The organism is Pseudomonas sp. LAMO17WK12:I10 (assembly GCF_900215185.1).
Classification (GTDB): Bacteria; Pseudomonadota; Gammaproteobacteria; order Pseudomonadales; family Pseudomonadaceae; genus Aquipseudomonas; species Aquipseudomonas chlororaphis.
Genome location: NZ_OBDX01000002.1, coordinates 1 through 113249, shown reverse-complemented (window position 1 = coordinate 113249; position 113249 = coordinate 1). Strand labels below are relative to the sequence as shown.

Annotated in this window: 108 protein-coding genes and 1 tRNA gene (1 of these 109 running past the window's edge); 74 read left to right on the top strand and 35 right to left on the bottom strand. The window is 62.2% G+C overall.

Features of this window, described 5'->3' with window-relative positions:
• Positions 1–333 carry the 3' portion of an HAD-IA family hydrolase gene (locus tag CRO75_RS02760; RefSeq protein ID WP_009042846.1) on the top strand. 330 nt of this gene lie to the left of the window's left edge, so only the last 333 of its 663 coding nucleotides appear in the window; its start codon lies beyond the left edge, outside the window; it ends in the stop codon at positions 331–333.
• An 18-nt stretch (positions 334–351) separates the two neighbouring features.
• Positions 352–1341 carry a signal peptide peptidase SppA gene (gene sppA / locus CRO75_RS02755; RefSeq protein ID WP_097134375.1) on the top strand — a complete coding sequence of 330 codons (990 nt, stop codon included), beginning with the start codon at positions 352–354 and terminating at the stop codon, positions 1339–1341.
• Between the two features lie 54 nt (positions 1342–1395).
• Here sppA and CRO75_RS02750 read toward each other — a convergent pair whose 3' ends face one another.
• Complete coding sequence (locus CRO75_RS02750; protein ID WP_009042848.1) at positions 1396–1974, bottom strand: nucleoside triphosphate pyrophosphatase; 579 nt, start codon at positions 1972–1974, stop codon at positions 1396–1398.
• Positions 1975–2079: 105 nt separating this feature from the next.
• Here CRO75_RS02750 and CRO75_RS02745 point away from each other — a divergent pair, with 105 nt between their 5' ends.
• The 12 genes from CRO75_RS02745 to CRO75_RS02690 all read left to right on the top strand — a co-directional run bounded on the left by CRO75_RS02745 (position 2080) and on the right by CRO75_RS02690 (position 11966).
• A complete protein-coding gene (locus CRO75_RS02745; protein ID WP_007928051.1) occupies positions 2080–2607 on the top strand; it encodes a YceD family protein in 528 nt (175 codons plus the stop codon).
• A 13-nt stretch (positions 2608–2620) separates the two neighbouring features.
• On the top strand, positions 2621–2803 hold the full coding sequence (rpmF, locus tag CRO75_RS02740; protein WP_003179396.1) for a 50S ribosomal protein L32: 183 nt from the start codon (positions 2621–2623) through the stop codon (positions 2801–2803).
• Between the two features lie 3 nt (positions 2804–2806).
• A complete protein-coding gene (gene plsX, locus CRO75_RS02735) occupies positions 2807–3817 on the top strand; it encodes a phosphate acyltransferase PlsX (protein WP_097134374.1) in 1011 nt (336 codons plus the stop codon).
• Between the two features lie 126 nt (positions 3818–3943).
• The gene (gene fabD, locus CRO75_RS02730; protein WP_097134373.1) at positions 3944–4882 is read left to right on the top strand and encodes an ACP S-malonyltransferase; all 939 of its coding nucleotides are present in this window, start codon (positions 3944–3946) and stop codon (positions 4880–4882) included.
• A gap of 16 nt (positions 4883–4898) precedes the next feature.
• On the top strand, positions 4899–5639 hold the full coding sequence (gene fabG, locus CRO75_RS02725; protein ID WP_007928054.1) for a 3-oxoacyl-ACP reductase FabG: 741 nt from the start codon (positions 4899–4901) through the stop codon (positions 5637–5639).
• A gap of 196 nt (positions 5640–5835) precedes the next feature.
• Complete coding sequence (gene acpP, locus CRO75_RS02720) at positions 5836–6072, top strand: acyl carrier protein (RefSeq protein ID WP_003175607.1); 237 nt, start codon at positions 5836–5838, stop codon at positions 6070–6072.
• A 111-nt stretch (positions 6073–6183) separates the two neighbouring features.
• Positions 6184–7428 carry a beta-ketoacyl-ACP synthase II gene (fabF, locus tag CRO75_RS02715; protein ID WP_092418124.1) on the top strand — a complete coding sequence of 415 codons (1245 nt, stop codon included), beginning with the start codon at positions 6184–6186 and terminating at the stop codon, positions 7426–7428.
• Positions 7428–8243 (top strand): aminodeoxychorismate lyase, encoded by an 816-nt coding sequence (pabC, locus tag CRO75_RS02710; RefSeq protein ID WP_097134372.1) that lies wholly within the window; start codon positions 7428–7430, stop codon positions 8241–8243. Before fabF ends, pabC begins: the two co-directional genes overlap by 1 nt.
• Before the next feature lie 3 nt (positions 8244–8246).
• On the top strand, positions 8247–9467 hold the full coding sequence (gene mltG, locus CRO75_RS02705; RefSeq protein WP_097134371.1) for an endolytic transglycosylase MltG: 1221 nt from the start codon (positions 8247–8249) through the stop codon (positions 9465–9467).
• Positions 9468–9486: 19 nt separating this feature from the next.
• On the top strand, positions 9487–10119 hold the full coding sequence (gene tmk, locus CRO75_RS02700; protein WP_007928062.1) for a dTMP kinase: 633 nt from the start codon (positions 9487–9489) through the stop codon (positions 10117–10119).
• On the top strand, positions 10112–11098 hold the full coding sequence (locus tag CRO75_RS02695; RefSeq protein WP_085530234.1) for a DNA polymerase III subunit delta': 987 nt from the start codon (positions 10112–10114) through the stop codon (positions 11096–11098). The genes tmk and CRO75_RS02695 overlap by 8 nt, the downstream gene beginning before the upstream one ends.
• An 82-nt stretch (positions 11099–11180) precedes the next feature.
• A complete protein-coding gene (locus tag CRO75_RS02690; RefSeq protein ID WP_097134370.1) occupies positions 11181–11966 on the top strand; it encodes a TatD family hydrolase in 786 nt (261 codons plus the stop codon).
• Positions 11967–12185: 219 nt separating this feature from the next.
• Here CRO75_RS02690 and CRO75_RS02685 read toward each other — a convergent pair whose 3' ends face one another.
• A complete protein-coding gene (locus tag CRO75_RS02685) occupies positions 12186–13319 on the bottom strand; it encodes an aminotransferase class V-fold PLP-dependent enzyme (protein ID WP_097134369.1) in 1134 nt (377 codons plus the stop codon).
• A 78-nt stretch (positions 13320–13397) separates the two neighbouring features.
• Here CRO75_RS02685 and CRO75_RS02680 point away from each other — a divergent pair, with 78 nt between their 5' ends.
• The 8 genes from CRO75_RS02680 to CRO75_RS02645 all read left to right on the top strand — a co-directional run bounded on the left by CRO75_RS02680 (position 13398) and on the right by CRO75_RS02645 (position 20892).
• The gene (locus tag CRO75_RS02680) at positions 13398–14036 is read left to right on the top strand and encodes a TetR/AcrR family transcriptional regulator (protein ID WP_009042856.1); all 639 of its coding nucleotides are present in this window, start codon (positions 13398–13400) and stop codon (positions 14034–14036) included.
• Between the two features lie 139 nt (positions 14037–14175).
• Positions 14176–15144: a radical SAM protein gene (locus CRO75_RS02675; protein ID WP_025804332.1), complete on the top strand. Its 969-nt coding sequence runs from the start codon at positions 14176–14178 to the stop codon at positions 15142–15144.
• A 234-nt stretch (positions 15145–15378) separates the two neighbouring features.
• Entirely contained in the window at positions 15379–15981 is a 603-nt protein-coding gene (locus CRO75_RS02670) for a DUF4823 domain-containing protein (RefSeq protein WP_007928079.1), read from the top strand.
• Positions 15982–16002: 21 nt separating this feature from the next.
• On the top strand, positions 16003–16566 hold the full coding sequence (locus CRO75_RS02665) for a DUF1285 domain-containing protein (RefSeq protein ID WP_097134368.1): 564 nt from the start codon (positions 16003–16005) through the stop codon (positions 16564–16566).
• A gap of 70 nt (positions 16567–16636) precedes the next feature.
• Positions 16637–17350 carry a GntR family transcriptional regulator gene (locus tag CRO75_RS02660; RefSeq protein WP_092418129.1) on the top strand — a complete coding sequence of 238 codons (714 nt, stop codon included), beginning with the start codon at positions 16637–16639 and terminating at the stop codon, positions 17348–17350.
• Positions 17347–18345: an ADP-ribosylglycohydrolase family protein gene (locus tag CRO75_RS02655; protein WP_097134367.1), complete on the top strand. Its 999-nt coding sequence runs from the start codon at positions 17347–17349 to the stop codon at positions 18343–18345. The genes CRO75_RS02660 and CRO75_RS02655 overlap by 4 nt, the downstream gene beginning before the upstream one ends.
• A gap of 155 nt (positions 18346–18500) precedes the next feature.
• Positions 18501–19967, top strand: coding sequence for a cytosine permease (locus tag CRO75_RS02650; RefSeq protein WP_097134366.1), 1467 nt, complete (start codon positions 18501–18503; stop codon positions 19965–19967).
• Positions 19960–20892, top strand: a complete 933-nt coding sequence (locus CRO75_RS02645) for a PfkB family carbohydrate kinase (RefSeq protein ID WP_097134365.1) — start codon at positions 19960–19962, stop codon at positions 20890–20892. The genes CRO75_RS02650 and CRO75_RS02645 overlap by 8 nt, the downstream gene beginning before the upstream one ends.
• Positions 20893–20968: 76 nt before the next feature.
• On the opposite strand, the gene CRO75_RS02640 is transcribed toward CRO75_RS02645, so the two are convergent.
• Positions 20969–21349, bottom strand: coding sequence for a termination factor Rho (locus CRO75_RS02640; RefSeq protein ID WP_097134364.1), 381 nt, complete (start codon positions 21347–21349; stop codon positions 20969–20971).
• Between the two features lie 397 nt (positions 21350–21746).
• Here CRO75_RS02640 and CRO75_RS02635 point away from each other — a divergent pair, with 397 nt between their 5' ends.
• Positions 21747–22727, top strand: a complete 981-nt coding sequence (locus CRO75_RS02635) for a DUF3829 domain-containing protein (protein ID WP_097134363.1) — start codon at positions 21747–21749, stop codon at positions 22725–22727.
• Positions 22728–22796: 69 nt separating this feature from the next.
• Here CRO75_RS02635 and CRO75_RS02630 read toward each other — a convergent pair whose 3' ends face one another.
• The 4 genes from CRO75_RS02630 to CRO75_RS02615 all read right to left on the bottom strand — a co-directional run bounded on the left by CRO75_RS02630 (position 22797) and on the right by CRO75_RS02615 (position 25449).
• On the bottom strand, positions 22797–23051 hold the full coding sequence (locus CRO75_RS02630) for a hypothetical protein (RefSeq protein WP_097134362.1): 255 nt from the start codon (positions 23049–23051) through the stop codon (positions 22797–22799).
• Between the two features lie 36 nt (positions 23052–23087).
• A complete protein-coding gene (locus CRO75_RS02625; RefSeq protein WP_009042866.1) occupies positions 23088–23396 on the bottom strand; it encodes a hypothetical protein in 309 nt (102 codons plus the stop codon).
• Positions 23397–23482: 86 nt separating this feature from the next.
• Positions 23483–24691 carry an MFS transporter gene (locus tag CRO75_RS02620; protein ID WP_097134361.1) on the bottom strand — a complete coding sequence of 403 codons (1209 nt, stop codon included), beginning with the start codon at positions 24689–24691 and terminating at the stop codon, positions 23483–23485.
• Between the two features lie 107 nt (positions 24692–24798).
• Entirely contained in the window at positions 24799–25449 is a 651-nt protein-coding gene (locus CRO75_RS02615) for an HD domain-containing protein (protein ID WP_097134546.1), read from the bottom strand.
• Positions 25450–25712: 263 nt separating this feature from the next.
• On the opposite strand from CRO75_RS02615, the gene CRO75_RS02610 reads away from it, so the two are divergent.
• From CRO75_RS02610 to CRO75_RS02585, 6 genes are all read left to right on the top strand, one after another.
• The gene (locus tag CRO75_RS02610) at positions 25713–26192 is read left to right on the top strand and encodes a GNAT family N-acetyltransferase (RefSeq protein ID WP_009042869.1); all 480 of its coding nucleotides are present in this window, start codon (positions 25713–25715) and stop codon (positions 26190–26192) included.
• 466 nt (positions 26193–26658) lie between these two features.
• Positions 26659–27657 (top strand): 2-dehydro-3-deoxygalactonokinase, encoded by a 999-nt coding sequence (locus CRO75_RS02605; RefSeq protein ID WP_097134360.1) that lies wholly within the window; start codon positions 26659–26661, stop codon positions 27655–27657.
• Positions 27658–27670: 13 nt separating this feature from the next.
• The gene (locus tag CRO75_RS02600; RefSeq protein ID WP_097134359.1) at positions 27671–28291 is read left to right on the top strand and encodes a 2-dehydro-3-deoxy-6-phosphogalactonate aldolase; all 621 of its coding nucleotides are present in this window, start codon (positions 27671–27673) and stop codon (positions 28289–28291) included.
• A gap of 47 nt (positions 28292–28338) precedes the next feature.
• Positions 28339–29487, top strand: a complete 1149-nt coding sequence (gene dgoD, locus CRO75_RS02595) for a galactonate dehydratase (RefSeq protein ID WP_097134358.1) — start codon at positions 28339–28341, stop codon at positions 29485–29487.
• Positions 29488–29620: 133 nt separating this feature from the next.
• Positions 29621–30931, top strand: a complete 1311-nt coding sequence (locus CRO75_RS02590) for an MFS transporter (protein ID WP_062823165.1) — start codon at positions 29621–29623, stop codon at positions 30929–30931.
• A 55-nt stretch (positions 30932–30986) separates the two neighbouring features.
• Complete coding sequence (locus tag CRO75_RS02585) at positions 30987–31784, top strand: IclR family transcriptional regulator (protein WP_097134357.1); 798 nt, start codon at positions 30987–30989, stop codon at positions 31782–31784.
• An 87-nt stretch (positions 31785–31871) separates the two neighbouring features.
• Here the strand turns inward: CRO75_RS02585 and CRO75_RS02580 are convergent, their stop codons facing one another.
• Positions 31872–32924 carry an NAD(P)-dependent alcohol dehydrogenase gene (locus CRO75_RS02580; protein WP_097134356.1) on the bottom strand — a complete coding sequence of 351 codons (1053 nt, stop codon included), beginning with the start codon at positions 32922–32924 and terminating at the stop codon, positions 31872–31874.
• A 180-nt stretch (positions 32925–33104) separates the two neighbouring features.
• Between CRO75_RS02580 and CRO75_RS02575 the strand changes: the two genes are divergently transcribed.
• Entirely contained in the window at positions 33105–33995 is an 891-nt protein-coding gene (locus CRO75_RS02575) for an AraC family transcriptional regulator (RefSeq protein WP_097134355.1), read from the top strand.
• Between the two features lie 175 nt (positions 33996–34170).
• Here CRO75_RS02575 and CRO75_RS02570 read toward each other — a convergent pair whose 3' ends face one another.
• On the bottom strand, positions 34171–35835 hold the full coding sequence (locus CRO75_RS02570; protein WP_097134354.1) for an electron transfer flavoprotein-ubiquinone oxidoreductase: 1665 nt from the start codon (positions 35833–35835) through the stop codon (positions 34171–34173).
• Positions 35836–36381: 546 nt separating this feature from the next.
• On the opposite strand from CRO75_RS02570, the gene CRO75_RS02565 reads away from it, so the two are divergent.
• From CRO75_RS02565 to CRO75_RS02515, 11 genes are all read left to right on the top strand, one after another.
• Positions 36382–37131 (top strand): electron transfer flavoprotein subunit beta/FixA family protein, encoded by a 750-nt coding sequence (locus tag CRO75_RS02565; protein WP_007928126.1) that lies wholly within the window; start codon positions 36382–36384, stop codon positions 37129–37131.
• 2 nt (positions 37132–37133) lie between these two features.
• Entirely contained in the window at positions 37134–38063 is a 930-nt protein-coding gene (locus CRO75_RS02560; protein WP_009042879.1) for an FAD-binding protein, read from the top strand.
• A gap of 82 nt (positions 38064–38145) precedes the next feature.
• Entirely contained in the window at positions 38146–38970 is an 825-nt protein-coding gene (locus CRO75_RS02555) for a transporter substrate-binding domain-containing protein (protein WP_009042880.1), read from the top strand.
• A gap of 9 nt (positions 38971–38979) precedes the next feature.
• Positions 38980–39336, top strand: a complete 357-nt coding sequence (locus CRO75_RS02550) for a DUF4398 domain-containing protein (RefSeq protein WP_009042881.1) — start codon at positions 38980–38982, stop codon at positions 39334–39336.
• Entirely contained in the window at positions 39333–40145 is an 813-nt protein-coding gene (locus CRO75_RS02545) for an OmpA family protein (protein WP_009042882.1), read from the top strand. The genes CRO75_RS02550 and CRO75_RS02545 overlap by 4 nt, the downstream gene beginning before the upstream one ends.
• A gap of 201 nt (positions 40146–40346) precedes the next feature.
• Complete coding sequence (locus CRO75_RS02540) at positions 40347–41786, top strand: PLP-dependent aminotransferase family protein (RefSeq protein ID WP_007928140.1); 1440 nt, start codon at positions 40347–40349, stop codon at positions 41784–41786.
• Between the two features lie 79 nt (positions 41787–41865).
• Positions 41866–42378 (top strand): translation initiation factor 2, encoded by a 513-nt coding sequence (locus CRO75_RS02535; protein ID WP_097134353.1) that lies wholly within the window; start codon positions 41866–41868, stop codon positions 42376–42378.
• A gap of 168 nt (positions 42379–42546) precedes the next feature.
• Positions 42547–42801 carry a YkgJ family cysteine cluster protein gene (locus CRO75_RS02530; protein ID WP_097134352.1) on the top strand — a complete coding sequence of 85 codons (255 nt, stop codon included), beginning with the start codon at positions 42547–42549 and terminating at the stop codon, positions 42799–42801.
• A gap of 43 nt (positions 42802–42844) precedes the next feature.
• On the top strand, positions 42845–43453 hold the full coding sequence (locus tag CRO75_RS02525; RefSeq protein ID WP_097134351.1) for an START domain-containing protein: 609 nt from the start codon (positions 42845–42847) through the stop codon (positions 43451–43453).
• Between the two features lie 113 nt (positions 43454–43566).
• Positions 43567–43824, top strand: coding sequence for a hypothetical protein (locus tag CRO75_RS02520; protein ID WP_007928144.1), 258 nt, complete (start codon positions 43567–43569; stop codon positions 43822–43824).
• 222 nt (positions 43825–44046) lie between these two features.
• Positions 44047–44388 carry a ribonuclease E inhibitor RraB gene (locus CRO75_RS02515; RefSeq protein ID WP_009042886.1) on the top strand — a complete coding sequence of 114 codons (342 nt, stop codon included), beginning with the start codon at positions 44047–44049 and terminating at the stop codon, positions 44386–44388.
• Positions 44389–44794: 406 nt separating this feature from the next.
• Here CRO75_RS02515 and CRO75_RS02510 read toward each other — a convergent pair whose 3' ends face one another.
• The gene (locus CRO75_RS02510) at positions 44795–45607 is read right to left on the bottom strand and encodes a cytochrome c (protein WP_097134350.1); all 813 of its coding nucleotides are present in this window, start codon (positions 45605–45607) and stop codon (positions 44795–44797) included.
• Between the two features lie 687 nt (positions 45608–46294).
• On the opposite strand from CRO75_RS02510, the gene CRO75_RS02500 reads away from it, so the two are divergent.
• The 3 genes from CRO75_RS02500 (at position 46295) to CRO75_RS02490 (ending at position 50503) form a co-directional block, all read left to right on the top strand.
• On the top strand, positions 46295–47500 hold the full coding sequence (locus tag CRO75_RS02500) for an acetyl-CoA C-acetyltransferase (RefSeq protein ID WP_097134348.1): 1206 nt from the start codon (positions 46295–46297) through the stop codon (positions 47498–47500).
• A 25-nt stretch (positions 47501–47525) separates the two neighbouring features.
• Positions 47526–49670, top strand: coding sequence for a 3-hydroxyacyl-CoA dehydrogenase NAD-binding domain-containing protein (locus CRO75_RS02495; protein ID WP_097134347.1), 2145 nt, complete (start codon positions 47526–47528; stop codon positions 49668–49670).
• Between the two features lie 104 nt (positions 49671–49774).
• Entirely contained in the window at positions 49775–50503 is a 729-nt protein-coding gene (locus CRO75_RS02490) for an amidotransferase (protein WP_097134346.1), read from the top strand.
• Positions 50504–50583: 80 nt separating this feature from the next.
• Here the strand turns inward: CRO75_RS02490 and CRO75_RS02485 are convergent, their stop codons facing one another.
• From CRO75_RS02485 to CRO75_RS02475, 3 genes are all read right to left on the bottom strand, one after another.
• Positions 50584–51555 carry a magnesium and cobalt transport protein CorA gene (locus CRO75_RS02485; protein WP_097134345.1) on the bottom strand — a complete coding sequence of 324 codons (972 nt, stop codon included), beginning with the start codon at positions 51553–51555 and terminating at the stop codon, positions 50584–50586.
• Between the two features lie 130 nt (positions 51556–51685).
• Positions 51686–52408, bottom strand: coding sequence for a 1-acylglycerol-3-phosphate O-acyltransferase (locus CRO75_RS02480; protein ID WP_053260240.1), 723 nt, complete (start codon positions 52406–52408; stop codon positions 51686–51688).
• Between the two features lie 213 nt (positions 52409–52621).
• On the bottom strand, positions 52622–53311 hold the full coding sequence (locus tag CRO75_RS02475) for a crotonase/enoyl-CoA hydratase family protein (protein ID WP_009042893.1): 690 nt from the start codon (positions 53309–53311) through the stop codon (positions 52622–52624).
• Between the two features lie 318 nt (positions 53312–53629).
• Here CRO75_RS02475 and CRO75_RS02470 point away from each other — a divergent pair.
• A tRNA-Ser gene (locus CRO75_RS02470) sits at positions 53630–53719 on the top strand.
• A 294-nt stretch (positions 53720–54013) separates the two neighbouring features.
• Here CRO75_RS02470 and CRO75_RS02465 read toward each other — a convergent pair.
• The gene (locus tag CRO75_RS02465) at positions 54014–55366 is read right to left on the bottom strand and encodes an acyltransferase (RefSeq protein WP_143503881.1); all 1353 of its coding nucleotides are present in this window, start codon (positions 55364–55366) and stop codon (positions 54014–54016) included.
• Positions 55367–55509: 143 nt separating this feature from the next.
• Here CRO75_RS02465 and CRO75_RS02460 point away from each other — a divergent pair, with 143 nt between their 5' ends.
• The 8 genes from CRO75_RS02460 to CRO75_RS02425 all read left to right on the top strand — a co-directional run bounded on the left by CRO75_RS02460 (position 55510) and on the right by CRO75_RS02425 (position 60449).
• On the top strand, positions 55510–56313 hold the full coding sequence (locus tag CRO75_RS02460) for an isochorismatase family protein (protein WP_097134343.1): 804 nt from the start codon (positions 55510–55512) through the stop codon (positions 56311–56313).
• Between the two features lie 412 nt (positions 56314–56725).
• Positions 56726–57010 carry a hypothetical protein gene (locus tag CRO75_RS02455; protein ID WP_097134342.1) on the top strand — a complete coding sequence of 95 codons (285 nt, stop codon included), beginning with the start codon at positions 56726–56728 and terminating at the stop codon, positions 57008–57010.
• 138 nt (positions 57011–57148) lie between these two features.
• The gene (locus CRO75_RS02450; protein ID WP_007922994.1) at positions 57149–57520 is read left to right on the top strand and encodes a cupin domain-containing protein; all 372 of its coding nucleotides are present in this window, start codon (positions 57149–57151) and stop codon (positions 57518–57520) included.
• Between the two features lie 226 nt (positions 57521–57746).
• The gene (locus tag CRO75_RS02445; RefSeq protein ID WP_007922997.1) at positions 57747–57935 is read left to right on the top strand and encodes a hypothetical protein; all 189 of its coding nucleotides are present in this window, start codon (positions 57747–57749) and stop codon (positions 57933–57935) included.
• Positions 57936–58286: 351 nt separating this feature from the next.
• Positions 58287–58700, top strand: coding sequence for a hypothetical protein (locus tag CRO75_RS02440; protein WP_097134341.1), 414 nt, complete (start codon positions 58287–58289; stop codon positions 58698–58700).
• A gap of 114 nt (positions 58701–58814) precedes the next feature.
• Complete coding sequence (locus tag CRO75_RS32950; RefSeq protein ID WP_177409716.1) at positions 58815–58973, top strand: hypothetical protein; 159 nt, start codon at positions 58815–58817, stop codon at positions 58971–58973.
• A 42-nt stretch (positions 58974–59015) separates the two neighbouring features.
• Positions 59016–59204: a hypothetical protein gene (locus CRO75_RS02435; RefSeq protein WP_009042899.1), complete on the top strand. Its 189-nt coding sequence runs from the start codon at positions 59016–59018 to the stop codon at positions 59202–59204.
• Positions 59205–59753: 549 nt separating this feature from the next.
• Positions 59754–60449, top strand: a complete 696-nt coding sequence (locus CRO75_RS02425) for an HAD-IA family hydrolase (protein ID WP_097134339.1) — start codon at positions 59754–59756, stop codon at positions 60447–60449.
• Positions 60450–60607: 158 nt separating this feature from the next.
• Here the strand turns inward: CRO75_RS02425 and CRO75_RS02420 are convergent, their stop codons facing one another.
• A complete protein-coding gene (locus tag CRO75_RS02420; protein ID WP_097134545.1) occupies positions 60608–61354 on the bottom strand; it encodes a 3-oxoacyl-ACP reductase family protein in 747 nt (248 codons plus the stop codon).
• A 126-nt stretch (positions 61355–61480) separates the two neighbouring features.
• Between CRO75_RS02420 and CRO75_RS02415 the strand changes: the two genes are divergently transcribed.
• The gene (locus CRO75_RS02415; RefSeq protein WP_097134338.1) at positions 61481–62404 is read left to right on the top strand and encodes a LysR family transcriptional regulator; all 924 of its coding nucleotides are present in this window, start codon (positions 61481–61483) and stop codon (positions 62402–62404) included.
• A gap of 57 nt (positions 62405–62461) precedes the next feature.
• Here CRO75_RS02415 and CRO75_RS02410 read toward each other — a convergent pair whose 3' ends face one another.
• The 3 genes from CRO75_RS02410 to CRO75_RS02400 form a co-directional block, all read right to left on the bottom strand.
• Complete coding sequence (locus CRO75_RS02410; RefSeq protein ID WP_009042904.1) at positions 62462–63190, bottom strand: aspartate/glutamate racemase family protein; 729 nt, start codon at positions 63188–63190, stop codon at positions 62462–62464.
• A 54-nt stretch (positions 63191–63244) separates the two neighbouring features.
• Positions 63245–64780: an NCS1 family nucleobase:cation symporter-1 gene (locus tag CRO75_RS02405; RefSeq protein ID WP_097134337.1), complete on the bottom strand. Its 1536-nt coding sequence runs from the start codon at positions 64778–64780 to the stop codon at positions 63245–63247.
• Between the two features lie 532 nt (positions 64781–65312).
• The gene (locus tag CRO75_RS02400) at positions 65313–66047 is read right to left on the bottom strand and encodes a phosphoadenylyl-sulfate reductase (RefSeq protein ID WP_007930635.1); all 735 of its coding nucleotides are present in this window, start codon (positions 66045–66047) and stop codon (positions 65313–65315) included.
• A gap of 169 nt (positions 66048–66216) precedes the next feature.
• On the opposite strand from CRO75_RS02400, the gene thrH reads away from it, so the two are divergent.
• Entirely contained in the window at positions 66217–66834 is a 618-nt protein-coding gene (thrH, locus tag CRO75_RS02395) for a bifunctional phosphoserine phosphatase/homoserine phosphotransferase ThrH (protein ID WP_009047891.1), read from the top strand.
• A gap of 119 nt (positions 66835–66953) precedes the next feature.
• On the opposite strand, the gene pabB is transcribed toward thrH, so the two are convergent.
• The 4 genes from pabB to CRO75_RS02375 form a co-directional block, all read right to left on the bottom strand.
• Positions 66954–68297, bottom strand: coding sequence for an aminodeoxychorismate synthase component I (gene pabB, locus CRO75_RS02390; protein WP_097134336.1), 1344 nt, complete (start codon positions 68295–68297; stop codon positions 66954–66956).
• Between the two features lie 243 nt (positions 68298–68540).
• Positions 68541–69527, bottom strand: coding sequence for an alpha-L-glutamate ligase-like protein (locus CRO75_RS02385; protein ID WP_007930638.1), 987 nt, complete (start codon positions 69525–69527; stop codon positions 68541–68543).
• The gene (locus CRO75_RS02380; RefSeq protein ID WP_097134335.1) at positions 69527–71059 is read right to left on the bottom strand and encodes an inactive transglutaminase family protein; all 1533 of its coding nucleotides are present in this window, start codon (positions 71057–71059) and stop codon (positions 69527–69529) included. The genes CRO75_RS02385 and CRO75_RS02380 overlap by 1 nt, the downstream gene beginning before the upstream one ends.
• Positions 71060–71064: 5 nt before the next feature.
• Positions 71065–71607, bottom strand: coding sequence for an ATP-dependent zinc protease (locus tag CRO75_RS02375; RefSeq protein ID WP_097134334.1), 543 nt, complete (start codon positions 71605–71607; stop codon positions 71065–71067).
• Positions 71608–71876: 269 nt separating this feature from the next.
• Between CRO75_RS02375 and CRO75_RS02370 the strand changes: the two genes are divergently transcribed.
• The 6 genes from CRO75_RS02370 (at position 71877) to prpD (ending at position 80378) form a co-directional block, all read left to right on the top strand.
• The gene (locus CRO75_RS02370; RefSeq protein ID WP_097134333.1) at positions 71877–72599 is read left to right on the top strand and encodes a GntR family transcriptional regulator; all 723 of its coding nucleotides are present in this window, start codon (positions 71877–71879) and stop codon (positions 72597–72599) included.
• A complete protein-coding gene (gene prpB, locus CRO75_RS02365; RefSeq protein WP_009042912.1) occupies positions 72596–73492 on the top strand; it encodes a methylisocitrate lyase in 897 nt (298 codons plus the stop codon). Before CRO75_RS02370 ends, prpB begins: the two co-directional genes overlap by 4 nt.
• Positions 73493–73688: 196 nt before the next feature.
• Positions 73689–74816 (top strand): 2-methylcitrate synthase, encoded by a 1128-nt coding sequence (gene prpC, locus CRO75_RS02360; RefSeq protein ID WP_097134332.1) that lies wholly within the window; start codon positions 73689–73691, stop codon positions 74814–74816.
• A gap of 102 nt (positions 74817–74918) precedes the next feature.
• Entirely contained in the window at positions 74919–77513 is a 2595-nt protein-coding gene (acnD, locus tag CRO75_RS02355; RefSeq protein WP_097134331.1) for a Fe/S-dependent 2-methylisocitrate dehydratase AcnD, read from the top strand.
• Between the two features lie 60 nt (positions 77514–77573).
• The gene (gene prpF / locus CRO75_RS02350) at positions 77574–78764 is read left to right on the top strand and encodes a 2-methylaconitate cis-trans isomerase PrpF (RefSeq protein ID WP_097134330.1); all 1191 of its coding nucleotides are present in this window, start codon (positions 77574–77576) and stop codon (positions 78762–78764) included.
• A 129-nt stretch (positions 78765–78893) separates the two neighbouring features.
• Positions 78894–80378 (top strand): 2-methylcitrate dehydratase, encoded by a 1485-nt coding sequence (gene prpD, locus CRO75_RS02345; protein ID WP_097134329.1) that lies wholly within the window; start codon positions 78894–78896, stop codon positions 80376–80378.
• A 121-nt stretch (positions 80379–80499) separates the two neighbouring features.
• On the opposite strand, the gene CRO75_RS02340 is transcribed toward prpD, so the two are convergent.
• Complete coding sequence (locus tag CRO75_RS02340) at positions 80500–81318, bottom strand: pyruvate, water dikinase regulatory protein (RefSeq protein ID WP_007927505.1); 819 nt, start codon at positions 81316–81318, stop codon at positions 80500–80502.
• A gap of 173 nt (positions 81319–81491) precedes the next feature.
• On the opposite strand from CRO75_RS02340, the gene ppsA reads away from it, so the two are divergent.
• From ppsA to CRO75_RS02300, 8 genes are all read left to right on the top strand, one after another.
• Positions 81492–83867: a phosphoenolpyruvate synthase gene (gene ppsA, locus CRO75_RS02335; protein WP_009042917.1), complete on the top strand. Its 2376-nt coding sequence runs from the start codon at positions 81492–81494 to the stop codon at positions 83865–83867.
• Between the two features lie 100 nt (positions 83868–83967).
• Entirely contained in the window at positions 83968–84957 is a 990-nt protein-coding gene (locus CRO75_RS02330; RefSeq protein ID WP_007927509.1) for an alpha/beta fold hydrolase, read from the top strand.
• 249 nt (positions 84958–85206) lie between these two features.
• On the top strand, positions 85207–85698 hold the full coding sequence (gene rraA / locus CRO75_RS02325) for a ribonuclease E activity regulator RraA (protein WP_009042919.1): 492 nt from the start codon (positions 85207–85209) through the stop codon (positions 85696–85698).
• A gap of 25 nt (positions 85699–85723) precedes the next feature.
• Entirely contained in the window at positions 85724–86719 is a 996-nt protein-coding gene (locus tag CRO75_RS02320; protein ID WP_009042920.1) for a zinc transporter ZntB, read from the top strand.
• A gap of 63 nt (positions 86720–86782) precedes the next feature.
• A complete protein-coding gene (locus CRO75_RS02315) occupies positions 86783–87028 on the top strand; it encodes a hypothetical protein (protein WP_007927518.1) in 246 nt (81 codons plus the stop codon).
• A gap of 2 nt (positions 87029–87030) precedes the next feature.
• Complete coding sequence (locus tag CRO75_RS02310; protein ID WP_053260260.1) at positions 87031–87855, top strand: mechanosensitive ion channel domain-containing protein; 825 nt, start codon at positions 87031–87033, stop codon at positions 87853–87855.
• An 88-nt stretch (positions 87856–87943) separates the two neighbouring features.
• On the top strand, positions 87944–88534 hold the full coding sequence (gene sigX, locus CRO75_RS02305; protein ID WP_097134328.1) for an RNA polymerase sigma factor SigX: 591 nt from the start codon (positions 87944–87946) through the stop codon (positions 88532–88534).
• A 107-nt stretch (positions 88535–88641) separates the two neighbouring features.
• Positions 88642–89628, top strand: coding sequence for an OmpA family protein (locus CRO75_RS02300; RefSeq protein WP_007927525.1), 987 nt, complete (start codon positions 88642–88644; stop codon positions 89626–89628).
• 77 nt (positions 89629–89705) lie between these two features.
• Here CRO75_RS02300 and cobA read toward each other — a convergent pair whose 3' ends face one another.
• From cobA to CRO75_RS02255, 8 genes are all read right to left on the bottom strand, one after another.
• Positions 89706–90467, bottom strand: coding sequence for a uroporphyrinogen-III C-methyltransferase (cobA, locus tag CRO75_RS02295; RefSeq protein WP_097134327.1), 762 nt, complete (start codon positions 90465–90467; stop codon positions 89706–89708).
• 10 nt (positions 90468–90477) lie between these two features.
• Positions 90478–93192, bottom strand: a complete 2715-nt coding sequence (locus CRO75_RS02290) for a nitrate reductase (RefSeq protein ID WP_097134326.1) — start codon at positions 93190–93192, stop codon at positions 90478–90480.
• Positions 93192–93509, bottom strand: a complete 318-nt coding sequence (gene nirD / locus CRO75_RS02285) for a nitrite reductase small subunit NirD (protein WP_097134325.1) — start codon at positions 93507–93509, stop codon at positions 93192–93194. Before nirD ends, CRO75_RS02290 begins: the two co-directional genes overlap by 1 nt.
• Positions 93506–95959 (bottom strand): nitrite reductase large subunit NirB, encoded by a 2454-nt coding sequence (gene nirB / locus CRO75_RS02280; RefSeq protein ID WP_097134324.1) that lies wholly within the window; start codon positions 95957–95959, stop codon positions 93506–93508. The genes nirD and nirB overlap by 4 nt, the downstream gene beginning before the upstream one ends.
• 456 nt (positions 95960–96415) lie before the next feature.
• Entirely contained in the window at positions 96416–98086 is a 1671-nt protein-coding gene (locus CRO75_RS02275; RefSeq protein ID WP_097134323.1) for a bifunctional protein-serine/threonine kinase/phosphatase, read from the bottom strand.
• Between the two features lie 7 nt (positions 98087–98093).
• A complete protein-coding gene (locus tag CRO75_RS02270) occupies positions 98094–99305 on the bottom strand; it encodes a nitrate/nitrite transporter (protein ID WP_009042928.1) in 1212 nt (403 codons plus the stop codon).
• Between the two features lie 267 nt (positions 99306–99572).
• Complete coding sequence (locus CRO75_RS02260) at positions 99573–100148, bottom strand: ANTAR domain-containing protein (protein ID WP_007932173.1); 576 nt, start codon at positions 100146–100148, stop codon at positions 99573–99575.
• Between the two features lie 15 nt (positions 100149–100163).
• Entirely contained in the window at positions 100164–101375 is a 1212-nt protein-coding gene (locus tag CRO75_RS02255) for a CmpA/NrtA family ABC transporter substrate-binding protein (protein WP_097134321.1), read from the bottom strand.
• A 256-nt stretch (positions 101376–101631) separates the two neighbouring features.
• Here CRO75_RS02255 and CRO75_RS02250 point away from each other — a divergent pair, with 256 nt between their 5' ends.
• Entirely contained in the window at positions 101632–102651 is a 1020-nt protein-coding gene (locus CRO75_RS02250; RefSeq protein WP_097134320.1) for a quinone-dependent dihydroorotate dehydrogenase, read from the top strand.
• Positions 102652–102788: 137 nt separating this feature from the next.
• Here the strand turns inward: CRO75_RS02250 and CRO75_RS02245 are convergent, their stop codons facing one another.
• Positions 102789–103004 carry a ribosome modulation factor gene (locus tag CRO75_RS02245; protein WP_002553055.1) on the bottom strand — a complete coding sequence of 72 codons (216 nt, stop codon included), beginning with the start codon at positions 103002–103004 and terminating at the stop codon, positions 102789–102791.
• A gap of 556 nt (positions 103005–103560) precedes the next feature.
• On the opposite strand from CRO75_RS02245, the gene rlmKL reads away from it, so the two are divergent.
• Positions 103561–105831 (top strand): bifunctional 23S rRNA (guanine(2069)-N(7))-methyltransferase RlmK/23S rRNA (guanine(2445)-N(2))-methyltransferase RlmL, encoded by a 2271-nt coding sequence (gene rlmKL, locus CRO75_RS02240; RefSeq protein WP_009042931.1) that lies wholly within the window; start codon positions 103561–103563, stop codon positions 105829–105831.
• 125 nt (positions 105832–105956) lie between these two features.
• Positions 105957–108356 carry a diguanylate cyclase gene (locus tag CRO75_RS02235; RefSeq protein WP_097134319.1) on the top strand — a complete coding sequence of 800 codons (2400 nt, stop codon included), beginning with the start codon at positions 105957–105959 and terminating at the stop codon, positions 108354–108356.
• A 60-nt stretch (positions 108357–108416) separates the two neighbouring features.
• Here the strand turns inward: CRO75_RS02235 and dacB are convergent, their stop codons facing one another.
• A complete protein-coding gene (gene dacB / locus CRO75_RS02230) occupies positions 108417–109877 on the bottom strand; it encodes a D-alanyl-D-alanine carboxypeptidase/D-alanyl-D-alanine-endopeptidase (RefSeq protein WP_009042933.1) in 1461 nt (486 codons plus the stop codon).
• A gap of 233 nt (positions 109878–110110) precedes the next feature.
• On the opposite strand from dacB, the gene CRO75_RS02225 reads away from it, so the two are divergent.
• Entirely contained in the window at positions 110111–110455 is a 345-nt protein-coding gene (locus CRO75_RS02225; RefSeq protein WP_007932191.1) for a YggL family protein, read from the top strand.
• A 232-nt stretch (positions 110456–110687) separates the two neighbouring features.
• On the opposite strand, the gene CRO75_RS02220 is transcribed toward CRO75_RS02225, so the two are convergent.
• On the bottom strand, positions 110688–111878 hold the full coding sequence (locus CRO75_RS02220) for a benzoate/H(+) symporter BenE family transporter (protein WP_097134318.1): 1191 nt from the start codon (positions 111876–111878) through the stop codon (positions 110688–110690).
• A 299-nt stretch (positions 111879–112177) separates the two neighbouring features.
• Here CRO75_RS02220 and CRO75_RS02215 point away from each other — a divergent pair, with 299 nt between their 5' ends.
• Positions 112178–112942, top strand: a complete 765-nt coding sequence (locus CRO75_RS02215) for a GntR family transcriptional regulator (protein WP_097134317.1) — start codon at positions 112178–112180, stop codon at positions 112940–112942.
• 28 nt (positions 112943–112970) lie between these two features.
• On the opposite strand, the gene CRO75_RS02210 is transcribed toward CRO75_RS02215, so the two are convergent.
• Positions 112971–113249: transposase (locus CRO75_RS02210; RefSeq protein ID WP_143503879.1), on the bottom strand; the 279-nt coding region annotated here is incomplete at its 5' end.

The window sequence follows — 113249 nt, the reverse complement described above, 5'->3', positions numbered from 1 at the left end:
ACCGGTAAGGCGCGTCGTGGTCTGGATCGGGTGTTGAAGGCGCATGGCTGGGAAGATTATTTCGACATCACCCGCGCCGCCGACGAAACCGCGAGCAAGCCTCATCCTTTGATGCTCGAGCAGATCCTGGCGCATTGCGAGGTGCGCCCCGAGCAGGCGTTGATGGTCGGTGATTCCTCTTTCGACCTGCTGATGGCGCGTAATGCAGGCATGGCATCGGTTGCGGTCGGTTATGGCGCGCAATCGCTGGAAGCCTTGCAGGCTTACGAGCCGCGCCTGTCTATCGATAGTTTTCCTCAATTGCATGCCTGGCTTGGCCGGCGGGGCAATTGAGTCTTTTGGGGTAAAAGCATGAGCGACGAATGGAAAGCGCCGAGTAAGTCGGCTGCCGACAGTGTTGACGACAAGAGCTGGAAGCTGCTGGAAAAGACTCTGCTGGCCGGTGTGCAAGAGCAGCGGCGTTCGCGGCGTTGGGGGATTTTCTTCAAGCTCCTGACCTTTGTTTATCTGCTTATAGCCCTGGCGCTGTTTACGCCGTTGATGGATATGGAAAAAACCGCCACCCGCGGGGCCGGTTACACGGCGTTGATCGAGGTGACGGGCATGATCGCGGACAAGGAGTCGGCGAGCGCCGACAACATCGTGACCGGCTTGCGTGCGGCTTTCGAGGACTCGAAGGTCAAAGGCATTGTGCTGCGTATCAACAGTCCTGGCGGCAGCCCGGTGCAGTCGGGTTATGTCTATGACGAAATCCGTCGCCTGCGTGGCTTGCATCCGGATATCAAGGTGTATGCAGTGATTTCCGACCTGGGGGCTTCCGGCGCCTACTACATTGCCAGCGCCGCCGATCAGATCTATGCCGACAAGGCGAGCCTGGTCGGTTCCATCGGGGTCACGGCGGCCGGTTATGGTTTCGTCGGCACCATGGAGAAGCTAGGTGTGGAGCGTCGTACCTACACCTCGGGTGAGCACAAGTCGTTCCTGGACCCGTTCCAGCCGCAGAAGCCCGAGGAAACCCAGTTCTGGCAGGGCGTGCTGGATACCACTCATCGCCAGTTCATCGCCAGCGTCAAGCAGGGGCGTGGCGAGCGTCTCAAGGACAAGGATCATCCGGAGCTGTTCTCCGGCCTGGTCTGGTCCGGCGAGCAGGCGCTGCAACTGGGCTTGATCGATGGGCTAGGGAGTGCCAGCTCGGTTGCTCGGGATGTGGTTGGCGAGAAGGAATTGGTGGATTTCACCGTGCAGGAGTCGCCTTTCGATCGCTTCTCGAAAAAGCTGGGCGCCAGTGTTGCCGAGCATTTGGCCATGTGGATGGGCTTTCAGGGGCCGACACTGCGTTGATTGCGCTGTTTTAAAAAGAGCCGGCCTTATGGCCGGCTTTTTTAGTGTGGGTGGTCAGGGGATTTCCACGCTTTCGGCGAGCAGCATGTCTACCAGGCGGATCAGCGGCAGGCCGATCAAGCTGCTGGCGTCGCTGCCCTCGGTGCTGCGGAACAGGCTGATGCCCAGGCCCTCGGCCTTGAAGCTGCCGGCACAGTCATAAGGCTGTTCGGCGTGCAGGTAGCGTTCGATGCGGGCAGGGCTCAGCTCGCGCATATGCACGGTGAAGGGTACGCAGTCGACCTGGCAGTGGCCGCTCTTGCTGTTGAGCAGGGCCAGGCCGGTGAGAAAGGTCACGCTGGCGCCGCTGGCGGCGAGCAATTGCTCGCGCGCCTTTTCGAAAGTGTGGGGCTTGCCGATGATGCGCTCGCCGAGCACCGCGACCTGGTCCGAGCCAATGATCAAGTGTCCTGGGTGGGTGGCGGCCAGCGCTCGGGCTTTCTCTTCGGCGAGACGCTTGACCAGGTCGCTGGCGGATTCTCCGGGGCGATGGCTTTCGTCGATATCCGGTGAGCTGCAGGTGAATGGCAGGCGCAGGCGGGTGAGCAATTCGCGCCGGTAGGCCGAGCTTGAGGCAAGTAATAAAGGCAGCATGCGCATCTCCTGAGGCTGGCCGCGAATTCTAGCGGGGCTTGCAAGTGACGGACAGGGCTGAATTTCCTTTGACATGGCCGGGGGCATCCCTATAATGCTGCGCCTATGTTGAATGACCCGATTCCACCTCACGTTGACCCGCGCAAATTGGCTGACCGTGGCACCACCCTTCAAGGTGAACTGCTGCTGGCCGATTTGAAGAGACTCTGCGACCCGCTTTCCGACGATGTCGGTACGGTGCAGGCTAAATTCGTTTTTGAACGAGATGAACGTAAATCTGTGGTGATCCACAGCTTTATCGACACTGAAGTCAAAATGGTTTGCCAGCGTTGTCTTGAGCTGGTCACCCTGCCGATCCACAGCGAATGCAGTTACGCTGTGGTGAAGGAGGGTGCGAATACCCAGTCGTTGCCGAAAGGTTATGACGTGCTGGAACTGGGCGAAGATCCTTTGGATCTGCAGGCTTTGATCGAGGAGGAGCTTTTGCTCGCCTTGCCCATCGTGCCTGCTCATCATCCGGAAGAATGCCAGCAGCCGGCGGGTCTCGATGAGCCCGAACCGAGCGAGGACGAGGTAACGCGGTCCAACCCGTTCAGTGTATTGGCGCAGTTAAAGCGTGACCCAAACGTTTAGGAGTTAATCAATTATGGCTGTTCAGCAGAACAAAAAATCCCGCTCTGCCCGTGACATGCGTCGTTCGCACGACGCTCTCGAGGCTAGCACCCTGTCCGTAGAAAAGACCACTGGTGAAGTTCACCTGCGTCACCACGTATCGCCAGAAGGCGTATACCGTGGTCGTAAAGTGATCGACAAGGGCGCTGACGAGTAATCCTTGTCCGCTCAAGTCATCGCGATTGACGCAATGGGCGGGGACTTCGGTCCCCGCAGCATTGTTCAGGCCAGCCTTGCTTGCCTGTCTGCCACCCCCTCGCTGCACCTAGCCCTTGTCGGCCAACCTTTCCTTCTAGAAGAACTGATTTCCGGTCATTCGGCTGTGGATCGCGCGCGCCTGACGGTTGTGTCCGCCGCAGAAGTCATTGGCATGGATGAAAAACCTTCCCAGGCTCTGCGTGGCAAGCCGGACTCCTCCATGCGAGTGGCGTTAGAGCTGCTGCGTGATGGCAAGGCCCAGGCCTGTGTCAGCGCCGGCAATACCGGTGCCCTGATGGCGTTGTCGCGTTATGTGTTGAAAACCCTTCCGGGCATCGATCGTCCGGCGATGGTGGCGGCTATTCCAACCCAGCGCGGCTATTGCCAGCTGCTGGATCTGGGGGCAAACGTCGATTGCAGCGCCGAGCACCTGTTCCAGTTTGCGGTCATGGGGTCGGTGGCAGCCGAGACGCTGGGGGTCGTTCGTCCGCGAGTGGCGTTGCTCAATATCGGTACTGAAGACATCAAGGGCAATCAGCAGGTCAAGCTGGCAGCTAGCCTGTTGCAGAATGCCCGGGGTCTGAATTACATCGGTTTTGTCGAGGGCGACGGATTGTATCGCGGCGAAGCGGATGTGGTGGTGTGCGACGGTTTTGTCGGCAATATCCTGCTCAAGTCCAGCGAGGGGCTGGCGACCATGATTGCCGCGCGCATCGAATCCCTGTTCAAGCAAAACGCGGTTTCCCGTGTGGTCGGTGCTCTGGCGCTGCCGCTGATGCGGCGTCTGCAGGCCGATCTGGCGCCGGCGCGACACAATGGCGCGAGTTTTCTCGGCTTGCAGGGAATAGTCGTGAAAAGCCACGGTTCGGCGGGGGTTCAGGGTTTCCAGAGTGCGATTCAACGGGCGTTGATCGAGATCCAGGAAAACCTCCCGGAGCGCCTGCATGGGCGGCTCGAAGATCTGTTGCTTTAGGCGTTTGTACTCGGAAATGCTTAAATGTGACCGCTCAGTTCAATTGGCCATCCAACTCTCAGTTTCTTGCGTCCACCACGGTGCGGCGTCAATTCTCCGACGACAAGATCATTAGGGGCTTGTTACATGTCTGCTTCCCTCGCATTCGTCTTTCCTGGACAGGGCTCGCAGTCCCTCGGCATGTTGGCCGAGTTGGGCGCGCAGTACCCGTTGATCCTCGAAACCTTCAAAGAAGCTTCCGATGCTCTGGGCTACGATCTCTGGGCCTTGACCCAAGAGGGTCCCGAAGAGCTGCTCAATCAAACCGACAAAACCCAGCCGGCCATTCTGACCGCCTCTATCGCCCTGTGGCGTCTGTGGCTGGCGGAAGGCGTGGCACGCCCGGCATTCGTCGCCGGCCACAGCCTGGGTGAATACAGCGCGCTGGTTGCCGCTGGCAGCCTGACTCTGGGCGAAGCCGTGAAGCTGGTAGAGCGTCGCGGCCAGTTGATGCAAGAAGCCGTTCCTGCGGGGCAGGGTGGCATGGCGGCGATTCTCGGCCTGGAAGATGCCGATGTGCTGGCCGCTTGTGCCGAAGCCGCACAAGGCGAAGTGGTCAGCGCGGTCAATTTCAACTCCCCGGGCCAGGTGGTGATCGCCGGCGCCAAGGCCGCTGTCGAGCGCGCCATCGAGGGTTGCAAGGCGCGTGGCGCCAAGCGCGCCATGCCATTGCCTGTCAGCGTGCCATCACACTGCGAGCTGATGCGTCCGGCTGCCGAGCGTTTCGCCGAGTCGATTGCCGCCATCAACTGGCAGGCGCCACAGATTCCGTTGGTACAGAATGTCAGCGCCGATGTGGCGCCGGATCTCGAAACCCTCAAGCGCGACCTGCTGGAGCAGCTGTACAAGCCGGTGCGTTGGGTGGAGTCGGTGCAGACCCTGGCCGCCAAGGGCGCTACCCAGCTGGTCGAGTGCGGTCCGGGCAAGGTCCTGGCGGGTCTCAACAAGCGCTGCGCCGAAGGCGTATCGACCTCTAACCTGAACACCCCAGATGCCTTCGCTGCCGCTCGCGCAGCGTTGGTCTGAATTAGGAGAAGCCTGCATGAGTCTGCAAGGTAAAGTTGCATTGGTTACCGGCGCCAGCCGCGGTATTGGCCAGGCCATCGCGCTTGAACTGGGTCGCCTGGGCGCGATCGTTGTGGGTACCGCAACTTCCGCTTCGGGTGCCGAGGGTATTGCTGCCACCTTGAAGGAAAATGGCATTCAGGGCGCAGGCCTTGAGCTCAATGTCACCAGCGACGAGTCCGTTGCTGCCGTGCTGGCCAGCATTCAGGAGCAGTTCGGCGCGCCGGCGATCCTGGTGAACAACGCCGGTATTACCCGTGACAACCTGATGATGCGCATGAAAGACGACGAGTGGTACGACGTGATCGATACCAACCTGAACAGTCTGTATCGCCTGTCCAAAGGCGTTCTGCGCGGCATGACCAAGGCTCGCTGGGGTCGAATCATCAGTATTGGTTCGGTGGTGGGTGCCATGGGCAACGCTGGCCAAGTAAACTACGCCACCGCCAAGGCGGGTCTGGAAGGTTTCAGCCGTGCTCTGGCGCGTGAGGTTGGCTCGCGGTCGATTACCGTGAACTCGGTGACTCCGGGTTTCATCGATACCGACATGACTCGCGATTTGCCTGAAGCGCAGCGTGAAGCGCTGCAAACACAAATTCCGCTGGGTCGTCTGGGGCAGGCTCAAGAGATCGCGCAAGTGGTCGCTTTTCTTGCATCCGACGGTGCGGCATACGTGACCGGGGCTACAATCCCGGTGAACGGCGGGATGTACATGTGAGTTAAATGTGACGGATTGCTTCAAAAAAATGTCATACGAGCTGTCTAAAATCCGTTATAAAGCTGCAATCAATTTATAGGCAGGTGGCCAAAGGGTTTGAGGAGTGAAGCTTTCAGTTGAAAAGCTGAAAAGCCTTTCTATACACTTACCCACTGGCCAGCTGCCTGAATTTGTCCATTAGGAGTGAAAACAAGGTATGAGCACCATCGAAGAGCGCGTCAAGAAAATCGTTGCTGAGCAACTGGGCGTTAAAGAAGAAGAAGTTGTTAACACTGCTTCCTTCGTTGAAGACCTGGGTGCCGACTCCCTTGACACCGTTGAGCTGGTGATGGCTCTGGAAGAGGAATTCGAGACCGAAATCCCTGACGAAGAAGCTGAAAAGATCACTACCGTTCAAGCAGCTATCGACTACGTTACCAGCCACCAGGCTTAATCGTATTTAGTCGTCTTTTGCTGTCATGGAAAAACCGCACTGCCGTTACGGCGTGCGGTTTTTTCTTTAGGCCTGATGCAAAGTGTCGTCATTAGAAAAAAGGAGAGTGCTGTGTCGCGTAGACGCGTCGTAGTCACCGGTATGGGTATGTTGTCGCCACTGGGTACGGATGTTCCGAGCAGCTGGCAGGGCATTCTGGCTGGCCGCAGTGGCATTGGTCTGATCGAACACACCGACCTTTCTGCCTATTCCACCCGTTTTGGCGGCTCGGTAAAGGGCTTCAATGTCGAGGAATACCTGTCGGTCAAAGAGGCCCGCAAGCTCGACCTGTTCATTCAATACGGCTTGGCGGCCGGTTTTCAGGCAGTGCGTAATGCCGGCCTGGAAGTGACCGATGCCAACCGCGAGCGAATCGGCGTTGCCATGGGGTCGGGTATTGGCGGTTTGACCAATATCGAGGAAACCAGCCGCACGCTGCATGATTCCGGCCCGCGTCGAATTTCTCCGTTCTTCGTGCCTGGCTCGATCATCAATATGATTTCCGGATTCCTGTCTATCCATCTGGGTGCCCAGGGGCCGAACTACGCCATTTCCACGGCCTGCACCACAGGTACCCACTGCATTGGCATGGCGGCCCGCAATATTGCCTTTGGCGAAGCTGACGTGATGATCGCCGGTGGCGCTGAAATGGCCGCCTGCGGCCTGGGCATGGGCGGCTTTGGCGCATCCCGCGCACTGTCGACCCGCAATGACGAGCCAACCCGTGCCAGCCGTCCTTGGGACAAGGGGCGTGATGGCTTCGTGCTGTCCGACGGTGCCGGCGCGCTGGTGCTCGAAGAGCTGGAGCATGCCAAGGCCCGTGGCGCGACCATCTATGCCGAACTGATCGGTTTTGGCATGAGCGGCGACGCCTACCACATGACTTCGCCACCCGCCGATGGCGCCGGCGCGGCGCGTTGCATCGCCAATGCGCTGCGTGACGCCAAGCTGAACGTCGAGCAGGTGCAGTACATCAATGCCCACGGTACTTCGACACCTGCCGGTGACCTGGCGGAAGCCGAGGCGATCAAGACGGTGTTCGGCGATCACGCCTACAAGCTGGCGATCAGCTCCACCAAGTCCATGACCGGCCATCTGCTGGGTGCCGCGGGTGCCATCGAGGCCATCTTCAGCGTGCTGGCGATCAACAGCCAGGCAGCGCCACCGACCATCAACCTCGATGAGCCGGACGAAGGTTGCGACCTGGATTTCGTGCCGCACACCGCGCGCAATATGGACATCGACGTGGTGCTGTCCAACTCCTTCGGGTTCGGTGGTACCAACGGCTCCCTGGTGTTCCGCCGGTTCGCTGGCTGATGGACAGCTGGGTCGACGGTCAGCCGGCTGACGTTCTGTCGCTCAAGGACCGCGGCTTGGCTTATGGCGATGGTCTGTTCGAGACCATCGCGGTGAAGGCGGGCCAGCCCTTGTTGCTGGAGCGACACCTGCTGCGCCTGGCCGAGGGCTGTTCGCGCCTGGCCATCGCTGCCGATCAAGCGTTGATCCGCAGCGAGCTCACCGCCTACGCCTCGCTGCTGGGGGAGGGCGTGCTCAAGCTGATCCTCACCCGGGGTGACAGCCAGCGCGGTTATGCCGCCGACCCGCGGGCGCAGCCGCGGCGAATCCTCCAGGGTAATGCGCCGGCCGCTTATCCGGCGGCGCATGCCGAGCAGGGGGTTCGATTGTTCCCTTGCACCACCCGCCTGTCCGAGCAGCCCTTGCTCGCCGGCCTCAAGCACCTCAACCGACTGGAGCAGGTTCTTGCCCGTTCCGAGTGGCAGGACAGCGAGCATGCTGAAGGCTTGATGCTCGACGTTTCCGGGCGGGTGATCGAGGGCGTGTTCAGCAATCTGTTCCTGGTGCGCGACGGTGCCTTGTTCACGGCCGATTTGAGCCGTTGCGGGGTCGCCGGAGTGATGCGCGCTGAAATATTGTTTCAGGCCGCGTCCTTGGCTATCCCCACGGAAATCGCCGACATCAGTCTCGAACAGTTGCAACAGGCCGACGAAGTCTTTGTCTGCAACAGTGTCTATGGCATTTGGCCGGTGCTTGCCTGTGGCGCACTGCGCTGGTCGGCCGGACCGCTCACCCGTAAACTGCAACGCATTGCCCGCACGCTACTGGATGCCTGATTTGTGAGACGTAAACTATTGCTTCTGCTGGAGACCGGACTGGTTCTGGCAGGTCTGGCGCTGGGCGCCTCGGCCTGGAAGTTGAACTCGGCGCTGGAGCAGCCTCTCAACCTGACCCAAGAGCAATTGCTCGACGTGCCGGCTGGCTCGACGCCAGGCGGTACCTTCAACCGTATGGAAGCCAATGGCGTTCTCAAGGACGCGTTCTGGCTGCGCCTGTACTGGCGCTTCAACATGGAAGGACAGCCACTGCACAGCGGCGAATACCGCATGACCCCAGGGATGACCGCGCAAGGCCTGATCGGGGTCTGGCAGCGTGGTGAAGTGGTGCAGTACAGCCTGACCCTGGTGGAAGGCTGGACTTTCCGTCAGGTGCGCGCGGCATTGGCCAAGCATGACAAGCTCGAGCAGACCCTGAATGGGTTGAGTGACAGTGAAGTCATGGAAAAGCTCGGTCACGGCGGAGTTTTCCCCGAAGGCCGGTTCTTTCCCGATACCTACCGTTTTGTGCGCGGGATGACCGATGCCGAACTGCTGGAAAAAGCCTACAGCCGCCTGGACGAGGTGCTGGCCAAGGAATGGAACAAGCGCTCGGCCGATGTGCCTTATACCGAGCCCTATCAGGCACTGATCATGGCCTCGCTGGTGGAGAAGGAAACCGGCGTGCCCCAGGAGCGCGGACAGATTGCCGGGGTATTCGTGCGCCGCATGCAGGTGGGTATGCTGCTGCAAACCGATCCGACGGTGATCTATGGTCTGGGCGAGCGTTACAACGGTAAGTTGACCCGCGCCCTGCTGAAGGAAGCGACCCCCTACAACACCTACGTGATCAGTGGCTTGCCGCCGACGCCGATCGCCATGGTCGGCCGCGAGGCGATTCATGCTGCGCTCAACCCGGTGCCGGGCAGCAGTCTGTATTTCGTGGCGCGTGGCGATGGCAGCCACGTGTTCTCCGACGATCTGGAAGCGCACAACAATGCCGTGCGCGAGTTCCAGCTCAAGCGTCGCGCCGATTATCGTTCCAGCCCGGCACCGGCGGGCAGCCCGGCGGCTTCCGAAACTCCGGAGTCGACCCCGGCGGCGTCACCCGATACGGCGCCCGAGGCAGTTCCGCAGGAGTCCCCTGAGGAGCCTTCTCAGGAGGCTCCCCAAGTGAGCCCGGAAATACCGCCGCAAGCACCGCTCGAAACTCCCGTCGAGCCCGAGCCGAAAAGCCCGCAATGACTTTGATTAAGGACTGCCTGTGACTGGCTTGTTTATTACTCTGGAAGGCCCGGAAGGCGCGGGTAAGAGCACCAACCGCGAATATCTGGCCGAGCGCCTGCGCGCCGCTGGCATCGAGGTGTTGCTGACTCGCGAGCCGGGCGGTACGCCCTTGGCCGAGCGGATCCGCGAGGTGCTGCTGACCCCCGGCGACGAGGTCATGAATCCCGATACCGAGCTGTTGCTGGTGTTCGCCGCGCGCGCCCAGCATCTGGCCGAGGTGATTCGTCCGGCGCTGGCCCGTGGTGCGGTGGTGTTGTGCGACCGTTTTACCGATTCCACCTACGCCTATCAGGGGGGGGGGCGTGGTTTGTCCGTGGAGCGCATCGCGACCCTGGAGCAGTTCGTTCAGGGTGAGCTGCGACCCGACCTGACCCTGGTGTTCGACCTGCCGGTCGAAGTGGGTCTGGCCCGCGCCAGCGCCCGTGGCCGCCTGGACCGTTTCGAGCTGGAAGGCCGGGTGTTCTTCGATGCGGTACGCCAGGCGTACCTGAAGCGCGCGGCGGCCGATCCGGCGCGTTACCTGTTGGTGGATGCGGCTCAGCCGCTGTCCCAGGTCCAGCAAGCACTGGACGCCCTGTTGCCGAAATTGCTGGAGCTGCACCGTGGCTGAGGCCTTTCCCTGGCAGGACGAACTCTGGCAGCAGCTGGCGGGCCGAGCGCAGCATGCCCACGCCTATCTGCTCCATGGCCCGGCGGGCATCGGCAAGCGTGCGTTGGCCGAGCGCCTGATGGCGCGCCTGCTGTGCCAGCGTCCGGCCGGGCTGGATGCCTGCGGGCAATGCAAGTCGTGCTTGCTGCTGCAGGCCGGCAGCCATCCGGACAACTACGTGCTGGAGCCGGAGGAAGCGGACAAGGCGATCAAGGTCGACCAGGTGCGCGAGCTGGTCAGCTTCGTGGTGCAGACCGCGCAACTGGGCGGGCGCAAGGTGGTGCTGATCGAGCCGGTGGAGTCGATGAATATCAACGCTTCCAACGCGCTGCTGAAAAGCCTCGAAGAGCCGTCCGGCGATACGGTGTTGCTGCTGGTCAGCCACCAGCCGAGCCGTTTGCTGCCGACCATCAAAAGTCGCTGCGTGCAGCAGGCCTGTCCTCTGCCCAGTGAGGTCATGAGCCTGCAATGGCTGAGCAAGGCGCTGCCGGACTGTTCGGAAGAGGAGCGGGTCGAGCTGTTGACCCTGGCGGCCGGTTCGCCCCTGGCGGCTGTCAGCCTGCAAGCCCAGGGCGCGCGCGAGCAGCGGGCGCAGGTGGTCGACGGGGTGAAGAAGTTGCTCAAGCAGCAGCAATCGCCGACCCAACTGGCCGAAGGCTGGAATGCGATACCCTTGCTGTTGCTGTTCGATTGGTTCTGCGACTGGTCGAGCCTGATCCTGCGCTATCAGCTGACGCAGGACGAGGAGGGGCTGGGATTGGCCGATATGCGCAAAGTGGTGCAATACCTCGCGCAGAAGTCCTCCCAGGCCAAGGTTCTGGAGATCCAGGACTGGATCCTTGCGCAGCGCCAGAAGGTGTTGAACAAGGCCAACCTCAATCGGGTGCTGTTGCTCGAAGCCTTGCTGGTGCAGTGGGCCGCATTGCCTGCCCGCAACTGACGGCGGCGCCTGGAAACAAACCGAATCGCCGGCTGCTGCTCGGGCCGGCCTGTTCATTGACCGAATGTGGTTGTCGCTTCTTATGCTTGTAGATTCCCATTGTCACCTCGATCGCCTCGACCTCGCCGCCCATGACGGCTCTCTGGATGCCGCCTTGGATGCGGCTCGTCAGCGCGGTGTCGGGCATTTCCTGTGCATTGGCGTCAGCGCCGACAATGCGGCCGACGTCAAGGCGCTGGCTGAGCGTTATGACGACGTCGATTGCTCGGTGGGTATCCATCCCCTGGATGTCCAGCCCGGCGCCGCGCCAGCCCTCGACTGGCTGCTGCGGGAGCTGAATCACCCGCGGGTGGTGGCCATCGGCGAGACCGGCCTGGATTACCACTACGAGCCGGAAGCGGCGCAGTTGCAGCAGGAATCCTTCCGCCTGCACCTGCAAGCCGCCCAGCAGACCGGCAAGCCGGTGATCGTCCACACCCGTGGCGCGCGCGCCGATACCCTGACCCTGCTGCGTGAAGCAGCGTTACCGCAAGCCGGGGTCCTGCACTGCTTCACCGAAGACTGGGACATGGCCAAGGCCGCGCTGGACCTGGGCTTCTACATTTCCCTGTCCGGGATTGTCACTTTCCGCAATGCCGATGCGCTGCGGGACGTGGCGCGCCAGGTGCCGGTCGACCGTTTGCTGGTGGAAACCGATTCGCCGTACCTGGCGCCGATTCCTTATCGCGGCAAGCCCAACCTGCCGCAGTACGTGCGTGAAGTCGCCGAGTTCCTGGCCATGCTGCGTGGGGAGCCCTACGAGCGTTTTGCCGAGCAGACCACCGAGAACTTCAAGCGTCTGTTCCCGCTGGCGCACGTCAAGGGCTGAATCGCAGGCAAAAAAAAACCCGGGTTCTGGGGGGTGAATCCGGGTTAAGACCATTAGGAGTAAAACTAAAGGCACACCATCCCTTGGTACCTTCATCGGCGCTTCACTTGGGGGAGATGTCACGCCGACATTTCAAGTATTGATCACTATTGAATTCAGTCCAGTTGGCCTTGCTCGTTTCTTAAACAAATTTGGAATACGAGCGCTTCGCTTGAGTTCTCATTGCCGGGCGATGTCAGCCACAATGGCGAGAGTCTCGTCGATCACGCGCCTTTCGGTATAGAAATGCGGTGAAAATCTAACCCCGGGACCACGGGGAATACACACCACCTGCTGCTGTTGCAGCGCCTCATGAACTGCCTGATTATCGATGCCATTGATACTGAACGAAAAAATTCCGCCGCGTCGGGCAGGGTTGAGCGGGGTGTGCAGGCATACGCCGGGGATAGCATTCAGGCCATCCTGGAGCCACTGGACCCGTTCGGCGATCAAGGTCGCTACTTGTTCCATGCCCACTTCTTCCAATAACGACAGGCTTGCTTCCAGGGCCATGGCGCCAAGCATGTTCGGGCTGCCGCACTCGAAGCGCCGCGCGCTCTTGGCCGGTTCCCATGCGCTGCGGCTGTAATCGCCCATGTGTTCCAGCATGTGCCAGCCGAACTCATGGAGCTTGAGCTGCGCGCGCAGCTCGCTGCGGCAATAGAACACGCCGAGGCCTTCAGGCCCGAGCATCCATTTGTGGCCGTCGGCCATGGCGAAGTCGCATTGATAGGCCTGGACATCGAAGGGTTGGGCGCCCAGTTGCTGGATCGCGTCGATGCAGAACAGCACGTTCTGTTGTTTGCAGCCGGCGCCCAGGCGCTGCAGATCCAGGCGCAGACCGCTGGCGAACTGCACCGCGCTGATCGCCATCAGCCGGGTGCGCGGCCCGCAGGCGGCCAGCAGGGCGCCTTCCGGATCGTCGCCCTTGAGGCTGACCTGCAGCACTTCCACGCCCTGGCTGGCCAGGGCTTCCCAGACGACGCGGTTGGAAGGGAATTCCTCGGCGCTGATGACGATCTGGTCACCTTGTTCCCAGGGCAGACCAAAGGCGACGAATGACAGCGCTTCCGAAGTATTTTTGACCAGCGCGATATCATCCGTTGACGGTGCATTTAGCAAGCGCATCAGGCGTTCGCGCAGGCGTTGCTCAAGGGCCATCCAGTCCGGATAGTCCCGCGCACCCAGCAAAACGTTCTCTTTGGCGAAGCGCGCCACGGCTTCGGCGGCCCGATTCGGCCAGGGGGCGACAGCTGCGTGATTCAAATAACGCAGGCCCGGGGCCTGTACAAATTCATCAAGAAACATAGTCATGGTCGGATGATCCGTGCATTTTGGCGCAATTTAGGCATAATACGCGGCTTCGATTTTGACCCCGACAGACCTTTTCTTATGCAGAAAGAACCTCGTAAGGTCCGTGAGTTTCGTCGCCGTGAGCAAGAAATTCTCGATACCGCGCTCAAGCTGTTCCTCGATCAAGGTGAAGACAGCGTCACCGTCGAGATGATCGCTGATGCCGTTGGTATCGGCAAAGGGACCATCTACAAGCACTTCAAGTCCAAGGCGGAGATTTATTTGCGCCTGATGCTCGATTATGAGCGCGACCTGAACGAGCTGCTGCACTCTGCCGATGTCGACAAGGATAAGGAAGCCCTGTCCCGGGCCTACTTCGAATTCCGCATGCGTGATCCACAGCGTTACCGGCTGTTCGATCGCCTGGAAGAGAAGGTGGTCAAGGGTAACCAGGTGCCGGAAATGGTCGAGGAACTGCACAAGATCCGTGCTTCCAACTTCGAACGCCTGACCTTGTTGATCAAGGGCCGCATCAGCGAAGGCAAGCTCGAAGACGTACCGCCTTACTTCCACTACTGTGCGGCCTGGGCGCTGGTGCATGGCGCGGTGGCGCTGTATCACTCGCCGTTCTGGAGCAACGTACTGGAAGACCAGGAAGGCTTCTTCCAGTTCCTGATGGACATCGGTGTGCGCATGGGCAACAAGCGCAAGCGCGACCCCGAGAGCTCCGGCAGCTGATTCCTTCGGTGGCCTTATGGCGCCATGATTTCTCTATATGGCGCAGTGTCCCAGGAATATACTCAGGCATGGGACTTGCCAAAACCTGATTTTTGAGTCAGGTTTTGGTCGGTTCACTCTTCCTTCGCCGGAGTCATCCATGATCGTTGACCGTCAAGGCAGGCGTTTTCGCAATCTGCGTATCAGCCTGACTTCTGCCTGCAACTACGCCTGTACCTACTGCGTGCCCAACGGCAAGCGGCTGGTGGCTGCCCAGGACGAGTTGTCGGCCGAGGCCATGGCGCGCGGCGTGGCCTATCTGATCGAGGCGGCAGGCATCGAACGCTTGCGGATCACCGGCGGCGAGCCCCTGGTCAGTCCGAAACTCGAAGCCTTCATGGCGGCGGTGGGGCAAATGGGGCTGGAAGACATCAGCCTGACCACCAATGGCCAATTGCTTGCACGCAAGCTGCCGTTGCTGGTGGATGCCGGTATCCGGCGCATCAACGTTTCCCTCGATACCCTGGACGCCTCGGCTTTCCGCAGCATTGCGCGTGGCGGCGATCTGGCGACCGTGCTCGACGGCATGGACCAGGCTCGCGCGGCGGGCATGAAAATCAAGGTCAATATGGTGCCGCTGCGCGGGCAGAACCTGGACCAGGTAATGCCGCTGCTCGACTACTGCCTGGAGCGTGGCTATGAACTGCGCTTTATCGAGCTGATGCGCATGGGCCACCTCGCCAGCGATTCCAACGCTTTCCTGCAGCAGTTCGTCAGCCTGCAGCAACTGCTGAGCCTGATCGGCGAGCGCTACGAATACCTGCAGGCCGATGCGCCGGTGGACGCCACCGCAGTGCGCTATGAAATTCCGGGGCAGGGCCATTTCGGCGTGATCGCCAACGAAAGCGTACCGTTCTGCCGGACCTGCTCGCGCCTGCGGCTGTCATCCACCGGCTGGCTGCACGGTTGCCTGTCGTCGAGTAACCGGCATTACGTCGGCGATCTGCTGGACAAGCCGCGCCACCAAGCCTTGCCAGCCTTGCAGCGCCTGCTGGTCAAAGCCTTGGGCGACAAGCAGGACGTGGCATTCTCCGGTGGTGCGACGGTGATGAAAATCATCGGCGGCTAAACGTTCTCCCTGATTCCCGTCTCTCTGTAGCCACTGCCGCAGGCTGCGATCGAGGGCGTAGCCCTCGCCAATCCAGGCGACCCATTTCTTTCCAGCCAACAGCCTTCACCAGATTTGTGGCTGCTGCGCAGCCATTCGCAGCCTGCGGCAGCGGCTACAGGCGCCCGAGCTGGCGCGGAAGCTGCATCTCGTGGCCATTCGCCGGTTTTCCGTCACCGGCTTCTGGAGGGAAGGATGCGTAGCCTGGTTTTGCTGCTGGCTTTTTTGGGGCTCGGCGGCTGCATGAATGTCAGCGATATGGGCGAGGGCGTTCGCTATCACATGAGTGATGCGGGTTTTCTCGATCACAGTAATACCCAGCGCTCCAACTCGTTCCGCGTTCAGCCGGACTCGTTCATTTTCATCGCCCAGGGCGCCTTTGCGCCGCCGGGTAGCGCTTACCCGCGCCCCAACGTGGTGGCCGAGGAAGCCTTCAAGGGCTTTATCGAATACTTCCCAATGGTCCGCCGCGCCCGGGCGCCGGAAGGCCTGGACCAGGCCATGGCCGAAGCCCGTGAGGTGGGTGCGCATTACTTGCTGTACACCCGTTTCGCCAAGGCCGACGATCGTATTGGCAACTCTGATGAATGGTTCGACCAGGAAGCCGTGGATCGCCTGGGGATCGACAACGGCGTGATTCAGATCATGCTGATCGAGACCAGCACCCAGTATCTGATCGACACCGCGCGGATTCGCAGTCGTGGCGGTTTACTGACGTTCCACGACAAAAAGCCGGAAGACCTGCTTGGCCCGCCGCTCGAACAATACGCCCGCAGCCTGTTAGGCTTGAGCGATTAAGCCAAGCACGAGGAGAGCAGCATGAGTGGTCCGGGCAAAGCCAACGATCTGTTGGCGCAGATTCCCAAGGCGCAGAAAGGCTTGCCGCCGGTCCACCTGTGGAATCCCGACTTCTGCGGCGATATCGACATGCGTATCGCCCGCGACGGCACCTGGTACTACCTGGGTACCCCCATTGGCCGCAAACCCATGGTCAAGCTGTTCTCCACCATCATTCGCCGCGACGGCGACGAGTATTTCCTGATCACCCCGGTGGAAAAGGTCGGCATCAAGGTCGATGACGCACCCTTCGTCGCCATCACCCTGGAGGTCGAAGGGGAAGGCGAGGCCCAGGTCCTGCGCTTTACCACCAACGTCGACGAGCAGGTCAGCGCCGGCAGCGAGCATCCGCTGCGAGTGGTAATCGACCCGCAGACCCAGGAGCCGGCGCCTTACGTTCACGTGCGCAGCAACCTGGAAGCACTGGTGCACCGCAACGTGTTCTACCAACTGGTGGAACTGGCGGTGAGCCGTCCGATCGACGGTCAGAACTGGCTGGGCGTCTGGAGCGGCGGGGTGTTCTTCCCGATCGGCCTGGAGCCCTGAGCTGCGAAATACCTTGTTTCCCGAATAAATATCTTGCGACGAAGATCCCGTTTCGGGTATCAATTTGTACATGATTAGACATGTTCGATTTGACAAGAAAAAACGCGTGGTCGATGAGCTGATCCGACGCATCGAAAGCGGCCTCATGGAGGACGGTTTCCTGCTGCCGGGCGAGCATCAGTTGGCCCAGGAATTCTCGGTGAGTCGTGGCACCTTGCGCGAGGCCCTGGCCGAACTCAAACGCCGCAACTACATCGCTACCCAGAGCGGGGTCGGCTCCATCGTTACCTATGACGGTGTGGTGCTGGACCAGCAGAGCGGCTGGGCCCAGGCTCTGGCTGACACCGGTGCGCTGATCAACACCGAGCTGCTGCGCCTGGAAGCGGTGCAGCGTCCCGACCTGCTCAGTCGCTTCGGCACTGACCAGTTCATCGCCCTGGACCGGCGCCGTCGCTCTACCGACGGCACCGTGGTTTCCCTTGAACGTTCCCTGATGCCTGCCACCGGAGGCCTGGAAAGCCTGCCGCGGGTGGGGCTGATCGATGATTCCCTGACCATTACTCTGGCCGCCTACGGCTATATCGGCGAGCGCGGCGATCAATGGATCGGCGCCGAGCCACTGAACGAAGAACAGGCGCACCTGCTGGGGCGTCCGGTCGGCAGCGTCTTCCTCAAGGCCTTGCGGACCACCTATGACCGTCGCGGACGCTTCATGGAGCAGGTGGAAAGTTTCCTCGACCCAGTGCACTTTCGCCTGCACCTGCAATTCGGGGCGCAGAAATGATCCCGCTGGATCGCGCTCTGGGCGCCTTTTACGGGCTGGCCCTGGGCGATGCCCTGGGCATGCCGACCCAATCCCTCAGCCGGCAGCAGATCAAGCAGCGTTTCGGCGCCATCCATCGCCTGGAAGACGCCGGCCCCGATCAACCGATTGCCGCCAACATGCCCAAGGGCTCGATCACCGACGACACCGAGCAGGCGATCCTGGTCGGCGACCTGCTGGTCGCGGGCAAGGGGCGGATCGAACCGGCGGCGCTGGCCCACAGCCTGATCGAGTGGGAAGCGGCGATGCAGGCCAAGGGCTCCCAGGACCTTTTGGGCCCTTCGACCAAGCGCGCCATCGAGATGATCCTCGCCGGCCATACCGCGGAAGAGGCCGGGCGCTACGGCACCACCAACGGCGCGGCGATGCGCATCACCCCGGTGGGCATCGCGGCGAATGTCGACGATGTCCAGGGCTTCATCCGCGCGGTGGTGGAAGCTTGCCAGGTCACCCACAACACCACGCTGGGCATCTCCAGCGCGGCGGCGGTGGCGGCGGTGGTGTCCGCCGGGATCAATGGCGTGCCGCTGGGCGACGCCTTGCAGATTGGCGTGCAGATCGCCCAGGAAGCAGAGCGGCATGGTCACTGGGTAGCTGGCGGGCGTATTGCCACGCGCATCAGTTGGGCGCGCACCCTCAGCGTCGAAAGCGACAAGGCGCTGCTGGCCGATCTGCTGTACGACGTGATCGGCACCTCCGTCGCGTCCCAGGAGTCGGTGGTGGTGTCCTTCGCCCTGGCGCACCAGGTGGCCATCGGTGAACTGCAGGCGTTCGAGGCGCTGTGCATGGCCGCCAGCCTTGGGGGCGACACCGATACCATTGCCGCCATCCTCGGCGCGATGCTCGGTGCCTGCCAGGGGATGGAGTGCTGGCCGGCCGCCTTGATCGAGCAGATCAAGCAGGTCAACGGCCTGGATCTCGAACCTCTGGTGCAGGGGCTGCTGGCCCTGCGTTAAAGACTGGCTGCATGGCCAAGGCTCCCACCACCTGTGCGCGAGCCGTCGCTGAAGCATTTTTGCCATGGATAGCAGGAAACGGCGAGGAGTGCCGGGATGTCTGATCGACTTCCGAAATTGCCGACAATCACAACAAGGGCAACAGGAGCTTTTTCATGAGTGCATCGAACCCCGGGCAAAGCGCCGGGCAATTGGAAACCCGCGGCATCGAGCCGGTGCCGGAAGGCGAGTGCAACGGCCATCCGCTGCAATTGTTCTGGGTCTGGTTCGCCGCCAATATCAGCATCCTCGGCTTGCCGCTGGGGGCGACTCTGGTGGCCTTTCGTGGCCTGTCGATCTGGCAGGCGATCATCGTCGCCATCCTCGGCGCCGCCGGCTCGTTCGCGGTGGTGGGGATCATCTCCATCGCCGGCCGTCGCGGGCGGGCGCCGAGCCTGACGCTATCGCGGGCGATCTTCGGCGTGCGCGGCAATATCGGCCCGACCCTGGTATCGCTGATGTCGCGCCTGGGCTGGGAAACCGTCAATACCACCACCGCCGCCTTCGTCCTGCTGTCGCTGTGTTCGATTCTGTTCGGTTCGCCGGTGGCAGCCAAAAGCGCGCCGCTGCTGACCCTGCTGTTCATCGGCATTTTCGTGTTGCTGACCCTGGCCGTCTCCGGCCTTGGCCACGCGACCCTCTTGGTGATCCAGAAGTGGGCCACCTATGTATTCGGCGCGCTGAACCTGCTGGTAGGCGGCTTCCTCTGCGCCACCATCGACTGGAGCGCGGTGTTCAACGCCACCCCGGCGCCGTTGAGCGCGATGATCATCGGTGTCGGCACCATGGCTGCGGGCACCGGTATCGGCTGGGCCAACGCCGGCGCCGACATGTCGCGTTATCAGCATCGCAGCGTCAAGGCCGCGCGCCTGGTGGCGTCGGCGGCCTTCGGTGCCGGCATCCCGCTGGTGTTGCTGATTACCCTGGGCGGCCTGCTGTCGGTGGGCAACGATGACCTGGCCTCGGCCACCGACCCGATCGTGGCGATTCGCGACATGCTGCCGACCTGGATGGCAGTGCCGTACCTGATCACCGCTTTCGGCGGCCTGCTGCTGTCGAACAACCTGTCGGTGTATTCGGCCGGCCTGACCACCCTGACCCTGGGGCTCAAGGTCAAGCGGGTGTACGCGGTGGTGGTGGACATCGTGGCGATCTTCGCTGGATCGATCTACTTCATGTTGATCGCCGAGAGTTTCTACGGGCCGTTCATCACCTTCATTTCGCTGCTGGCGGTCCCCATCACCGCCTGGGTCGGGATCTTCGTGGTCGACCTGGTCCACCGACACCACTACAGCCCCAAGGACCTGCTGGACGTCAGCCCGAGCAGTGCCTACTGGTATCGCGGCGGAGTCGAATGGCGGGCCTTCGGTGCCTGGGCGCTGGCCATAGTGCTGGGTTTCAGCTTCACCACCATCGGCACCACCGCCGAAAACGTCTGGTTCGCCGGGCCGCTGGCCGATTCCTGGCTGGGCCATAACGGCCTGGGCTGGATCGTCACCTTCCTGGTGGCCGGTGGTGTGTATGCGGTGCTGGGCGGGGCCAGGGACCGCCGCGGCGCTTTTGTCGAGAACGCCAATGCCTAGAATGCTGCACACCGGCCAGGTGATGGTCGATCTGGTGATGTCCGTGGAGCGCCTGCCGAGTTCCGGCGGCGATGTGCTGGCGCAATCCGCCAGTTTCGAGGCCGGCGGCGGTTTCAATGTAATGGCTGCCGCCCAGCGTAACGGCTTACCGGTGCTGTACCTGGGGCGACACGGCAACGGTCGCTTCGGGGATCTGGCACGTGAGGCGATGCGCGCCGAGGGCATCCGGATCGCTCTCGAGGCCAGCCGCACCGAGGACACCGGCCTGTGCGTGGCGCTGACCGAAGCCACGGCCGAACGCAGCTTCATTTCCTACATCGGGGTGGAAGGCCAGCTGTCGGCCGAGGATCTGGACGGTGTCGTGGTGCAGGCCGATGACTTTGTCTATGTCAGCGGCTACAGCCTGCTGCATGCCGGCAAGGCCGAGGCTTTGCTGGACTGGCTGCTGGCCTTGCCGCAGGGGATCCAAGTGGTGTTCGATCCGGGCCCGCTGGTGGAATCGCCGGACTCCGAGGCCATGCGCCGGCTGCTGCCGCGTATCGATCTCTGGACCAGCAACAGCGTCGAGGCCTTGCGCTTCACCGGAACCTCGACCATCGGCGCAGCCCTGCGACGCCTGCATGAGGGGCTGCCACAGGAGGTGTTGCTGGTGGTCAGGGATGGGCCGCAGGGTTGCTGGGTCAGCCAGCATGGCCATGGTGTCCATGTGCCGGGCTTCAAGGTCCGGGCGGTGGACAGCAACGGCGCTGGCGATGCCCATGCCGGCGTCTTTGTTGCAGCGCTGGCGCAGGGGCTGGAACCGTTGCAGGCGGCGCGCCGGGCCAACGCCGCGGCGGCCCTGGCGGTGACCCGCTGGGGGCCAGCCACCGCGCCGGGTACGGTGGAGGTGGATGCGCTGGTCAATGGGGATAGCGTCCGAGCCTAGGCGTTTGCCGACTGAACGAGAGCGAACGCGAGCAAGCTCGTTCCCGCCGGGAGTAGGCCTGCTCGCGATCCATGGTTTATCCCGCCTTGCGCAATGCCTCGATCAGTTCCTGCTTGCTCATGGTCGAGCGGCCGCGAATGTTCTTCACCCGGGCTTCCTTCAGCAGGCTGTCTTTCGTCTGGGTACTCAGTGAAGCCTGGCTGTTACGGGCGTGCCCCTCACGGCTGGCGACGGCACGCTTGGCCGAGGAGTGGCGCGCAGCGGCCTTTTCCGAGGCCGGTGTGCGTTGCCCGGAACCGCCAGCCCGTTCCCCTCCACCGGACTGCTTGTTCACCGTGGCCCAGGCGCGCGCTTCGGCCTCGTCCTTGGACACGCCCTTGGCTTCGTAGCCGGCTTCGATATGCGCGGCCTTGCGCTTCTGCTCGGCGGTGTATTTGGCTTTGCTTCCACGAGGCATGAGGGCTCTCCTTTGGCAATGGGTACCTGAAGTTGGGGCGGGGAAAAGGCCGATAAGTGCCCGGGAATCGACGAATGGGGCTCTGGATACCCTGCCAGAGGGTGTGATCGCTCTCACAGAAGCGTGGCATTTCGCGCAAGAGGGGCAGGCCAGGGCGGCCCGAGGTTTGCCAGGACGGGGGAACTCTCGCACAATGCCTGCCCCGGAAATGGATGTGTCTGACGAATTCTCAGGCCTTTTCGCGAGTTACTCATGGATGATTCTTACGCCCCAGATCAGGGGCGGCTGATCGACACGGCACACCTGCCGTCAATCCCCTGTTGTGCCCATCCAACCCCGTCACCGGTCTGTCGCTGCCGTGCGGTTGGTCGTGGCCTGTTTTTAAAGGAATGAACCAATGAATACCCGGATGTTTTTGGCTGCGGCCCTGTTGGGCGGCACCGTGCTGTTGGCCGGTTGTGGCGACAAGAGTGAAAAGGTCAGCCAGCCCGTCGCGCAGGTCGATACCCGGCAACAGGAAATAGAGAAATACAACCAGTACGTCGGTGCGGCGAACAGCATCAGCGAATCCTTCCAGACCTTCCTCCAGCGTTACCAGCAGTACGAGGTGCCGGCCCTGGCGGGCAAGGCGCCGATCACTGCCTTCAGCATTGGCAACGATATCCTCATCGATCGCCTGAGCCGGGCCCTGGATGATGCCCTGGCCATCGATACGCCAATCCCGGAAGTGGATCAGGCGGCCCAGGCCTTTTCCGCGGCCCTGAAAACCCTCTCACCCTTGAGCCATGAACTGCAGAACTACGCCACTTCCAAGGGCTACCTGAGCGACAACGGCGAGCTGGCCCGTCGCCAGAGCCAGGCCTACCTGGCCGCCCTGACCGCAGTCAGCGAGAAGGAGCAGGGCTTCTACGCCGGCCTTGGGGCGCGTGACTTGGCGCTGACCAAGCAGGCATTCGATGAGGCGCCGAAAGACACCGCGGCCTACTACCGTGCCGGGCTGATCTACTACGGCAAACTCAACACCGCGGATGCCGAGACGCTGTTCGCCGAACCGAACGATCCGCAGGCCCTGGCGGCCTTCGAGAAGTCCCTGGCACTGGTGGCCGACGCGGCCGCGGGCTGGAATGGCAAGGTCAGCGCCCAGGCCGCGCAGAGCGGCAAGTCGTGCGGTGGCGGCATGCTGGAAATCAATGAGTTCATCGGCCAGTCGCGTTCGATCGTCCGCGACGTCAAGGACGGGGTGTACAAGCGCGCTCCCGAGGACGCGATGAAGAACCTGCCGGCACACATGCAGAGTTCGAGCATCGTCCGCTCGGCCAATCGCTACAACCGCACCTACGGCAACATGATCAATCGCTTCAACCATCCGACCTGCTGAGTCGGCGCTGGCGGCACCCGCGTCGTAACGCGGGTGCCGGTGGGCGCGAACGAACGCCCCGGTCTTCGATCAGGCGTCCAGCTTGCGGGCCGCTTCCACTCCGGAAGCGGTCAGCTTGATCGGCAGGTACAGGGCGTGTTCGCCTGCCGGGTTGAGGGTGACATGGCCCTCCTTGATCAAGCCGCGTTCCTGCAACATTGCCAGGGTACTGGCCACGACCCTTTCGCCGCGATAGTTATCCAGCACCTCCTTGCCCAGACCGTTGGGGTGGGCGTGCAGCAAGCGGGTGAGCACTTCTTTTTCCAGCTCTTTGTCGACGTTCATGCGGACCTCTGTGTGGGGGGAAGGTACGTGCCTGGTTCATTGATCGGTGCCGTGGCCTTCGGAGCCTGTACCGCCGGTGGTGGTTTTCGGCTTGCTGTCCGGCGGGTCGGTGTCCAGGGTGCCGGCGCGGCCGGTGTCGTTGCCCTGGATGCGCGGATCGGTACCCGTGGCGGGGGGCAGGGTGCTTTCATCCACCTGCGGCGGGTTGATATTGATGTTCGGCGAGCCTTGGGTGGCGGGGGACTTTGGCCGCTCCACCGGATCGGTCGGGCCGCTGGCGCCGGCGAAGGCCGCCGAGGACAACAGCCCGGCCAGGGCGAGGAGCGTCAGCCTGGATTTGATCATGATGTCGCCTCCATTCGTTTTTAGAGTCGCTACCTGATCTTGGGCTGCCGGCGATTTTAATTGGTGCCTGATGAACGACGAACGGTTCAGGCGTTCTGCGCGACCTCTTCGGGTTTCAGCCCGCGCCAGACCAGGCGCCCGACGCTGATCAGCCAGTTCAGCAGGGCGAGGCCCAGCACCGTGAGCATCAGCGCCGACATGCCCTGTTCGACGATGATCCGCCCGGCCAGCAGCGGAAAGCCGAACACCCCGATGAAGTAGGCCAGGCTGAACAGCAGCAAGGCTTGCGAGGTGTCGCCGGGCGGTGCTTCGTTGGCGGCCAGGCCGTTGATCACCGAGTACGTCAGGCCGTAGCCGACCCCCAGCACCACGGCGGCCAGCAGATAACTCACCGCGTCATCGACCATCAGCTGGAACATCAGGATCGACCCCAGCATCAGCCCCGAGAGCAGGCATGCCGCGCGATAGGCGTCGCGCTTGACCACGAAGCCGGCGATCAGCAAACGGCTGCCGATGGCGGCTGCCATGAAGCCGAGAAAGAACAGCGAATAGTCCAGCGAGCGGGAGGCCGCGTAGCTGGTCTGGAAACTCGACAGGCCGCCGAATACGCAGCCGCCGAGACCGACCATGAGGATCGGGAACAAGGCCTTGGACGAGAGCACCCGGGCGCTGCTGGCCCAACTGATTTTCGCCGCGCCGGTCCCCAGATGGCTGGGGTGTCTTTTCAGCATCGTGCCCAGGCGCCAGAAGATCAGCACGCCGATCAGGCTGGCGGCCGCGGCAAGCAGAAACGCCGTGCTCAACGGGTAGCCCAGGGCATTGGCCAGCCGCCCCAGCAACGGGCCCGAGCCGATGCCGCTCATCATGCTGCCCGACAACAGGGCGAAGAACCAGGCCCGCTGCGCCGGTGCCACCATCATCGCCACGATGATCGGCCCCAGGGTGTAGAACACGCCCCAGCCCAGGCCCAGGGTCAGGCCGAAAAACAGCAGGGCATCGCCGAAGCCCGGCGCCAGGGCAAAGCCCAGGCTGGCGACCACCAGCAGGCAACCAAACAGGGCAATCGAGCGCGCGGCGCCCAGCAGATCCGACAGGTGCCCGGAGAAGATCACGGCGAAAAAGGTGCTGAGCATGGCGACCGAAATCACGCTGCCGGCATCGTGCTCATTGCCACCGCGCGAGCCGATCAGCAGCGAGAGCAGGAAGGTCGAGCCATAGGACAGCGACAGCAGGTAGCTGGCGACGCACAACAGCCCAAACAGCCTGGCTGGAACTATGGGGGGAGCGCTGGACATGCGCAGGCCTCGTTCTTGTTGGATTCATGAGGCGCCGTTCTACCATGGGCGGCTGTCGCGTTAGTTGTGATCTTGCAGGCTTCAGGATTAGCCCGCAGCGGAGTAAGTCAGCCACCGATCTCGTCGATGAATTCGTCCATGAAGCGCTTCAGGCGGGCATGGCGCACCTGCGCCAGGCGCGCGCCGGTCACGGTCTGGAAACCCTCGGCCAGGTGCAGCAGCTTGGTGTGGAAGTGGTCGAGGGTGAAGTTCAGGTCGTCGTAGTCGCGGTGTTCGGCGTGCGGGTCGTGGGGGTCGTAGAAAGCTCGGTTCAACCGGCCGCCGACATAGAAGGTGCGGGCCACGCCGAGAGCGCCCAGGGCGTCGAGACGGTCGGCGTCCTGCAGGATCTTTGCCTCCAGGGTGTCGGCCTGGAGGGCGGCGGAAAAACTGTGGGCTTCGATGGCGTGGGCCACCGCGGCGATCTTCGCTTCGGGCCAGCCCAGTCGGTGCAGCAGGGCCGAGGCCTTCTCCGCCGACAGGCGCGAGGCCTGGGCGCGCAGCGGTGAGCTCTTTTCCACGGCGACGCAATCGTGCAGCAGGGTGGCGGCCAGCAGCACTTGCAGATCGCCGCCGTCTTCCCGGGCGATGCGCCGCACATTGGCCCACACCCGCTGCAGGTGCGACAGGTCGTGGGCGCCGTCGTCGACGGGCTCCAGCGCGTGGGGCAGCAGGGTGTTGGCGAGATCGGGCAGGGGAGCAAAAGCGTCGGAAGTCATTTCAGCCAGGCAGTAAAAATACAGGCGCACACTGTAGCCGCTGCCACAGGCTGCGATAAGGCCCGCGGGACTTTCGGGCGTCGATAAAAGTGCCGTGCGCTTCGCGACCGATCACAGCCAGCGGCAGCGGCTACAGGTATCGGGCAATTCCGACATGGACAATCACCCGTCACGACCTCCAGGCATATCCCTGTGAAATACCCGTGCATGTCCTTCCCCTGTCGATTTAATATGGCCGCCTGCCTTCCAACCGAGACCCGCCGATGTCCGTCGAAATCCGTCCAGCCGTGCCCAGCGATGCACCGCAAATCCTTGCCTTCATCAGGGAGTTGGCCGATTACGAACGTGCTCGTCATGAGGTCATCGCCAGCGTCGCCGACATCGAACACAGCCTGTTCAGCGAGGGCGCCACGGCCCACGGTCTGATCTGCCTGCGCGACGGCGTGCCGATCGGTTTCGCGGTGTTTTTCTTCAGCTATTCCACCTGGCTGGGCAGCAACTGCCTGTACCTGGAAGACCTCTACATCACCCCCGCACAACGCGGCGGCGGCGCTGGCAAACAGCTGCTGCGGCACCTGGCGCGGATCGCCTGCGACAACGGTTGCGGGCGCTTCGAGTGGAGCGTGCTGGAGTGGAACGAACCGGCGATCCAGTTCTACAAATCCCTGGGCGCCCAACCCCAGGAAGAGTGGGTGAGGTACCGCATGGATGGCGATGTGCTGCGCGCGTTCGCCCAGGGCTGACCGGCCGCTTTAGCCAACGCCTCCGAAATGCCGCCCCGGCAAAGAGTGACCCACAAGGCCGCCCCTGGCGCAGGGCCTTCGCTGAACTCAAATTCCCCGTTTCGATGCCCCCAGGGGGCATCGCCTCTGGTCGGCTTAGCTTCGACCTCCTCTGATATATCCGACGCAGCACGCGCCTAGCCCCCCTGATTAACATCCGCCCGGCCTGCCGACACCAAGCCTTGTAGCCGCTGCCGAGCCTGCGAGGTTGCGAACGGCCTGGGCGGCATTCCGACGAAGCGGACGCAGGGTCTTGAGATCGCTGGAGGACCTTCGGTCCTATCGCAGCCTTCGGCAGCGGCTACAGGGGGTAATCCCAAAATATGGGAATTATATTTATATATTGAGATTTTATTCGGGTCGGGTTTATAGTCGCCGCCATCAGCTCTTACGCACTCACTGCCAAAAACAACTCACAGGTGAAGCGATGCAGGCGCAATTGATCGCGCTCGATTGGGGAACCACCTCCCTTCGTGCTTACAAACTCGCAGCGGGCGGCCAGGTGCTGGAACAGCGTGCGTTGACCTCGGGGGTCATGCAGTTGCCGAAGGTGGCGCGGATGATTGCCGGCCAGCGCTGCGACGATGGTTTTGAACTGGCCTTCGATGACGCCTGCGGCGACTGGCTCGACGCGCAGCCCGGACTGCCGGTGATTGCCTGCGGCATGGTCGGCAGCGCCCAGGGCTGGCGCGAGGCCAGTTACTGCGAGACCCCGGCGGATGTCGCCCAGCTCGGGCAGGCCCTGGTGACCTTGCGCAGTCGGCGCGGGGTGGACGTGCATATCGTGCCGGGGGTGATCCAGCGTTCGCGCTTGCCGAACGTGATGCGGGGCGAAGAAACCCAGGTGCTGGGCGCGCTGCCACAGCTGCCGGACGGGGCAGGGAACGACGTGCTGATCGGCCTGCCCGGCAGTCATTCCAAATGGGTGCAGGTGGCCGATGGCTGCATCGTCCATTTCGACACCTTCATGACCGGCGAGCTGTTCGCCGTGCTCAGTCAACACAGCATTCTCGGCCGCACCCAGGAGCGGGGCGCGCCATTCGACGCCGAGGCCTTCGACCGCGGCGTGCAGGTGGCCTTGTCCGCCGAGGGCGAAATCGGCCCGCTGTCGACCCTGTTCAGCGCCCGCAGCCTGGGGTTGACCGGTGAACTCAGCGGTCGCGCCCAACCGGACTATCTGTCGGGCCTGCTGATCGGCCACGAACTTTGCGCATTGGCCTCTGTGCAGCGGCGCCGGCGTCACAGCGACCCATTGCCGTCGATCGTGCTGATCGGCAATTCCCAGCTTTGCGCCCGTTACAGCCGGGCCTTGTCCGCCTGCGGTTTTCCCCGGGCAATCCTGGCCGAACAGGCCACCGAACGCGGTCTATGGCACCTGGCCGAAGCGGCCGGGCTGCTGGCGCGCGTCCCTTGCGCTCACCCTTGAAAAGAGGTCCGACATGCTCAAGCAAGCACTGGCACATAACGGCCTGATCGCCATTCTCCGGGGGCTGCGTCCGCCAGAAGCGACGGCCATCGGCGAGGTGCTGTATCAGGCGGGGTTTCGGGTTATCGAGGTGCCGCTCAATTCGCCGCAACCCTTTGACAGCATCCGCATCCTGCGCGACGCCTTGCCCGCCGATTGCCTGATCGGCGCCGGCACGGTGCTGACCCCGGAGCAGGTCGAGCAGGTCAAGGCCGCGGGTGGTCAGGTGATCGTCATGCCCCACAGCGACCCCAAGGTGCTGCGCGCGGCCAGGGCCGCCGGCCTCTATCTGTCGCCCGGCGTGGCCACGCCGACCGAGGCCTTTGCCGCGCTGGCCGAAGGCGCCGACGTGCTCAAGCTGTTTCCCGCCGAGCAGATGGGCCCGGCGGTGGTCAAGGCCTGGCTCGCGGTATTGCCGGCCGGCACCGTGTTGCTGCCGGTGGGCGGGATCACCCCGGACAACATGCAGGTGTTCGTCGACGCCGGGGTCAAGGGCTTCGGCCTCGGTTCCGGGTTGTTCAAGCCAGGGATGAGCGCCGACGAGGTGGCGACCCGCGCCAAGGCCTATGTCGCCGCCTGGAATGCGCTGCGTTAAGACTTTTTGGCGCCCTCGGCGCTGCATCCGACAAGAGAGACAAGAAGATGAAAATCACCAAGTTGACCACCTTTATCGTTCCGCCGCGCTGGTGCTTTCTCAAGGTCGAGACCGACGAGGGTGTCACCGGCTGGGGCGAGCCCGTGGTCGAAGGGCGGGCGCACACGGTGGCCGCCGCCGTGGACGAACTGGCCGATTACCTGATCGGCAAGGACCCGCGCAATATCGAGGACATCTGGACCGTGCTCTACCGCGGCGGCTTCTACCGCGGCGGCGCCATCCACATGAGTGCCCTGGCCGGGATCGACCAGGCGCTGTGGGACATCAAGGGCAAGGCCCTGGGGGTGTCGGTCAGCGACCTGCTGGGCGGCCAGGTGCGGGACAAGATCCGCGTCTATTCGTGGATCGGCGGCGACCGTCCGGCCGACACTGCGCGTGCCGCCAAAGAGACGGTGGCGCGTGGTTTTACCGCGGTGAAGATGAACGGGACCGAGGAGCTGCAGTTCCTCGACACCTTCGACAAGGTCGACCTGGCCCTGGCCAACGTCGCCGCGGTGCGTGACGCGGTGGGCCCCAACGTCGGGATTGGCGTCGACTTCCATGGCCGGGTGCACAAGCCCATGGCCAAGGTGCTGATGAAGGAACTCGATCCCTACAAGCTGATGTTTATCGAAGAGCCGGTGCTCAGCGAAAACTACGAGGCCCTCAAGGAACTGGCGCCGCTGACCAACACCCCGATCGCCCTGGGCGAGCGGCTGTTCTCGCGCTGGGATTTCAAGCGGGTGCTCAGCGAAGGTTACGTCGACATCATCCAGCCGGACGCTTCCCATGCCGGCGGTATCACCGAAACCCGCAAGATCGCCAACATGGCCGAAGCCTACGACGTGGCCCTGGCCCTGCATTGCCCGCTGGGGCCGATTGCCCTGGCCGCCTGCCTGCAACTGGACGCGGCCTGCTACAACGCCTTCATCCAGGAGCAGAGCCTGGGCATCCATTACAACGAAAGCAACGACCTGCTGGATTACGTCAAGGACCCGCACGTCTTCGACTACCAGCAAGGCATGGTGAAGATTCCCAACGGCCCGGGCCTGGGCATCGAGATCAACGAGGAATACGTCATCGAGCGCGCGGCCATCGGCCACCGCTGGCGCAACCCGATCTGGCGCCACGCCGACGGCAGCTTCGCCGAATGGTGAGTTGATTCATTGCTGATAGGAGCGAGCTTGCTCGCGATGCCGGCGCGGTGCAGCAACCGACGCTCGCGGGCAAGCTCGCTCCTACAGGTACAGAGAAACATAGCCCTCAATAACCATAAGAAGAGGCATTCCCATGCAACCGCAGACCTTCATCGGGCAGGCGTCGCTGGTCGCGCCGAGCCGCAAGCGTTTTTTCATCATGGTGCTGTTGTTCATCACGGTGGTGATCAACTACCTGGACCGCAGCAACCTGTCGATCGCCGCGCCGGCCTTGACCCGCGACCTGGGCATCGACCCTATCCACGTCGGGCTGATTTTCTCGGCCTTCGGCTGGACTTACGCCGCCATGCAGATCCCCGGTGGCTGGCTGGTGGACCGGGTGCCGCCGCGCATTCTCTACACGGCGGCACTGCTGCTGTGGTCGCTGGCGACCGTGATGCTCGGCTTCGCCGCCAGCTTTATCGCCTTGTTCGTCCTGCGCATGGCGGTGGGCGCGCTGGAGGCGCCGGCCTATCCGATCAACAGCCGGGTGGTGACCACCTGGTTTCCCGAGCGCGAACGCGCCACGGCCATCGGCTTTTACACTTCCGGGCAGTTTGTCGGGCTGGCTTTTCTCACCCCGGTGCTGGCCTGGCTGCAGCACGCCTTTGGCTGGCACATGGTGTTTGTCGTCACCGGTGCGGTGGGCATTCTGTGGGCGGCGATCTGGTACGCGGTGTATCGCGAACCACGGGATTTCAAGGGCGCCAACCCGGCGGAAATCGACCTGATTCGCCAGGGTGGCGGCCTGGTGGATATCCAGCGTGAGACGGCCAGGAGCAAGGCGCGTTTCAGCTGGACCGACCTGGGGATTGTCCTGAGCAAGCGCAAGCTGTGGGGCATCTATCTGGGGCAGTTCTGCCTCAATTCGACCCTGTGGTTTTTCCTCACCTGGTTCCCCACTTACCTGGTGAAGTACCGCGGCATGGATTTCATCAAGTCCGGCCTGCTGGCATCGCTGCCGTTCCTCGCGGCCTTTGTCGGCGTGCTGTGTTCCGGGTTCTTCTCCGACTGGCTGATCCGGCGCGGCGCCTCGGTGGGTTTTGCCCGCAAGCTGCCGATCATTGGCGGGCTGCTGATTTCTACCTCGATCATCGGCGCCAATTTCGTCGAGTCGACACCGCTGGTGATCGCCTTCCTGGCGCTGGCGTTCTTCGGCAATGGCCTGGCCTCGATCACCTGGTCGCTGGTCTCGACCCTGGCGCCGGCGCGGTTGCTGGGGCTGACCGGCGGGGTGTTCAACTTCATCGGCAACCTGTCGGCGATCGCCACGCCGATCGTCATCGGCTTCCTCGCCAGCGGCGACTCCTTTGCCCCGGCCATTACCTACATTGCCGTGCTGGCGCTGGCGGGGGCCCTGTCCTACGTGCTGCTGGTGGGTAAGGTCGAGCGTATCGAGTTGTAGTGGCGGGGGGCGGGCGACCATAATGCCGCCCGTTCTCACCCTCGGAAGGCTGGATATGCAGGACGACGCAGCAAAGACCGCCAAGGATGCCGCCCCCACCGGTACCCAGACATTGCTCCGTGGCCTGGCGGTGGTGCAGGCCGTGGCCAGCGGTGCCCGCGACCTCAAGGAAATCGCCCGGCTGATCGGCACCACCCGCAGCACCACCCATCGCCTGGCCAGTTGCCTGGTGGACGAGCGTTACCTGAGGGTGGTGCCGCAGGTCGGCTACCTGCTGGGGCCGAAGCTGATCGAGCTGGGTTTCCAGGCCCGCGAGGCCTTGCCGTTGGTGACCCTGGCCAGGCCGTTTCTCGACCAGCTGTCGGCGTTGACCGGCGACACCATTCACCTGGCGATCCGCGAAGACGACGATGTGCTGTACCTGCACAAGAACCCGGGGCGCAACGGCCCGGAAATGCGTTCGCGGGTCGGCCATCGCATGCCGCTGGCGCGCACCGGGATCGGCAAGGCGCTGCTGCTCGATAGCCCGCCCCAGGAGTGGCAGCGCTTATATGAAGCGAGCCTGCCGGCGGGGGGCAGGAATGCGCTCTGGCCGCAGCACGAAGAGCCGACCTGGGAGCAGTTCCAGCAGCGCATGCAGGACTATGTGGCGGGAGGTTATGCCTTCGACCTGGAGGACAACGAACCGTCGATCCGTTGTGTGGCGGCGCCGGTCCGCGATGCCAGCGGCCAGATCGTCGCCGGTATCAGCATCGCCAGCACCGTGCCGTACATGCCGCTGGAAAAGATGGCCGAACTGATCCCGGTGATCAAACAGGCCGCCGCTGGCATCTCCGCCGAACTCGGCGGCTGACTCAGGCTTCCATTGGCGCGAAGCTTGCCCGCGATGGCATTTTTCCAGGTCCATCGCCATCGTGGGCAGCTTCCTACGGGACTGCGTTTATTGCTTGAGGGTGGCCATGTCGATGACGAAGCGGTATTTCACATCGCCGGCGATCATCCGCGCGTAAGCCTCGTTGATCTGGCGGATGTCGAGCATTTCGATGTCGCAGGTGATGTTGTGCTCGGCGCAGAAATCCAGCACTTCCTGGGTTTCGGCGATGCCGCCGATCAGCGAGCCGGCCAGCACGCGACGGCCCAGCACCAGCTTGGCCGCGTGCACGGGCGGGTCCACCGGTTCGATCAGGCCGACCAGGATGTGTACGCCGTCAAAACGCAGGGTATCCAGGTAGGGGTTGAGGTCGTGTTGCACCGGGATGGTGTCCAGCAGGAAGTCGAAGCGGCCGGCCGCGGCCTTCATCTGCTCGGCATCGGTGGAGACGATCACATGATCGGCGCCCTGGCGACGGGCTTCCTCGGCCTTGCTCGCCGAACGGGTGAACAGGGTCACTTGCGCGCCCAGGGCCTTGGCGAACTTGATGCCCATGTGGCCCAGGCCACCCATGCCGAGAATGCCCACCTTGTCGCCGGCCTTCACCCCGTAATGCTTGAGCGGCGAGTAGGTGGTGATGCCCGCGCAGAGGATCGGCGCGGCGCTGGCCAGGTCGAGTTTCTCGGGAATGCGCACGACAAAGTGCTCGCTGACTACGATGCTGTCGGAGTACCCGCCCATGGTGTTGCTGCCGTCGACCCGGTCCGGGGTGGCGTAGGTCATGGTCGGGCCTTCCAGGCAGTATTGCTCCAGGTTCGCGGCGCAGGCTTCGCAATGCCGGCAGGAGTCGACCATGCAGCCGACGCCGACCAGGTCGCCCACCTTGTGCCTGGTCACTTGGGCGCCGACGGCGGTGACCTTGCCGACGATTTCGTGGCCCGGCATCAGCGGGTACACGGCGATGCCCCATTCATTGCGGGCCTGGTGGATATCGGAGTGGCAGACGCCGCAGTAGAGAATCTCGATCGCCACGTCATCCGGGCGCGGGCTGCGGCGCTGAAAGCTCATGGGGGCGAGGGGCGTGGTGGCGGACTGGGCGGCGTAACCGATGGCTGTGTACATGATGAACCTCGCAAAAGCACTGACAGGTGAGGCGGGCCATTCTCGGCGCCGCTGCCTGGCGCGAACATGGCGATTCCTCGGCATGTCATGCCTATTCCTCCGCCATCGGCTATTTGCGCGCGGCATTGGCGTGCAGACCTGCGATGATGTTTTCATCCCTTTTTCCGTGAAGTTTTTCCCATGTTGTTGACCCGCCATCTCGATGCCAATGCCACCCTGGTGTCCCTGATCCAGCCTCTTGCGACCCGCGACGGTTTCGTTCCCACGGGGCTGCCCGGGGTCCAGGTGTTGCGAGCCAGTTGCGACGTGGCCCGCGGCCCGCATATCTACGAGCCGAGCCTGATGATCATCGTCCAGGGCAGCAAGCTGGCGTACCTGGGCCCGCGGACCCTGGAGTACGGCGCTGGGCATTACCTGATCCAGGCGCTGTCGGTGCCCTTCGAGTGCGAGACCTTCGCCATGCCCAATGCGCCGTTGCTCGGGGTGTCCATCGCCCTCGACCGGGCGCTGTTGGGCGAACTGGTGCTGGCGATGGGCGTTGCCGCGGGGCGCAGTGCCCAGGCGCAGACCCCGGAGTCGATGACCTCGGTGGTGCTCGACGACACGATGCGCGGTTGCGTGGAGCGCCTGCTGCGCTGCCTGCACGATCCTCTGGAGTGCAAGGTGATGGGCCAGGCGCGCTTGCGCGAATTGATGTTCACCGTCTTGCGCGGGCCGCAGGCCGATGTACTGCGCGCGCTGGTGGAGCAGCACGGGCAGTTTGCCCGGGTGGCGGCCTCGCTGAATCACTTGCACGAGCATTACACCGAGCCGCTGAACGTCGAGACCCTGGCCCGTTGCGCGAACATGAGCACCTCGACCTTTCATGAGCACTTCAAGCGCAGCACGCTGCTGTCGCCGGTGCAGTACCTCAAGCGCCTGCGCTTGCTCAAGGCGCAGCAGTTGCTGCTGGGGGAAGGGCTGGGCGTGGCCCAGGTGGCGCATCGGGTGGGCTACCAGAGCACCTCGCAGTTCAGCCGTGAATACAAGCGCTACTTCGAGCGCAATCCGGGGGATGAGCGAGCAGCGTGATGGGAGGCGCTCGTCTGGAGGAGCGAGGCTTGCCCGCGATGAAGGGTGAGACGGTCTGACAGATACATCGCCAAATCCTTATCGCACGCAAGCTGTGCTCCTACAGAAGCAGGGCAGTGGCGCCGGCAATAAAAAAGGCCCCCATTCGGGAGCCTTTTTTCTTCAAGCGTACGCCTTACATGTTCGGGTAAGTCGGACCGCCCGCGCCTTCCGGCGCGACCCAGGTGATGTTCTGCGCAGGGTCCTTGATGTCGCAGGTCTTGCAGTGCACACAGTTCTGGGCGTTGATCTGGAAGCGCTTCTCGCCGTCTTCCTTGGTGATCACTTCATACACCCCGGCCGGGCAGTAGCGTTGAGCAGGCTCATCGTACAGCGGCAGGTTCTTGCCGATCGGGATGCTCGGATCGGTCAGCTTCAGGTGGCAAGGCTGTTCTTCTTCATGGTTGGTGCCCGAGATGAACACTGAGCTGAGTTTGTCGAAGCTGAGCTTGCCGTCCGGTTTCGGGTAGTCGATCTTCTTGCAGTCCGCGGCCAGCTTCAGGCAGGCGTAGTCCGGCTTGGTGTCGTGCAGGGTGAACGGCAGCTTGCCACCGAAGAGGTTCTGGTCGACCCAGTTGAAACCGCCGCCGACGATGGCGCCGTACTTGTGGATCGCCGGGCCGAAGTTACGGCTGGCGAACAGTTCTTCGTACAGCCAGCTGGACTTGAACGCTTCTACATAGGTGTTCAGCTCGTCGGCGCCTTCGGAACCGGCGAACAGCGCATCGGCCACGGCGTCAGCGGCGAGCATGCCGGACTTCATGGCGGTGTGGCTGCCCTTGATCTTGGCGAAGTTCAGGGTGCCCAGGTCGCAACCGATCAGCGCGCCGCCCTTGAACACCATCTTCGGCAGCGAGTTCAGGCCGCCTTTGCAGATGGCGCGCGCGCCGTAGCTGACGCGCTTGCCGCCTTCGAGGTACTGCTTGAGCACTGGGTGATGCTTGAGGCGCTGGAATTCGTCGAACGGCGACAGGTAGGTGTTGCTGTAGGACAGGTCGACGATCAGACCGACCACCACCTGGTTGTTTTCCAGGTGATAAAGGAAGGAGCCGCCAGTGTTCTCGGTGCCCATGATGTCCAGCGGCCAGCCGGCGGTGTGGACCACCAGGCCTGGCTGATGCTTGGCCGGATCGATTTCCCAGATTTCCTTGAGGCCGATGCCGTAGTGCTGGGCGTCGGCGTCGCTGTCCAGGTTGAAGCGCTTGATCAGTTGCTTGCCGATGTGGCCACGGCAGCCTTCGGCGAACAGGGTGTACTTGCCACGCAGTTCCATGCCGGGGGTGTACAGGCCTTCCTTCGGATTGCCTTCGCGGTCGACACCCAGGTCGCCGGTGATGATCCCGCGGACCACGCCGTTCTCGTCGAACAGCGCTTCCTGGGCGGCGAAGCCCGGGTAGATTTCCACGCCCAGGTTCTCGGCCTGCTGGGCCAGCCAGCGGCACAGGTTGCCCAGGGAGATGATGTAGTTGCCTTCGTTGTGCATGGTCTTGGGCACAAAGAAGTCAGGAACTTTGGTCGCGCTGTCGGCGTTTTTCAGGACATAGATGTCATCGCGCTTGACCGGGGTGTTCAGCGGGGCGCCGATTTCCTTCCAGTCCGGGAACAGCTCGTTCAGGGCGCGCGGTTCGAACACGGCGCCGGAAAGAATGTGAGCACCGACTTCGGAGCCTTTCTCGACCACGCAGACGCTGATTTCCTTACCGGCTTCGGTGGCCTTCTGCTTCAGTCGGCAGGCGGCGGACAAGCCAGCGGGGCCGGCACCGACGATGACCACGTCGAATTCCATGTATTCGCGTTCCACTAGGCTATCTCCTACTCAAGGCTCAACGGTTTTTTTCTAATTGGAGGTTGGGTGTCGCATCGATGGTTTTCTCCGCCAAACAGGGGAGGGGACAATGAACGACCCGCCTTTCTCTCTAGGCGGCGCATTATATCTACACCACTCTTAGCGTCCAATACAAACGTTTGTTTGAATTTGCTGCAGCCCATGTAAATCAAAGAAGCGCGGCTTATGACTGGCCATTTTGGCGTATTGACCAGAATAGGCGTTCCGGTCAAGATACGGTCGGTTTTGCGCTCGCCGTAGGCTGACTGTTGGTTTCAAGAGCACCTCTAAAGACAGGGCGAAGGCAGTACAAGGTGACGCAACGCGCAGTTTACACGCCGCGATAAAGAATGACCGGCCAGTCGCTACTGACGAACGGTCATCATCCCGTGAGCAAGGTCATCTGTCTGCTGTTGCAAGAGTCCATGCCAGCGTTTTTAGAGGTGCCCTTGTGCCCGATGAGCATCAACCGCCAGGTTCGCCTAGGCGACTTTCTTTTCACCGGAGAGTAACGAGGAATCCATGAAGGTTCTTGTAGCTGTCAAACGCGTTGTCGATTACAACGTCAAGGTTCGCGTCAAGGCGGACAATTCCGGCGTCGACCTCGCCAACGTCAAGATGTCGATGAACCCTTTCTGCGAAATCGCAGTGGAAGAAGCCGTACGCCTGAAAGAAAAAGGCGTAGCGACTGAAATCGTCGTCGTCTCCATCGGTCCCGCTACTGCTCAAGAGCAACTGCGTACCGCCCTGGCGCTGGGTGCCGATCGTGCCATCCTCGTCGAGTCCGCTGATGAACTGAACTCCCTGGCCGTGGCCAAGCTGCTCAAGGCCGTGGTCGACAAGGAACAGCCTCAACTGGTGATCCTTGGCAAGCAAGCCATCGACAGCGACAACAACCAGACCGGCCAGATGCTGGCAGCCCTGAGCGGCTACGCTCAAGGCACCTTCGCCTCCAAGGTCGAAGTGTCGGGCGACAAGGTTGCCGTGACCCGTGAAATCGACGGCGGCCTGCAAACCGTTTCGCTGAACCTGCCAGCGATCGTCACCACCGACCTGCGTTTGAACGAGCCGCGCTACGCGTCTTTGCCAAACATCATGAAAGCCAAGAAGAAGCCGCTTGAAGTGCTGACTCCTGATGCTTTGGGCGTTTCCACCGCCTCTACCAACAAGACCCTGAAAGTCGAAGCGCCGGCTGCACGCAGCGCGGGTATCAAGGTCAAGTCGGTCGCTGAACTGGTCGAGAAACTGAAAAACGAAGCGAAGGTAATCTGATCATGACTATCTTGGTAATCGCTGAACACGACAACAAGGTGCTGGCTCCGGCCACCCTGAACACCGTTGCCGCCGCTGCCAAAATCGGTGGCGACATCCACGTCCTGGTCGCCGGCCAGGGCGCTGGCGCCGTGGCTGAGGCCGCCGCGAAAATCGCTGGCGTGAGCAAAGTCCTGTCCGCCGACAACGCAGCCTATGCGCACCAGTTGCCGGAAAACGTTGCCCCTCTGGTTGCAGAGCTGGGCAAGGGCTACAGCCACATCCTGGCCGCCGCCACTTCCAACGGCAAAAACATCCTGCCGCGCGTTGCCGCGCAGCTGGACGTCGACCAGATCTCCGAGATCATCTCGGTAGAAAGCGCCGACACCTTCAAGCGTCCGATCTATGCCGGTAACGCCATCGCTACCGTGCAATCGAACGCCGCCGTGAAGGTCATCACCGTGCGCGCCACCGGTTTCGATCCGGTTGCCGCCGAAGGCGGTTCGGCCGCTGTCGAAGCGGTTGCTGCCGCTCACGACGCAGGCAAGTCGAGCTTCGTCGGCGAAGAGCTGGCCAAGTCCGACCGTCCTGAACTGACTGCTGCCAAGATCGTCATTTCCGGCGGCCGCGGCATGCAGAACGGCGACAACTTCAAACACCTGTACGCCCTGGCCGACAAGCTGGGCGCTGCCGTGGGTGCTTCGCGCGCCGCGGTCGACGCAGGTTTCGTACCCAACGACATGCAGGTCGGCCAGACCGGCAAGATCGTGGCGCCACAGCTGTACATTGCCGTCGGTATTTCCGGCGCGATCCAGCACCTGGCCGGTATGAAAGACTCCAAGGTGATCGTGGCGATCAACAAGGACGAAGAAGCGCCGATCTTCCAGGTGGCCGATTACGGCCTGGTAGCGGACTTGTTCGAAGCCGTACCAGAGCTGGAGAAGCTGGTCTAATCCAGCGGCTTCACTTATAAGAGAGCCCGGTCTTTTGGCCGGGCTTTTTTATTGTCTGGGATTTGAGTGGGAGAATTTCGCCATGGATTTGCGCCGCCTGGGTGGCCTGTCAGTGCTGCTGGGGCTGACACTGATGCCGTTGTCGTCGATGGCCGCCGGTAAATGCGAGCGCCTGGTGGTGACCGGCAGTCCGGATGCCCCGCCGTATCTGTGGCGCGACCCGCAGGACCCCAGCCACCTGATTGGCGCCAGCGCCGAACTGCTGCAACACGTGGCGCAGGAACTGGGGATCAAGGTCGAGTTGTTGTATGCCGGCAAACGCTCCGCCGCCCTGGATGAAGTGCGCAGCGGGCGCATGGACATGCTGGCCGACGCGCCGCTGACGGTGAGTGAGCTGGAAGCGCTGGACTACATTCATCCGCCGCTGCTGGAGAACGATTTCCTGGTCTGGACCCGCAAGGGCTCGACGTTGAGCTACAGCCAGCCGTCGGACCTGCATGGGCATACCGGCGCATTGTCGGAAAGGGCGCGCCTGACGCCGCCCTTCGAGGCCTTCGCCAAGGAGCAATTGAGCCTGACCCGCATGCCGAATCTGACCCAGGCATTCCAGAAACTGTTGCTGGGGGAGGTGGAGTACGTACTGGCCGGACGCTACGCCGGCATGGCCCTGGCCCAGTCGCTGGGCATGGCCAACGATCTGCTGGCATTCCCGCAGCCTGCCGACAAACCTGGCCTGTTCCTGGCCATCTCGCACAACTCCGCCTGCAACGACCCATGGTTGCGCGGACAGTTGGCGAAAAAGATGACAGAATTGCCCGCGTCCGGTCTGACGGAAGCCGTGCTGCAGCGCAATCTCGAGCGTTGGAAGGCACAGTTGCAGCAACCTGTCAGCACCCCCAAACAGTAGGGATTTCTAGTGAGTATTCGACCTCTTTTCGCTGCCCTGGCCGTCCTGGCTCTGGCGGGTTGCGCAGCCGATCCGGCGCCGAATGAACAAATGCGCCTGACCGAACAAACCCTGGCCCAGGCCAAGGCCGTGGGAGCCACGGCAGAGGATGTGCCGGAAATGAAACTGGCCGAGGACAAATTCGCCCGTGCCCAACGCAACATGCAGGAAGAGTCGTTCAAGCACGCGCGCATGCGTGCCGAGCAGGCGGAACTGGATGCGCGCCTGGCCGAGGCGCGGGTCCTGACCCTGAAAAGCCAGGAACAGCTGAACCTCGTCCAGACTCGCATCACTCGTCTGCGCAAGCAGTTGGGAGATGCCCAATGATTCGTCTGACTCGAGTATTGGGTGGCGCCCTGCTGATCGCCTGCACCGGCCTCTACGGCTGCGCCGGGCAACGCAGCGAAGCCGCGCTGGAACAGGCCGGCGAGGACTTCCAGAAGGTCAAGGAAGATTCCAATGTGCTGCGCATCGCGCCCAAGGATGTGATCCGCGCCGGTGAGTCCCTGGCCCGGGCCGATCGCCTGTCCAGCTACTGGGGCAGCGGTTCGGATGTGGTGCACTACGCCTACCTCAGCCAGCGCTACAGCGAAATCGCTCGCGAGCACACCAACCAGGCACTGAACCAGGAGCAGGCGGCCAAGCTCGAACTCGAACGCCAGCGCCTGCAACTGGCCCTGCGCGAGGCCAAGCTGCTGAGCGTGCAGCAGCAGGGCAAGTGGTTGGAAGAGCAGATCATCAACCTGGCCACGACCCAGACCGATCGTGGGCTGGTGATGACCCTGGGCGATGTGCTGTTCGACACCGGCGAAGCGGAGCTGAAGAGCTCGGCCAACCGCACTGTGCTCAAGGTCGTGCAGTTTCTCCAGCTCAACCCCAAGCGTGTGGTGCGGATCGAGGGCTACACGGACAACACTGGCGACAAGCAGAGCAATCTGAAACTGTCCCGCGACCGGGCCCAGGCCGTGGCCGATATCCTGGTCGACCTGGGCGTCGAGGAGAAACGGGTCCAGGTCGAAGGTTATGGCGATGAGTACCCGGTCGAGGCCAACGCCTCGGAACGTGGGCGGGCGCAGAACCGTCGGGTGGAAATTGTCTTCTCCGACGAGAAAGGCCAGTTAGGCGCCGCGCGCTAAGACGCGGGCCGTCAAAACAACCCGGTTTCCCTGTGGAGCCGGGTTTTTTTGTGCCTGACGATTGGCACACAAAACAGTACAGTTTTTGCTGACACTGCCCTGTATGGTCGACTATTGTGGCAACTGTCCCAGTACACTTATGAACTGTTCCGGTATCGTCATCCACAAGAATAAAATGCCGGTGAAATCGAGTGCAGCGTCATGACCAATCTCTTGCTTTATCAACGTATCGCTCAGCAGCTGGCTGAAGATATCCGTCGTGGTGTGTACCAGCCCGGGGAACGCGTACCTTCGGTACGCAAGATGAGTTCCCAGCTCAACGTCAGCCACGCCACGGTGCTCCAGGCTTACGCCAATCTCGAGGACCAAGGGCTGATCCGCGCCCGTCCGCAGTCGGGCTATTACGTGCACCAGACCCCGGCGCTGACCGCGCCGACCCCGGACATCGCCCGAGTCGAACGGCCGGGCCTGGTGACGCGCAGCAGCATCATTCATCAGGTGTTGGTGGAGTCGCGCCGTGAAGGCGTGTTTCCGCTGGGCGCCGCGGTGCCGAGCGTCGATTACCTGCCGGTGCGGGCGCTGCACCAGCAACTGGCCAAGGTCACCCGTTTCCACAGCCCGCGCGCCTTCAGCTACATGTTCAGCCCCGGTTTCGAGCCGTTGCGCCGACAGGTGGCGATTCGCATGCGCGACGCCGGCGTGGTGGTCGACCCTTCCGAAGTGGTGATCACCCACGGCTGCGTGGATGCCCTGCAGATGTCGTTGCGCGTGCTGACCCGCCCGGGCGACCTGATCGCCGCGGAGTCGCCGACTTACTACGGCCTGTTGCAACTGGCCGACCTGCTGGGGCTCAAGGTCATCGAGATTCCCAGCGACCCTTCCACCGGCATGAGCCTGGAGGCGCTGCAACTGGCGGCCAACCAGTGGTCGATCAAGGCCCTGGTGCTGACCACGCGCTTGAGCAATCCACTGGGCGGCACCATGCCGGAAGAGCGGCAGAAACAACTGCTGCGGCTGGCCTCGGATTTCGATATCCAGGTGGTCGAGGACGATATCTACGGCGAACTGATGTTCGAGGTCGGTCGTACCAAGGCGCTGAAAGCCTATGACCGGCTGGATCGGGTGATCTATTGCTCGAGCTTTTCCAAGACCCTGTCACCCGGCGTGCGCATCGGCTGGATGATTGCCGGCAAGTTCCAGCAGGAAATCCAGCGCTTGCAGACCTTCAGCACTCATTCGGCCTGCAGCGTCACCCAGATGGGCGTCGCGGCCTATCTGGAGAACGGCGGTTACGACCGGCATCTGCGTTTCATCCGCCAGGAGTACCGCAAGAACCTCAGTGCCTTTCAGCTGGCGGTGCAGCAGTACTTCCCGGAGGGCACGCAGATTACCCGTCCGAACGGCGGTTTCATTCTCTGGGTCAGCCTGCCGGGGCGGGTCAATACCCAGGAATTGCATGTCCGGGCATTGCAGCAGGGCATCAGTATCGCGCCGGGGCTGATCTTCAGTAATACCGAGCAGTTCAACCACTGCATTCGCCTCAACTGCGGTACCCCGTGGAATCGCGAGGCCGAACGGGCACTGATGACCTTGGGCATGTTGGCCAGCCAACTGTGCCAGGAGGCCGCGGGCGGTTTTTGAAGGATCGGTTACCGCGCTTGTTTTCGCGCGGTCAACAGGCGAGCATATGGCTCTTTGCCGCCGATCCTGTTGTCTCTCTATGAAAGCGATTTTTCCTGTTGCCTGGGTATTGGTCAGTGTATTGAGTGCTTTCGGCACGGCCAGCGTTCTGGCGGCTCCGGCCCAGGAAAAGGTCGCGGCAAGCGCCACCGCGAATAAATCGCAGAAAACCGCGGCAGCCAAGAAAGCCGCGTCGGTAAAGAAGGCGGCAGCGACCAGCAAGGCCAAGCCCAAGGCCAAGGCACAGAAAAGGCGCGCGCCGATCGCTTCCAAGTCCAAGCCTGCCAGTGAGATCGTGAAGACGCGTTTGCCTTCGGCCAATGTGGATCTGAGCCTGCCGCCGGAAATGGTCAAGCAATTGCAGCCGATCGGCTCGGTCAACCAGCCCAAGCGCACCCCGTTGCTGCCGCCGATGTTCGGCGAGAAACCCAAGGACGACAGTCCGTTCCAACTCAACGGCCGCTTGCTGAGCAACGAAATGCAGTTGCAGCTGCGCAATGACGAACGGCGTGATGTGGAAGGCGCGGCGCTGGATTTCGAGTTCAAGCAGTAAACCCTCATCCTGACTGTGACCCGCAGCCCTGACGCTTTGTCGGAGACTGGTCAGTCACGCGAGCCTGAGCGTAAAAACCAGTGGGCGGCCAATTTCAAACGGCTGTTTTAGCGGTTACTCTAGTCCGCGTCATTTCAATACTTTGCCCGTCGCGAGGAGTTTGTCGTCATGAACTGCCGTGAAGGCTGTGGCGCCTGTTGCATTGCCCCTTCCATCAGTACCCCGATTCCTGGAATGCCCAATGGCAAACCGGCCGGAGAACGTTGCATCCATCTTTCTGTCGAACTGCTGTGCGGTTTGTTCGGCCAACCCGAACGGCCCGCCGTCTGTGGTGCGTTCCAGGCCGATGTCGAAGTCTGCGGCGACAGCCGGGAAGAGGCTATCCGCTTGTTGGGCTGGTGGGAGCAAGTGACGGCGGCGTGAAGTGTTTTCAATGAACGGAACTTCAACAATAAGGAATAAGACAATGGGTTCGCTGCATCGAATTGCTGTGCTCTGTGGGTTGACCGTTCTGCTCTCGGCAACCGCCCACGCCGAAGATTGGCAAACGGCCAAGGATGAAAACGGCATCAAGGTCTCCTTGAGTGAAGTGGCCGGTTCCAAATACAAGGCCTACCGGGGCGTGACCACCATGAAAACCAGCGTGGCCAAGCTGCGCGCTTTGCAGGACGACGTGACGGGCGCCTGCGCTTGGATTCACGAATGCAAGTCGCAGAAACTGCTCAAGCACGAAGGCGAGCAGAGCTGGACCTACACTCAGTTCAATACCCCATGGCCGGTCACACCGCGTGATTCGGTGCTGCACGTCACCACCAGCGAAGCGGCCGATGGCAGCCTGACCCGCAAGCTCGAAGGCGTACCGACCTACATTCCCGAGGAGAAAGGTTTCGTGCGTGTCGCCCAGGTCGAAGGCTTCTGGAAGTTCGTGCCCAAGGGCGCGGACCAGGTCGAAGTGACCTATCAGGTGCACACCGAACCGGGCGGCAGCGTGCCGTCCTGGCTGGCCAACAAGTTTGTCGTGGATGCACCGTTCAACACCCTCAAGGCATTGAAGGCGCGCGCCGAGAAACCGTAAGCGCCGATCGTTGCGAAAAGGCTGCCCCAGGGCAGCCTTTTTTAATGGCACCGCCGGGCCCTTGGTTTGAACGATCATTGGTTCTTCAGGGTCGACATCTTGTGAGTCCATCCATGGGCTTCATCAAGGAGGCACTGATGCAAAAGTGGCAAGTCACTTTCGTTGACGATCATGGTGTCCAGTCAGTCGAGCAGTTCGACTGTGAGCAGCAGCCCAGCATGGAGGAGGCGGCACAATTGATTCGCGCAAAGCTTCTGCCGGTTCCGGCCGAGCTTGACCTCAACGATCTGGAAGGACGCACCGACGACCCTACGCTCAAGAGCCTGAAAGATCAGAACAGCATTCAAATCCTCAGCATTACGCCGATTTAATCTTTAATGCGCAAAGCCCCACCGAGCTTTAACCCAGACCTTGGCAGCGCCTGCGTCTTGGCGCTACTCTGCATTCGAGATCAGCGAATGAATCGCTAAGGTCTGGTCTTGTCAGCTACATGCTTGTTTCCTGGCGGCGATCTTCTCGCCGCAAGCCTGCACCGTGCGGTGACAGGCAAGGAAGTACGGAAAGTCTATCCATCGGTTTGAGGAGGACGTTTCATGAGCACAGCCTATCAAGAAGACATCAGCAGCAGCGTGCTGCGCCGCATGAAAGAAGGCGGTTTCGACTTTTCACGATTCCATCCCATCGAGTTCTACGCCATTTTCCCGGACGAGGAGCGGGCACGCAGGGCGGCAGGGCAGTTCCGCGGTGAATCCTTGAATGCCCAGGTCAGCGTGCGCGATGACGGCGCCTGGTACCTGGAGCTGAGCAAGGTGATGTACGCCACCTATGGCGGCATCGGCGATTTCGAGCAGGACTTTGAAGCGGTGGTCGCGCCCCTGGGCGGGATCATTGAAGGTTGGGGCGTGAAGCAGGAGGTTCGAGGGCGACTCGTTTAGTGCATATGAATAGCGTCAAGACTCAGCATCGGCTGACCTTCGGGTCGGCCGATTTCGTTTCTGCCCCGGGTTCCTACAAAAAAAGCGGGTAAAAAAAGGCCACCCGCTGAGGGTGGCCAAAAGGGAAGACCGGTAGGAGAGGAAACCGGTCGGGGACATTCCGGGGTTGGCTGCCATTGGCGCCATGAAGGGTGGGGCGTCGACTGCGCACTGTGGTGGTGCTGAAGTCATCTGCGCTGTTGCAACGAATTCTGCGCAGTTTTGCCCAAGTGGTGAAATCAAGTCTGGCTATGCAATCGATAGCCATTGCACTGCATGCGGTGGAACGGTGCCGGGGAATGCGCTCGACGGCAGGAGTTAGGCTTGTCCGCGATGGCGTCCTGGAGAACCCCTCCCAAAGCCAGCGTTATTGCGGCGCCTGTTTACGTTCCGCCATATGCTTCAGATACCCCACCAGCAACTCCAGCTCGGCATCCGGCAATACGCTGCTTGCGAAGGCCGGCATCTTCGCCTGTGGCCAGCGGCGCAGGCTCTGTGGGTCACGGATATAACGCTTGAGGAAGTCCGCCCCGAAATACTCGGTGGGGCTGTAGGGGATATTCAGGTCCGGGCCGAACTGCGAGTCGCCGGCGCCGTTGAGGCGATGGCAAGCCAGGCAGTTCTTCTGGAACAGGGCGAAGCCCTGGTTCACCGGGTCGCCGGCCGCCAGTGTGGGGGCCGGGCGCAGGGCCGGGAAACGCTCGGCCACCGGTGCCAGGCGCTTGATGCTCGCCACTTCGAATGGCCATTGCTCGGGGCTGATATGACCGGCCTGCGGGTTGGTCCACACCAGGTAGAAAGGTCCGGCGCTGTGCTTGCCTTCAGCCAGGGGTGGCCAGGGCTTGGCCGGGTCTTCGATGGCCAGCCAGGCCTGGGCGCCGTCTTGGTTGAGCAGGGGGGCGGCGGGCAATTCGGCGGCGAAACCGTCCAGGGCGACAGCCTGCAGATGGTCATCAGCCTTGATGCCGGTGAGCAGGGCCGAGATCGGCACCGCGCGGTAACTCATGTCGCGTTTGTACGACACGTCATCCTTGACGGTGACGGTCCGGGCCTGAGGGTGCTTGAGCAGTTCTTCGGTCTGCCAGGTGCGACTGCCGGCCCCCAGTTCCAGGGTCAGCTGCGCGGCATGCATGGGTGTGGTGAGCAGCAGGGCGCTGCACAGGAGGATAAGAGATTTCAATTGATCGCTGTTCCGTCGCTGGGGTGGAGAGCAGCGCGTACGGCCTGTCTCCAGTTTTCTGATAAGCGCGACGACGCCCTGATTCAGCGTGGCCGCGGCGTCAGAAAGAGTGGCACACAAGCGCCTGCCCCGGTAGCGAACCGGAGTACAAAGATGCAATTGCGTGACGGGATGGCCACGCCTCTAGCCGATCACTTTGGTGAGATTCGGCAAAATCAGAAGCAAGGTGGTTGCGAACAGAATGAGCCCCGCTTGACGGACTTTCGAATGCTTGAACATGGCTGAATGCCTTTTGTTGTTATTCCTGAACATCAAATGCATGCCTGCCGCTTCACTCTGGTCAGGCGATGTGTCCCTTTTCTTACACGTGCACCGGCAAGACCCGGCTGCAACGATTCACTGCCTACAGTTCCTACCTTAGGGGCCTTGTAACCCTTGGCTTAGATCCATTTCATATCAGCTAATAGGCAGATGCTTTAAAAAGCGCATGAGGCCTATTGCCATCTTCTTGCCCGGCCTTTGTCTAGACAGTTCCGTTATGCGGCGGGCGGAATCCATTAGCTCACTACCGTTCGTCTGAGCGTGACCGTCAAGGTCAGTGAGCGCATCGGTCATTGAATCCGGGGCCCTCGGGGCCAAGAGTGGGAGCCCTGTCATCATTCATCTGCACAGCGGTTCGAGGACGTCATGACCCAGGCTTTGATATTCGATGCATTACGCACCCCCCGTGGCAAAGGCAAGGCCGACGGCGCCCTGCACAGCGTCAAGCCGGTGAACCTGCTGGCCGGGCTGCTCGGTGCCCTGCAGCGGCGTACCGGACTCGACACCAGCCAGGTCGACGACATCGTGCTCGGCTGCGTGACGCCAATCGGTGACCAGGGGGCCGACATCGCCAAGACCGCAGCGCTGGTCGCCGACTGGGACGTCAGCGTGGCCGGAGTGCAGATCAACCGCTTTTGCGCCTCGGGCCTCGAAGCGGTGAACCTGGGCGCGATGAAAGTGCGCTCCGGCTTCGAGGACCTGGTGGTGGTTGGCGGTGTCGAGTCGATGTCGCGGGTGCCCATGGGCAGCGACGGCGGTGCCTGGGTGCTTGATCCGCAAACCAATATGCACAGCCATTTCACCCCGCAAGGCATAGGCGCGGACCTGATCGCCACCCTGGAAGGTTTCAGCCGTGAGGATGTCGACAGCTTTGCCCTGCAGTCCCAGCAGAAGGCCGCGCGGGCCAGGGCGGCGGGGGCTTTCAGCAAGTCCCTGGTGCCGGTGCAAGACCAGAACGGCATCGTCCTGCTGGATCATGATGAGTTCATACGCGCCGACTCCACCCTCGAAGGCCTGGGCAAGCTCAAGCCCAGCTTCGAGATGATCGGCCAGATGGGTTTCGACGCCACCGCCTTGCGGGTCTACAGCCATGTCGAGCGCATCCACCACGTGCACACCCCGGGCAACAGCTCAGGGATAGTCGATGGCGCGGCGCTGATGCTGATCGGTTCCGAAGCCAAGGGCCAGGCGCTGGGCCTCAAGCCACGGGCGCGGATCGTCGCCACGGCGGTCACCGGCACCGATCCGACCATCATGCTCACCGGGCCGGCGCCGGCCACCCGCAAGGCGCTGGCCAAGGCCGGGCTGCGGGTCGAGGACATCGACCTGTTCGAGGTCAACGAGGCCTTCGCCTCGGTGGTACTGAAGTTCATCAAGGACATGGCCATCGACCCTGGCAAGGTCAACGTCAACGGCGGCTCCATCGCCATGGGCCACCCGCTGGGCGCCACCGGCTGCGCGATCCTCGGCACCTTGCTCGACGAGCTGGAAGCGCGGCGCCAGCGTTACGGCCTGGCGACCCTCTGCGTCGGCGGCGGCATGGGGATCGCCACCATCATCGAACGCCTCTGAGCCCTGACTTCAAGGAAACACTTTCATGACCCAAGCCATCCGTTACGAAAAGGGCCAGGACCAGATCGTCGTTCTGACCATCGACATGCCGGGCCAGAGCGCCAACACCATGAACGCGGTGTACCGCGAGGCCATGGCCGCCTGCGTGGCCCGCCTGCAAGCCGAGCAGGAATCGATTGCCGGGGTGATCGTCACTTCGGCGAAAAAGACCTTCTTCGCCGGCGGCGACCTCAATGAATTGATCAAGGTCGGCAAGCCCGAAGCCCAGGCCTTCTATGACATGGTGCTGACCCTCAAGGGCCAGCTGCGGGCCCTGGAAACCCTGGGCAAGCCCGTGGTCGCGGCGATCAACGGCGCGGCCCTGGGCGGTGGCTGGGAGATCTGCCTGGCCTGCCATCACCGGGTGGCGCTGGACCATTCGTCGCTGCAGGTCGGCCTGCCGGAAGTGACCCTCGGCCTGCTGCCGGGCGGTGGCGGGGTGGTGCGCATGGTGCGTTTGCTGGGGCTGGAAAAAGCCCTGCCGTATCTGCTGGAAGGCAAGAAGGTCCGACCGCAGCAGGCGCTGAAAGCCGGCCTGATCGACCAACTGGCCAGCGACCGCGACGACCTGCTGGCCAAGGCCAGGGCGTGGATTGTCGCCAACCCGGCGGCCAAGCAGCGCTGGGACGTGGCCGGCTACCAGATCCCCGGGGGCACGCCGTCGCACCCGAAAGTCGCGCAGATGCTGGCCATCGCGCCGTCGATCCTGCGCAGCAAGACCCAGGGCTGCCTGCCGGCGCCGGAGAAAATCCTCTGTGCGGCAGTGGAGGGCGCCCAGGTCGATTTCGATACCGCGCAGTTGATCGAAGCCCGCTATTTCACCGAACTGACCACCGGCCAGGTGGCGAAAAACATGATCGGCACCTTCTGGTTCCAGCTCAACGAGATCAATGCCGGTGGCTCCCGGCCCCAAGGCTTCGCGCCCTATGTGACCAGGAAGGTCGGGGTGCTGGGTGCCGGGATGATGGGGGCCGGGATCGCTTATGTCAGTGCGGTGGCCGGTATCGAAGTGGTGCTCAAGGATGTCACCCTGGCGGCGGCCGAGAAGGGCAAGGCCCATTCGGCGGCGTTGCTGGAGAAGAAGGTCGCCCGTGGCCAATTGAGCGCCGAGCAGCGTGACGCCACGCTGGCGCGGATCCGCACCACCGAGCAGGACGCCGACCTGGCCGGGTGCGACCTGATCATCGAGGCGGTGTTCGAGGATCGCGAGCTCAAGGCCAGGGTCTCGGCGGCGGCGCAGCAGGTGGTGGGGGCACAGGCGGTAATTGCGTCCAACACCTCGACCTTGCCGATCAGCGGCCTGGCCAGGGCCGTACCGGATCAAGGTAAGTTCATCGGCCTGCATTTCTTCAGCCCGGTGGAAAAAATGCCCCTGGTGGAAATCATCAAGGGCGAGCAGACCAGCGACGAAACCCTGGCGCGCGGTTTCGACTTCGTCCAGCAGATCAAGAAGACCCCGATCGTGGTCAACGACAGCCGCGGCTTTTTCACTTCGCGGGTGTTCGGCACCTTCACCAACGAAGGTATCGCCATGCTCGGTGAGGGTGTGGCCGCGCCGATGATCGAGACCGAGGCGCGCAAGGCGGGTATGCCGATCGGCCCGCTGGCGATCTGCGACGAGGTTTCCCTGAGCCTGCTGAGCCATATCCGCCAACAGACCGCCAAGGACCTGCAGGCCGAAGGCAAGCCGTTGCCGGAGCATCCGGCCTTCGCCGTGATCGACCTGCTGCTCAATGAATACAAGCGCCCAGGCAAGGCCGCGGGCGGCGGTTTCTACGACTACCCGGCCGGGGCGCAGAAACACTTGTGGCCGCAGCTGAAAACCCGCTTCGAGAAAGCCGATGGGCAGATTTCGCCGCAGGACGTGCGCGATCGGTTGTTGTTCGTGCAGGCCATCGAAACCGTGCGTTGTGTGGAGGAGGGCGTATTGCGCTCGACGGCCGATGCCAATATCGGCTCGATCTTCGGTATCGGCTTCGCGGCCTGGACTGGCGGGGCCTTGCAGTTCATCAACCAGTACGGCCTGAAGGACTTTATCGCCCGGGCCCAGTACCTGGCCGAGCAATATGGCGAGCGTTTCGCGCCGCCGGCGCTGCTGCTGGAGAAGGCCGCCAAGGGCCAGTTGTTCTGAGGCTGAAGGGACTGAAGTGATGCATCGCGGGGCTTGCCTTGATCGGGCGTTTCAAGGCAGGCTCTGGGGTGTTCATTATTCCCATCACGTGTCAGGTATTTTTTATGTCGCTACGCATCTGCATTCTGGAAACCGACATCCTGCGTCCAGAATTGGTCGATCAATATCAGGGTTACGGGCAGATGTTTCAGCGCCTGTTTTCACAGCAGCCCATCGCTGCCGAATTTACCGTCTACAACGTGATGCAGGGCCACTACCCGAGCGACGACCAACGCTTCGACGCTTACCTGGTCACGGGGAGCAAGGCCGACTCCTTCGGTACCGACCCTTGGATTCAAACCCTCAAGACCTACCTGCTGGAGCGCTATCAGCGCGGCGACAAACTGCTGGGCATCTGCTTTGGCCATCAGTTGCTGGCGTTGCTGCTGGGCGGCAAGAGCGAACGCGCGACCCAGGGCTGGGGCGTGGGTACCCACAACTACAAACTGGCGGCCAAGGCGCCGTGGATGAGCCCGGTGATGGAAGAGCTGACGCTGTTGATCAGCCATCAGGACCAGGTGACGGCCTTGCCGGAAAACGCCACGGTCATCGCTTCGAGCGATTTCTGCCCGTTCGCGGCCTATCACATCAATGACCAGGTGCTGTGCTTCCAGGGCCACCCGGAGTTCATCCACGACTATTCGCGGGCCTTGCTGGACCTGCGCCAGCAGCACCTGGGCGAACAGGTCTATCAAAAGGGCATCGCCAGTCTGGACCGGGATCATCATGGCAACACCGTTGCCGAGTGGATGATGCGTTTTGTGGCGCACAAGCCGCAGACCGGATCGGTTTGAATCCATAGCCGCATCGCCGGCCGGCTCGCTTCTACAACGGCCTCAAGGCCCTTGCAGGAGCGTCCAGCCCGGCTCTACTGTCAGAGCCACCCCGAGCGCTTGAAGCTCGCCCACAACCCCGTACAGCCCAGCACCAGAAACGCCAGCACACCGAAGTAGCCGTAGTGCATCTTCAGCTCGGGCATGTTGTCGAAGTTCATTCCATAGATCCCCGCCACTGCGGTCGGGAACGCCAGGATCGCCGCCCAGGCGGCGAACTTGCGTTGCACCACGCTTTGTCGCGAGGCCTCCAGCAGGACGCCGATCTCGATGGTCTGGCTGGCGATGTCACGCAAGGTCGCCAGGTCTTCCATCTGCCGGGTGACATGGATCTGCACGTCGCGAAAGTACGGGCGCATGTTCTTGTCGATAAAGGGGAAGCTGAGCTTCTGCAGCTCTTCGCTGATCTCCACCATGGGCGCTACATAACGGCGCAGGCGCAGCACATCGCGACGCAGGCTGTGGAGGTGCTGGATATCCCCCTCGTTGAGCGAACTGCACAGCACGCTGTGCTCCAGTTCGTCGATCTCGGCATGGATCGCTTCGCTGACCGGCTGGTAGTTCTCGGTGACGAAATCCAGTAGCGCGTAGAGCACGAAGTCTTCGCCGTGCTCCAGCAGCAGCGGTCGTGCCTCGCAGCGCTGGCGCACGAACCCATAGGATTTGGAGTGGCCATTGCGGGCAGTGATGATGTAGCCGTTGCCGGCAAAGATATGGGTTTCGATGAACTCCAGCTTGCCGGCTTCGCGCACCGGGGAGTAGGTGACGATAAACAGCGCGTCGCCGAAGGTTTCGAGTTTCGGCCGGCTGTGTTTTTCCAGGGCGTCCTCGATGGCCAGTTCGTGCAAGTTGAACTGGCGTTGCAGATTGGCCAGTTCCTGGGCGTTGGGTTCTTCGAGGCCGATCCAGACGAAGTGCCCGGGTTTGGCGGCCCAGGCCGCCCCTTCGTCGAGGGTGATGTCCGTGACTCTTTTACCCGCGCTGTAGACTGCGGCGGCAACAACTCTACCCATGGTTCCTGTTCGCTTCTTCTTATCGAAATGAGGAGTGAGACTTCGTGCAGCTTAGCCCCATGACTGATCAGAGTCAGCCTGTTGGGCGGAGTTCGCCGGCAATAAAAAGCCCGCACGCGGCGGGCTGTTTTCAGACGGCCTGTAGCTGGCGGTCCATCGACTCGATGCACTCGCGCATCTGTTCGCGACACTGCTCGATCAGCCTCGGCATGTCGTCCAGGCTCAGCCCGGCGGTGGGGATCGCCGGCAGCGAGCGGATCAGGATCCTGCCACTGCGCCAGCGGTTGAGACGCATGTGGCGGATGTAGCTGCTGGCGCACACCGGGACGATCGGCACGCCGGCGGCGATGGCCATCTGGAAGGCGCCTTTCTTGAACGGCAGCAGGTCTTCGCCGAGGTTGCGGGTACCTTCCGGGAACACCCAGATCGAGGTGTCCTTGTGTTGCAGGGTGTGGGTGGTGGTCAGCATCGAGCGGCGCGCCTTGTGCGCGTTGCCACGGTCGATCAACACATTGCCCGCCAGCCAGAACAACTGGCCGAACAGCGGCACCCATTTCAGGCTCTTTTTACCGATGCACACGGTGCGCCGGGGCACCACGTTGCCGAACACGAACAGGTCGTAGTTGGACTGGTGGTTGGCGATGATTACGCAGCTCTTGGGCTTGTCCATCAGTGGCCCGACTTCGGCCTTGACCCGCAGGCGCAGGATGCACATGGCCGGCAAGGCATACAGGCGCGCGCACAGGCGGCTGTTATCCGGGTTGAACGGGCGGCACAGCCCCAGCACCACGCCGAGAATTCCCGCTGCAACAAAATGCAGGCCCATCAATAACATACGAAACAGATACAGCATCTACAGGCCCACCGGGGACAAAAGGTGGCGCAGTGTACGGATGTGCACTGTTTTCGGCAATTACCTGTATAGAAGGGGAAGATGGCCGATGTTTAAGCGCATGTTTCCGACTCTTTGCTCAGTGGCGAACTAGAGCGTCGCGCAGTCTTTCTCGCGGTGCGGGCATAAAAAAGCCCGACGCGCGGGTCGGGCTGTGGGCGGCGGGCCCAGGCTTCAGCCCAGGTGTTCCTGATCGAGGATGATCGCGTTGTCCAGGGTTTCCAGCAGCGCCTTGCGCACTTTCAGCTTGGTGTTCTTGTGGGCGGTCATGTTGATCTTCTTCAGTTGACGCGCGGCGGCCAGGGCGGCGCCTTGCAGCTCCTCGACGCTCACCACCTTATCGAGGAAGCCGGCATCCACCGCGCCTTGCGGGTCGAACATCTCGCCATTGATCACCGAGCGGTGCAGCGCGGATTTGCGCAGGCGGTCACGGGCCAGCTCGATGCCGGCGTGGTGCATGGTCATGCCGATCTGCACTTCGTTCAGGCCGATGCTGAACGGGCCTTCGACGCCGATGCGGTAGTCCGCGGACAGCAGCAGGAACGCGCCCTTGGCCACGGCGTGCCCAGGGCAGGCGACGATGACGGGGAAGGGATGCGACAGCAGACGACGGGCCAGGGTCGACCCCGAGGTCACCAGGCTCACGGCTTCTTTAGGGCCGGCGGTCATCACTTTCAGGTCGTAGCCGCCCGACAGAATACCGGGCTGCCCGGTGATGATCACCACCGCGCGATCGGTGACGGCCTGGTCCAGCGCGGCATTGAAGGCGGCAATCACATCCGGGGAAATGGCATTGACCTTGCCATTGCTCAAGGTCAGGGTCGCGATACCGTCTTCGAGGTGGTAAGAAATCAACTCACTCATGACGCAATTCCTTGTATTGAAGTGGGGCAGACGTTACTCACGGTCACAGGTCAGGTAAAGCGCTGTGACTGACTGGTGAGTCAGCCCTTTCTGGCCTGACAAGCGTAGCCGGCCACCTGGGGCGCGGATCGGCCCTCCTATATAGCTGCCAGCCAGGCCAGAGATTGGCCGGTTTGCCATAGCGTTGATGCCAGCGCAGTGCCGAAATCCGAAGAAATGTCTTAAGCGCATGAAAATTCTCAAAAAAACCTTTGCCATCAGAAAAGCTTTCGACTACATTAGCGCGCCTCGACAGACTGAATCGGTTTGACGAGACACGGTTGGGTGTCCGAGTGGCTTAAGGAGCACGCCTGGAAAGTGTGTATACAGGAAACTGTATCGAGGGTTCGAATCCCTCCTCAACCGCCATATTCGATCTACGCAAAACCCCTGGTTTCCTCGAGAAGCCAGGGGTTTTGTGCTTTCTAGTGTCTGAAAAGTATTTGGATGGCGGTGAGGGGCTTTGTTGATCCTGACTCGCGAGTCTGAAGGATCATATTACCAGCGGTATGCCTGTCAGTGATCCAGCTGGTCGAGAATACATCGCCCTCAGGAATGGGCTGGGGAGTGGCCATGGTGAAACCACCATGGCGTAAATCCGCAACTTTAAGGTGAAGACGTATGCAGGGCCCTATGGCGCAGCAGGTCTCAGGTCTGGAGCTGTTAGACGGGGTCTGAACTACGTGACTGCAGCAATGTGGTGTGAGAGGTGGAGAGGCGCTTGCCAACCGCAATGAACGGTTTTTCAATTAAATGAAATGCGGCTACACCTATCGCGACGGCACTGAGACCAATCAGCCACCATGGAGCACCACACAGCACCATTACGTAGACAATGGGGGCATGGAAAGCATAAATGCTATAACCGGCCGATCCTACTGCGCTCAATGGCTTTATGGATACACTATGTTTTTTATCCAGGATCGATATCAGGCTTGCGAAGCACAGGGCAAACATCAGTTGTCGAACAGCAGCGAAGATCTGTCCATATTGCTGTAGGTCCTTCTCGAACAAGGTGATAAGCAACCAGATAATCACGGGAAGAATGACAATTCGATTCATGAATCTGCAGAAATTTTGGTCAGTGAATTTCAGGCCCAGCCACCAGTAGGGTATGAATCCAATAAGGCTGGCGTTGAATGACCAGCCGCGCCACTCAGGAATGAAAGAGTTGATAGCAATAGAGGCTATCCAGCAAATGATTACCACAACCCACCATGAGCGATCTGAGAGTTTTCCAATAACTAACAGCGCTAGTGGATAGATCGCATATAGCCACATTTCGGCGGCAACAGTTTGTAATGGTCCGTTCCCTTGGATTGATGGGTAATAATCGAAAGGGTAGATAACTTCGGTGGTAAGAAGCTTTCTAAGTATATTATTGAATGAAAGTTCAGCGGTGCCAGATACCGAAGTCACAGAGTCGGGGCTTATCTGGGATGCGATATAGAACATCAAGAACCCGAAAAGCGCAGCAATGAGGAAGACTGGATATATCCGGAAGAATCTGCGAACTGCATAAGAAAACAGGCCGTCTTGGTGTGAGCGCAGGCCGTTTCTATGAATGCAATAACCACTCAGCACAATGAAACCCAGTACCGCGGGGTGGGTTTCTCCACTTCCTTGAAATAGGCTTTCGAGTTCACGTGTCAGCCAGATGAGGCTCTCAGGGATGGCTGCAGAGCCCTGAATGGCCACAATCCAAGGGGCAAGATGGGTTATTACCACCCAGATAGCTAACAAGAAACGAAGCGTATCGATATTCTGTGATCTGCTTCGATTCAATGGAATTTTCAGGATGGAATTTTTCATTTTCGACGTATCAGTACTCGGAGGGGCGTGAAAATACCACAGCGGCCATGCGAATTCCCGGTAGACCTCATTCGTCGAAGCCGCTTTATCCATCCAGCCGGGCAGGAATCCCGCTATTACCTGCTCAAGCCCGGTACAGGCTTTCATTGCCTTGCGGCAGGCTAAGGTGGCCTCAAGGGCGGAATATAAATGAGGGGTTTGCACCGATGGCCTTGAGCTTGATCTGAAGGTGATACATCATCTGTGTCCCTCATCAGTGATGAGAGTTGTTCTAGCTGATAGTCTGTTCGGAATGGTTTCAGAGAGTTTGTAAAGCATTAATTTTTATATATTTTTTTTGAGGCAAATTGCGTAACTCACAGTTGTTTTTGTTTTTTTTCTTCGGTGTCATTGTATCGTCTGTAGCGTATTCCGAGTCGGAGTCTGTGCATTCAGAACAGGTGATTTCAGAGTCTGTAAAGTCAGCCCATGTAAAGTCAGATTACTTGATAAAGACCTGGAGAAAGTCCCACTTTGCACTGGATAAGGCGGGTGGTCTCATTCCTGAGCGAAAGAATGGACAGGCTTTTTATAAGGTGAAGGAGGGGAAGTATGAGTTTCAGCGAGCCCTCTCTAAAGACAAGACTGCTTTGGTGGTGATGGATCCCTGGGAGGACACCGGCTCACCAAAGATGAATAAGCATTACAAAAAAGTGTTTTCTCAAAGGCTTGTTCCTCTGGCCAAGCACTCTATAGCGATGGGGCTTAAGGTTGTCGTCATAACCAACGATCCCAAGACAATAAATTTGGGGTATGCCGCACGAATCAACCCAAATCTGCAAGTGCTTGTCGATGCCGGTAAAGTCGATGTTCTTTATCACTCAGATATGGACGACAGAAAGTTTGAGGTCTACTTGAAGTCGGCTGGTATCGACACGCTTATATACTCTGGTTTTGCATCGAATATGTGTGTGATCGGGATGCCGACTGGAATGATCCCAATGTTTCACAGAGGGTTCCGACTATTCTTTGTCTCTGAGGCTTCAGCTGCGACTGAATATGGCAATACTTGGGGAGACGGCGCTGTGCACAAGGCAATGACGTCTATGATTTCGCAGTGGGTTGGTGAAATAATTAGCTTCAAGGACTTCATGAGAATCAAGCCAATTTGATTTTTTCCGGATATTCATACTTGTTTAACTGGTATTTTTTTTCAGAGCGGACTGTATCGGGAATATCCCTCGGTCCCCACTGTATTGATGTGCTCCAACCCCTGATCTCCTTGAGAAATCCAGGGGTTGTGCTTTCTGGGGAGCTGTTGAAGCGGCGGTTTGCCTGGCAGCGCTGATTCCTCTTTCGCCGAACGCTGTTCTTCCGCGATGGTCAAAATCATTACGAGTTCGCAACAGCCAAGGTTGCTCCAGCAAGGTATCGATCACGCTGGATACTTGAGTGGTCTTTGGCTTTGTTACCCCTGCGAAGCCTGGCGGTCAGGTCACCTTGAGGGTGAGGTTTTCCGCCGATATCAGGCGGGCATCAGCGTGCGGTTTTCTGTGCTCCGTAATGGCTACGAGGAGACGCACAATGGTCATTCACTTCAAGGTCGCCGGGCATCTGGCCTGCGGCCACAAGGGTTCCAATCTCATATCCAGCACCGAGCCGGCGCGGGTCAAATGCCGCAGTTGCCGCAATACCGAGGTGTTCAAGGACGCCCGTAAGAATCAGCGCAATGCGGCACGTCGAGCGGCGCGCAAAGCCAAGGCAGCGCACGCGGCAAGCGACTGGCGTGCAGCCTGGACCCAACGGCTGACGGCCATGGCCGGGTTGCAGCGCCTGCCTCGAGGCTTTGATGGGCAGCCGTACGTTTAGCGTTTGTCCCGGGCACCCCACGCTTTCAGGTCTAGAATGGTCATGCGCATCGAGTGGGGCGATGCTGGTTGTCTGCGGGCGTGGGGTGATGTTGCCGGCGTCGGCAGGCTTTGCAGCTACTCAATCGAGGACACGATCATGTCCACGCACGAACAGGTCACCGAGCATAAATCCTTCTCCGAACCGGATGAGACCCGCGAGTTCTCCAATGGCAAGGCAGAGATCCTGAAGATCGGTCAGTGTGAAGTGGGACGCTTCACTTTCAAGCCGGGCTGGCGCTGGTCGAACGACATTAAACCGCTGGCGCAGACACCGAGTTGCCAGGCACCGCACTTTCAGTATCACGTGGCCGGCAGGCTGGCGATCCTGATGGATGACGGCACCGAAATCATCGCCGGGCCGGGTGATATCACCTCCCTGCCTAAAGGTCACGACGCCTGGGTGGTGGGGGATGAAACCGTGGTGGTGGTCGACTGGTTCGGGGCCAGCAACTACGCTCGTAAGGTCTAGGCGAAATGCACCCGGAAAAAGGAGCTGATGCACACCATCAGTTCCTTTTTCAGCGACGATCCATACCCTTGGACGAAGAATTCAGCTTGGGCCATTCGTCGGTCTTTTCTCTTTGTGGACTACAAGTCCTTAAATGACCGTCTAGTCTGAAACGCCGTGACGGTCGATATTTTCTAGGCAGTCAGGTGCTTGCCGGTATCGACCGGTTGTTGGAGGGAGCAGGGAGATGAGCGATCCTTATATCGAGGACAACGGGGATGAGTTCCCAATCAACAACCTGGTGCGCTGCGGTCAGGCAGCGTTTGACAGCGAGCCACCGGCCAAGGCGTCGGTAGGCAAGACCAGGGCCAGTGCATTACCCAGGGTGACCCAGACAAAGTTTTTCCCGAAAGCGGCGCTTCCTAAGAGAAGGTAGCCTTCATACATACCGAACGACCCCGCTTCCGGGCGGGGTTTTTGTTACCTGAACAATGGGCCGCCGCGATTGATTTGAATGAAGTTGGACCTTTCGTCTTATCCGTTGCACAGGGTAGCGGGGTTTTCACAATTTATTCACAAACGACTGCGTAGGCTCGACTCATCCGTTAAAGCAAATCCTATTAGCCCGTCTCCCCAGCGGGCTTTTTTTTGCCTGGCTGAAAACTCTTTGCGCAAAAACGGTCCAAGACTGTGACTAAAAGGATTACAGCATTCTGCTGTCGCCGCTCAGCTTTAGTCAGACACCGCTTTAGAATGACTCTCCAGCATCTTTTTCGAGGTTTACATCATGCGTTTAACACTGCCTGCTCTGGTTTTGGGGCTTCTGGCTGCTCAAGGTGCGATGGCCGCCGGTGATGGCACTGCTGCGGTCGGCGGCGGTTTGGGTGGCGCGCTGGGCAATGTGGTGGGACAACAGATTGGTGGCAGCACGGGCGCCGCGGTGGGTGCGGGTATTGGCGGCGCTGCCGGCAGTGCGGTCGGTGCCCGTAAGGGCAGTCGGACCGAAGCGGCCATCGGTGGCGGCCTGGGTTCAGCCGGCGGCTCGGTGATCGGCAACAAGCTGGGCGGCAAAACCGGTTCGACCATCGGCGCAGGCCTGGGTGGCGCGGCCGGTGGTGCTCTGGGCAGCAGCATGGGTGACGATGGTCGTCACTCCGGCGGCGGAAAGCACAGGAATAAACACAAGCACAAGCACGATTGATTCTGCAGCGGTGCGCAAAAAAGCCCGGCCTCGTGCCGGGCTTTTTTATGGGAACGAATAGCGTTCCAGCCCCTCGAATTCAATGATGGACACACTGTGTCGACGAGGTTTGCCATGATTCCGGAAACTGCTGGCAAGAAAGAAGACGACTCCTCGGGCGTGCCCCTGGTCAACGATCCGGGTAATGAAGACCCTGGCTCGCTGATGGATGACGCCCTGGTGCCGCTGAGCGATGACGATGAGGCAGGCGAGTCGGAGGAAAAGGGCCCGTGAAGTCTGCTTCCAGCACGCCGGCATGAGCGGTGTGAGGTGCCTATGAAGCATGATCCGAAACCAATCGACCGGGATGACACGCCCGAATATCCGCTGCCTTCCCCCACGGATGCGCTGACTCCCGAGCAGATCCTCCCGGATGCCAACGCCGAACAGGAGCTGTCTCGACCCGAGCCGCAGCGCAAGGCGGCCAGGGGCAAACGGCGCACCGCCCCGGGAGGCGCGTCGTGAGCCGCACAAAACTGCTGAGCCTGGTGTTGGTCGCCCTGGTGTCGATTTTCTGTTTCTCCAGCCTGGCAGAATCCGCTGACGGACGAGCCCCGGCCAATCCTCCGCTGCGGTCGTTCGAGGGCGGTTCCGGTAACGATCTCATGCTGCGACCAGGAGCCCTGGGCGGGAATGGTGTGGGTGTCATGGACAGCCGTTCACGGGTCGACAAATCGCGCGGCTCTTCCAGCCAGGGCGGAGGCATGGGCTCCACTGGCGTCAATGGTTCCATCATGGGCGGTGGCGGTGCCGGCGGTGGAACCGGCAGTGCAGGCGGTGGCACTGGGGGGCCAGGAGGCGGCAGCGGACGGGCGGGACGCTAGCGTGCTTTGTTCACTCATGATGTCGAGACCAGCGAGCCCGGCCTGTCCGGGCTTTTGTCTGCCTGCACGCTGACCCGCGGTTGCTCCCCGTCATCTGCCACGGCTATGCTGCTGAACCCTTTAATCGGGCAAGAAACTGGCCGTACCTGAGCCGCTCCCCGGGATGTTTTTTGTTAACGGATCAGATGCGATGAATGCACAGTTGAATGACGTGGGCCCGATCAAGGCTGTGATTTTCGATATGGACGGTTTGCTGCTGGACACCGAAGGCATCTACACCGAGGTGACGCAGATCATCGCCGATCGTTATGGCCGCACCTTCGATTGGACGATCAAGCAGAACATCATTGGCCGTGGCGCCGCGGACCTGGCCCGTTATGTGGTGCAAGCCCTGGACCTGCCGATCACGCCCGAGGAGTTCCTGGTGATTCGCGAGCCGCTGATGCGCGAGCGTTTTCCCCGGGCGCTGGCGATGCCGGGCGCGCAGGAGCTGGTGCAGCACCTCAAGGCCAATAATGTGCCGATTGCCGTGGGCACCAGTTCTTCGCGCCAGTCTTTCGCCCAGAAAACCACCTTGCACGGCGACTGGTTCGCGCTGTTCGACACCATAGTCACCGCCGACGACCCGGAAGTGGGCGCGGCCAAGCCGGCGCCGGACATCTTCCTTACCGCCGCGCGGCGCCTGGGTGTCGCGCCCGGGGATTGCCTGGTGTTCGAGGATTCGCCCTTTGGTGTCACCGCGGCGAAGGCGGCGGGGATGACTGCGATCGCCATTCCCGATCCGGCGATGGCGGACGCCAAGTACGCTCATGTCGATGCCATCCTGCGTTCGCTGAAGGGGTTCCAGCCGGCGGCCTGTGGTTTGCCGCAGTTGGCGTGGTCCTGAACCTGTAGCCGCTGCCGCAGGCCGCGATAAGCCCGCCAGGGCTTCAGCGCTCTCAAGTGCGGCGCCTCCTGTGGAATCGATCGCAGCCTGCGGCAGCGGCTACAAAAACGCCGGGCCACCTGATGAGGGTGGCCCGGCGTTTTTCATGGGCACAGGAATCAGGCGCTGAAGCCGCCGTCGATCGTCAGACTGGCGCCGGTGATGTAACCCGCTTCCGGGCCTGCCAGATAAGCCACGAAGCTGGCGATTTCTTCCGCGTGGCCGTAGCGCCCGATGGCCATCAGCGGGATCAGGCTTTCGGCGAAGTCGCCGTGGGCCGGGTTCATGTCGGTGTCGACCGGGCCGGGCTGCACATTGTTGATGGTGATGCCCCGTGGGCCGAGGTCGCGGGCCAGGCCTTTGGTCAGGCCGACCAGGGCCGACTTGCTCATGGCATAGGTACCGCCACCGGCAAAGGGCATGCGTTCGGCGTTGGTGCTGCCGATGTTGATGATGCGCGAGCCTTCGCCCATATGCCGGGCCGCTTCCTGGGTAGCGACGAACACGCTGCGGATATTGATGGCCAGGGTCCGGTCGAAGTCTTCCAGCTTGAAGTCTTCCAGCGGGCCGATAGCCAGGATGCCGGCGTTGTTGACCAGGATGTCCAGGCGACCAAAGGTTTCGACCGTGCTCTCGACCGCCTGGCGGATGGCCGCGGCATCGGCGCTGTCGGCGAGGATCGCCAAGGCCTTGCCACCAGCGGCGGTGATGCTGTCCTGCAAGGCTTCGGCCTTGGTGGTAGAGCTGACATAGGTGAAAGCGACGGCGGCGCCTTCGGCCGCCAGACGTTGCACGATGGCTGCGCCGATGCCGCGGGAACCGCCTTGAACCAGGGCTACTTTGCCGCTGAGGGATTGAGTGGTCATGTCGTTCTCCAAAAAGTCCAAGGCGGGATGCCTTGTGGTTGGAGTCGAGTATCGACTTCGGATTAGGTGCTGTGTAGATAGGAATCGCTCTAGTCTGTATAAACCAGAAGTTTATAGTGAGGCGCCATGGAAACCTTCAGCAGCATCGAATGCTTTGTGCGCAGCGCCGAAGTCGGCAGCTTCGCCGAAGCCGCGCGACGCTTGAGCCTGACCCCTGCCGCGGTGGGTAAAAGCGTGGCCAAGCTCGAGGCCCGGCTCGGGGTCCGGCTGTTTCAGCGCAGCACCCGCAGCCTGGCCCTGACCGAGGCCGGCAAGCTGTTTCTTGGCGAGGTCAGCGCCAGCCTGTACACCATCCAGAACGCCGTGGCCAACCTGGCCAGCGCCGAAGGGCGCCCGGCGGGCACCCTGAAAGTCAGCATGGGCACAGTGTTCGGACGCCTGTACATCGTGCCCATGCTCGGCGAATTCCTGCGGCGTTTCCCAGAGATCAGTCCGGACTGGCATTTCGATAACCGCCAGGTGGACCTGATCGGCCAGGGTTTCGACGCGGCGATCGGCGGCGGCTTTGAGCTGCCCCAGGGGGTGGTGGCGCGACGGCTGACCCCGGCCCACCGCATCCTGGTGGCCTCGCCGGACTATCTGGCGCGCTGCGCGGCGGTCGAGCAGCCCGAGGATTTGCAATATTGCGAAGGCATCCTGATCCGCTCGCCACAGACCGGGCGGGTGCGCTCCTGGGCCCTGACCAGCCGCACCCGGCAGCAAAGCCCGTTGAGCCTGAAGGCGCGGATGACCATGAGTGATTCGGAAGCGGCCTGCGCCGCTGCCGCCCAGGGCCTGGGGGTGGCCCTGGTGAGCATGCCGTTCGCCGTCGGTTACTTGAACGCCGGCACCCTGGTGCGGGTATTGCCGGACTGGTACGTCGATGACGGCAACATCTCGATCTATTACGCCGAGCACAAACTGTTGCCGGGCAAGACCCGGGCCTTCGTCGACTTCGTGATCGAGCAGTTCGCCGAGCAGGGCCTGGAACAACGTTTCAGCGCGGTTTGAAGAGGCGCGCAAACCCGCTTCCCGGCAGGAGCGGGCTTGCTCGCGACAGGCGATGGCTCAGCGCCCGAAGCGCCCTGGCCAGCCGATAATGGTCTTCGGCCGTGGCGTGGCGTAGGTGCGTACCTTGGAGGTGGACAGCCCCAGGCGCACCAGGGATTCGGCGATGGTCACCGCGGCAGTCACGCCGTCCACCACCGGTACGCCGGTGCGCTGGCGGATCTGCTCGTCCAGGCCGGCCATGCCGCCACAGCCCAGGCAGATCACCTCGGCCTTGTCTTCGCTGACCGCCAGTTCGGCCTGGCGCACGATGGCTTCCAGGGCACGCGCCGGGTCCTCTTCCAGCTCCAGCACTGCCAGGCCGCTGGCCCGAACCGAGGCGCAGCGGTCGTACAGGCCGGAGAGTTTCAGGCGGTCCTCGATCAGCGGCACGGTGCGATCCAGGGTCGTCACCACCGAATAGGCGTGGCCGAGGAACATCGCGGTGCTGGCGCCGGCGTCGGTGATGTCCACCACCGGCACGTTGAGCAGCTCCTGCAAGCCTTCGCGGCCGTGCTCGCCATAACCGGCCTGGATCACCGCGTCGTAGGGCTGGTCGTAGGACAGCACGCGGTCCATGACGGCGATGGCGGCCAGGTAGCTTTCGAAGTTGCCTTCGATGGAGTCGGCGCCGAAGTGTGGGGTCAGGCCGATGATTTCGGTGCCGGGCGCGGCCACGGCCTGGGCCTGGCGGGCGATGGCCTGGGTGATGGAGTCGGTGGTGTTGACGTTGACCACGAGAATTCGCATGGGCTGTCCTTATCGTTAGGCATTCGGGGCCCGCCGCAGGAGGGCCGTTCAAGGTTAGTGGCTGACGTTATCGACGGCGATGGATTCGCCGCTGACGTCCGCATAGTAGGGCTGGCGTTTGGCGACGATCAGGTACAGCAGGCCGGCAATGCCGGCGCCGATCAGCCAGGAGAAGGGCGAGACGCTGGCAAACCCCGGCACTAGGGCCAGGACAATGGCGATCAGCGCCGACGGAATGAACGCCGCCACCGCCCGCAGGTTGACCCCGCGGCTGTAGAAATACGCGCCTTGCGGGTGCTCGCTGTACAGCTCGGGCACGTTGATCCGGCCTTTGCGCAGCAGCCAGTAGTCGACCATGATCACCCCGTACAGCGGCCCCAGCAGGGCACCGAGCCCGGACAGGAAGTACACAATCACCAGCGGGCTGTTGTAGAGGTTCCACGGCAGGATCAGCACCGCGAGGGTCGCGCTGATCAGCCCGGCGCGGCGGAAGGTCAGGTATTTCGGCGCCAGGTTGCTGAGCACGAAGGCCGGGGCGACGAAGTTGGCCATGATGTTCACCGCCACGGTGACGATCAGGAATGCCAGGCAACCGAGTACCAGAAAAAAGGTGTTGGGGATCGAGGCGATGATTTCGGTCGGGCTTTCGATGATCTTGCCGTTGATCTGAAACTGCGCGCCGCAGAGCAACACGGTGATGGCCGCGAACACCAGGATGTTCACCGGCAGGCCCCAGAAGTTGCCGACCTTGATGGTCCGGCGGCAGGGCGAGGAGCGGGCGAAATCGCAGAAGTTGAGGATCAGCGTGCCGTAGATCGCCAGCCACAGCGCGCCGCCGGCGAAGATCTGGCGCCACATTTCGCCACCGCTCAAGGGCTCGCGGATCGACCAGGCGATGCTGGCATTAGCCTGGGTGTACATCCAGGCGGCGAGGGCGGCAACGGTCACCAGGATCACCGGGCCGGCAAAGGCCTCATAGCGCCGGACCATCTCCATGCCGTAGGCGAGGATCGCCAGCTGGACCACCCAGATCGCCACGAAACACACCCAGCCCAGGCTCGACAGGCCGAGGATCGAGTTGTGGTCGTAGTCGGCGAAGCCGGGGTGGATGGCCGTGAGCAATACCCGGAATACCACCGAGGCCAGGTAGGTCTGGATACCGAACCAGGCGATGGCGATCACCGCACGGATCAGCGCCGGAATCTGCGCGCCATGGATGCCGAAGCTGATACGGCTGATCACCGGAAAGGGCACGCCGGTCTTCTGGCCCATGTAGCCGGACAGGTTCATGAAGAAGTACACCAGCGCCGCGCCGATCCCCAGGGACAGGAGGATCTGCCAGCCGCCCAGGCCCAGGGCGTACAGGCCGATGGCGAAGGAGTAATTGGCGATGTTGTGCACGTCATTGGTCCACAGCGCAAAGATGCTGTAGCCACCCCAGCGCCGGCCTTCGACCTTGGTCGGCGCCAGGTCGCGGTTGTGCAGGCGCGGGCTGAGATCGACCGTGGCGGCGGGGCCATGGGCGATGCTGGGGGCGAGGTGGGAGGAGGGCAAATCCAGTGCGATGTCATTGGCAAGGCTTGTACGCATTCCGGCTGGCTCCTGATCGCGGGCCGACGCTGACTGTGCTTGAGCGCAAGGCTCGGCAGTCTTCGGCGCGGGTCCGGGAATCACTGGGTTCTGGGCATCAGCAGGCGGATTCGGGAACCCGGCTTGCGGATATAAAGTGTATGTATTTATTTGCGTATTTGTATACAAGATACATGGCGACTTAAGCCACTTCCGTGCCAGATCCCAATCTAAGCAAGCGACCGATAATTTCGGTTTGTTCTTAATAATTTCTAAATGACTGAAATTGCGAAATTATAAATTGACCGTTCGAACAGGTATTTATTTTTCGAGGGAGCAGGGTGTGAGCGCGGTAGAGAATGGCCAAGGGAGGGAGTGTAACTTTTTGGGGCGTAGAGGCATAAAGTGCACACAAAAATGGCACCTGTAGTGATACTTATGTGTACAAGATTTTTACCGGGAGGAGGGCTTCTGTAGGAGCGAAGCGGTGTGTCAGATACACCGTCTCGCGAGCAAGTTTCGCTCCTGCAGAAGAAAGAGGAATTGGGGGGGCTTAGCCCTTGCTGATGATATTGCCGGCGTGCAGGCCACATTCCTTCTGCGTGGCTTCTTCCCACCACCAGCGACCTTCGCGCTCGTGCTGGTTCGGCAGCACCGGGCGGGTGCAAGGCTCGCAACCGATGCTGATGAAACCACGCTCGTGCAGGCTGTTGTACGGCAGCTCGAGCATGCGGATGTAACCCCAGATCTCTTCGCTGGTCATCTGCGCCAGCGGATTGAACTTGTACAGGGTGCGCTCCGGGGTGGAGAAGGCACTGTCGATCTCCAGTACCGCCACCTGGCTGCGGGTACCCGGGCTCTGGTCGCGGCGCTGACCGGTGGCCCAGGCGCTGACGGTGGACAGCTTGCGGCGCAGCGGCTCGATCTTGCGGATGCCGCAGCACTCGCCGTGGCCATCCTTATAGAAGCTGAACAGGCCTTTCTCCTTGACGAAGGGTTCGAGCTTGGCGTGGTCCGGCGAAACCACTTCGATGTCGATCTTGTAGTGCTCGCGTACCTGCTCGATGAAGCGGTAGGTTTCCGGGTGCAGGCGCCCGGTGTCGAGGCTGAACACCTTGACGTTCTTGTTCAGCTTCCAGGCCATGTCCACCAGCACCACATCCTCGGCACCACTGAAAGAGATCCACAGGTCATCGCCAAACTCGGCGAATGCCAGCTTGAGAATGTCTTGGGCGGATTTTTGGGCATAGGTCGCGGCGAGTTCAGCGACATTGAACGATGGGCTCATCAGGGCGGTTTCCTACAGGTCGGTGGCGCTGAGCGCTCTAGATACTGGCGATGGTAACAAAATCCGCCCCCGGCTGGCGCGCTCCTCGCGTTGCGTGGGCCAGGGCGAATCGCTAGAGTTCGGCAGTCCTTTTGCTCGCTCGAATAACCAATACAAATGGGAGTGTCCTGTGGAAATTGCCTGTCTCGACCTGGAAGGTGTACTGGTCCCGGAAATCTGGATCGCCTTTGCCGAAAAAACCGGGATTGAATCCCTCAAGGCGACCACCCGGGATATTCCCGATTACGACGTGCTGATGAAGCAGCGCCTGCGGATTCTCGACGAGCACGGCCTGAAGCTCTCGGACATTCAGGAGGTGATCGCCACCCTCAAGCCGCTGGACGGCGCCATCGAGTTCGTCGACTGGTTGCGCGAGCGTTTCCAGGTGGTGATTCTGTCCGACACCTTCTATGAGTTTTCCCAGCCGCTGATGCGCCAGCTGGGCTTTCCCACGCTGCTGTGCCACCGCCTGGTCACCGACGACAGCGGCCGGGTGACCGGTTACCAGCTGCGCCAGAAAGACCCCAAGCGCCAGTCGGTGCTGGCCTTCAAGAGCCTGTACTACCGGGTGATTGCGGCGGGGGACTCGTACAACGACACCAGCATGCTCGGCGAGGCCGATGCCGGCATTCTGTTCCATGCCCCGGACAACGTGATTCGCGAGTTTCCGCAGTTCCCGGCGGTGCACAGCTTTGCCGAGCTGAAGCAGGAGTTCCTCAAGGCGTCGAACCGTGAGTTGAGCTTGTAACGCTGTACCTGTAGCCGCTGCCGAAGGCTGCGATCGGCCGGTACGGCCGCGGCGTCTTCCCCGACGCTGAAGGGCCTGCGGCCCTATCGCAGCCTTCGGCAGCGGCTACAGGGGCATGATCAGAGGTTCTGCAACGTCTCCAGCAGGACCTTCACCTTGGTGATGGACTCCTGATACTCGGCCTGCCAGTCCGAGTCCGCGACAATCCCGCCACCGCCCCAGCAGCAGATTTGCCCATCCTTGACCAGCAGGCTGCGGATGGCGATCGAGCTGTCCATCTCGCCACGCACGTCCAGGTACAGCAACGAACCGCAATACAGCCCGCGCCGGGTCGGCTCCAGCTCGTCGATGATCTGCATCGCGCGGATCTTCGGTGCGCCGGTGATCGAGCCGCCGGGGAAGCTGCCGGCGATCAGGTCCAGGGCGTCCTTGTCGTCCGCCAGCTCGCCGGTGACGCTGCTCACCAGGTGATGCACGTTCGGGTAACTCTCCAGGCTGAACAGCTCCGGTACCCGCACCGAGCCGATGCGGCAGGTGCGGCCCAGGTCGTTGCGCAGCAGGTCGACGATCATCAGGTTTTCCGCGCGGTCCTTGGGGCTGGCCAGCAGCTCGGCGGCGTTCGCCGCGTCTTCGGCGGCATCCTGGCCGCGCGGGCGGGTGCCCTTGATCGGCCGGGTTTCCACCTGGCGCTCACTGATCCGCACGAAGCGCTCCGGCGACAGGCTCAGCACCGCGCCACCTTCTGGCAGGCTCTGGAACCCGGAAAAAGGCGTCGGGCAGGCCGCGCGCAACGCGCAGTAGGCAACCCACGGATCGCCAGCGCAGGGCGCGCGAAAGCGCTGGGCGAAGTTGACCTGATAGCAGTCGCCGGCCTGGATGTACGCCTGGATGCGCTCGAACGCCTGTTGATACTGCGCGGCGCTGAGGTCAGTCAGCATCGGCCCGCTGAGCTTGAAGCTGTCGCGGGTGTTGGCCGGCGCCTGGCCGAACAGGTCGATCAGGCGCTGGCGTTCGGTGGCGGCAAGCGCGGGGTGGAACACCAGTTGGCTGGTGCGCTGCTGATGGTCGCTGATCAGCGCCCAGTCGTAGAGGCCGAAGCGTGCATCGGGCAGTTGCAGGTCATCCAGGGCCTGGCTGGGCAGGCGTTCCAGATGGCGTCCGAAGTCGTAGCTCAGGTAGCCGATCAGCCCGCCGGCGAAAGGCAACTGGTAAGGCGCCGGGATCGCCGCCTGGCCCAATTGGTCCAGGTTGAGCCGCAGGCGTTGCAGGAAATCTTCGCCGCTTTCGTCCTTGAGGACAGCCAACTGCGCCCGTGGCCAGGCGCTGAGCAGGTCGTAGCGGCCGCGCTCGGCACTGGGCCGGCCGCTGTCGAGCAGGACGGCGCCAGGGGCATGGCGGATCGCCGCGAAATACTCGGCGGGGTTGGTGCGATAGGGCAGCGGGTGTACGGAACAGGTCGACATGCGGGGCGGATCAGCCATCGGAGGAGCGCGGCTGGCGATTGTAGTCCCCTCAGGGATTTGCTCCTAGTGGGGATGGCGGGGATTGCCCGGTTTACGACGCATTGCCCGCCTCGCCGCATACCCTGTAGCCGCTGCCGAAGGCTGCGAAAGGACCGAAGGTCCTCGGCGATGTTGAAAGCGGCGCCCGCTTCGCGGTCGGGCGCAGCCTGCGGCAGCGGCTACAGGGTTTTCCGTTGCTGTGGTTCAGCCTTCCACCGCTGGGATATGGCCGAACAGGTCCTGGGCAAACTGCACGCGCTGCTCGACGGTTTCGCTGATGCCGCGGGCTTTCAGTTCTGCCAGGTGCGCTTCGACTGCGTGGGTACGCTGGGTCAGGCCACAGTCGTTGGCGATCTGGATGTTCAGGCCAGGGCGGGCGTTGAGCTCGAGGATCAGCGGGCCCTTTTCCTGGTCCAGCACCATGTCGACCCCGATGTAGCCCAGGCCGCACAGCTCATAACAACCGGCCGCCAGCTTCATGAAGCCGTCCCAGTAGGGCAGCTGCACGCCGTCCACCGCGTTGGTGGTGTCCGGGTGCTTGGCGATGATGTTGTTCAGCCAGGTACCGCGCAGGGTCAGGCCGGTGGCCAGGTCGACGCCGACGCCGATGGCGCCCTGGTGCAGGTTGGCCTTGCCGCCGGACTGGCGGGTCGGCAGGCGCAGCATGGCCATCACCGGGTAGCCCATGAGCACGATGATGCGGATGTCCGGCACGCCTTCGTAGCTGATGCTCTTGAAGATCTGGTCCGGGGTCACCCGGTATTCGATCAGCGCCCGGTCACGGTGGCCGCCCAGGGAATAGAGGCCGGTGAGGATGCTGGAGATGTGGTGCTCGATTTCTTCATGACTGATGATCTTGCCCGATACCGTGCGGTAGCGACCCTCGAAACGATCGGCAATCACGATGATGCCGTCGCCGCCGGCGCCTTGCGCCGGCTTGATCACGAAGTCGTTGCGCCCGCCGATGATCTCGTCGAGCTTGTCGATTTCCTTCTCGGTGGAGATCACGCCGTACAGTTCCGGCACATGGATGCCGGCCTTGATCGCGCGCTCCTTGGTGATGATCTTGTCGTCGACGATCGGGTACAGGCTGCGCTTGTTGTACTTGAGCACGTAGTCCGCGTTACGCCGATTGATCCCCATGATGCCCCGGGCTTCCAGGGCCTTCCAGGTCTTCCACAGGCCGAACATTACGAATCAGCCTTGACGAAGGCTTTGAAACGGATCAGCTCGGTCAGGCGGTAGCCGCGGTAGCGACCCATCGCCAGCATGAAGCCCACCAGGATCAGCAGCATCGCCGGGAAGGTGAAGACAAAGTAGACCAGCTCCGGCACGCTCATGATCAGGTGCGCCAGGGAGGCGGCGAACAGCGTGCCGATGGCGACTTTCATCGCATGGCCGGCGCCGCGTTCTTCCCAGGTGATCGACAGGCGTTCGATGGTCATGGTCAGGATCACCATCGGGAACAGGGCCACCGACAGGCCGCGTTCCAGGCCCAGCTTGTGGCTGAACAGGCTGATGGCGGCGATCAGCACCACGACGAAGGTCAGCACCACCGACAACCGCGGCAGCATCTGCAGCTTCAGGTGTTCCAGGTAGGACCTGAGCGACAGTCCGAGCGCGGTGATCACCGTGAACAGCACGATACCGAAGCCCAGCTGGGTTTCGCGGAAAGCCAGGGCGATCAGCACCGGGGTGAAGGTACCCAGGGTCTGCAGGCCGATCAGGTTGCGCAGCACCAGGATCACCAGCACGCCGATCGGGATCATCACCATGATCATGAAGGTCTGCTGGGTCTGCAGCGGCAGGCCGTACAGCGAGTATTCGAGGAAGTTGGCGTCGGTGTTCTCGTCGGTCAGCTTGGCCAGGCGAATGGCGTTCATTTCGCTGTTGTTCAGGCTGAAGGTGACGGTGGCTTTCTTGCCGCCATCGACGGTGATCAGGTTGTCGTCACCGATCCACCACAGCAGGCGGTCGCTGGGCAGGCCCTGTTCGCCGGTTTCCGGGTTGAAGTACAACCAGTCGGTACCGTTGAAGCTGCGCAGCCACAGTTCCGGGGCCTGCGGCTGGTCGGCCACCAGGCGAATGGTGTGGACCTTTTCCATCGGCACGTGGGCGATGGACAGCAGCAGGTCGACGATCTTGGCCTTGTTCGCCGGCGACGGATCGCCCGCCAGGAGCATCTTGGCGTTGTCGTCGCTGCTGTTGTTGACCCGCTTGATGGCCTCGCTGATGAAGGTCTCGACGTCGGCCGAATGCTGGCGGATCGGCGCGAGCAGGGCTTCGGCGGCGATCTTTTCCGGGCCTTCGACAGCGATGCTGTCGCGGAAGGTCGGGCCCTTGATCTTGGCTTTTTCCGCGGTGTAGCGCTTGGTCAGCACCAGGCGGTAGTAGAGGGTCTGGTTGCCCTTGGCGCGGCGGGCCGACCAGGTGACCTTGCGGTTGCCGTCGACGCGGTTCACCGCCACCCCGTAGTTATTGGAGATGAAGCTCTCGTTCAGGCTGACGTAGTCGCGGCTCAGGGGCGGCACGAACATCTGGATCTTGATCGGGTCCTTGGCGTTGGCGACGAACTCGACCTTGGCGTCGATGTTCCACAGGTCGTCGGTGGCGTCTTCGGTCACCGGGATGCCGAGCACGAAAATCTGATAGGCCGTGATCGAAATGCCCAGCACCACCAGGATGGCGATCAGGATTTTCAGATGGAGGGTAAGAGAGCGCATTGGAATTACTCTGCGGTATGAGCGTCGGTGGCGCAGCCAGGTTTGCCAGCAGCGTATTTAAGACTGGGGTCGACCAGTGCATCGAAGCGCTTGAGCGCCTCGGAACCGATCAAGAGCGGGTATTGGAATGCACTGCGGTCGGTCAAGTTCACTTCTATGCTGCGCAGGGCACCGCCCATGCAGATATCCAGCTCAATGACCGGGCGCGCGGTGTACTTCTTGTTGTTTTCCTCATCGGGGTCGTAGTCGCCGGCGCGGCGCTTGATCTTGCTGACGCGGGCCAACGGACGTTCGATGGGGTGGGAATGGGCGGCGTCGATGGCCAGGTAAAAGCGTACCCAGGACTCGCCATTGCGCTTGAAGCGCTTGATATCGCGGGCACTGAGGGAGGCGGTCTTGGCGCCGGTGTCGAGTTTGGCGGCGACTTCCAGGTCGATCCCGGACAGTCTGGCGTATTCATTCAGACCGTAAACGGTCTTGCCGGCGGCGGCACTCAGGCCCGGCACGCCGAGCAGGCAGAACAGTATGGAGAAGGCCTTGAGTCTCATAGATCCTGGTGCGTTGCATGGGTTCTTCAGTTCAAGGCGACTGGCATTGCTGCGCAAGCTCCCTCGTGTGCTGCCTTATTAATGTGACAGGCAAATGCGGGCGGCATTCTAGCATGCTGGTTTTATGGCGCCAGCGGCGGGGCGGGGGCTTTTGTGCCGATTGGGTGCAAAGGGTTATTAGACGATTGTCGACAATATCTATTTTTCCTTTGACTGCATCGGTTGTATTGGCTAGTTTTTGTCGCATTGATTTTCAAGGTGTCGACAATATGCTGGATCAGCTCGATCCCCCCGCCGTAGCGCAGGACGATTCGGAAACCTTGTCCGAAAACGTCTTCAGGCGCATTCAGGCGGCCATCGTCAAGGGCGAGATCGCCCCGGGCAGCAAGATTTCCGAGCCGGAACTGGCGCGCACCTACGGCATCAGCCGTGGCCCGCTGCGCGAGGCGATCCACCGCCTGGAAGGCCAGCGCCTGCTGGTGCGGGTGCCCCATGTCGGGGCGCGGGTGGTGTCCCTGAGCCATGCCGAGCTGATCGAACTCTATGAAATCCGCGAATCCCTGGAAGGCATGGCCTGCCGCCTGGCCGCCGAGCGCATGACCAACGAGGAAATCGACGAGCTGCGCCGGGTCCTCGATACCCATGAGCGCGACGCGGCGTTCCAGGCCGGGCTCGGCTACTACCAGCAGGAAGGCGATTTCGACTTTCATTACCGGATCATCCAGGGCGCGGGCAACCGCACCCTCACGCAGATGCTCTGCGGCGAGCTGTACCAACTGGTGCGCATGTACCGCATCCAGTTTTCCGCCACGCCCAATCGCCCGCGCCAGGCGTTCGCCGAGCATCACCGGATTCTCGATGCCATTGCCGATCGCGACGGCGAACTGGCCGAGTTGTTGATGCGCCGTCACATCGGCGCTTCCAAACGCAACATTGCCCGTCATTATCAGGACGGCGCCCCGCAGACAGCCACTCCACGAGGTGAGTCATGAGTTCCAACAACAAGAGCACTCCAGGCCAGCGCTTTCGCGATGCGGTCGCCAGCGAACGACCGTTGCAGGTGGTCGGCGCCATCAATGCCAACCATGCGCTGCTGGCCAAGCGCGCCGGGTTCAAGGCGATCTACCTGTCCGGTGGCGGGGTGGCGGCTGGCTCCCTCGGCGTGCCGGACCTGGGCATCACCGGGCTGGACGACGTGCTGACCGACGTGCGCCGCATCACCGACGTCTGCGACCTGCCGCTGCTGGTGGACGTGGACACCGGTTTCGGTTCGTCGGCGTTCAACGTGGCGCGCACCGTCAAGTCGATGATCAAGTTCGGCGCGGCGGCGATTCATATCGAGGACCAGGTCGGCGCCAAGCGCTGCGGCCATCGGCCGAACAAGGAGATCGTTTCCCAGCAGGAAATGGTCGACCGCATCAAGGCCGCGGTGGATGCCCGCACCGACGACAGCTTCGTGATCATGGCCCGCACCGACGCCCTGGCGGTGGAGGGGCTGGAGTCGGCCCTGGACCGCGCCGCCGCCTGCATCGAAGCCGGCGCCGACATGGTGTTCCCGGAAGCCATCACTGAGCTGGAGATGTACAAGATCTTCGCCAGCCGGGTGAAAGCGCCGATCCTGGCCAACATCACCGAGTTCGGCGCCACGCCGCTGTACACCACCGAGCAACTGAAATCCGTGGATGTTTCCCTGGTGCTGTACCCGCTGTCGGCATTCCGCGCCATGAACAAGGCGGCGGAAAACGTCTACACCGCGATCCGTCGCGATGGCACCCAGCAGAACGTGATCGACACCATGCAGACCCGCATGGAGCTGTACGACCGCATCGACTACCACACCTTCGAGCAGAAGCTCGATGCACTGTTCGCCCAGAAGAAGGGGTGATGCCGAGCACGGCTCGACTACTGATGCAAAACCTGTAGCCGCTGTCGAAGGCTGCGATCGGCCGGCACGGCCGCGGCGCTCCTCTCGACGCAGGAGGATCTTCGGTCCTGTCGCAGCCTGCGGCAGGGGCTACAGAAAGCAGTATTGGTTTTGACGATTTGCCGATTCCCTAACAAATTCAAGATTGGAGAGAGCAATGGCCGAAGCAAAAGTATTGAGTGGCGCTGGCCTGCGTGGCCAGGTGGCCGGACAGACTGCCTTGTCGACCGTGGGCCAGGCCGGTGCCGGGCTGACCTACCGGGGTTACGACGTACGCGAACTGGCGGCCGACGCGCAGTTCGAGGAAGTGGCCTACCTGCTGCTGTACGGCGAGCTGCCGACCCAGGCGCAACTGGACGCCTACACCCAGAAGCTGAGCAAGCTGCGCGACCTGCCGCAGGCACTGAAAGAAGTGCTGGAACGCATTCCGGCCGACGCCCATCCGATGGATGTGATGCGCACCGGTTGCTCGTTCCTCGGCAATATCGAGCCGGAACAGGACTTCTCCCGGCAACATGACGTCACCGACCGCCTGCTGGCCGCGTTCCCGGCGATCATGTGTTACTGGTACCGCTTCAGCCACGACGGCAAACGCATCGATTGCGTGACCGACGAGCCGTGCATCGGCAGCCACTTCCTGCACCTGCTGCACGGCAAGAAACCGAGCGAGCTGCACACCAAAGTGATGAACGTGTCGCTGATCCTCTATGCCGAGCACGAATTCAACGCCTCGACCTTCACCGCCCGGGTCTGTGCCTCGACCCTGTCGGACTTGTACTCCTGTGTCACCGCGGCCATCGGTTCGCTGCGCGGCCCGCTGCACGGCGGCGCCAACGAGGCGGCGATGGAGATGATCGAGCGCTTTGCTTCGCCGGAAGAGGCGATCAAGGGCACCCTCGGCATGCTCGAGCGCAAGGACAAGATCATGGGCTTCGGCCATGCGATCTACAAAGACAACGACCCGCGTAACGAGGTGATCAAGGGCTGGTCGAAAAAGCTCGCTGACGAAGTGGGCGACAAGGTGCTGTTCCCGGTTTCCGAAGCCATCGACAAGACCATGTGGGAGCAGAAGAAGCTGTTCCCCAACGCCGATTTCTACCATGCCTCGGCGTACCACTTCATGGGCATCCCGACCAAGCTGTTCACCCCGATCTTCGTCTGCTCGCGCCTGACCGGCTGGGCCGCCCATGTGTTCGAACAGCGCGCCAACAACCGCATCATCCGTCCAAGCGCCGAGTACGTCGGCGTTGAACAGCGCAAGTTCGTGCCAATCGAACGTCGCTGACCGGTGGCCGCTGGCACAGGCTGAACCCAAAGCCCTGCAGGAGGGCGGTTCAGTGCCGGTGCCAGCCCCACCTTTTGCAATCACCGTGACCGAGTCCTGACGATGAACACTGAATTTCGTAAACCGTTACCCGGTACCCGACTGGACTACTTCGACACCCGCGCGGCTGTCGAGGCCATCCAGGCGGGCGCCTACGACAGTCTGCCGTACACCTCGCGCGTGCTCGCGGAAAACCTGGTGCGGCGCTGCGATCCGGCGACCCTGAGCGCTTCCCTGAAGCAACTGATCGAGCGCAAGCGCGACCTCGACTTCCCGTGGTTTCCGGCCCGTGTGGTGTGCCACGACATTCTTGGCCAGACCGCCCTGGTGGACCTGGCCGGCCTGCGCGATGCCATCGCCGACCAGGGTGGCGACCCGGCCCAGGTCAACCCAGTGGTGCCGACCCAGTTGATCGTCGACCACTCGCTGGCGGTGGAGTGCGGCGGCTTCGACCCGGATGCGTTCGCCAAGAACCGTGCGGTGGAAGACCGGCGCAACGAAGACCGCTTCCACTTCATCAACTGGACCAAGAAAGCCTTCAAGAACGTCGACGTGATCCCGCCGGGCAACGGCATCATGCACCAGATCAACCTGGAGAAAATGTCCCCGGTGATCCAGGCGCGCGATGGCGTGGCCTTCCCCGATACCTGCGTCGGCACCGACAGCCACACCCCGCACGTGGATGCCCTGGGCGTGATCGCCATCGGCGTCGGCGGCCTGGAAGCCGAAAGCGTGATGCTCGGCCGGGCGTCCTGGATGCGCCTGCCGGAAATCGTCGGCGTCGAGCTGACCGGCAAGCTGCAACCGGGCATCACCGCCACCGATATGGTGCTGGCGCTGACCGAGTTCCTGCGCAAGCAGAAGGTGGTGGGCGCCTACCTGGAGTTCTTCGGCGAGGGCGCCGCGGCGCTGACCCTGGGCGACCGCGCGACCATCTCCAACATGGCCCCGGAATACGGCGCCACCGCGGCGATGTTCTACATCGACCAGCAGACCATCGACTACCTCAAGCTCACCGGCCGTGAAGACGAACAGGTGCAGCTGGTCGAGACCTATGCCAAGCAGGCCGGCCTGTGGGCCGACAGCCTGAAAGATGCCCAGTACGAGCGCGGCTTGCAGTTCGACCTGTCCTCGGTGGTGCGCAACATGGCGGGCCCGAGCAACCCCCACGCCCGGGTGGCGACCAGCGACCTGGCGGCCAAGGGCATCGCCGGCCAGTGGGAAGAAGTGCCGGGGCAAATGCCCGATGGCGCGGTGATCATCGCGGCCATCACCAGCTGCACCAACACCAGTAACCCGCGCAACGTGATCGCCGCCGGCCTGCTGGCACGCAACGCCAACAAGCTCGGCCTGACCCGCAAACCCTGGGTCAAGTCGTCGCTGGCGCCGGGTTCCAAGACCGTAGCCATGTACCTGGACGAAGCGGGCCTGACCAGGGAGCTGGAGCAATTGGGCTTTGGCGTCGTGGCCTTCGCCTGCACCACCTGCAACGGCATGTCCGGCGCGCTGGACCCGGTGATCCAGAAAGAGATCATCGACCGCGACCTGTATGCCACCGCGGTGCTTTCGGGCAACCGCAACTTCGACGGGCGCATCCATCCCTACGCCAAGCAGGCGTTCCTCGCATCGCCGCCGCTGGTGGTGGCTTATGCGATTGCCGGGACCATCCGTTTCGACATCGAGAAGGACGTGCTGGGCCTGGACGCCAACGGCAAGGAAATCCGCCTCAAGGACATCTGGCCGAGCGACGAAGAGATCGATGCGGTGGTCAAGGCATCGGTGAAACCCGAGCAGTTCCGCAAGGTGTACATCCCGATGTTCGCCATTCACGAAGACACCGGACCCAAGGTCGAACCGTTGTACGACTGGCGCGAAATGAGCACCTACATCCGCCGTCCGCCGTACTGGGAAGGCGCCCTGGCCGGTGCGCGCAGCCTGACCGGCATGCGCCCGCTGGCGGTGCTGCCGGACAACATCACCACCGATCACCTGTCGCCGTCCAACGCCATCATGCTCGACAGCGCGGCCGGCGAGTACCTGGCGAAAATGGGCCTGCCGGAAGAGGACTTCAACTCTTACGCGACCCACCGCGGCGACCACCTGACCGCGCAACGCGCGACCTTCGCCAACCCGAAACTGTTCAACGAAATGGTCCAGGAGGGCGGCAAGGTCAAGCAGGGTTCGCTGGCGCGGATCGAGCCGGAAGGCCAGGTCACCCGGATGTGGGAAGCCATCGAAACCTATATGCAGCGCAAGCAGCCGCTGATCATCATTGCCGGCGCCGACTACGGCCAGGGTTCGTCCCGTGACTGGGCGGCCAAGGGCGTGCGCCTGGCCGGGGTGGAAGCCATCGCCGCCGAAGGCTTCGAGCGCATCCATCGCACCAACCTGGTGGGCATGGGCGTGTTGCCGCTGGAGTTCAAACCGGGCACCGACCGCAAGACCCTGGGTATCGACGGCACCGAAACCTTCGATGTGGTGGGCGAGCGCAAGCCGCGCGCCACGCTGACCCTGGTGATCCAGCGCAAGAACGGCGAGCGGGTCGAGGTGCCGGTGACCTGCCGGCTCGACACCGCCGAAGAGGTGTCGATCTACGAAGCGGGCGGCGTGTTGCAGCGCTTTGCCCAGGACTTCCTCGAATCGGCTGTGGCCAGTTAAGTGACGTACCGGGGGCGGGCCGCAAGGCGCCGCCCTCGGTCTTTATCAGGACCGAAATTCATGGCTTTCGTAGCGCAAATCAAGATTCCCGCCACCTACATGCGGGGCGGCACCAGCAAGGGTGTGTTCTTCAGCCTGCAGGACCTTCCTGAGGCGGCGCAGCTACCGGGCGCGGCCCGCGATGCCTTGCTATTGCGGGTGATCGGCAGCCCCGACCCGTACGACAAGCAGATCGATGGCATGGGCGGCGCCACGTCCAGCACCAGCAAGACGGTGATCCTGTCGAAAAGCATCAAGCCCGGTCACGACGTGGATTACCTGTTCGGCCAGGTGTCCATCGACAAACCTTTTGTCGACTGGAGCGGCAACTGCGGCAACCTGTCGGCGGCGGTCGGTTCCTTCGCCATCAGCAGCGGCCTGGTGGATGCCGAGCGCATTGCGCAGAACGGCGTGGCGGTGGTGCGCATCTGGCAGGCCAATATCGGCAAGACCATCATCGCCCACGTGCCGATCACCAACGGCGCAGTCCAGGAGACCGGTGATTTCGAGCTGGACGGGGTGACTTTCCCGGCGGCCGAAGTGCAGTTGGAGTTCCTTGACCCGGCGGCCGAGGAAGAGGGCGCCGGCGGTTCGATGTTCCCCACCGGCAACCTGGTGGACGACCTGGAGGTGCCGGGCGTCGGGACTTTCCAGGCCACCATGATCAATGCCGGGATCCCGACGATCTTCATCAACGCCCGCGATATCGGCTACAGCGGTACCGAGCTGCAGGGCGATATCAACGGCGACCCCAAGGCGCTGGCGATGTTCGAGACCATTCGCGCCCACGGCGCGCTGCGCATGGGGCTGATCCAGAATCTGGATGAAGCGGCCAAGCGTCAGCACACGCCCAAGGTCGCCTTTGTCGCGCCGCCCGCGGACTACCAGGCTTCCAGCGGCAAGGCGGTGAAGGCCGCGGATGTCGATCTGCTGGTGCGCGCGCTGTCCATGGGCAAGCTGCACCACGCGATGATGGGCACCGCCGCGGTGGCCATCGGCACGGCGGCGGCGATCCCCGGGACCCTGGTCAACCTGGCGGCCGGCGGCGGAGAGCGCAGCGCGGTGCGCTTCGGCCACCCGTCGGGAACCCTGCGCGTCGGTGCCGAAGCCGTGCAGGAGAACGGCGAATGGAGCGTGACCAAGGCCATCATGAGTCGTAGCGCGCGGGTCTTGATGGAAGGTTGGGTGCGTGTGCCCGGCGACGCCTTCTAAGGAAAAACCGCTACCCGCGGGAAGCTGCCGACCGGCGCTCCTGCGGGGGATAAAATAAACAGACATAACCCGATCAGCCTGACCTTGAGGATGCAACCCACACCTAACCCTTGATGGAGTGAACTGCCCATGAGCGCCAACGTTGATCTGAACGAACGCCCCGATTACGACCAGGTCCTGCAGGACATCGCCGACTACGTTCTGAACTACCGGATCGAGTCCCGCGAGGCCCTGGATACCGCCCGCAACTGCCTGATGGACACCCTCGGCTGTGGCTTGCTGGCCCTGCGCTTTCCCGAGTGCACCAAGCACCTGGGGCCCATCGTCGAGGGCACGCTCGTGCCGTTTGGCGCGCGGGTGCCGGGTACTAGCTTGCGCCTGGACCCGGTCAAGGCGGCCTGGGATATCGGCTGTATTGTCCGTTGGCTGGATTACAACGACACCTGGCTCGCCGCCGAGTGGGGCCACCCTTCCGACAACCTCGGTGGCATCCTCGCCGTGGCCGATCACCTGTCGCAAAAGCGCGTGGCCAATGGCGAGGCGCCGCTGACCATGCGCGCGGTGCTCGAGGCTATGATCATGGCCCATGAGATCCAGGGGGTGATTGCCCTGGAAAACTCCTTCAACCGGGTCGGCCTCGACCATGTCCTGCTGGTGAAAGTCGCCTCGACCGCGGTCACCGCCAAGTTGATGGGGGCCAACCGCGAGCAGTTGCTGGCGGCGCTGTCCCATGCCTTTGTCGATGGCCAGGCGCTGCGTACCTACCGCCATGCGCCGAACGCCGGTTCGCGCAAGTCCTGGGCGGCGGGGGATGCCACCAGCCGTGGCGTGCGCCTGGCGGATATCGCCCTGCGTGGCGAGATGGGCATCCCGGGAGTACTGAGCGCGCCGCAGTGGGGCTTCTACGACGTGCTGTTCAGCCACACCAACAAGGACCTGGCGCTCAAGCCCGAAGACCAGCGCCGTTTCAGCCTGTCGCAGCAGTACGGCAGCTATGTGATGGAAAACGTGCTGTTCAAGATCAGCTTCCCGGCCGAGTTCCATGCGCAGACCGCCTGTGAAGCGGCGGTGACCCTGCACCCGCTGGTGCGCAATCGCCTGCACGAGATCGACAGGATCGTCATCACCACCCATGAATCGGCGATCCGCATCATTTCCAAGGTCGGCCCGCTGGCCAACGCCGCCGACCGCGACCACTGCATCCAGTACATGACCGCCGTGCCGCTGGCGTTCGGCAACCTGGTGGCCGAGCACTATGAAGACAGCTTCCATGCCGCCCATCCGATCATCGATCAGTTGCGCGAGAAGATGCAGGTCGTCGAGGAGCCTCGCTACACCCGCGAGTACCTGGAGGCCGACAAGCGCTCCATCGCCAATGCGCTACAGGTGTTTTTCAAGGATGGCTCCAGCACCGAGCAGGTGGTGGTGGAATACCCGATCGGCCATCGCCGGCGTCGCGCCGAAGGCATTGCGCTGCTGGAAGACAAGTTCAAGGCCAACCTGGCCACCCGCTTCACGGCCCAGCGCTCGGCGCAGATCTTTGCCCTGTGCAAGGACCAGGCGCAGCTGGAAGCCACGGCGGTGCACCGGTTCTTGGATCTGTTGGTGATCTGAGGGCAGGGCAGACCGCTGGTCCGATCACGACAAGCTCGCTCCTACAAGATCTTGTAAGCCATGTAGGAGCAGCCGGTTGACGTTCGATTGCTCGCGATAGCCTTCTATTGGTCAGATAACGCTACTTGAAGCGCCGCTCGACGCCTTTTTCCACGAGGATCTTCGCCGAGATCTCTTCCACCGAGAAGTGCGTGGAATTGATGTGCGGAATGTTCTCGCGGCGGAACAGGTTTTCCACCTCGCGCACTTCGAACTCGCACTGGGCATAGCTCGAATAACGGCTGTTGGGCTTGCGCTCGTTGCGGATGGCGGTGAGCCGGTCGGGGTCGATGGTCAGGCCGAACAGCTTGTGCTGGTGGGCGCGCAGGGCCGTCGGCAGCTGCAGGCGTTCCATGTCGTCTTCGGTCAGCGGGTAGTTGGCGGCGCGGATGCCGAACTGCATGGCCATATACAGGCAGGTCGGGGTCTTGCCGCAGCGCGACACGCCGACCAGGATCAGGTCGGCCTTGTCGTAGTAGTGGGTGCGGGCGCCGTCGTCGTTGTCGAGGGCGAAGTTCACCGCCTCGATCCGCTCCATATAGTTGGAGTTGCCGCCAATGGAATGGGACTTGCCGACTGAATACGACGAGTGCTCGCTCAACTCCAGCTCCAGGGGGGCGAGGAAGGTCGAGAAGATGTCGATCATGAAACCATTGGACGTCGCGAGGATCTCACGGATGTCCTGATTGACGATGGTGTCGAAGATAATCGGGCGAAATCCGTCCTTTTCGGCGGCGATGTTGATTTGTTGTACCATGGCCCGCGCTTTATCTACGCTGTCGATATACGGTCGCGTGATTTTGCTGAAGGTAATGTTTTCGAACTGCGCCAGGAGGCTCTGGCCGAGGGTTTCAGCGGTGATGCCGGTACCGTCGGAGATAAAGAAAGCAGATCGTTTCATTTGCACCTTGGGCCTTAAGCTAGTGACGAATCTTGGATATGATAGGCGCGATTTGCCGGCCTCCAATGGCCCGCATTCTCACTTATTTTCCAGGTCCAGGCCATACAGCTGGCAAGCGCTCCCCGAGCAGCCGGCTTCTGAGCTTTTCCAACACAGTTAGTGGAGAGATCACCTTGGTAGAGTACGTAGTTTCCCTCGATAAGCTCGGCGTCCATGATGTAGAGCATGTGGGGGGCAAGAACGCATCCCTGGGCGAGATGATCAGTAACCTTGCAGGCGCCGGTGTATCCGTCCCTGGAGGCTTTGCCACGACGGCCCAGGCCTATCGTGATTTTCTCGAATTGAGCGGTCTTAACGACCAGATCCACGCCGCGCTCGACGCCCTGGACGTCGATGACGTGAATGCCCTGGCCAAGACCGGCGCCCAGATCCGTCAATGGATCATGGAAGCCGAGTTCCCCGAGCAACTGAATAGCGAAATCCGCACCGCGTTCGCCAAGCTGTCCGCGGGCAACCCTGACATGGCCGTGGCCGTGCGCTCCTCGGCCACCGCCGAAGACCTGCCGGACGCTTCCTTCGCCGGCCAGCAGGAAACCTTCCTCAATATCCGTGGCGTCGAGAACGTCATTCGCGCCGCCAAGGAAGTCTTCGCTTCCCTGTTCAACGACCGCGCCATTTCCTACCGCGTGCACCAGGGCTTCGACCACAAGCTGGTCGCCCTGTCTGCCGGCGTGCAGCGCATGGTGCGTTCGGAAACCGGTACCGCCGGCGTGATGTTCACCCTCGACACCGAGTCGGGCTTCCGTGACGTGGTATTCATCACCGGCGCCTACGGCCTGGGTGAAACCGTCGTTCAAGGGGCGGTGAACCCGGACGAGTTCTACGTCCACAAGGGCACTCTGCAAGCCGGTCGCCCGGCCATCCTGCGCCGCAATCTGGGCAGCAAGGCGATCAAGATGATCTACGGCGACGAAGCCAAGGCCGGTCGCTCGGTCAAGACCGTCGACGTCGACAAGGCCGATCGCGCGCGTTTCTGCCTGACCGATGCCGAAGTCAGCGAGCTGGCCAAGCAGGCGATGATCATCGAGAAGCACTACAAGTGCCCGATGGACATCGAATGGGCCAAAGACGGCGACGACGGCAAGCTGTACATCGTCCAGGCCCGTCCGGAAACCGTGAAGAGCCGCACCCAGGCCAACGTCATGGAGCGTTACCTGTTGAAGGAAACCGGCACCGTGCTGGTGGAAGGTCGCGCCATCGGCCAGCGCATCGGCGCCGGCAAGGTGCGGATCATCAAGGACGTGTCGGAGATGGACAAGGTCCAGGCCGGCGACGTGCTGGTATCCGACATGACCGACCCGGACTGGGAGCCGGTGATGAAGCGCGCCAGCGCCATCGTTACCAACCGTGGCGGCCGTACCTGCCACGCCGCGATCATCGCGCGCGAGCTGGGGATTCCGGCCGTTGTCGGTTGCGGCAATGCCACCGAACTGTTGAAAGACGGCCAGGGCGTGACCGTGTCCTGCGCTGAAGGCGACACCGGCTTCATCTTCGAAGGCGAGCTGGGCTTCGACGTGAAGAAAAACTCCGTCGATGCCATGCCGGAGCTGCCGTTCAAGATCATGATGAACGTCGGCAACCCGGACCGCGCCTTCGACTTCGCCCAGCTGCCGAACGCCGGTGTGGGCCTGGCCCGCCTGGAGTTCATCATCAACCGCATGATCGGCGTGCACCCCAAGGCGCTGCTGAACTACGCCGGCCTGCCCCATGAAATCAAGGACAGCGTCGACAAGCGCATCGCTGGCTATAACGATCCGGTCGGTTTTTACGTCGACAAGCTGGTTGAAGGCATCAGCACCCTGGCTGCAGCGTTCTGGCCGAAAAAAGTCATCGTGCGCCTGTCGGACTTCAAGTCCAACGAATACGCCAACCTGATCGGCGGCAAGCTCTACGAGCCGGAAGAAGAAAACCCGATGCTGGGCTTCCGCGGCGCTTCGCGTTACATCAGCGAAGCCTTCCGTGACTGTTTCGAGCTCGAATGCCGCGCCCTCAAGCGCGTGCGCAACGACATGGGCCTGACCAACGTCGAGATCATGGTGCCGTTCGTCCGCACCCTGGGCGAAGCCAGCCAGGTGGTGGATCTGCTGGCCGAAAACGGTCTCAAGCGTGGTGAAAACGGCCTGCGCGTGATCATGATGTGCGAGCTGCCTTCCAACGCGATCCTGGCCGAAGAGTTCCTCGAGTTCTTCGACGGTTTCTCCATCGGTTCCAACGACTTGACCCAGCTGACCCTGGGTCTGGACCGCGATTCGGGCATCATCGCGCACCTGTTCGACGAGCGTAATCCGGCGGTCAAGAAACTGCTGGCCAACGCCATCGCCGCCTGCAACAAGGCCGGCAAATACATCGGTATTTGCGGCCAGGGCCCGTCCGACCATCCGGACCTGGCCAAGTGGCTGATGGAGCAGGGCATCGAAAGCGTCTCGCTGAACCCGGATTCCGTACTGGAAACCTGGTTCTTCCTGGCCGAGGGGCAGGGTGCGGTCTAAGCGGAATGAAGCATTGGCCAGCCTTCGGGCTGGCCGGTGCTTTGAGATTCAAGTAGGGCGGGCTCCATCTGGAAGCCGCCCTTTTTTGTGCAAGAGCATTATGCAAAGCAGCAGCAACCTGTTTCCCGTCGCCTTGATCAGTGCCGAACGTCGAGGCGACCTGAGTGAAGACGTCTACCGCCTGAAGCCCGGCAATAGCCCGGACGCCACGGTCGAGCTGGCCGTCACCCGCCTGGGGATGGCGGACGAGCCCGAATCCCGTGGTGTCCCGGTGATCCTGCTGCACGGCAGCTTCTCCAATCGGCGCTTCTGGTATTCGCCCAAGGGCATCGGCCTGGGCGCGTATCTGGCGCGCATGGGTTTCGATGTATGGATCCCCGAGATGCGTGGTCACGGCCTGTCGCGACGCAATGCCGACTACCGCAAGAATCGCGTCGCCGACTATGCGCAATACGATCTGCCTGCCATCGGCGCCTTCGTGCGGGAACAAAGCGGCCAGGTTCCGCATTGGATTGGTCATTCCCTGGGCGGCATTACCCTGGCGGCGGCCCTGGGTGGCCAGTACCTGGGAGAGCCGGCAGTGGCGTCGGCGGCGCTGTTCGGTTGTCAGGTCAGCCGCACCTATTGGCCATTGAAAATCCCGGCGGTGGAGTGGGGCGGTCGTTTCATTCTCAAGCGTTTTGCCCAGTTGTCCGGCTCGCGACTCAAGCGCGGTCCCGAGGACGAGCCCATTGGCCTGGCCCTGGAAGGCATGCGCTGGTACGGACTGTTCGGGCGTTTCGGCGATGGGCAGAAGGACTGGTGGGCCGGCTTGTCCGATGTTTCGCTGCCGGTATTGGCAGTGAGTGCGGCCGGGGATCATCAGGATCCGACCTGGGCTTGTCGCAAACTGTTTGACCAGTTGAGTTCCGAGCATAAGCAGTTTGTCTGCCTGGGACGCGAACAAGGGTTCAGCGGCAATTTCGGCCATGTGGAGATGCTGGTGAGCAAAGCCGCCCAGGCCGAAGTCTGGCCTTTGGTCGCGCGATGGTTGAAGGATCAGCAGAGCCCGTTGTTGGCGTCGGGCACCGAACTGGCTGCCGCCAGTTGAGTTCAGAAGGCTCTGACAAGAGCATTTCGTTCCGATGCGCTTGCGGCTAAGATATGACGCGTTGAGCGGTTCTGGTCACATTCGGTCGCCGGTTAAGCATTCTGTTCGTGCCGTCGAGCCTGCTGAAATTGGCGTATGGTGAGGGCTAGCTGAAATGTTAAACATTCTCCGTCTGCCCTCGTATCACTCAGCATGAACCCTGCGAATTCCGACACCGCGACGTGTTCTTTCCATTACAGGAGTTTCTCGATGAATCATTACCTCACTCCCGACCTGTGCGACGCCTACCCGGATCTGGTGCAGGTGGTTGAACCGATGTTCAGCAATTTCGGTGGCCGCGACTCCTTCGGCGGCGAAATCGTGACCATCAAATGCTTCGAAGACAACTCGCTGGTCAAGGAACAGGTCGAGCTCAAGGGCCACGGCAAGGTGCTGGTAGTCGACGGTGGCGGCTCCCTGCGCCGTGCGCTGCTGGGCGATATGCTGGCCGAAAAGGCGGCGAAGAACGGTTGGGAAGGGCTGGTGATCTACGGTTGCATCCGTGATGTCGATGTCATCGCGCAAACCGACCTGGGCGTTCAGGCGCTGGCCAGCCACCCGATGAAAACCGACAAGCGCGGTATTGGTGATCTCAACGTGGCGGTGACTTTTGCCGGGGTGACGTTCCGTCCGGGCGAATATGTCTATGCCGACAACAATGGCGTAATCGTTTCGCCAAGCCCGCTGAAAATGCCCGAATAAGCAGTCGACCAAGCAAGGGATGAGGATGTTCGAGGAAGACAACGCGCAATGGGGGCTGGTACATGCCCTGGTGCTGGACGGTAAAGGTGGTGCGCGTGCAATTGCCCGAACTGAACTGGACGACTTGCAGCTGCAAGCCCATGAGAGCCTCTGGCTGCATTGGGATCGCAGTCATCCGCAAACCCAGACCTGGCTGCGTAAATCCAGCGGTCTGAGCGAATTCAGCTGTGACCTTTTACTCGAAGAAAATACCCGGCCGCGCCTGTTGGCGCTGCCGGATTCCGAGTTCCTGCTGTTTTTACGCGGCATCAACCTCAACCCCGGCGCCGAGCCGGAGGACATGGTTTCGGTACGCATCTTCGGTTCGGCCCAGCGAGTGATCTCCCTGCGCCTGCGGCCATTGCGCGCGACGGATGAGCTGCTGGTGCAACTGGGCGAAGGCAAGGGACCGAAAACCGCCTCCGAACTCATCCTTTATATGGCTGAGTACCTGACCCATAAAGTGCAGGACCTGGTCAGCGACCTGTCGGAAGTGGTCGATGCCGAGGAAGAAAAACTGGATGCCGACGAACGGTATACTCCCGAACACAGCAACATTCTGCAGATTCGTCGACGGGCTGCTGGACTCAAGCGTTTCCTCGCTCCGCAGCGGGATATTTTCGGTCAGCTCAGCCGCATCAGGCTGCCTTGGTTCGCCGATGACGATGGCGATTACTGGAACGAATTGAATAACAGCCTGACCCGCTACCTGGAAGAGCTCGAATTGACCCGAGAGCGCGTGGGGCTTGTGCTGGAGGCTGAAGACCGACGCCTGAGCGTGCGCATGAACCGCATCATGTTTCGCTTCGGGATCATCACCGGGATCTTTCTGCCGATGAGTTTTCTGGCCGGTTTGTTGGGGATCAATGTGGGAGGCATTCCGCTTTCCAACAGCCCCTACGGGTTTCTGGTGGCCTGCCTGTTGATGGCGCTGGTCGCGCTGGGACAGTGGTGGTTATTCCGACGTTTGCGCTGGGTCTGATCATGAACTATGTGACCCAGGGAATTTTGATCGCGTCTTTCACTGACATATCGAGAGGTGCGTATGCACGATCCGTTTGAACAGTCGTTGCGTGACATGCTCAAGGCCACACCGTCCACCCGGGACGACGATGCGTGCCTGGGCCGCGTACTGAAAACCGCCAACCGGCAGGTGGGGGCGGGCGATCTGTTCAGCCTGCTCGGCCGCTGGTTGCCGGCGCTGATGATTGCTCTGAATAACGGATCGGCCCATATCTCGCCGGTTTCCCGTCGTAAACCTACTGCTCGCACTGCTGATAAGGCTGATTGAATATGGAACTTGATCTCTGGACTCAGAGCCTCGTCACTGCGATGACTGCGTTGTGGACCAAGGTAGCGAACTTCATTCCCAATCTGTTTGGCGCACTGGTCGTGCTGCTGTTGGGTTTTGTGGTTGCCAAACTGCTTGATACCCTGCTTTCCAAATTGCTCGCCAAACTGGGCCTGGACCGTTTGATGGGCGGTACCGGTTTGACCAAACTGCTGTCCCGTGCGGGTCTGCAGGTGCCGATTTCTACCTTGATCGGTAAAATCGTGTATTGGTTCGTATTACTGATTTTTCTGGTTTCTGCTGCAGAATCCCTTGGCCTGGAGCGGGTTTCGGCTACGCTCGACATGCTGGCGTTGTATTTACCGAAGGTTTTCGGGGCCGCGCTGGTGCTGTTGGTGGGGGTATTGCTGGCGCAATTGGCCAATGGGCTGGTGCGCGGAGCGGCCGAAGGGGTCGGTCTGGATTACGCCAGTGGCCTGGGGCGAATCGCCCAGGGGCTGGTGATCATCATCAGTATTTCCGTTGCGATCAGTCAGTTGGAGGTCAAAACCGACCTGCTCAACCATGTGATCGTGATCGTTTTGATTACCGTTGGTCTGGCTGTTGCCTTGGCCATGGGGTTGGGAAGCCGGGATATTGCCGGTCAGATTCTTGCGGGAATCTATGTGCGTGAGTTGTATCAGGTTGGGCAACAAGTGCGAGTTGGCGAGGTCGAAGGGCAGATCGAGGAGATCGGCACGGTTAAGACTACACTGCTGACCGATGAGGGCGAGCTGGTGTCTCTCTCTAATCGGATCCTGCTGGAGCAGCATGTAAGTAGCCGCTAACCCGGCAAACCCTGCTAATGTATGCCGCCGCAAAATGCCCGTGTCTGGGCTGCGGTGGACATTGACCTGACTGTCGGCCCGACTCGTTTTGAATAAAGCCCAATCGCTATCCACGCGCTATGACCCCCGTGAGCTCTCTGACGAGGAGTTGGTTGCGTGCTCGCACACGGAGCTGTTTCACGTAACGCGTGCGTATGAAGAGTTGATGCGACGCTATCAGCGAACCCTCTTCAACGTTTGTGCACGTTATTTAGGGAACGATCGTGATGCTGACGATGTCTGTCAGGAGGTGATGTTGAAGGTGCTGTATGGCCTCAAGAACTTCGAGGGGAAATCGAAGTTCAAGACATGGCTCTATAGCATCACGTACAACGAATGCATCACGCAGTATCGGAAAGAACGGCGGAAACGTCGCTTGATGGATGCGTTAAGTCTTGATCCCCTCGAGGAAGCGTCTGAAGATAAGGCGCCGAAACCTGAGGAAAAGGGCGGACTTGACCGCTGGTTGGTGCATGTGAACCCGATCGATCGGGAGATTCTGGTGCTACGATTCGTCGCAGAGCTGGAGTTTCAGGAGATCGCAGACATCATGCACATGGGGTTGAGTGCTACGAAAATGCGGTACAAGCGTGCGCTTGATAAATTGCGTGAGAAATTTGCAGGCATTGCTGAAACTTAGTTCGGCGCAAATATCTCTTACGTCTAGGTAAGTTCTGATAGACTTACCGCCGAGTTGTCCCCCGGTATGTGGGACTGCTTTACAATCACCAGATGGGGATTTAACGGATGAAACTGAAAAACACCTTGGGCATTGCCATTGGTTCTATTGTTGCCGTGACTTCGTTCGGCGTTCTGGCGCAAGGCCAAGGCGCGGTCGAGGGTGAACTGTTTTACAAAAAACAGTACAACGACAGCGTTAAGCACATCGAAGACGGCTTCAACCCAGGCGCTCGTATCGGCTACTTCCTGACCGATGACCTGTCGTTGGACCTGAACTACGACAAAACCAACCACACCCGTTCGAACGACGGCACTGGCAACCAGAAGATCAAAGGTGACACCGGCAGCCTGCTGGCTACCTACCACTTCGGTCAAGCTGGCGTGGACTCCCTGCGTCCATACGTTTCCGGTGGTTTCGGTCACCAGAGCCGTACCAACGTCCTGGCTGACGGCCACAGCGGTCGCGACCAGTCGACCCTGGCTATCATCGGTACCGGTGTTAAGTACTACTTCACCGACAACCTGTTCGCTCGTGCCGGCGTTGAAGCCGACTACGCAATGGACAACGGCAAGTGGGACTACTCCGCTCTGGTTGGTCTGGGTGTGAACTTCGGCGGCAACGCTGGCAAGGTTGCTCCAGCTCCTGCTCCAGTTCCAGAGCCAACTCCAGAACCAGAAGCTCCGGTTGCTGAAGTTGTTCGTGTTGAGCTGGACGTGAAGTTCGACTTCGACAAGTCGGTCGTTAAGCCTAACAGCTACGCTGACATCAAGAACCTCGCTGACTTCATGAAGCAGTACCCACAAACCACCACCGTTGTTGAAGGTCACACTGACTCCGTCGGTCCTGACGCTTACAACCAGAAACTGTCTGAGCGTCGTGCAAACGCCGTTAAGCAAGTTCTGACCAGCCAGTACGGTGTTGAGTCGAGCCGCGTTCAATCCGTTGGTTACGGTGAGTCCCGCCCAGTTGCTGACAACGCAACTGAAGCTGGCCGCGCTGTAAACCGTCGCGTAGAAGCGCAGGTTGAAGCACAAGCTCAACAAGCTCAGTAATCTGTAGCTTGCAGCTTTGAAAAACCCGGCCTAGGCCGGGTTTTTCTTTGTCCGCGATTTGATGAAAGTGCCTGGAGTCAGGCCGAGAACGCCGCCGCCAGGGCCGCTTCGGAAAAGGCGGGCAGTTGTGCGCCGCAGGCAGCCACTTCGCCGACGACCAGAATGGCTGGGCTTTTCAGCTGGAAGGCATGGGCATCGTCCTGCATGGTGTGCAGAGCGCTCCGGCACAGCCGTTGCTCGGGCAGGGACGCGTTTTCAATCATGGCCACCGGGGTATGCGGCGCCAGGCCGCCAGCGATCAGCTGTTCACGTATCTCGCCCAGTTTTGCCACCCCCATATAGATCACCAGCGTTGTGCCGCTTTGCGCCAGGGCTTGCCAGTTCAGGCTGCTGTCGTCCTGGGTATGGGCCGTCAGCAGGGTGACGCCGCGGGCGACACCGCGCAGGGTCAGCGGGATACCGCACTGGGTAGCGCCCGCCAGGCCGGCGGTGATGCCGTTCACCAGTTCCACCTCGACGCCACGCTCCTGCAGCCACCGCGCTTCTTCACCTCCACGGCCGAAGATGCACGGATCGCCACCCTTGAGGCGTACCACGCACTTGCCATGACGGGCGTAGCGCAGCATCAGCCGATGAATGAACGCCTGGGGCGTCGAACGACAGCCTCCGCGTTTACCCACGGCAATAACCCGTGCCCGGGGACAGTGTTCCAGCACCGCCGGATTCACCAGGTCGTCGATCAGCACCACATCCGCCTCGCCCAGGGCCCGCACGGCCTTGAGGGTCAGCAGTTCAGGATCACCAGGGCCCGCACCCACCAGCCAGACTTTTGCGCTCATGTTTGTTTCCTCACAGGGGGATTGCGACGGGCTGTGCCGAGCTGGCCAGCAGACGTTTGATTTCGGGGACGCAAGAGCCGCATTGAGTGCCGCAGCCCAGCTCCCGTTTCAGGCCATCGAGGTCCAGGCCGCGGGAGATCCCGGCACAGACCGCGCTCTGGCTGACGTTCTTGCAGTTGCACAAGGTCTTGCCGCTCGAGGCGAGCCCGGCCGCCCCTGGCGGTGCGCTCATCGGCGCCAGCAGCCAGCGGCGCAGTTGCTCATCGGCCTTGCCTTCCAGCCACAGGTTCTGCAGCCAGTGCCGGGCGAGGGTTTCACCGGCCAGGCGAATGGCGGTGATCCGCCCCTGTTCGATGCGTACCCGCTTGCCGATGGAGCGCCGAGGATCGTCATAGGCCAGCACCGGGCCTTCGTTGAGCCCCAGCAACTGATCGATGTCCTTGAGCAGTTGCGGTGCCGGCGCTTCGGCGTTGGCCACTCGCAGCAGCAGGGCCGGGCGTTCGCGGCCGGCCAGGCTCAGGCTGACGTAGGCGAAACTTTCACAGAGCGGGCGCAGGGCTTCGAAATGCCGCTGCACATCGCCTTCGATCAGGGCGAACAATTGCCACGGCAGCTGGACCGGCTCCAGGCGTACACCGCTGTGCTTGAGTTCCGGCTGTTTGGACAGTGGATCGAACGCCGGCTGAGTCACGGCATTGACGCCGCCCTTGAGAAACCGATCGCCCCAGTGCATCGGCAGGAAAGCCTGGCCCGGGCGCACGCTGTCGTCGTCGGCCACGGCGACTATCACGCTGCCGCGACGGCTTTTCAGCGAGACCAGGTCACCCGCTTGCAGGTTCTGCCGGCGCAGTTCGTCCGGGTGCAGGCTGAGGACGGCCTCGCTGACATGCCCGAACAGCTGGGCCGCGGTGCCGGTGCGGCTCATGCCGTGCCATTGATCGCGCAGGCGGCCGGTGATCAGGGTCAGGGGGAAGCGCGCATCCCGCTGTTCCTTGGCCGCGCGATACGGGTCGCTGACGAAGTGCGCCCGCCCGCTGGCGGTCGGGAAGCGGCCGTCGACGTACAGCCGCGGCGTCCCCTGTTCGGCACCGGCGGGGAAGGGCCATTGCTGCGGGCCGATACGGTCGATCAGCGCGTGACTGATGCCGGAAAGGTCCAGGTCGCGGCCGCGGGTCAGCAGTTTGTACTCATCGAACAGCTGGGCAGGCGTATCCAGGGCGAACAGGCTGGGCTGTTGCGGACGCAGGCGCTGTTCCAGGCGCCGGGCGAAGTCCAGAGTGATGGCCCAATCCGGGCGTGCTTCGCCCGGCGCGGCCACGGCGCGGCGCACATGGGAGATGCGCCGTTCCGAGTTGGTCACGCTGCCTTCCTTCTCGCCCCAGCTGGCGGCGGGCAGCAGCAGGTCGGCAAAGGCCGCGGTCTCGGTGGTGCGAAAGGCTTCCTGCAGGACCACGAACGGGCAGGCCAGCAAAGCCTCTCGCACCGCGTTCTGGTCGGGCAGCGACTGCGCCGGGTTGGTACAGGCGATCCACAGCGCCTTGATCTTGCCGCCGCGCAACTGTTCGAACAGCTCGATCGCGGTCAGGCCGGGGTTGGCCGGCAATTGCTCGACGCCCCAGTAGGCCGCGACTTCAGCCCGGTGCTCCGGATTGGCGGCGTCTCGGTGTCCCGGCAGCAGGTTCGACAGGCTGCCGGTTTCCCGGCCGCCCATGGCATTCGGCTGACCGGTGAGGGAGAAAGGGCCGGCCCCGGGGCGGCCGATCTGCCCGGTGGCCAGGTGCAGGTTGATCAGTGCGCTGTTTTTCGCGCTGCCGGCACTGGACTGGTTTAGCCCCATGCACCACAGCGACAGGAAGCTCGGCGAGGTGCCGACCCATTCAGCGCACTGGCGCAGTTGCTCGACGCTGATGCCGCACAGCTGCGCGACCATATGCGGGGTGTAGTCGTGGACCAGGTTTTTCAGCTCGGCCAGGCCTTCGGTATGCGCCTGGATGAAGTCGCGATCGATCCAGTCCTGCCACAGCAGCAGGTGCAGGATGCCGTGGAACAGCGCGACATCGGTGCCGGGCAGAATCGCCAGGTGCAAATCGGCCAGATCGCAAGTGTCGGTGCGCCGCGGGTCGATGACGATCACTTTCATCTGCGGCCGCAGGCGCTTGGCCTGCTCCAGGCGGCGGAACAGCACCGGATGGGCGTAGGCCATGTTGCTGCCGACGATCATCACGCAATCGCTCAGTTCGAGGTCTTCGTAGCTGCAGGGCGGGGCGTCGGCGCCCAGGCTGCGTTTGTAGCCGACCACCGCCGAGGACATGCACAGCCGCGAATTGCTGTCGATGTTGTTGGTGCCCACCAGGGCCCGGGCCAGCTTGTTGAAGGCGTAGTAATCCTCGGTAAGCAATTGCCCGGAGATATAGAAGGCCACGCTGTCCGGGCCGTGTTCGGCGATGGTATCGGCAAACAGGTTGGCCGCGTGTTCCAGTGCGGTGTCCCAGTCGGTGCGGCTGCGCGCCAGGGCCTTGCCCAGGCGCAGTTCCGGATACAGGGCGCGGGCCGCGAGGTCGCCGGTCAGGTGCAGGGTGGAACCCTTGCTGCACAGTTTGCCGTGGTTGGCCGGGTGGCTCGGGTCGCCACTGACGCCGAGGATGCGTTCGCCGTCGTGCTCGATCAGCACGCCACAGCCAACGCCGCAGTAACAGCAGGTCGAGGCGGTCGTCTGGCGGTTCATCAGCCGGCATCCCGCAGGGCCAGCAGCACGCGGCCGTTTTCCACCCGCGCCAGATGGTGATGGGCGCAGCCGGTATCCGGCGCCTGTGCTGCGCCGGACTCCAGGTCGATCTGCCAGTTGTGCAACGGGCAGGCGACCGTCTTGCCGTAGATCAGCCCCTGGGACAGCGGTCCGCCCTTGTGCGGGCAGCGGTCGTCGAGGGCGAAGACTTCGTCGTCGCTGGTGCGAAAGATCGCGATGTCGCCCTTGGGGCCGTTGACGATGCGCGAGCCCAGGGCGTTGATCTCGTCCAGGGCGCAGATATCCAGCCAGTTCATGGCAGCACCTCCAGTGGCTTGACGCGGATCGGCTCGAATTCTTTTTTCAGCTGCGGCTGTTCCAGGCGCTCCTTCCACGGGTCCTGTTCGAAGGACAGGGAGAATTGCAGGCGCTCGTTGAGGGCCTTGCGCCGTTGCGGGTCTTCGATGATGGCCTGCTTGATGTGCGCCATGCCGACCCGCTGCAGGTAGTGCACGGTGCGCTCCAGGTAGAAGGCTTCCTCGCGGTACAGCTGCAGGAAAGCGCCGTTGTATTCGCGCACTTCGTCGGCGGTTTTCAGCTTGACGAAGAACTCCGCGACCTCGGTCTTGATCCCGCCATTGCCGCCGATGTACATCTCCCAGCCCGAGTCGACGCCGATGATGCCGACATCCTTGATCCCGGCCTCGGCGCAGTTGCGCGGGCAGCCGGAGACCGCCAGCTTGACCTTGTGCGGCGACCACATGTTGAACAGGTCATGCTCCAGTTCGATGCCCAGCTGGGTGGAGTTCTGCGTGCCGAAGCGGCAGAACTCGCTGCCGACGCAGGTTTTCACGGTGCGGATGGACTTGCCGTAGGCGTGGCCGGAGGGCATGTCCAGGTCTTTCCAGACCCCGGGCAAATCCTGCTTCTTGATACCCAAAAGGTCGATGCGCTGGCCGCCGGTGACCTTGACCATCGGCACCTGGTACTTGTCCGCCACGTCGGCGATGCGCCGCAGTTCGGAGGCGGTGGTGACGCCGCCCCACATCCGCGGCACCACCGAATAGGTGCCGTCTTTCTGGATATTGGCGTGGGCCCGCTCGTTGATCAGGCGCGATTGCGGATCGTCCCTGGCTTCGCCCGGCCAGGTGGCAATCAGGTAGTAGTTCAGCGCCGGGCGGCAGGTGGCGCAGCCGTTGGGCGTACGCCAGTTCAGGTAGCTCATGGTGCCGGCGATGGTCAGCAGGTGCTGTTCGCGGATCGCCTGGCGGATCTGTCCGTGGTTGAGGTCGCTGCAGCCGCAGATGGCTTTCTCGCTTTTCGGCTTGACGTCGGCCGCGCCGCCCACGGTGTTGATCAGGATCTGTTCCACCAGGCCGGCACAGGAGCCGCAGGAGCTGGCGGCCTTGGTGTGCTTCTTGACCTCGTCGACGCTGAACAGGCCGTGCTCCTGGATCGCCTTGACGATGGTGCCCTTGCACACGCCGTTGCAGCCGCAGACTTCGGCGGTGTCGGCCATGCTCATGGCCTTGTCCTGGCCCTGGTGGCCGACATCGCCCAAGGCGTTCTCGCCGAACATCAGGTGGTCGCGGATCTCGCCGATGGCGTGGTTCTCGCGGATCTGCCGGAAGTACCAGCCGCCGTCGGCGGTGTCGCCATACAGGCAGGCGCCGACCAGGATGTCGTCCTTGATCACCAGCTTCTTGTACACGCCGCCGATGGGGTCGGAGAGGGTGATGGTCTCGGTGCCTTCGCCGCCCATGAAGTCGCCGGCGGAGAACAGGTCGATGCCGGTGACTTTCAGCTTGGTCGAGGTCACCGAGCCCTTGTAAGTGGCGAAGCCCAGTTGAGCGAGATGGTTGGCGCAGACCTTGGCCTGTTCGAACAGCGGCGCCACCAGGCCGTAGGCGATGCCGCGATGGCTGGCGCATTCGCCGATGGCGTAGATGCGTGGGTCGTAGGTCTGCAGGGTGTCGTTGACCAGGATCCCGCGGCTGCACGGCAGCCCGGCTTTTTCCGCCAGCTCGGTATTGGGTCGGATGCCGGCGGCCATCACCACCAGGTCGGCGGGGATGATGTCGCCGTTCTTGAACTGCACCGAGCCGACCCGGCCATTGCCCGCGTCGTGCAGGGCCTGGGTCTGTTCGCTCAGGCGGAATTTCAGGCCGCGGCTTTCCAGGGCGCTTTGCAGCAGCTGGCCGCTGGTCTTGTCCAGCTGGCGCTCCAGCAGCCATTCGCCGATGTGCACAACGGTCACGTCCATGCCGCGCAGCATCAGGCCGTTGGCGGCCTCCAGGCCGAGCAGGCCGCCGCCAATGACCACCGCGTGCTTGTGGGTCTTGGCGATGTCGATCATCGCCTGGGTGTCGGCGATGTCACGGTAGCCGATCACACCCTGCAGGTCGTTGCCGGGAATCGGCAGGATGAACGGGGTCGAGCCGGTGGCGATCAGCAGGCGGTCGTACTCGGCTTCGCTGCCGTCTTCGGCGATCACCCGGCGCTTGACCCGGTCGATCTGCACCACTTTGCGGTTGAGCAGCAGCTTGATGTGGTTGTCCAGGTACCAGCTCAGGTCGTTGAGCACGATCTCTTCGAAGGTCTGTTCGCCGGCCAGTACCGGGGAGAGCAGGATGCGGTTGTAGTTGGTGTGGGGTTCCGCGCCGAAGACCGTGATGTCGTACAGCTCATTGCTCAGTTTGAGCAGCTCTTCCAGGGTGCGTACCCCGGCCATGCCGTTGCCGATCATCACCAGCTTGAGTTTGTTCATTTCGCTCTCCGCGTAGACAGGCCGTCGGGCATGCCGGGCCTGGCTCGATAAACGTTGCGCAAACAAAAAAGGCGTCCCGCCAGTTGCCTGGCAGGACGCCTTTGTCCGGTCCCGTTCTCTCGGGAAAACCCATCCTTCGTCGTTGAAGGCCGGGTCGTATGTGCTGTTGGGAGAGTTAATGCAGCGGTTGTGCCAAGTCCCGCCAATGGCGGTTTCAGCGGGCCTGGAAGCCTGCCTCAGGCCAGCAGGGAGGATTCCCTGCACTGATTCAAAGCGTCTTGCCCACTTCTGGCGCACGCCGCGCGATCCCTGTAGCCGCTGTCGCAGGCTGCGATCGACGGCGTAGCCGGCGTAAGGCGCTATCCCCTACCTGCGGGTAAAACCGCGTCGTCAGGTTCTGCGGCCCCTGCGGTGCCGATCGCAGCCTGCGGCAGCGGCTACAGGAGAACAGTGAGGTCAGTGATGCAGGAGCAGGTACAGCAACAGCAGGTTGAGCAACAGCGAGACCAGCGCCAGGGTGCGCCAGACTTTCAAGGGTTCGCGTTCCAGCAGCGGTCTGGGGCGCACGCTGAGGCTGCGGCGCTCGCCCTGTTCCAGCACCAGTAACCACTCTTCGGCGGTTTCATAGCGCTGGGCCGGATCGGTCTGTACCGCGCGCTCCAGGCTCTGTTCGAGCCAGTCCGGCAGGTCCGGCCGATAGCGGCTGGCGCTGACCGGGGTGGTGAAGCGCGGGCGCTGGAAGGCTTCGATTTCGCCGTAGGGAAAATGCCCGGTCAGCAAGTGGTAGAGGGTCACGCCTACCGCATACAGGTCCTGCCGCGGTGTCGGCGCCACGCCGTTGAAAGCTTCGGGGGCGATATAGCTCGGAGTGCCGGGCAGCAGGTGCGCCTGGTCCTCGGACAGGCCGGGGCAATAGGCCAGGCCGAAATCCAACAGACGCAGCTCGCCGTCGTCCCCAAGCAGCAGGTTTTCCGGCTTGATGTCGCGGTGCAGGATCTGCCGGCGGTGCAGCAGGCCCACGGCCCGCAGCAGGCGCTCGGCCAGGTCCTGCCACTGCGCCAGCGGCAAGGGGCCATGTTGTTGCAGATGCTCGGCCAGGGTCTGCCCCGGGTATTCGCGCATCACGTAATACAGGTGTTGGCGGGCGGTCGCGGCATGTACTTCGGGAAAGTGCCGGCCGGCCACCCGGCGCAGGAACCATTCCTCTGACAGCAGCGATTGCCCGGCCTGATGATCGTCGTGCAGATGACCGGGCAGGGTTTTCAGCAGCCAGGGTTGTTGTTGCGCATCGAGCACGCGGTACAGCAGGGATTGCTGGCTGTGCCCGAGCACCTCGACGACCTGCCAGCCTTCGAAGTGCTGGCCCGGCTTGAGGGGCGGCGGCAGTGGCCATTGCTGCAAGTGAATCAGGGCGTCGCCGATGGAGCTTTCGCCCAGGGCTTCGACCCGCACCAGCAGGGCGCTGGCATTGTCCTGGCTGCCGGCCAGGTGTGCGGCGCTGACCAGGGTCTGCACCGCGCTGTCGAGATCGGGCTGGTCGCGCAGGATCGCGGCGATGGCGGTGTCGCCCAGGGTCGCCCAGACGCCATCGCTGAGCATCAGGAAACTTTCGTTTTCCCGCAGCTCGCCATCGAGGAAATCCACCACCAGGTGCTGGTCCAGGCCCAGGGCACGCTTGAGCACATGCTGCATGCCGGGTTGGTCCCAGACATGATCGTCGCTGATGCGTTGCAACTGATCGGCATGCCATCGATAGACCCGGCAATCGCCGACATGGGCCAGGGTAAAGCGCCGGCCGCGCAGCACCAGGGCGCTGACGGTGGTCAGCAGCGGCTGGCCGCCGCCGTTGGCCTGCAACCAGCGGTTCTGCGCCAGCAGCAGGCGTTCCAGGGCCTGGGCCACGGCCCAGGTTTCCGGGGTGGCGTAGTAGTCCAGCGCCAGCGCCTGCAAGGTCGAGCGCGCGGCCAGGCCGCCATCGGCGCATTGGCTGACACCGTCGGCGATGGCGAACAGCAGGCCCTTGCTGGCGGCCAGGGTCGGCGCCGGGGTGACCAGGCGCAAGGCGTCCTGGTTCTCCGCGCGCGGACCGATGGCGCTGGCCTGGGCGTGGCTCAGTCGCAGGCTCATGGACGGCTCAGACCCGCGCCGCGGTGACAGCGGCGGAGCCCCAGGTGGTCCGCCAGCGGCGTTTCACGCCGTGCAGGCCGAACCAGGCCAGCACGCCCAGGCTGGCGAACAGCCACAGGGCCAGTTGGTAGCTGCCGGTGCTTTGCTTGATCGCGCCCATGCCCGCGGCCAGGGCGAAACCGCCGATGCCGCCGGCCATGCCGATCAGCCCGGTCATCACCCCGATCTCGCGACGGAAACGTTGCGGCACCAGTTGGAACACCGCGCCGTTACCCGCACCTAGGCCGAGCATGGTGCACACGAACAGGGCCAGGGCCGCGTAGGAGCTGGGCAGGTTGAAACCGACCGCGGCGATGCACACCGCCGCGACGCTGTACATCACCAGTAGGGTGCGAATGCCGCCGAAACGATCGGCCAGCGCGCCGCCCAGCGGGCGCATCAGGCTGCCGCCGAACACGCAGGCGGCGGTGTAGTAGCCGGCGGTAACCGGGCTCAGGCCGTACTGGTCGTTGAAGTAGCCGGGCAGGGCGCTGGCCAGGCCGATGAAGCCGCCGAAGGTCACGCTGTAGAAGAACATGAACCACCAGCTGTCGCGGTCGCCCAGGGCCTTGAAGTAGTCGGCCATGGATTTGGCCTTGGGCCGTTCCGGGGCGTTCCTGGCCAGCCAGGCGAACAGCACCAGGGTCAGGATCAGTGGGATCAAGGCGAAGCCGAACACGTTGCTCCAGCCGAAGGCGCCGGCCAGCAAGGGCGCGAACAGCGCCGCGAATACCGTGCCGGAGTTGCCGGCCCCGGCGATGCCCATCGCCTTGCCCTGGTGCTGCGGTGGATACCATTGCGAGGCCAGCGGCAGGGCCACGGCGAACGAAGCGCCGGCCATGCCCAGGAACAGCCCCAGCAGCAGGGCCTGTTCATAGCTGTGGATACCCAGCTTCCAGGCGCAGAACAGCGCGCCGATGACAATCACCTGGCCGATCAGCCCGGCGGTCTTGGGGGACAGGCGATCGGCCAGCAGGCCCATGGCGAACCGCAGCACGGCGCCGGCCAGGATCGGCGTGGCCACCATCAGCCCGCGCTGCTGGGTGGTCAGTTGCAGGTCGGCGGCGATCTGCACGGCCAGCGGACCGAGCAGGTACCAGACCATGAAGCTCAGGTCGAAGTAGAGGAAGGCCGCGAACAATGTCGGGGTGTGGCCGGATTTCCAGAAGCTTGAATTCATCGCGCACCTCAGCTGTTAAGAGTCTCGAAAGGAGTCATGAGCTTTTGCGTGGGGCGCCATTACGGCCGCTCCACCGGCCCCGGGCTGTGGGGCCAAAACGAAAAAACGCCGCAACCCGCATCGCCTGGGGCGAGAAGGGTGTGCGACGTCTTTGTCGTAGGTGGGGCAACCGCCGTTGGTTACCTGTGTCGATTACATAGCCAGATTTGTGCCAAGAGTGAGAATCCTGGAGGTCCGCGATAGGCCGCCGCCCCACAGCTGCGGGATTCAGCCCAGCAACTCGCTCATGGCGATGATCTGCTCGGCTACCTGGATCAGCTTCTGCTGGCGGCTCATGGCCTGGCGGCGCATCAGGGTGTAGGCCTGTTCTTCGTTGCAGTCTTTCATCTTCATCAACAGGCCCTTGGCCAGCTCGATGCGCTTGCGCTCGGCCAGTTGCTGGTCGCGGGCCTGCAGCTGCGCGCGCAAGGCCTGGTCGCTCTCGAAGCGGGCCATGGCCACGTCAAGAATGGGCTGCAGGCGCTGGGCCTGGATGCCTTCGACTATGTAGGCACTGACCCCGGACTTGATGGCGTGGCGCATCACGTCGGGGTCGTGCTCGTCGGTGAACATCACGATCGGCCGTGGCTGGTCGCGGCTGACCAGCACCACTTGCTCCATCACATCGCGGCTCGGTGATTCGGTATCGATCAGGATCACGTCCGGACGCACCGTTTCGACGCGCGTTGGCAGGTCGATGGTCAGGCCCGACTCATCGATCACCTCGAAACCGGCTTCCATCAGGGCCGCCTTGAGCCGACCGACCTTCTTGGCGGTGTCGTTGATCAGCAGGATACGCAACATGGTCTCGGGCTCCTGTCAGCGGCTGGCGAGAAGAGGCGAGCTGTCGCTCATGGCGTGCAGCTGGAAGCTGCGGGCATAGGCGGCCGGGTCCGAACCGTCCCACAGCTTGCCGTCGATCAACTGGCTGCTGCGCATGTCTTGGCCCCAGGAGGCGACGCCGACGGCGGTGGCGGCTTCACGATAGAGTTCGAGTTGCTGCACCTGGCGCGCGATGCCCAAGTAATCCGGGTCTTCGCGCAGCAGGCCCCAGCGGCGGAACTGGGTCATGAACCACATGCCGTCGGACAGATACGGCAGGTTGACCGCGCCTTCATTATGAAAGCGTAGCGCGTGCGGGTCCTGCCAGCGGTGGCCGAGGCCGTCGGCATATTCGCCGAGCAGGCGCGGCTCGATGCAGTCCAGCGGCGCATCGAGGTACTCGCGGGCGCTCAGCAGTTGCGCGGTGCTCTGGCGGTTCTCGCGGCTCTGCTCGATGAAGCGGCTGGCCTCGAGGATCGCCATGACCAGGGCCCGGGCGGTGTTCGGGTACTGCTCGACGAAGGCACGGGTGCAGCCGAGGACTTTTTCCGGGTGGTCGGGCCAGATCGACTGGCTGGTGGCCAGGGTGAAGCCCAGGTTCTGGTTCACCGCGCTGGCGCTCCAGGGTTCACCCACGCAGAAGCCGTCGATGCGCCCGGCCTGCAGGTGCGCGACCATTTGCGGCGGCGGCACCACCACGCTGTCGACATCCTGCAACGGGTGGATGCCCTGGGCGGCCAGCCAGTAATACAGCCACATGGCGTGGGTGCCGGTGGGGAAGGTCTGGGCGAAGGTCAGCCTTGCCCGGCTTTGGTGCACGTGCAGGTGAAGCGCTTCAGGAGTGGTCACGTTCAGGGCTTGCAGCTCCCGCGAGAGGTTGATGCTCTGGCCGTTCTGGTTCAGCCCCATCAGCACCGCCATGTCGCTGGCGTTGACCCCGCCGATGCCCAGGTGCACGGCGTAGATCAGGCCGTACAGGCTGTGGGCGGCATCCAGCTCGCCGCTCACCAGCTTGTCCCGCAGGTTGGCCCAGGATGCCTGGCGCTTGAGGTTCAGGGTCAGGCCGTAAGGCTGGGCGAAGCCCTGGGTGGCGGCGACCACCACCGAGGTGCAGTCGCTCAAGGCCATGAAACCGAGGTTGATCGCGGTCTTTTCCGGGGCATCGCTGCCGTTGACCCAGGCCAGCGGGCTGACGGGGAGTTCATTCATGGGGTGGCGTCCTCCATAAAAAAGCGGCCATAAAAAGCTTCCATAAAAAAACGTCGCACCCGCGCGCCAGGCAGAGCCGGCGGGGTAACGACGCCTTTGTCTTTCGACCCACGCCGCCATTGGCCTGGGTGCTGATGCAGGTTGTGGTGCAAGGCATATGCCATTCACCGCTGATTTCGCCGCGTGCCTCGCCTGCGGCCCCCATGCCCGGCTATAATCGCCGCCTCATTTCGCCGCCACCGAGTCAAGCCCGCCCATGTATACCCTGGCCCGCCAGCTGTTGTTCAAACTCTCCCCGGAAACCTCCCACGATCTGTCCCTGGACCTGATCGGCGCGGGCGGGCGTTTGGGCCTCAATGGCTTGCTGTGCAAGGCGCCGGCACAGATGCCGGTGAATGTCATGGGCCTGGACTTCCCGAACCCGGTCGGCCTCGCGGCCGGCCTGGACAAGAACGGTGCGGCCATCGACGGCTTCGCCCAATTGGGTTTTGGCTTCGTCGAAATCGGCACCATCACTCCGCGCCCGCAGCCGGGCAACCCCAAGCCGCGGATCTTCCGCCTGCCGGAAGCCGAGGCGATCATCAACCGCATGGGCTTCAACAACCTGGGCGTCGATCACCTGCTGGCCCGGGTGGCGGCGGCCAAGTACAAGGGCGTGCTGGGGATCAACATCGGCAAGAACTTCGACACTCCGGTCGAGCGCGCCGTGGATGACTACCTGATCTGCCTGGACAAGGTGTATGCCCACGCCAGCTACGTGACGGTCAACGTCAGTTCGCCCAACACCCCGGGCCTGCGCAGCCTGCAGTTCGGCGAGTCGCTCAAGCAGCTGCTCAGCGCCCTCAGCCAGCGTCAGCAGGAGCTGGCGGTGCAGCATGGCAAGCGGGTACCGCTGGCGATCAAGATCGCCCCGGACATGACCGACGAAGAAACCGCCGAAGTGGCGCAAGCCCTGATCGAGACCGGAATGGACGCGGTCATCGCCACCAACACCACCCTGAGCCGCGTCGGCGTCGAAGGCATGGAGCATGGCGACGAGGCGGGCGGCCTGTCCGGCGCGCCGGTGCGCGACAAGAGCACCCACACCGTGAAGGTGCTGGCGGGCGAGCTGGCCGGACGTTTGCCGATCATCGCTGTGGGCGGTATCACCGAAGGCAAGCATGCGGCGGAAAAGATCGCTGCCGGCGCCAGCCTGGTGCAGTTGTATTCGGGCTTCATCTACAAGGGCCCGGCGCTGATTCGCGAGTCGGTGGACGCGATCGCCGCGTTGCGCTGAGGACAGCGGCTTTTTGCGTGGCCCAATAAAAAGGGCTCCTGAAAGGAGCCCCTGGGCCGCAGCCCGCCGTCCGGATGGGACGTGCGTGGTTAAGTCGTTACATATTCAGATTTTGGTGTCGGAATGTGTGCCCTGTTTTAGCCGACGGCGTGAAGTTCGTTGAGTCTGTGGATTCCCGCAGTGCCGGTCATACCGTCCCAGTTGTCGCCGCGTCCTTCGCGCCAGCCATTGATCCAGGCTTGGCGTACCGACGGTAGAGTAAAGGGGCAAAGCTCACGGGACTTGCCATGAACGCCATACTGATATCCGCGCAAAAATGCTCTTTCCAACGGATCACGCTTAAGTCTTCTCATAGGGTGTTTCCCTCACTTGTTGACTGTCTTATGTCCCGTCGGCCTCGTTTGAGGCCGGGCAGAATGCTTCTGCCGTTGGTGCTCGCTGCCGGCGTCGCGAGCGTGGCGTTGGCGTCATTGCGGCGCCAACCTGAGTTGATTTCTAACCAATGCGTCACAACGATGGAATGATCGTTTTGTCATAAGGACGTAACGATAATGATGTTGAGGCCATAAGAACGGCCTGCTTTACATCGGGTTGATCAGGCAAACCTCGCTCTGATCAGCCTCTTACTGGATGATGGGCTTAATGCTTTAGTGAGAATTCCATTCCGTTGCACTCAGGTATTATTCGATGAAAGGTCGAGTTATGACCTTTTGTTTCGCTGACTTTATTATCTGCCCCGGCATCTAAGCTCTTTTGACCCCAGTGGTCACCGCTAGCGGCGAGCTGAACAGCAGGGGCGGGACGGCACAGATTCGTGCCACGCGAGCGCTCTTCAAGAAAAGCGCTTGATTGAAAACCGGGCGGACGATGCGTTGTCCGTTCACTTATTGCTAAAGGCCCTGAACTCCCATGTCGGATCGCTACGAACTCTTCCTCACCTGTCCCAAAGGCCTTGAAGGCCTGCTCATCGAGGAAGCCGCCGGGCTTGGCCTTGAAGACGCGCGCGAACATACCTCGGCCGTGCGCGGCATGGCCGACATGGAGACCGCCTACCGCCTGTGCCTCTGGTCGCGCCTGGCCAACCGGGTACTGCTGGTGCTCAAGCGCTTCCCGATGAAGGACGCCGAAGACCTCTATCACGGCGTGCATGACGTCGACTGGCAGGACCACATGCTGGCGGACGGCACCCTGGCGGTGGAGTTCAGCGGCCACGGCTCGGGCATCGACAACACTCACTTCGGCGCCTTGAAGGTCAAGGACGCCATCGTCGACCGGCTGCGCACGCCGACCGGCGAGCGTCCCTCCATCGACAAGCTCAACCCGGACCTGCGTATTCACCTGCGCCTGGATCGCGGCGAAGCCATCCTCTCCCTCGACCTGTCCGGCCACAGCCTGCACCAGCGCGGCTATCGCCTGCAGCAGGGCGCGGCGCCGCTGAAGGAAAACCTCGCGGCGGCGATCCTGATCCGTTCCGGCTGGCCACGTATCGCGGCCAATGGCGGCGCCCTGGCCGACCCGATGTGTGGCGTGGGGACCTTCCTGGTGGAAGCAGCGATGATCGCCGCTGACATCGCTCCCAACCTCAAGCGCGAGCAATGGGGTTTCACTGCCTGGCTCGGTCACGTCCCGGCCCTGTGGCGCAAGCTGCATGAAGAAGCCCAGGCGCGGGCCCAGGCCGGCCTGGCCAAGCCGCCGCTGTGGATTCGCGGTTACGAAGCCGACCCGCGGCTGATCCAGCCAGGGCGCAACAACGTCGAGCGCGCCGGCCTCAGTGAATGGATCAAGATCTACCAGGGCGAAGTGGCGACCTTCGAGCCGCGCCCGGACCAGAACCAGAAAGGCCTGGTGATCAGCAACCCGCCCTACGGCGAGCGCCTGGGTGACGAAGCCAGCCTGCTGTATCTCTACCAGAACCTGGGCGAGCGCCTGCGTCAGGCCTGCCTGGGCTGGGAAGCGGCGGTGTTCACCGGCGCGCCGGACCTGGGCAAGCGCATGGGCATCCGCAGCCACAAGCAGTATTCGTTCTGGAACGGCGCCTTGCCGTGCAAGCTGCTGTTGATCAAGGTGCAGCCAGACCAGTTCGTCACCGGTGAGCGCCGCACCCCGGAACAACGGCAGATCGAGCGTGAACAGGCCGAGGCCGACAAGGCGCCGCTGGTTCCGCAGGAGCGCCAGTACAACAAGAACGGCAACCCGATCAAACCGGCTCCGGCGCCAGCCCCTGTGGTCGAGCAGGCGCGCCTGAGCGAAGGCGGGCAGATGTTCGCCAACCGCCTGCAGAAGAACCTCAAGTTGCTGGGCAAGTGGGCCAAGCGCGAAGGCGTCGACTGCTATCGCGTCTACGATGCCGACATGCCGGAATATTCCCTGGCCATTGACCTGTACCACGACTGGGTGCACGTGCAGGAGTACGCCGCGCCGAAATCCATCGACCCGGAAAAGGCCCAGGCCCGTCTGTTCGATGCCCTGGCGGCCATTCCGCAAGCGTTGAACGTCGACAAGAGCCGGGTGGTGATCAAGCGTCGCGAGCGCCAGAGCGGCACCAAGCAGTACGAACGCCAGAGCGCCCAGGGCAAGTTCACCGAGGTCAGCGAAGGTGGCGTGAAGCTGCTGGTCAACCTCACCGACTATCTCGACACCGGGCTGTTCCTCGACCACCGGCCGATGCGCCTGCGGATCCAGAAAGAAGCTGCCGGCAAGCGATTCCTCAACCTGTTCTGCTACACCGCCACCGCCAGTGTGCACGCGGCCAAGGGCGGCGCGCGCAGCACCACCAGCGTCGACCTGTCGAAAACCTACCTGGACTGGGCGCGGCGCAACCTGTCGCTCAACGGTTTCTCCGACAAGAACCGTCTGGAGCAGGGCGATGTCATGGCCTGGCTGGAGACTTGCCGCGATGAGTTCGACCTGATCTTCATCGACCCGCCGACCTTCTCCAACTCCAAGCGCATGGAAGGGGTGTTCGACGTGCAGCGTGACCACGTGCAACTGCTCGACCTGGCCATGGCCCGGTTGGCCAGCGGTGGCGTGTTGTACTTCTCCAACAACTTCCGCAAGTTCCAGCTCGAGGAAAACCTGGCGGCGCGTTATGCCGTCGAGGAGATCACCGCCAAGACCATCGACCCGGATTTTGCCCGTAACGGCAAGATCCACCGGGCCTGGAAAATCACCGCCCGCTGATGTTGATTGGATCCACAGAGCCTTGATTTTCAAGGCTCTTTGCTCTAGCCAAATTAGTGGCGAATAGCTATAACTCAATGCAAGCCCATGTGACGCTCACGTTCGCTGGCGTTAGAGTTTTGCTTATGTCGTTGCACTCGGTACGCCCGAAAATCCTGGGCTTCATCAGCGAAGACGTGTCGGCCTGGCTGGTCGCGTTAGTGGTATTGCTGTTTGGCTGTGTATTGACCGGGCTGCTGGCCTGGTCGACCCTCAATCTGTATCAGCAGCAGTTGCGCCAACGCTTCCAGCTGCTGGCCAGCGAACGTTATAGCCGCATCGAGGAGCGCTTCGAAGACCAGGAGCAGCGCCTGGATGGTCTCAAGCGCTTCTTCATCAATTCCGGCGCGGTCTCGCGCCAGGATTTCGACGGCTACACCCAACCTCTCTTGCATCGCACCCAGGCCTACGCCTGGGCGCCGCGCGTCAGCGGTGCCGAGCGGGCGTCGTTCGAGCGCATGGCGCAGGAGCAGGGAGCGCCGGATTATTTCATTGCCGACCTGAATGCCGAAGGCAAGCTGCAGCGAGCTGCCGAGCGCGATGAGTACATACCGGTGCTCTACAGCCAGACCCAAAGCCCGCTGGGCTCGCCCCTGGGGTTCGACCTGCTGGCCCAGCCAATGCGTCGCGACACTCTCGAGCGGGCGCGGCGGCGTGGCGGCGTGGCGGTTTCGCAGCCGGTGCGCTTGGTCGGAGTCGAGCCTTCCTACGCGCGCGGCATCATCCTGGCGACTCCCGTCAGCCTGCGCGCCGATGTGGCCATGTCGCCCCCCGAGCCTTACGGTTATGTGATCGCGGTGATCAGCATGCGCCAGCTGGTGGTCGATGGTCTGCCCGAGCAGCGTCAGGACAACCTGTTCGTGCAGATCATCGACCTGTCGACCGCCGAGTCGTACGGCAAACTCTATGAATCGAGCAACGGCCCCGGGGACAGCCCGCTGGCGGTGAGCCGGGTGCTGAGCCTGGCCGATCATGATTACCAGGTGAACATCCGCCCCAGCGCGGTGTTCCTCCAGGCCAACCATTCTTCGGTGTCCAGCCAGGTGGTCCTGGGCACGCTGCTGAGCCTGCTGCTCAGTGCCTTGCTGTATGTCCTGGTCAGCCAGCGGCAGCGCGCGCTGCGGTTGGTGGAGCAGCGCACCGGGGAGCTGCGGGTCAGGGAGCAGGAATTGCGCGGCACCCACGGGCAGCTGCGCAGCGTGCTCAATGCGGCGACCCAGGTGGCGATCATCGCCACCGATCTGCGGGGCGTGATCAGTACCTTCAATGCCGGCGCCGAACATATGCTCGGCTACAGCAGCGCCGAGGTGGTGGGCCACCCGACCCTGGAAAGCCTGCACCTGCCCGCGGAGCTGAATGCGCGCGCGCAAGCCCTGAGCCAGCGTTACGGCCGGCAGATCCCGATGTGCCAGGCGATGCTGGTGGACGGTTCCGAAGAGCGTGGCGAGGAAACCCGCGAGTGGACCCTGATGCGCCGCGATGGCAGTCATCTGCTGGTGAACATGCTGGCCACCCCGGTCTTGGACGATCATGGTTTATGGGTCGGGCACCTGGCGATTTGTATCGACATCACCGAACGCAAGCGGGTCCACGAGGCGCTGGCGGCCCGCGATCGCCTGCTGAAGAAACTCAGCGCCCATGTACCGGGCGCCATCTATCAGTTCCAGGTAGATGCCGAAGGCCATTCCAGCTTCAGCTACGTCAGTGACGGCATCCGCGATATCTACGAGATCGATCCACAGCAGTTGCAGCGCGATGCCAACCCGGTGTTCGAGCGTATTCACCCGGACGATGTGGCCCGGGTGCGCGGCTCGATCTGGACCTCGGCGAAGAAACTCAGCCCCTGGCGCGAGGAATATCGGGTGCAGTTGCCACAGCGCGGCCTGCGCTGGATACGCGGCGAAGCGACCCCGGAAAAGCTGGCGGGGGGCGGGGTGCTGTGGCATGGCTATCTGTCGGACATCTCCGACCTCAAGCGGGTCGAGGAAGAGTTGCGGGCCCTGTCGGTCACCGACTCCCTGACCGGTATCCACAACCGCCGCTATTTCCAGGAGCGCCTGCAGACGGAAATGGCGCGGGTCGAGCGCGGGGTGGGCAATCTGGCGGTGATCATGCTGGATATCGACCACTTCAAGCGGATCAACGACCAGTACGGGCATGCCATCGGCGACATGGTGCTGCGCGGCGTTTGTGAGCGCATCAGCCTTCGTCTGCGGCGCACGGATGTGTTTTGCCGGCTGGGTGGCGAAGAGTTCATGGTGCTGTGCCCGGACACCGATGGCCAGCAGGCCTATGTCCTGGCCGAGGAGCTATGGCGCGGGCTGCGCAGCTCGCCGATCGATGGCGTGGGCATTGTCACGGCCAGTTTCGGCATCGCCAGCTGGCGGGAACACGAAGGGGCCGATGGGCTATTGCTGCGGGCGGATTCCGGGGTCTATGCGGCCAAGCAGGCTGGGCGCGACCGGGTCGAGGCAGAGATGGGATAGGCAGGGGGGCGCAGAAGTGGGGGTGACGCGAGGTTGCCCTCGCGCCACCTGAGTGACGGCTTACAGGGTCGAAGCGGTGTCTGCCAGTTTCGGCTGGCGGTACAGATCCAGCAGCACTTGATCGAGCACCGAGGACGCGCCCCAGGGCTTCGGATCGTTGAGAATCGCTACCACGGCCCAGGTGTTGCCGTTGCTGTCGCGGCTGTAGCCGGCGATGGCGCGCACGGTGTTCAGGGTCCCGGTCTTCACGTGGGCTTCACCGGACATGGCGGTGCGCTTCAGGCGCTTGCGCATGGTGCCGTCCATGCCGGCGATCGGCATCGAACTGATGAACTCCGCCGAGTACGGGCTTCTCCAGGCCGCTTGCAGCATGGAGGCCATTTCCCGGGCGCTGACCCGTTCGGCACGGGACAGGCCCGAACCGTTCTCCATCACCAGGTGCGGCGCGGTGATGCCTTTCTTCGCCAGCCACTGACGCACCACCCGTTGCGCCGCCTTGGCATCGTCGCCATCGGCTTCGGTGCGGTATTGCGCGCCGAGGCTGAGGAACAGTTGCTGGGCCATGGTGTTGTTACTGTATTTGTTGATATCGCGGATGATCTCCGCCAGGTCCGGCGAGAAGGCCCGGGCCAGCACCTTGGCGCTGGATGGCACGGCGGCCAGGCGGTCCTTGCCCTGGATGCTGCCGCCCAACTCTTTCCAGATGGCACGTACGGCGCCGGCGGTGTAGGTCGCGTGGTCGAGCAGCGACAGGTAGGTCTGCGAGCTGCAGCCGTCGCCCAGCTGGCCGTTGACGGTCACGGTGACGCCGCCGTCCGCCTGCGGGACCGGGTTGTAGCGCACGTTGCCGGTGCATTGTTTGCCGCCGATGGCCTTGACCTGGTTGTCGATGCGAATGCTGGCAATCGGCGGCTCGACGGAAATCAGCACCTTGCCCGAGTCGTTGCGCGCCACGAAGCGCAGGGCCTTGAGGTTGACCAGCAGAGAGTCGGGCTTGACCAGGAACGGCTTGTTCTCGTCGTTACCGTCGTCGTTGAACTGCGGCAGTTGCGGCTGCACGAAGAAGTTGCGGTCCAGCACCAGGTCGCCGGTCACTTGCTGCACGCCGTTGGCCCGCAGGTCGCGCATCAGCAACCAGAGTTTTTCCATGTTCAGCTTGGGATCGCCGCCGCCCTTGAGGTACAGGTTGCCATTGAGGATGCCGCCGCTCAGGGTGCCGTCGGTGTAGAACTCGGTTTTCCACTGGTGGGTCGGACCGAGCATTTCCAGGGCGGCGTAGGTGGTAACCAGTTTCATGGTCGAGGCCGGGTTGACCGACACGTCGGCGTTGTAAACGGTGGCCGTGCCCGGACCGTTGAGCGGGATCATCACCAGCGACAGGGCGTTGTCTTGCAGTTTGCTGGCCTTGAGGGCCTGTTGGACCTTGGGCGAAAGGGTGGTGTTGACGGGGGCGGCGGAAACGGAAATGGCCAGGGGCAGAAGAAGACCGGCAAGAAAAAGTGGACGCAAAGATTTGATCATGTGAAGTAAAACCCTACAGCCGAGGGGAGAAAAGACGAGGGCATGACGATAAATTCCCTCAGTGGTCACGAAAGTGTCGGCATTATGCCCCAAGGTATAGCGGCTTGTGCCGTGCCGCGGCGGGCTAATCCGCTATTTTTTTCCCAATGGCAGGCCAAGGCCCTCATAGAGTCAGGCAATCGGTTGCTTAAACTGGTAAAGTGCCGCCCGTTATTACTTATGAGGATTGTTCCATGGCCACTAACCGTTCCCGCCGTCTGCGCAAAAAACTGTGCGTAGATGAATTTCAGGAGCTGGGTTTTGAGCTGAACCTGGATTTCAAAGAAGATCTGGCCGAAGAGGCTATTGACGCTTTCCTCGACGCGTTCCTCAAAGAAGCGATGGAAGCCAACGGCCTCGGCTATGTTGGTGGCGATGACTTCGGCCTGGTTTGCCTGAGCAAACGCGGTTCGGTCAGCGAAGAGCAACGTGCCAAGGTCGAAGCCTGGCTCAAGGCCCGCACCGAGCTGACCAGCGTTGAAGTCAGCCCGCTGCTGGACGTCTGGTACCCGGAAAACTCGATCAATCCGGTAGCCTGATGTGCTGAGTCGGTGGCCCGTCCGGGCCGCCGACTCACGGCTGTCGCTGTACAGCCTTCTCTATTTATTTCCCCCGCAGAACCTTTATATGCCTCGGGCCTGTTTCCCGGGATTTCGCGTGAGCGAGTTGTAGCCGCTGCCGTAGGCTGCGATAAGCCCGAAGGGCTTCAGCGATCGTGAGACCTTGCGCGCCCTCCGGTCGCGATCGCAGCCTGCGGCAGCGGCTACAGGCTTATTCGTTGTTCCAGTTCAGGATTACCAGGGTCAGCACGCCGGCCACGATTCCCCAGAACGCCGAGCCGACGGAGAACAGGGTCAGGCCCGAGGCCGTCACCATAAAGGTGATCAGCGCCGCCTCGCGTTCCTTCACCTGGCTCATGGCGATGCTCAGGCCATTGATGATCGAGCCGAACAGCGCCAGCGCGGCGATCGACAGCACCAGCTCCTTGGGCAGGGCCGCGAACAGCGCCGCCAACGTGGCGCCGAAGACCCCGGCGATGCCGTAGAAAATCCCGCACCAGACCGCCGCGGTGTAGCGCTTGTTGCGGTCCTCATGGGCGTGGGGGCCGGTGCAGATTGCCGCGCTGATGGCCGCCAGGTTGATGCCGTGGGAGCCAAACGGTGCCAGCAGCAGGGAGGCGATACCGGTGGTGGTGACCAGCGGCGAGGCCGGCACATTGTAGCCGTCGGCGCGCAGCACGGCGACCCCGGGCATGTTCTGCGAGGTCATGGCCACCACGAACAGCGGGATGCCGATGCTGATGGTCGCCGCCAGGGAGAAGTGCGGGGTGGTCCACACCGGCGTGGCGACTTCCAGGTGGAATTGGCTGAAGTCCAGCAGGCCCATCACCCCGGCCAATGCAGTGCCGATCAGTAGCGCGACGAGCACCGCATAGCGTGGCGACAGGCGCTTGACCAGCAGATAGCTGAAGAACATGCCCAGCACCAGGCCGGTGCGGTGCTGCGCGGCGACGAAGATCTCGCTGCCGATCTTGAACAGGATGCCCGCCAGCAGTGCCGCGGCGAGGGAGGCCGGGATGCGCTTGACCAGGCGTTCGAAACTGCCGGTCAGGCCACAGATGGTTACCAGCACCGCGCAAGTGATATAGGCGCCGATGGCTTCGCCGTAGCTCACCCCGGACAGGCTGGTGATCAGCAGCGCGGCGCCGGGGGTCGACCAGGCGACGGTGATCGGCGTGCGGTAGCGCAAGGACAGGCCGATGCTGCAGATGGCCATGCCGATGGAGATGGCCCAGATCCACGAGGAAATCTGCCCGCTGGTCAGCCCGGCGGCCTGTCCGGCCTGGAACATCAGCACCAGGGAGCTGGTGTAGCCGGTCATCATGGCGATGAAGCCGGCGACTACGGCCGAGGGCGAAGTATCGGCCAGGGGGCGTAATGGCGCGAGGGAGGCGTCGGACATGGAGCACTGTTCCTTGTTCTGATGAAGATATCTGTCGCCCGAAAGCCCGGCGCAGGGGCGTTGGGTGACGAAAGCAGGGGCCAAGCCTAAACGTAAAAGTAACCATTCATTGCAATACAGCCAGGGCGGCAAATGGCCGTACAGTCGTTGTGGTCGCCTGTGGCCCATACAGTTATTGCGAATGGACCCCATGGGTTGTGTACAATGTGCCATTGTTTTTACGCGATACTTGTCAGCGACCCGCTGTGCCGTATTACAGTCACGGTCAATTCGCCGCAGTTCTCCCGACTCGAGTGCCCATGAACGAACAGTTGCAACCCCTCAAGAAACAACCGCGAGCAGGCAAGGCCGGTCGCAGCGGGACCCAGGACGATATTGTCTACGCGCATATCTTCGAGGCCATCCTCGAACAACGCCTGGCGCCCGGCACCAAGTTGAGCGAAGAGGCGCTGGGGGAAATTTTCGGGGTCAGCCGTACCATTATTCGTCGTGCGCTGTCGCGCCTGGCCCATGAAGGCGTGGTGCTGCTGCGGCCTAATCGCGGCGCGATCGTGGCCAGCCCGAGTGTCGAGGAAGCCCGCCAGGTGTTCATGGCGCGCCGGCTGGTGGAGCGGGCGATCACCGAGCTGGCGGTGCAGCACGCCACGGCCGAACAGCTTGCCGAGCTGCGGCAGATGGTCAACGACGAGCGCGACAGCTTTTCCCGTGGCGATCGCGGCGCCGGTATCCGCTTGTCGGGCGAGTTCCACCTCAAACTTGCCGAGGCGGCGAAGAATGCCCCGCTGATCAGCTTCCAGCGCAGTCTGGTGTCGCAGACCTCGCTGATCATCGCCCAGTACGAAAGCGGCAACCGTTCGCACTGTTCCTACGATGAGCACACCCAGTTGATCGACGCCATCGAGGCCCGCGACGCGGAGCTGGCGGTGACCCTGATGATGCATCACATGGATCACATCGACAGCAAGCTCAACCTCGACGAAGAAAGCGCCTCGGACGACCTGCACGCGGTGTTCTCGCACCTGCTGCAAACCAAGAAGCCAGGCCGCTCTCCCGCCAAGCTGTAACGCCATCTCCCTGTAGGAGATTCTATGTCTACCCCACCGTATCGACCGTAGGTCGATACGGCTGTTGGGTCTTCATCAGAGCGAAGGCAATACGGGCTAATTTACGCGCAAGGATGATCAGCGCTTCTGTTCGCTTCAGACCGCGCTGCAGGTATTGCTGATAGCGGGATTGCCAAGCCTTGGTCCTGCTTGCCGCCATGGCGGCGTTGTAAAGCAAGCGTCGGGTTTCCGAGTCGCCTTGCTTGCTCAGCTTGCGTCGACCGTTGTAACGCCCCGACTCCTTGACCCGTACATCCAGGCCCAGGAA

Coding starts and splice junctions, on each gene's coding strand:
- CRO75_RS02225 (WP_007932191.1), top strand. CDS start 110,111: ATGGCCACTAACCGTTCCCGCCGTCTGCGCAAAAAACTGTGCGTAGAT.
- CRO75_RS02400 (WP_007930635.1), bottom strand. CDS start 66,047: ATGAGCCCATCGTTCAATGTCGCTGAACTCGCCGCGACCTATGCCCAA.
- CRO75_RS02215 (WP_097134317.1), top strand. CDS start 112,178: ATGAACGAACAGTTGCAACCCCTCAAGAAACAACCGCGAGCAGGCAAG.
- pabB (WP_097134336.1), bottom strand. CDS start 68,297: ATGTCGACCTGTTCCGTACACCCGCTGCCCTATCGCACCAACCCCGCC.
- CRO75_RS02270 (WP_009042928.1), bottom strand. CDS start 99,305: ATGAATTCAAGCTTCTGGAAATCCGGCCACACCCCGACATTGTTCGCG.
- fabG (WP_007928054.1), top strand. CDS start 4,899: ATGAGTCTGCAAGGTAAAGTTGCATTGGTTACCGGCGCCAGCCGCGGT.
- nirD (WP_097134325.1), bottom strand. CDS start 93,509: ATGAACTGGCTGGATATCTGCGCCCTGGACGAGATCAACGCCCTGGGC.
- acpP (WP_003175607.1), top strand. CDS start 5,836: ATGAGCACCATCGAAGAGCGCGTCAAGAAAATCGTTGCTGAGCAACTG.
- CRO75_RS02405 (WP_097134337.1), bottom strand. CDS start 64,780: ATGCGTACAAGCCTTGCCAATGACATCGCACTGGATTTGCCCTCCTCC.
- CRO75_RS02690 (WP_097134370.1), top strand. CDS start 11,181: ATGCTTGTAGATTCCCATTGTCACCTCGATCGCCTCGACCTCGCCGCC.
- CRO75_RS02410 (WP_009042904.1), bottom strand. CDS start 63,190: ATGCGAATTCTCGTGGTCAACGTCAACACCACCGACTCCATCACCCAG.
- CRO75_RS02665 (WP_097134368.1), top strand. CDS start 16,003: ATGAGTGGTCCGGGCAAAGCCAACGATCTGTTGGCGCAGATTCCCAAG.
- CRO75_RS02545 (WP_009042882.1), top strand. CDS start 39,333: ATGATTCGTCTGACTCGAGTATTGGGTGGCGCCCTGCTGATCGCCTGC.
- CRO75_RS02670 (WP_007928079.1), top strand. CDS start 15,379: ATGCGTAGCCTGGTTTTGCTGCTGGCTTTTTTGGGGCTCGGCGGCTGC.
- CRO75_RS02620 (WP_097134361.1), bottom strand. CDS start 24,691: ATGTCCAGCGCTCCCCCCATAGTTCCAGCCAGGCTGTTTGGGCTGTTG.
- nirB (WP_097134324.1), bottom strand. CDS start 95,959: ATGAACAAACTCAAGCTGGTGATGATCGGCAACGGCATGGCCGGGGTA.
- CRO75_RS02685 (WP_097134369.1), bottom strand. CDS start 13,319: ATGACTATGTTTCTTGATGAATTTGTACAGGCCCCGGGCCTGCGTTAT.
- CRO75_RS02580 (WP_097134356.1), bottom strand. CDS start 32,924: ATGTACACAGCCATCGGTTACGCCGCCCAGTCCGCCACCACGCCCCTC.
- CRO75_RS02255 (WP_097134321.1), bottom strand. CDS start 101,375: ATGAATGAACTCCCCGTCAGCCCGCTGGCCTGGGTCAACGGCAGCGAT.
- CRO75_RS02525 (WP_097134351.1), top strand. CDS start 42,845: ATGGGTTCGCTGCATCGAATTGCTGTGCTCTGTGGGTTGACCGTTCTG.
- CRO75_RS02480 (WP_053260240.1), bottom strand. CDS start 52,408: ATGCTGTATCTGTTTCGTATGTTATTGATGGGCCTGCATTTTGTTGCA.
- CRO75_RS02540 (WP_007928140.1), top strand. CDS start 40,347: ATGACCAATCTCTTGCTTTATCAACGTATCGCTCAGCAGCTGGCTGAA.
- CRO75_RS02590 (WP_062823165.1), top strand. CDS start 29,621: ATGCAACCGCAGACCTTCATCGGGCAGGCGTCGCTGGTCGCGCCGAGC.
- CRO75_RS02750 (WP_009042848.1), bottom strand. CDS start 1,974: ATGCTGCCTTTATTACTTGCCTCAAGCTCGGCCTACCGGCGCGAATTG.
- CRO75_RS02680 (WP_009042856.1), top strand. CDS start 13,398: ATGCAGAAAGAACCTCGTAAGGTCCGTGAGTTTCGTCGCCGTGAGCAA.
- CRO75_RS02495 (WP_097134347.1), top strand. CDS start 47,526: ATGACCCAAGCCATCCGTTACGAAAAGGGCCAGGACCAGATCGTCGTT.
- fabD (WP_097134373.1), top strand. CDS start 3,944: ATGTCTGCTTCCCTCGCATTCGTCTTTCCTGGACAGGGCTCGCAGTCC.
- CRO75_RS02370 (WP_097134333.1), top strand. CDS start 71,877: ATGCTGGATCAGCTCGATCCCCCCGCCGTAGCGCAGGACGATTCGGAA.
- CRO75_RS02600 (WP_097134359.1), top strand. CDS start 27,671: ATGCTCAAGCAAGCACTGGCACATAACGGCCTGATCGCCATTCTCCGG.
- CRO75_RS02615 (WP_097134546.1), bottom strand. CDS start 25,449: ATGACTTCCGACGCTTTTGCTCCCCTGCCCGATCTCGCCAACACCCTG.
- CRO75_RS02375 (WP_097134334.1), bottom strand. CDS start 71,607: ATGAGACTCAAGGCCTTCTCCATACTGTTCTGCCTGCTCGGCGTGCCG.
- CRO75_RS02220 (WP_097134318.1), bottom strand. CDS start 111,878: ATGTCCGACGCCTCCCTCGCGCCATTACGCCCCCTGGCCGATACTTCG.
- CRO75_RS02520 (WP_007928144.1), top strand. CDS start 43,567: ATGGGCTTCATCAAGGAGGCACTGATGCAAAAGTGGCAAGTCACTTTC.
- CRO75_RS02420 (WP_097134545.1), bottom strand. CDS start 61,354: ATGACCACTCAATCCCTCAGCGGCAAAGTAGCCCTGGTTCAAGGCGGT.
- CRO75_RS02630 (WP_097134362.1), bottom strand. CDS start 23,051: ATGAACGTCGACAAAGAGCTGGAAAAAGAAGTGCTCACCCGCTTGCTG.
- CRO75_RS02515 (WP_009042886.1), top strand. CDS start 44,047: ATGAGCACAGCCTATCAAGAAGACATCAGCAGCAGCGTGCTGCGCCGC.
- dgoD (WP_097134358.1), top strand. CDS start 28,339: ATGAAAATCACCAAGTTGACCACCTTTATCGTTCCGCCGCGCTGGTGC.
- rlmKL (WP_009042931.1), top strand. CDS start 103,561: ATGTCGGATCGCTACGAACTCTTCCTCACCTGTCCCAAAGGCCTTGAA.
- CRO75_RS02635 (WP_097134363.1), top strand. CDS start 21,747: ATGAATACCCGGATGTTTTTGGCTGCGGCCCTGTTGGGCGGCACCGTG.
- rraA (WP_009042919.1), top strand. CDS start 85,207: ATGAATCATTACCTCACTCCCGACCTGTGCGACGCCTACCCGGATCTG.
- CRO75_RS02245 (WP_002553055.1), bottom strand. CDS start 103,004: ATGAGAAGACTTAAGCGTGATCCGTTGGAAAGAGCATTTTTGCGCGGA.
- CRO75_RS02250 (WP_097134320.1), top strand. CDS start 101,632: ATGTATACCCTGGCCCGCCAGCTGTTGTTCAAACTCTCCCCGGAAACC.
- CRO75_RS02450 (WP_007922994.1), top strand. CDS start 57,149: ATGTCCACGCACGAACAGGTCACCGAGCATAAATCCTTCTCCGAACCG.
- CRO75_RS02435 (WP_009042899.1), top strand. CDS start 59,016: ATGAAGCATGATCCGAAACCAATCGACCGGGATGACACGCCCGAATAT.
- CRO75_RS32950 (WP_177409716.1), top strand. CDS start 58,815: ATGATTCCGGAAACTGCTGGCAAGAAAGAAGACGACTCCTCGGGCGTG.
- CRO75_RS02275 (WP_097134323.1), bottom strand. CDS start 98,086: ATGAGCCTGCGACTGAGCCACGCCCAGGCCAGCGCCATCGGTCCGCGC.
- CRO75_RS02585 (WP_097134357.1), top strand. CDS start 30,987: ATGCAGGACGACGCAGCAAAGACCGCCAAGGATGCCGCCCCCACCGGT.
- CRO75_RS02675 (WP_025804332.1), top strand. CDS start 14,176: ATGATCGTTGACCGTCAAGGCAGGCGTTTTCGCAATCTGCGTATCAGC.
- CRO75_RS02655 (WP_097134367.1), top strand. CDS start 17,347: ATGATCCCGCTGGATCGCGCTCTGGGCGCCTTTTACGGGCTGGCCCTG.
- CRO75_RS02315 (WP_007927518.1), top strand. CDS start 86,783: ATGCACGATCCGTTTGAACAGTCGTTGCGTGACATGCTCAAGGCCACA.
- CRO75_RS02445 (WP_007922997.1), top strand. CDS start 57,747: ATGAGCGATCCTTATATCGAGGACAACGGGGATGAGTTCCCAATCAAC.
- CRO75_RS02575 (WP_097134355.1), top strand. CDS start 33,105: ATGTTGTTGACCCGCCATCTCGATGCCAATGCCACCCTGGTGTCCCTG.
- CRO75_RS02660 (WP_092418129.1), top strand. CDS start 16,637: ATGATTAGACATGTTCGATTTGACAAGAAAAAACGCGTGGTCGATGAG.
- CRO75_RS02260 (WP_007932173.1), bottom strand. CDS start 100,148: ATGTTGCGTATCCTGCTGATCAACGACACCGCCAAGAAGGTCGGTCGG.
- CRO75_RS02300 (WP_007927525.1), top strand. CDS start 88,642: ATGAAACTGAAAAACACCTTGGGCATTGCCATTGGTTCTATTGTTGCC.
- CRO75_RS02565 (WP_007928126.1), top strand. CDS start 36,382: ATGAAGGTTCTTGTAGCTGTCAAACGCGTTGTCGATTACAACGTCAAG.
- pabC (WP_097134372.1), top strand. CDS start 7,428: ATGGACAGCTGGGTCGACGGTCAGCCGGCTGACGTTCTGTCGCTCAAG.
- CRO75_RS02645 (WP_097134365.1), top strand. CDS start 19,960: ATGCCTAGAATGCTGCACACCGGCCAGGTGATGGTCGATCTGGTGATG.
- CRO75_RS02475 (WP_009042893.1), bottom strand. CDS start 53,311: ATGAGTGAGTTGATTTCTTACCACCTCGAAGACGGTATCGCGACCCTG.
- CRO75_RS02385 (WP_007930638.1), bottom strand. CDS start 69,527: ATGTTCGGCCTGTGGAAGACCTGGAAGGCCCTGGAAGCCCGGGGCATC.
- rpmF (WP_003179396.1), top strand. CDS start 2,621: ATGGCTGTTCAGCAGAACAAAAAATCCCGCTCTGCCCGTGACATGCGT.
- CRO75_RS02440 (WP_097134341.1), top strand. CDS start 58,287: ATGCGTTTAACACTGCCTGCTCTGGTTTTGGGGCTTCTGGCTGCTCAA.
- CRO75_RS02745 (WP_007928051.1), top strand. CDS start 2,080: ATGTTGAATGACCCGATTCCACCTCACGTTGACCCGCGCAAATTGGCT.
- CRO75_RS02610 (WP_009042869.1), top strand. CDS start 25,713: ATGTCCGTCGAAATCCGTCCAGCCGTGCCCAGCGATGCACCGCAAATC.
- CRO75_RS02290 (WP_097134326.1), bottom strand. CDS start 93,192: ATGAACCGCCAGACGACCGCCTCGACCTGCTGTTACTGCGGCGTTGGC.
- CRO75_RS02330 (WP_007927509.1), top strand. CDS start 83,968: ATGCAAAGCAGCAGCAACCTGTTTCCCGTCGCCTTGATCAGTGCCGAA.
- cobA (WP_097134327.1), bottom strand. CDS start 90,467: ATGAGCGCAAAAGTCTGGCTGGTGGGTGCGGGCCCTGGTGATCCTGAA.
- CRO75_RS02455 (WP_097134342.1), top strand. CDS start 56,726: ATGGTCATTCACTTCAAGGTCGCCGGGCATCTGGCCTGCGGCCACAAG.
- CRO75_RS02380 (WP_097134335.1), bottom strand. CDS start 71,059: ATGCGCTCTCTTACCCTCCATCTGAAAATCCTGATCGCCATCCTGGTG.
- CRO75_RS02625 (WP_009042866.1), bottom strand. CDS start 23,396: ATGATCAAATCCAGGCTGACGCTCCTCGCCCTGGCCGGGCTGTTGTCC.
- acnD (WP_097134331.1), top strand. CDS start 74,919: ATGAACACTGAATTTCGTAAACCGTTACCCGGTACCCGACTGGACTAC.
- CRO75_RS02425 (WP_097134339.1), top strand. CDS start 59,754: ATGAATGCACAGTTGAATGACGTGGGCCCGATCAAGGCTGTGATTTTC.
- CRO75_RS02640 (WP_097134364.1), bottom strand. CDS start 21,349: ATGCCTCGTGGAAGCAAAGCCAAATACACCGCCGAGCAGAAGCGCAAG.
- prpD (WP_097134329.1), top strand. CDS start 78,894: ATGAGCGCCAACGTTGATCTGAACGAACGCCCCGATTACGACCAGGTC.
- dacB (WP_009042933.1), bottom strand. CDS start 109,877: ATGATCAAATCTTTGCGTCCACTTTTTCTTGCCGGTCTTCTTCTGCCC.
- CRO75_RS02500 (WP_097134348.1), top strand. CDS start 46,295: ATGACCCAGGCTTTGATATTCGATGCATTACGCACCCCCCGTGGCAAA.
- sppA (WP_097134375.1), top strand. CDS start 352: ATGAGCGACGAATGGAAAGCGCCGAGTAAGTCGGCTGCCGACAGTGTT.
- CRO75_RS02650 (WP_097134366.1), top strand. CDS start 18,501: ATGAGTGCATCGAACCCCGGGCAAAGCGCCGGGCAATTGGAAACCCGC.
- CRO75_RS02490 (WP_097134346.1), top strand. CDS start 49,775: ATGTCGCTACGCATCTGCATTCTGGAAACCGACATCCTGCGTCCAGAA.
- CRO75_RS02310 (WP_053260260.1), top strand. CDS start 87,031: ATGGAACTTGATCTCTGGACTCAGAGCCTCGTCACTGCGATGACTGCG.
- prpB (WP_009042912.1), top strand. CDS start 72,596: ATGAGTTCCAACAACAAGAGCACTCCAGGCCAGCGCTTTCGCGATGCG.
- CRO75_RS02235 (WP_097134319.1), top strand. CDS start 105,957: ATGTCGTTGCACTCGGTACGCCCGAAAATCCTGGGCTTCATCAGCGAA.
- CRO75_RS02340 (WP_007927505.1), bottom strand. CDS start 81,318: ATGAAACGATCTGCTTTCTTTATCTCCGACGGTACCGGCATCACCGCT.
- CRO75_RS02535 (WP_097134353.1), top strand. CDS start 41,866: ATGAAAGCGATTTTTCCTGTTGCCTGGGTATTGGTCAGTGTATTGAGT.
- CRO75_RS02560 (WP_009042879.1), top strand. CDS start 37,134: ATGACTATCTTGGTAATCGCTGAACACGACAACAAGGTGCTGGCTCCG.
- CRO75_RS02415 (WP_097134338.1), top strand. CDS start 61,481: ATGGAAACCTTCAGCAGCATCGAATGCTTTGTGCGCAGCGCCGAAGTC.
- prpF (WP_097134330.1), top strand. CDS start 77,574: ATGGCTTTCGTAGCGCAAATCAAGATTCCCGCCACCTACATGCGGGGC.
- prpC (WP_097134332.1), top strand. CDS start 73,689: ATGGCCGAAGCAAAAGTATTGAGTGGCGCTGGCCTGCGTGGCCAGGTG.
- CRO75_RS02605 (WP_097134360.1), top strand. CDS start 26,659: ATGCAGGCGCAATTGATCGCGCTCGATTGGGGAACCACCTCCCTTCGT.
- CRO75_RS02320 (WP_009042920.1), top strand. CDS start 85,724: ATGTTCGAGGAAGACAACGCGCAATGGGGGCTGGTACATGCCCTGGTG.
- CRO75_RS02530 (WP_097134352.1), top strand. CDS start 42,547: ATGAACTGCCGTGAAGGCTGTGGCGCCTGTTGCATTGCCCCTTCCATC.
- CRO75_RS02555 (WP_009042880.1), top strand. CDS start 38,146: ATGGATTTGCGCCGCCTGGGTGGCCTGTCAGTGCTGCTGGGGCTGACA.
- CRO75_RS02485 (WP_097134345.1), bottom strand. CDS start 51,555: ATGGGTAGAGTTGTTGCCGCCGCAGTCTACAGCGCGGGTAAAAGAGTC.